This window comes from Acinetobacter sp. ACIN00229, from assembly GCF_016106645.1.
Taxonomy (GTDB): domain Bacteria; phylum Pseudomonadota; class Gammaproteobacteria; order Pseudomonadales; family Moraxellaceae; genus Acinetobacter; species Acinetobacter oleivorans.
The window spans coordinates 1-115,343 of the sequence record NZ_JADWOM010000008.1 but is presented as its reverse complement, the minus strand read 5'-3'; the positions used below and the strand labels follow the sequence as shown (position 1 = coordinate 115,343).

Sequence of the window (115,343 nt, the reverse complement as noted above, 5' to 3'; positions counted from 1 at the left end):
GAATTCATCTTCAACTAAAGTACCTTCATCAGCAACTAAACCTAGCGGTTCAAGCAAATCAGATTTATTACCTAAAAACGCAATTGGTTTTAAATGTTTATACGCTTCGAGTACATAGTGGCGCGCTACGCCATCTTGCAGAACGGCATTTAAGTTATCGCCATCAGGAATAATCACCGCATCATAAGCAATTGAAGGTTCAGCCATCTGCATGCCATCAGCCACAATAATGTTGTCTTTATGGTCTTTTACTGGAGCCAAGCTCGGCGCTAGTAAATGAACAACAGCACCTTCTTTAATCGCCCAATTTTTAATAGCTTCAAGTGTATCTGACTTCACAAGGTTATGAATAAGTACAGCAACTTTTCGGCCTTGAATATCTTGGGGCGGGAAAGCCAAGAAAGATAATTTAGCCGATTTTTCAACTGCGGTTTTCTTATAATCTAGAGTCAAATCAGGAACTTCAATTCCTAAATTAGCGCCTACTTGTCGAGCTAAGTCGAGATCAATATTTGCCAAAATTTGTTGAACTTGGCGTTCACGAATGTGTTTTCGTTGTACTTTACTTAATTCAAAAGTATAGGCATCGACCACATGCTTTTGCTCATGAGGCGCAAGGCTCTTGTAGTAAAGGCGCGGTTGTGAAAAATGATCGGAAAAGGTTTCACTTCTTTGACGAAGTTTGTGTCCACTAATTTGCTCAGGATAGCTTTCAAAACCACCATTTGAAGCAGCAGGTGGTGTTTCTGCTGGCCAATCATTATCAATTGAGTTTGGTTGATATGAAGCCTGCCCTTTATGAATAGTATGTTGGTGGATACCATCACGTTGATTGTTATGGAATGGGCATACTGGTTTATTGATCGGAATTTGGTGGAAGTTCGGTCCACCCAAACGACTTAACTGTGTATCGGTGTACGAAAATAGGCGTGCTTGTAAAAGTGGGTCATTTGTAAAATCAATTCCTGGCACGATGTGTCCCGGACAGAAAGCCACCTGCTCTGTTTCTGCAAAGAAATTATCTACATTTCTATTTAAAACAAATCGGCCGATTGGAGTCACTGGAACCAACTCTTCAGGAATAATTTTCGTTGGATCTAACAAATCGAAGTCAAAGTTCATTTCATCTTCTTCTTCGACAATTTGTACGCCCAATTCCCATTCAGGATAAACCCCATTCTCAATTGCTTCATACAGATCTCGACGATGGAAATCCGGGTCTTTACCTGCAAGTTTTTGAGCCTCATCCCACACTAAAGCACTTAAACCTTGTTTAGGGGTCCAGTGGAATTTCACAAAATGAGATTTTCCTTGGGCATTAATAAGACGGAATGTATGAACACCAAAGCCTTGAATTGAGCGTAGATTACGTGGAATAGCACGGTCTGACATTGCCCAAATTACTGCATGAGCTGACTCAGGTACTAAAGATACAAAATCCCAGAAAGTATCATGGGCAGTTGCTCCTGTTGGCATTTCTGTATCTGGTTCAGGTTTTACCGCATGAACGAAGTCTGGAAATTTAATACCATCTTGTACAAAAAATACTGGTGCATTATTGCCGACTAAATCGAAATTACCTTCTTGGGTATAAAATTTAATCGCAAAACCACGAATATCACGAACGGTATCAGCAGAGCCACGTGGTCCCTGCACTGTTGAGAAACGTACAAAAATTGGAGTTTGAATGCTTGGATCGGTTAAAAATCCCGCTTTTGTTAAGCGCTCATTTCCTTCATACGCTTGAAAGTAACCATGTGCACCTACACCACGCGCATGAACAATACGTTCGGGAATACGCTCATGGTCAAAATGAGTAATCTTCTCTCTTAAAATAAAGTCTTCTAATAGCGTCGAACCGCGAATACCTGCTCTTAAACTATTCTGGTTATCAGCAATTTTAACGCCTTGGTTTGTGGTTAATGCTTCATTGGTTGCATCATCTCTGACTGAGTCTAATTGTTCAGTTTTTTGGGTAGTATTGGCTTTATTTGCAGCGTCAGCACCAGCCATTTCACTTGTTTTATTTGTTGATTTAACATTATCAGTCATGTTCATTACCTATGTTTTTAAAGTTAAACGTGGGGTGAATTAAAAAACTTCAAGAGTTAGTTTTGTTAAAGGAACTTAAATATGGAAAAAGGAGTTCGACGTATTTACGTGTGCTCCAAAGTCCAATGCTTTTATGATGTGAATCTGGGGCCAAAAACGGAGTCAGCTTGCATATTTTTATAGCAAGATCATGTGATTTCTGAACACGCTCTTGTAGTGCATCCAGTTCGCCATCGGAAATATAGCTAAAGAGATAATCTTGAATACGCTGGCTATTCTTTAATTCCCTGCTATAGGCCAAGAAGTTAGAAGAATGATCACTACCAGCAATCCAATCATGAATAATTTGACGTTCTACAGGGTTAAATACCCCAAACATTTTTCCATTTTCTTCATTAATCATTCGCCAGAACACACTCTGTTCAGGGTCGGTATTAAATTTAATCCACTTGTGATCAATGAGATGTGTAACTAGCCCGTTAACGTCTTCTGGATTTGATAACCATTGGTTAATCGTTTTACATCCAAACTGTCTAGTTTCGTTATGAATGAGCTGACCCACGAGCGCTTTTCTTTTTAAAATTTTAAGGACTAAATCTTCAAGATTTAAATTTTTAATAATTTTTGAAGACGAAACACCATGGCCATTAAGCGCAAAACCGCGCTTCAATTTATTAAAGAAAAGTTCTTTATCTCTGTATTTATCGTAAATATTTTCTATAACTTTAATTGCTTTATCTGCATGCCCGTTATCAATGTTATCGATAGTGATGTGCAAATTAAAATATTTAGAATCAATACCCAGTTCAGCAAGTTCATAATTGCTAATGAGTAGATGCAGTGGCAGTTGCTCATAACCTAAATTAAAGCCGACAATTTCAGGAATGAACTCTGGTGGAGCATAACCAAGCGCCAGCTGAATCACGGCATTATGATAATATTCATCTTCTAATAGCAGATCAAAACTATCGAGTCCCAGACTACGTAGCAAGTCATCATAGATACAGACATGGTTTGCTTTCGGCTCACCTAACCCCAGCTCTTCCAAATAAGTAATAATGAGGTCATGAAAAACCGGATCATTCCAGTAGTGAACTGAACTATATAGCCATGCACCATCTACTTTTTTAGTTGGGGAAACCTTAATTAAAAATTCGAATGCCTGACCAACATTCTTAAAATATTCTCTCTCACCCCCATTTTGTCTACGGTTTAGGTAAGCCTGAAATAATTCACAGTTCTCTTTATTATCGTTTTCACACCATTGTTTAACCGTATTTATAGTTGCAGGAAAATCAATTTCCTTCTGATCTATTTTATCAATTTCTTTATTAAGAAAATCTCTTGCTTTCTTTTCTTTTTCAAAACTAGAAATATCAGGATCAAGGAAAAAAACAAATAATTCGTAATAGTTTTGTTGATTATCTTGTAATAAGTCTAATAATCTTTCTTTCACTACAACAGGCATTTCTATTCTCCTTTAGTGAGATATAAATTACCATACTTCAGCTAAACTATAATCCCAGCCTATCTTTGTTATATTACGTTATTAAGAAATAACCTATAATTTTAAAAGCGTTAAATTTCAATTAGATAAAAAATAACACAAAATTACATTCTCACCTTTAGAATTATTTAAACATCTGTTTTTATAAAAAATATATAAATAATAAATTTTAATTACATTTAAGTTACTTTAAAAATCATAAAGTTTAAAAACTTAACAAAAATAAATTAAAAATAATCTTATAACTAAATTAAAAAGAGTTTTAAGGAGAAAACCAATGTTTAATTCATGTTGCAAATTACTCGCACAAGAAAAAATTAAAATTGCACTTTTTGAAAGTGCTTCTGCGGGCTATTTAGCTTATCGCTTCTCTTTAAGTCCCTATTCAGGTGATATTCTTATTGGAAGCTTAGTCAGCTATGACTTACGTGTCAAAGAAAATACACTTCATATCTCACCTGAACTCATTGAAAAATATACACCTGAATCGATGCAAGTCACTGTGGAGATGATCAAAAAAGGCAAAGAACTCCTACATGCCGATCTTTATATTGCCTGCACAGGCCTCTTAAAAAAAGGAGGTTCTGAGACTAAAGAAAAACCTGTAGGCACCTTTTTTTATTCTATTTATTATAAAAATAATTTTTATAACTTTAGACGGCTATTTAAAGGACCAGCATGCCTTAAAATTAGACAACTTATTTATTGCATTTCTAAAGATATAGAATACATAATATTAGATAATAAAAAATAAATTCATTTTAATAAAAGATAACATATACACATTTAGAAATGACCATTGCATTTATTTAACACCACTTTACTCAAATGTAATTTTGTCTATCTTCATATTAATTATGTTTACTGATAAAAGTTACATTTTATAGAAATCAAGGTTTTATTTATTTTTCAGAGTTACAGTTAAATATAGGGTAACACCCCAAGGCTACACATTAAAAAATTTCATGTTTTAATAAAACTATCTGAAGCTCTCAGATAAAACACACATCATAAATGATATGAGGTAATTAAAGATGAGCACTACTAATAATCAAAGCAATCAACGCGATAATCAACAGCAACAACAACAGCAAAATGACAACCGCAACAATCAGCAACAGCCAAACGGCAATCAACAGCAACAAAACAATCAGCAACAACAGCAAAATGACAATCGCCGCCAACAACAAGGCTCGAATCAAAAAGATTCAGGCCAACAAAACTCAAATAACAATAATCAGCAACGCTAATCCGATGCTGACTTAAATGTCATTTGATGCGGTCATTCATTTTATTTAGGAAGGTGCCCCCCACCTTCCTAAATTTACCATAAGCATAAAATTAAATAATAGATGAGGAAAAACTGATGACAGATCAAAATAGCGATCACGCACGACTGCCAGCCGGCGACCATAATTATTCTGACACTTATTGGCGCGAAAGTTACCTTACTCGTCCTTATTATCAAGAAGCTCAGCTTACTACTCCCGATCTCGATTATGACCGAGACTTTTCGACAGCCTATGAATTAGGTCATCGTGCACGTGCTGAATCGGAACAAGGCACTCAGTTTGAAGATGTCGAAGGCGGTTTGGAACAAAAATGGGAAGAACTCAAAGCTGAATCTCGCTTAAAATGGGAACATGCTAAACAAGCAATTAAAGATGCATGGAATGGAAGATAAGTTATTTATATAACATTCTCTTTTGGTCCAAAACTAAGAGCCTATTTCCGATTGGCCCTCGTAAATAGGCTTTTTTATATGCAACTATTTAACTTTCTTTTTTCTTAAAATATTCAATAATTTCTTCTCCATTATTGACTGGTTTTACTGGAGACGAATGTATTTCTTCATCGGCGTAGTCAGGTAAAGCAACTTTAGTCTGAATTGGCGGTAATTTTTCTTGTCCGCCTGTAGTAATTCTTTCAATAAAACCTGCAAGCCACAGCACAAATTCTTGTGTATTTTTACTCTTTGGAATAAGGCTTAAATCCAATTTAATTTTAGATTCCTGTAAGGGTTTAATCAGTAAGTCAGCAAAATCAATGTAATTGTATAAAAGCTTAAGCTTTGTCCCCTTAAGCTCATGTCTGAGTTCAATCATCAAATTGTTAAGGTCCTCCATAGGCTCATCTGTAAAGCCTTTTTTCTCTTTAACATTTTGATAGATTTTCTCAGCTATTCTTAAGTACTGGGGCATATCCTTACCTTTATAAAACTCTCATCATTAAAATGAATTTTGGATGAATATAAGTAATTTATTGTGTTTATTTTATTAATTTTTTGAAACTATAATTTAATAGCGAAACAATTCAGCAACAACAAATTATTCAAAAGATAACATCAATCTAATTCATTGATTAATTTTATCTTTTTATATAATTATCTTTTTTATTGTGTTACATATTTTATAGAAAATAACGATAAGAAAACTCACGTAAAAGTGAGTTTTCTTAGATCAAATAATTATAAGTTTTTATTCATTTGTTGGGGAACGGTTGGATCATTAGAGCCATGTGTTCCATCATCATCTGTTGAATTTCGATCTTGGCAAGCACTCATACCCATCGCGATTGCAAATACCATACTCACTGCACAAAAAATTCTTAACATTGAGATCACCCTGATTAATCTTAAGATGTAAGCTTACGAATAACATTATCTTCTGTTGACCTACCGCAGTGGTTCTCTTAACTTTTGTAGATTATGCAAGCTTTTGTAAAAATCAAAATTAAATAAATGATCAAAAAATATCATTCTTGCAATTGATATTTTAATTAAATTTTGGCATTAGCTAATTAATTCAGATTGTCATATTCATGAAAGTAAAATTATTCATCCTTTCCGAGTTCGTATTTTATTAAGTCAATGATTGCAAACAATATATAAATTAACAATTAATAAATATTTGATATATAAACATTAAAACTCAATTATTAAGATTAGGTATAATAATTAATCAATCGCTTAAATTCCCAATAATCAGTTATTTTATTAATAAAAATTTAAAAATATTAATATTTGTTTATATAAACCAATCTTTTATTTTTGCAATTGACCCGCTTTAATGCTCAGCTTATGATGCTCCGGCTGACCTATTTTGTCAGTCGGTTTTAGCAGACCGTCTACCTAAGTGCACTAAAAACACGTTTTTTGGTGTGGAGCCCCTCGTGCCTTTGACGGAGGAACGGGAGTGGGACACCTTCGGGTGTGCTGGTTTCTTAGGTATCAGTCTGCTAACCCTCTTTCGTTTCACCACCATAATTAATAGCAGTGATTGGGCGTAACTTCTTTTATCAAGGAGTCTCTAATGACTATTATTTTATATCATTTTATTTTTCTTAAAATTTATTATCTTATCGTTCAGCTTAAAACACTTTTAAAGAATTCCTACCATCTTTTTACCTATCCAAACTTTTATCTTTATACGGAAAAAATCTCAAGATTTAACGCCAATTAAAGATTAGAACATCTCTATACCAAATCGAACGATAACAACAACCAACTAAGAGCAATTATGATGTTTTTTTTATATCGTATTGTTTTAATGAGCATCCTATTAATAAGTTCTATAAGTTTACTAGGTTGCAGATCTATCAGTAAAAATGAATTTAACAGACATTGTGTTTGGGCAGGACGCGCACTTTCACAATGTAATTGTATTTATAACTCTTTAGAAGAACATTATTCGCCACAATTTGTAGAAAACTTACCTAAAGTAAGCTTACAAAATATTGATGCGGATATGCACTTTGTGGAAACGATGAATGAAACCATGCACCAATGTCAGTTAAGTGCCAGAAAAAACTTAATTAACTAATCTTTGCTTGCTCTACCAAGAAATCTAAAAATGCCCTTACGCGTTTAGGGACATATTTGTCATGTCCTATCCAAACAGCATGAAATTCTTCAGAAGCATTGATATTCCAATCTTCAAGAATTTTAATCAATAGTTTCTGCTCTAGCGCTTTTCGAACTTGGAATTCATTAAGCTGTGCAACACCAAGACCTGTAAGTGCTAACTGTAAGATTGCTTCTCCATGATTTACTCTCAGAACTTTAGTAGGTGCAAGCGTGATTTCTTGCTCGTCTTTTTTAAAGAACCATGTTTTATTCTGGCGCTGATAACTTACATATAAAAGCTGATGTTCATCAAGCTCTTCTGGGTGCTGCGGACAACCATACTTTTCAATATATGCAGGTGAACAGACGTAATGTTTCTGCGTACTTCCGAGTGAACGAGCAACTAAATTTGAGCTTTTTAAAGGCCCTGTACGAATTGCAACATCAATCCGTTGCTCAACTAAATTAATGACTTCATCACTCAAATGAGCCTCTAATTCAATTTGTGGATAGCACTCGTTAAATCGAGAAATACAAGGCAATAAAAAATGCGTCCAATATGAAAGACTGGTATGAATTCTAATTCGCCCTTGCGGCATGTGATTTGCAGTAACTGATTGCTCTAGTTCATCTAAGTTATTGAGTATATGAATGCCTTGCTCATAAAACTGACATCCTTCACTGGTAAGCTGAAACTGGCGTGTTGAACGGTTAAGCAATCTAACGCCAAGTCTTTTTTCCAACCGAGAAATTAACTTACTGACCGCAGACGGCGTCATGTCACAAGCTCTTGCAACGGCAGAAAAACTCCCAAGCTCGACCACTCGAATAAAAATTGCCAACTCGCCAGACCGATTAATATCAAAATATGACATAACAAAAGCCATTTATGAATTTCATTCACAAATCTTATTCCGCTTATGTCGCTATAACAAGCCAGCAATTTGTTTCAAGATAACTTTAATTCGTTTTAAAGAGTTCACGAGATGAAACTTTATCAACCTGCCCTATTCTCTCTCGTTTTATTTACGAGCTTTGCACAAGCAGAAGTACCAAAGAGCGCATGGATTACCACTTGGGCAGCGAGCCCCCAAAAAGTCTGGAATAAAGATTTCGTTTTCCCGACCAATATTCCCGATCAAATATCTAATCAGACCATTAAACAAATCAGTCAAATTAGTTTAGGTGGTGAAGCTGTTAGGCTCGTTTTTACAAATCAATATGGGGATCAACCGTTATCTATTGATAAAACAACCGTGGGAATATTCAAAGGACAAAGTCTAAAAGCTAAGAGTGCTTATCCTGTTTATTTTTCTGGGAAACTTAAAGCACAAATTTTACCTGGCAAACAACTGATTAGTGATCCAATTCAACTACCTGTTCCCGATCATGCGCAGTTAATGGTAAATACCTTTATTCAAAAACCCACTACATTTAAAACTTTTCATTGGGATGCGAAACAAACCAGTTGGATTATTGCTGGCAATCAGACCACGAACTTAAATACGCCCAGCAGTGCCAAAACAACAACTGCACGGTTATTATTATCGGCTATTGAAATAAAACCGAAGCATAAAGCACATGTTGTTGCAGTCATTGGAGACTCAATTACCGACGGCGCAACTGCAACTCTAGATGCAAATACGAGATGGACTGACTTTTTAGCAAAGCGCTTATCTGCACATCACGTGGCAGTCATTAATAGTGGAATTTCAGGGAATCGGTTACTTACAGACGGTATGGGCGAGAGTGCTTTAAAACGTTTAAACAGTGAAGTGTTTCAATACTCAGGTGTTAAAACTTTAATTATTTTAGTTGGTATTAATGATATTTCATGGCCCGGTACAGCTTTTGCACCTAAACAACGAATACCGTCGTTTGAAACCTTAACTGAAGGTTATAAACGTGTTGTAGATAAAGCTCATGAGCAAGGTATTCAAGTGATTGGGGCGACGTTACTTCCCTTTTCAGGTGCTTTACCCAATACACCTTTAGATAATTATTATCAGCCTAACAAAGATGAATTACGCCAGCGCATTAATCACTGGATCAGAACCAGTAAAACATTTGACGGGGTTCTTGATCTTGAAGAAGGCTTAAAAGATTCAAAACATTCTGATCGATTAAATCCAATTTATGATTCGGGTGATCATTTACATCCTAATGATCGCGGTAATCAACAAATGGCAAATCTAGTTGATTTAAACCAGCTAGTTAATCAATAAAACGTCCAAATACGGATAGGAATTCGTTTCCTACCCGTATCCATATTGATTAATTCCCCTCTAACTCGGCGGTAAGTTTTGGTGTAATCGGCTGTTTTTCAGCTGCATAACGTCTTAAAACCATAACAGCGAAAAGCGCCAAAATTGCAGGGATTGCGATCATCACAAAATTCATTTTATGTGGCAATTCTAAACCCAATAACAAGCCCGTTAAGATTGGACCAACAATTGCCCCAATACGACCAACACCAGAAGCACAGCCAATCCCAGTAGAGCGCACACTCAATGGATAATATTGTGCAACGTAGCTATAAAGCAGAATTGAGGTCCCAATCGTTGCAGCACCTGCAACAGTAACCAAACCATATAAAACATAGGCTGGAGACTTAAAGCCTAAACCGATTAATGCTAAAACACCCGCCAGTAGCATTCCCATAATTACCGGTTTTAAATGGAATTTATCAGACAAAATACCACCGCCAATTGAACCGATCATTGCACCAACATTTAGGGCAAGCAAGAATAAAATACTTTTGCCCAATGAATACCCTGCTGCCAGCATGAGTTTTGGTAACCAGCTACTTAAAGCATACACCATGAGTAAGCACATGAAGAACACGAGCCAGAACATGAGTGTATTAAATGCGCGGCCTTGTTGAAATAATCCTTTTACAGAACTGCCTGTTGGAACATTATCTTCATTAAGCACTAATTGCGTATGTGTTGTTAGTGTTTGTTCAGGTGAAATTTTTTGAATAATTTTATGTGCCTGTTCAGTTTTACCTGTTTTAACTAAAAAAGTTAATGATTCAGGTAAAAACTTCCAAATGACAGGTAATAAAAATAATGGAATACCGGCAATTAAAAACATAATTTGCCATCCCTGACTTTCAACCAAATAACTACCAATTAAGGCTGAAAGAATTCCCCCAATCGCATAACCACTAAACATGGTCCCCACCAGAGTACTACGTATACGTTTAGGTGCGTATTCCGAGGTTAAAGCAACTAAATTTGGCATAACCCCACCAATGCCTAGTCCCGCCAAGAACCGAAGTATCCCAAACTCAAGTGGGCTTGATGCAAAAGCACCTAAAAAGGTGAAACCACTAAAAAAAGTCACACAGATTAAAATTACTTTTTTACGGCCTATTTTGTCTGCCAATGTTCCAAAGAACATTGCCCCAAACATCATTCCACATAGTGCCGTACTTGCTAACATCCCCGCTTGTACAGCTGTTAACGACCACTCTTGCATTAGCAAAGGCAGTACAACGCCATAAATCACCAGATCATAACCATCAAAAACAATAATTAATAAGCACCAAAGCAAAATGCTCCAGTGAAAAGGGGTAAATCGGGCCTGATCAATAACTTCATTTACATTTAATTTAGATGTTGTCATTTACTCACCTCCTCTGTGAGATAAATTCATATTTAATTTTTTAAAACGACATATTGCACCCTAAAGAAAAAACAGATTATTCAAGGTCTTGTTGAATAAATTAAAAGTCATAACTCGCCATCATATTGAAGCGGTTATCAATCCCGTTACGGCCATCAAAAGTTTCTCGTTCGCCATAAACATATTCGACGCCCAAGGTAATTGGTTTGTATGGGTTATAAAGTGCATTCACCCAGCCCTGCCAAAGCTCTTTATTTTGGGTGGTGCTATTACGTTGTAATTCGGCAAAACGGTTATCATCTTTGGCTTTCATATAGCCATAAGCTAAGGTTGAACGAATTTGTGGCGTAAATTGATGAGTAATACCGAAAGAAACGGTATCAAATTCATTGCTATGCATATTATTTTGATCATCTATCGCATAGCCGCTATTACTCCATAGCAAGAAACGCCCATCTCCTTTGACATGGTAATAATCGGCTTTGAGTAAGGTATCAGGGGTAATTTGATATTTACCTCCGAAGCCCACACCCCAAGCGACTTTCTCATCATTATTAGTTCTTTTTTCGGCAACTAAACTACGGGCAGATAACATCGAACCATTGGCAAATTTATGATTTAAGCGTCCTACCAAAGCTGGTAAGCGCATTTTATTATCTGGGTCAGTTGTTGCAGTATATTTCGGGTCTTCAACCGATATTGCAAAACTCGTATTGGCAGTTAAGTTATCGCTATAGCGTACAAGCGGTGATCTTAATAATGCACTGCCTACAAATGTGCCAGCATCAATCGTTTCCGGATAATATTCAGGTGCGATAAATGTTGACCACGTTTGACCAATAAGCCATTTATCAAACGTTAAATAAGCATGGCGTATCCGAAACTGATCACGAGTAGCTGCCCCAAAGAAATCCATTTCCAGTTTCCCGCCCACATCACCCGCGGCCGTCGGGGTTTTAAAATTCAATCCGAAACGTGTCACATTAACAGTACTGTGTAATTGGTCTTTTTGAGCAGATTCTTCTGGCGTATTTTCGAGTGGAACACCGCTAATATTGTTATACATGGTAGATGCGCCCTTCATTTGATAAGAAGCATCTGCCCGTATATATCCATATAAGTTAAATTCTGCGCCAGACTTAGTTAACACTTGTTTTGTAGGCTGAGCAGCTTGGGGCGTTGCAGTAGTTGCTAGCTCCACTCTTTGTTGCGATAAAGATTTTTGAGCTTGTATATTTGCTTGTAGCATAGCCCGTAGTTCTTTTACTTCTTGGCGAAGTTGTTCTATTTCAGGATCTGTTTGACCTGCAAAAGCACAAGACACAAACAGGGTCACAGAAACTGCCAATAGGCTTTTTTGAACCGTTGTATTTAAAGCATTTATCATAAAACTTTCCTTTTTTGATCTTTAATTAGACTTAAAGATCTCGACATCCTTTTTGTTATATACCTATCTAAAACAGGCTCTTAAACATCAGACTTTCTTCCTCTAGAAAGTCGTGCATCATATTTTTTAGACAAAACCTCCCTTAAGCAGCATTGAGGCCACTTTTTAATGTGTTATAGGTAAAGCTAGTTCTTCTAATTTTTTTCGTTTTTTATATTCTCATCCTCATTGAGAATATTTAGGTATTAAGACAACATTTCTTTGTTTCTACTGACATTATTTTTTTGCAATAAAACCCTGATACGTCAAAATTTGCGTATACGGCTGTACGCTCTCAAAACCAGTCTTTTGCAAAAGTTTGATATATCCTTCAGTGGTTAAGCTAAAAAAGTCTTGTGCCATACGCTCTAACATTTTCTGACATTGCTCTTCCGTTAAACCTTGAGCCAAGCATAAATAACGTAGTGCTTGAAGCTGCTGTGGGTTTACACACGTCATTAAATCGTAAGTAAGTAAAACCGCTTTTTCCTTTAAGCGATCATAAATATCTTTAAAAAAAACAGGTTTTATCTCATCTGCAATAAAATGAGCCACGAGAATAGAAAGTGCAGCATCAAAGCAATTTTCCAGAGGCAAAGCCGAAGTTTCACCATGTACAAAGGTAACTTGTGAAGATTTATCTAAAAGTTCAACCTGTTCCTGAGCTTTTTGCAGCATGGTCAAAGATGGATCAACTGCTGTAAATTTCCAGTTCGGATGTCGTTTAAGTAAATATTCGAGTTCATAACCCGTACCACAGCCTACAATTAAAATATGAGCATTAGGTTTCAACACTGATTGCAAAATGGCATCCACCTGTTGATGGATCACTTCATAACCTGGAATTAATTTACGAATATGTTCGTCATATCCTTCGACTACTTTTGGGTTATTAAAGTCTTTTGCCATTTTGCTTATCCTCTATTTAAACTGCCTTTCAACTTATAGTTTGCTGCACTTTGAATGGGCTTACGACTTCTTTAGTCAAAAACATTTCCAGTTAAATTAAGTTCAGCTCGCATAATTTCCTGCAATTTAAACTTTTGCGCTTTGCCTGAAGCAGTCATTGGAAACTCATTAAAGAATCGGACATAACGCGGTACTTTATTATGAGAAATGTGCTCTTTGCAGAATTGGCGAATACTGTCTTCATCAATTTGATGATGGTCATGCAAAATAATACAAGCACAAAGTTCTTCGCCATATCTGGCATCTGGTAAGCCAATGACTTGTACATCGCTTACATCTGGATGGGTATATAAAAAGTCTTCAATTTCTTTTGGAAAAAGATTCTCCCCACCACGAATCACCACATCTTTAATACGGCCTTTAATTTTAATAAAACCGTCTTGGTCCATTTCGGCAATATCACCCGTATGCATCCAGCCAGCTGAATCAATGACCTCTTTGGTCTTTTCTTCTTCGCCCCAATAGCCAGCCATCACTGAATAACCGCGAACACATAGCTCACCTAAAGTGCCTTGCGGAACAATCTGCCCTTCTAAGTCGACAATTTTAATTTCAACATGCGGATGAACATGCCCAACCGTGCTTACTCGTTTATCAATCGAATCATTTACCGAACTTTGTACACTTACTGGTGAGGTTTCAGTCATACCATAACAAATGGTGATTTCAGACATATGCATTCGGTCTATGACACGTTGCATAATTTCACGTGGACAAGGACTACCTGCCATAATTCCTGTTCTTAAGCTCGACAGGTCAAATTCATTAAACTGTTCATGTTCTAAAGTGGCAATAAACATGGTCGGCACGCCATAAGCTGCCGTACAACGTTCTTGATGAATCGCTTTTAAAGTTTCTAAAGGATTAAATACCGCCGATGGATAGACCATGGTTGAACCATGTGTCACACATGCCAGATTCCCCATGACCATGCCGAAACAATGAAACAACGGCACAGAAATACAAACTTTATCTTGAGGGGTTAAACGAATGCCTTCCCCCACGAAATAACCGTTATTTAAAATATTATGATGGGTCAACATGGTCCCTTTAGGGTTACCTGTTGTACCTGAAGTAAATTGGATATTAATGGTTTCATCAAACTGATGTTGCTTCGCTAATTGTTTTAATTGTTCTAGCTGTTCTGATGTTGGTGTGGTGACTAAATCACTAAAACGATAAATACCCGTATGCTGTTGGTCATCGATTTTAATGACAAATTTTAAATGTGGCAGTCGCGCTGAACTGAGCACTTTATCTGGACTATTAGGTAATTCAGGGGCAATTTTTGTCAGTAATTCTTGGTAATCAGTGGTTTTGAATTGAGAAGCAATAATCAATCCTTTGCATGAGACTTTATTCAACACATATTCAAGTTCATGGCTTTTATAAGCTGTATTTAGATTGACTAAAATAATCCCTGCTTTAAAAGCTGCAAATTGGGTTACCGTCCATTCCACACAGTTAGGTGACCAGATGGCTAATCGATCTCCTTTTTTTAATCCCAATTTTAAAAGGCTACACGCAAACGCGTTTACTTCATCCTGCAAAGCTTTATAGGTTAATCGTCTGTTTTGATGGAAACTGACGATGGCTTCCTTTTCAGCATATTGCCGACAGGCCTGATCGAATTGTTCACCAATGGTCATACCCAATAAGGGCTGCGTGCTTGGTCCCGAGGCGTAGCTTAACCGTTCTTGTTGCATTGAATCATTCTCCTTGATTCTTTTAATTCTCTTCTTACCTGATCTAATTGTTGTTACTGCAACTACTTTTCCAAACCGCCTACTTTGTAATGTTTATCCTTTATATGCCCTATTTCTTCTGCACAGCATCTACACAAAAGTCAGCAATCTGTTTTGAAAAATAGTCTTTGTGCGCATGATCAAACTTTGTATTTTGAGCTGGGTCTAGGGGTTCCACCACCACATAAGTCATGGCACCGACAACACAAAGTGCTGCTGTGTTTAAATCATCCAAGACAAACTCACCACTTGCATTTCCATCCGCAAGTATTTTTTTAATACTTTGTTTAATCAATTGCTTCACACGAAAACGCTCATGTTCAACCGTTGAATCGACGGGTTCAAACATGAGTGAATATGCAAGCTGAGGACTATTCAGTGCCCGTTTTACAAAAGTTGCCACCGCCTTGTGTAATTTCTGCTTTGCCGATAACTCACTTTCGGTAATCGAATCAATCACCAATAGTTCTGTATTAATAGCCTCGGACAAAACCTCAATAAGCACTTGGCTCTTATTATCAAAGTAGCGATAAACCAGTCCACTAGATACACCCGCTTGCTCTGCAATTGTTTGTATTTGTGCGTCTTTAAATCCTCCCTCTGAAATTATTTTTCTGGCTGAATTCAAAATCGATTTACGATTTTGCTCCATCCGCTCTTGCATTAAAGATGATCGTTTATAGCTCATAATTTATTCTCTAACAAATAAAATGAATTGTAAATCATTTTATGAATCTGTATTCACTTTTTCAAAAAATCATTGTATGTTACTTATCAAATACCCACAAAATATTTTATGGACAACAAATATAACCAATAGGATGAAAATATCATGAACCTACGCAGCTTGAATTTCGGTCTAGATGAAACTTTAATTGCGCTTCAAGATTCGGTAGCCGCTTTTTGTGCAAAGGAAATTGCACCAATTGCCCAACAAGTTGATCAAGACAACAAATTCCCTGCACATCTCTGGAAAAAATTCGGAGATATGGGCCTTTTAGGCATGACGGTTTCTGAAGAATATGGCGGTGCCAATATGGGTTACTTAGCTCATATTATTGCTATGCAAGAAATTTCTCGTGCTTCGGCAGCCATTGGTTTGTCTTACGGTGCTCATTCTAATTTATGTGTAAACCAAATTAACCGTAACGGTAACGAGCAGCAAAAACAAAAGTATTTACCAAAATTGATTTCCGGTGAATATGTGGGTGCCCTTGCGATGTCTGAACCGAATGCGGGTTCTGATGTCGTTAGCATGAAATTACGTGCTGAACAAAAAGGTGATCACTTCGTTTTAAATGGTTCAAAAATGTGGATCACTAACGGCGGTGATGCAGATGTACTCGTGGTTTACGCTAAAACTGATCCACAAGCTGGCGCGAAAGGCATGACCGCTTTCTTAATTGAAAAAGGCATGAAAGGCTTTAGTCACGGTAACCATTTAGACAAACTCGGTATGCGTGGCTCTAACACTTACCCGCTGTTCTTTGACAATGTAGAAGTACCTGCTGAAAACATACTCGGTGGTGTTGGTAACGGCACAAAAGTACTGATGAGTGGTTTGGACTATGAACGTGCAGTTTTAAGTGCCGGACCTTTAGGCATTATGGATGCTTGTTTAGATGTGGTAATTCCATACTTACACCAACGTGAACAGTTTGGACAAGCTTTAGGTGAATTCCAACTTATGCAAGGCAAACTTGCCGATATGTATTCAACTTGGTTGGCATGTAAAGCTCTTGTTTATGCTGTTGGTGCTGCATGTGATAAAGCTGACCATGACCGCAGCCTACGTAAAGATGCTGCAAGTGCCATTTTATATGCTGCCGAAAAAGCAACATGGATGGCTGGTGAAGCAATCCAAACTTTAGGCGGTAATGGTTATATCAATGAATTCCCTGCTGGGCGTTTATGGCGCGATGCAAAACTTTATGAAATTGGTGCCGGAACTTCTGAAATTCGCCGCATGCTGATCGGCCGCGAACTCTTCAATGAAACCAAATAATAATTATAAATAAGGACGCATCTTATGAACCAATTACAAAGCAAGATTAATGTTCGAAGTGAAGACTTCAAAACAAACCAGCAAGCCATGCAAACATTGGTCACAGATCTAAAACAAGTTGCACAGCATATTGCTTTAGGCGGCGGTGAAAATGCCCGTCAAAAACATTTGGCTCGAGGTAAACTTTTACCTCGTGAACGTATTGATCAACTGATTGATGTCGGTACGGCATTTTTAGAAATTGGTCAGTTGGCAGCATACAACGTTTATGAAGATGATGTTCCTGCCGCGGGCGTAATTGCGGGTATTGGTCAAGTCAACGGCATCACTTGTATGATCGTTGCCAACGATGCAACAGTAAAAGGTGGAACATACTACCCACTTACGGTTAAAAAGCATTTACGCGCACAAGAAATTGCCGAACAAAATCACTTGCCTTGTATTTATTTGGTGGACTCAGGCGGTGCCTATTTACCAATGCAAGATGAGGTTTTCCCAGACCGAGATCATTTCGGGCGTATTTTCTATAATCAAGCACGCATGTCGAGTCTAGGTATTGCCCAAATCGCTGTGGTAATGGGAAGCTGTACCGCAGGTGGTGCTTATGTTCCAGCCATGTCTGATGAAACCATTATTGTCCGTAATCAAGGTACGATTTTCTTAGGTGGCCCTCCTCTAGTAAAAGCTGCAACTGGCGAAGTGGTGAGTAGTGAAGACTTAGGAGGTGGTGATGTTCACACACGTCTTTCGGGTGTAGCAGACCATTTAGCTGAAAATGATGAACATGCGATTGCGATTGCACGAAACATTGTCGCTAACCTTAATAAAAAGCCAAATGAGTTAAATAAACAAGTTGATGAACCATTGTTTGATGCATCAGAACTCTATGGTGTAGTGCCAAGTGATGCACGTAAGCCTTTCGATGTACGTGAAGTGATTGCCCGTATTGTAGATGGCTCACGTTTTGATGAGTTTAAAGCACGTTTTGGTTCAACACTGATTACCGGTTTCGCTTCACTCTATGGCATGCCAGTCGGCATTATTGCCAATAACGGAATTTTATTTTCTGAGTCTGCACAAAAAGGTGCACACTTTATTGAGCTATGCACACAGCGCAATATTCCATTGTTATTCCTACAAAACATTACGGGCTTTATGGTTGGTCGCCAGTATGAAAATGAAGGAATTGCAAAAAACGGCGCTAAATTGGTGATGGCTGTTGCCACCGCAAATGTACCAAAACTCACCTTGATTATTGGTGGTTCGTTTGGTGCAGGTAACTACGGTATGTGTGGCCGTGCTTATTCACCACGCTTTTTATGGACTTGGCCGAACTCTCGTATTTCAGTGATGGGCGGCGAACAAGCCGCAAGCGTACTCTCAACTTTGAAACGTGATCAGATTGAGCAAAAAGGTGCCGAGTGGTCAGCTCAACAAGAAGACGAATTTAAACAACCAATCCGTGAGCAATACGAGCGCCAAGGCCATCCGTATTATGCTTCTGCACGTCTTTGGGATGACGGTGTAATCGACCCAGCGCAAACTCGCCAAGTACTTGGCTTAAGCCTTGCAGCTGCTATGAACGCTCCAATCCAGCCAACCAAATTTGGCGTGTTCCGCATGTAAGAGGTGTATATGAGCTATCAATTTTTACAACTCGAACAACAAGGTCAGGTTGCCTATGTTTGGCTGAACCGCCCTGAATTGCACAATGCATTCAACACCACAGTCATTGAAGAGCTGCATGCTTGCTTTAAACAAATCCATACACGTGATGATATACGTGTGGTCGTTCTAGCGGGTCGCGGCAAAAGCTTTTCGGCAGGTGCCGACCTCAACTGGATGAAGCAGGCAGGTCAGGCATCTTCAGCAGAAAATGAAGCAGATGCATTAAAACTTGCACAAATGTTAGATGCACTTGCAACACTTAAGCAACCGACCATTGCCCGAGTGCATGGCATTGCCTTTGGGGGCGGTATGGGTTTAGCGTCAGCGTGTGATATTTGCATTGCCAGCACTGATGCCAAGTTTGCAACATCTGAGGTTCGTTTAGGGCTTGCTCCATCTACCATTAGTCCTTATGTAATTCGTGCAATTGGTGCAAGACAAGCTTCTCGTTACTTCTTAACTGCCGAGCGAATTTCAGCACGTGAAGCCAAACACATTGGCTTGGCACATGAAGTTGCAGATGCTGAAGACTTAGATAAAAAAGTTCAAGAAATTGTTGATGCTCTATTACTCGGTGGTCCGCATGCTCAAGCGGCATCAAAACAACTCATTCAAATGGTGAGCAACCAGACCATGAGCAATGACTTGCTGCAGCAGACAGCACATCATATTGCTCAAGTTCGTCAAGGCAGCGAGGCAAAAGAAGGTCTGAGTGCCTTTTTAAATAAACAACAGCCTGCTTGGGTTTCTAACTCGAATAACAACAATTAAGGACGATCATCATGTTTGAAAAGATTTTAATTGCGAACCGTGGCGAGATTGCGTGCCGTGTGATTCGTACAGCTAAAAAATTAGGGATTGCAACGGTTGCTGTTTACTCAGATGCAGATGCAAATGCACAACATGTCAAACTTGCCGATGAAGCGGTTTATATTGGTCAGTCCCCTGCAACGCAAAGTTATTTACAAGCCGACCGCATTATTCAAGCAGCGATTGATACAGGCAGCCAAGCAATTCACCCGGGCTACGGTTTCCTTTCTGAAAATGACCAGTTTGCACTCGCTTGCCAACAACACAACATTTGCTTTATTGGCCCGCCAGTCGATGCCATTTTAGCTATGGGTTTAAAAGCAACCTCTAAAGCTTTAATGGAAAAAGCAGGCGTCCCTTTAACACCGGGTTATCACGGAACCAACCAAGATGCCGACTTTTTAAAACAACAGGCAGACCAAATTGGCTATCCAGTTTTAATCAAAGCTAGTGCTGGCGGTGGCGGTAAAGGCATGAGCTTGGTTGAACGTAGTGAAGATTTTCTACATGCATTAGCTTCTTGTAAGCGCGAAGCTAAATCGAGCTTTGGTAATGATGATGTCTTAATTGAACGTTATGTGATTCAACCACGTCACATCGAAGTACAAGTGTTTGGTGATACACACGGTAACTATGTGCACTTGTTTGAGCGCGACTGCTCTGTGCAACGTCGCCACCAAAAAGTATTAGAAGAAGCCCCTGCTCCACAAATGCCAAGCGAGAAGCTTGATGCGATGCGTCAGGCGGCAATTGATGCTGCACGTGCAGTAGACTATGTCGGTGCCGGTACGGTCGAGTTTATTGTGGAACAAGACGGTACGGCGTATTTCATGGAAATGAATACCCGCTTACAAGTTGAGCACCCAGTGACTGAAATGATTACCGGTGAAGACTTGGTTGAATGGCAACTTCGTGTAGCTTATGGCGAACCGTTACCTAAACTACAAAACGAATTACAAATTCACGGGCATGCGCTCGAAGCACGTATTTACGCCGAAGAACCAGAAAAAGGCTTTTTACCTGCCATTGGTAAAATTGACTATCTACACTACCCAACTCAAAACCAATATGTACGTGTAGACAGCGGTATTGTTGAAGGCGATGAAATCACAACCTATTACGACCCGATGATAGCTAAACTGATCGTATGGGGTAAAAACCGTGAAGCTGCACTCATTCAAATGCAACATGCGTTAAGCCAATTCCATGTCGATGGCTTAGGCAATAACATTGCCTTTCTTGAAAAGATTGTTCGCAGCGACTCGTTCAAACAAGCCAAACTTGATACCAACCTGATTCAACGCGAACAAAACTTCTTGTTTAGTCCCGAAGATATCAAGCCAGAACTTGTGGTGGCAGCAGCATTTATTGAGTTTCTAAGTAAACTTAATAACAACAGCTCAAGCCAAAAACAGCTTTGGCAGGCTCAACCACTTTGGCGCTTAAATATTGCCTATCAGCACAGCATTAAACTGAATTATTTAAACCAAAATATCCAAATCAAATTTGCTTCAAGTGAACAAGGCTTCACCGCAGAATATAACGGACAAAGCTACCCTATTTCTGGTCAATTAATTGATGTGCATACTGCCTCTGTTCAAATTGGTGGTACTAAGCAAAAGCTATCTTTTAACCAAAGTCAGCAAGGCATTACATTATTCCAAAATGGGCAAAGCTATAAATTTGCTTATATTCGTCAAGATTTTAATCAAGCAGATAACCAAGCCGATGAAGGTCACCTGAAAGCCCCAATGCCGGGTGTAGTCACGCAAGTGCTGGTGAGTGCAAATCATAGCGTTAAGAAAGACGATATTTTAATGACGCTTGAAGCAATGAAAATGGAATACACCATCCGTGCCCCTAAAGACGGCGTGATTGTGGACTCCTATTTCCAAGTTGGTGATCAGGTTAAAGCTGGCGATGAGCTTGTAGAATTTCAGCCCGCTCAGGAGGAAGTTGCATGAGTGAGTTTGTCAAAATTGTGGAGGTCGGTCCGAGAGATGGCCTCCAAAACGAAAAGCAGGCTTTAACCGTCGAACAACGCTTAAACTTTATTAATGACTTGATAAATGCGGGCCTAAAATCAATTGAAGTGGGTTCATGCGTTTCGGCAAAATGGGTGCCGCAAATGGCTCAAAGTGACGAGCTATTTAAGCTGTTACCGCAGACCACAGATGTGCAATTTAGTCTGCTTACTCCAAATATCAAAGGTTTTGAAACTGCTCAAGCCGTAGGATGCAAAGAGGTTGCAGTTTTTACCGCAGCTTCTGAAAGCTTTACCCGTAAAAATATTAATTGCTCTATTGATGAAAGCTTTGAAAAATTTAGCGATGTCATGACCGCAGCGAAAGCACATAACATACGTGTGCGCGGCTATGTCTCTTGTATTGTCGATTGCCCTTATGAAGGTGCAATTGCTCCCGAGCAAGTGGTGAGAGTTGTTAAACGACTCTATGACATGGGGTGCTATGAAGTATCTTTAGGTGAAACTATTGGCACAGCAACACCAGATCGCGTTCAAAAGGTTTGGCAGGCCTGTCTTGCGGAACTCGACAGCAAGGTTTTGGCAGGACATTTCCATAACACCTATGGTATGGCGATTGCCAATATTTATCAGTCTTTACAGCAAGGTATTCGTGTTTTTGACTCGTCTCTTGCAGGACTTGGCGGTTGCCCTTATGCCAAAGGAGCCTCAGGTAATGTATCGACCGAAGATTTGTTTTATTTGCTGTCACACATGGGCTTTGAAACTGGCATTGACTTAGAAAAACTGATGCAAGCCAGCCAAAATATTAGCAATGTTTTAAACCGAAAAAGCTTGTCGAATTATGCAAATGCGTATTGGCAAACCAAGTGTGCATAGTCATAAATTAAAATAATTCAGCATCTGGTATAAGGCTTAATATTAGGCCGAGTACCAGATTATCACGTCTAATCTTTATCTCATTCTGTTCAGGAATTGGGACTGCATCTCTCATACAATTTTTTTAAAATTTATCATTTATCTGTGTATTAAATGCCTCTCTCAACAGAAGCATTCTCTACCCTATTTTTATTCTAATCCGTATTATTCTTCATCCTTTTTCAATTGTAATCCTTAAGAAATTTATCTCATTATTTATAAAAATAAGATGCATCCATTTCAATTCTTGGGGAAATATATTCTTCCACCCAATCTAACCATGCACGTGTTTTGGCATCAATAAAATGGCGTGAAGGCAATAAGGTATAAACCCCGATATCGGGCGAACGCCACTCTGGCAAGATATGACATAATCTTCCATTCTGAACTGCATCTAAAGCCGAAAACATCGGCAATAATGCCACGCCCATATCTTGTTGCACGACATCTAACAATAACTCAGGATTATCTGCAATGAGTTGCCCGCCAGTATCAATTTGGTAAGACTCACCCTTTGCATTTAATAAGTGCCAATCTGGTGTAATAGATGGGTTTACTAAGCGTAAACAGGCATGGTTTTTTAAGTCTTCTGGGGACTTCGGCACACCATGTTTTTCGAGATAAGCAGGTGAAGCACATAAAACAGAAAAGATGGTGCCAATTCTACGTGCAACAAACCGAGAGTCAGTTAATGATTCAGTTAGATACAGACTGACATCCACCCCTTTTGCCAACAAGTCTGGAACATATTGTGATGTCGTATATTCCACAGTTAATTCGGGATAATGCTTACAAAATTCGGCCATCACTGGAAAAACATAATGATGCCCAAAGCTTCCCATGCTTAATACACGTAAACGTCCTTTGGGTTTAGATGCCGTTCCTGTTACTTCTGATTCTGCTTCATCTACCATTGAAATGACTTGGCGACAGCGCTCCGCATAAGTCGCACCAATATCGGTCAGTGCCTGCTGGCGCGTTGAGCGTTGTATTAATTTTGTACCTAAGCGTGTTTCTAGCTCGCTGATAAGACGTGAAACCTGTGCTGTGGTCAGATCCATCTGCTCAGCTGCTGCTGTGAAACTCCCGCTATCAATCACTTTCAGGAATGCATGCATTGCATGCAATAGTCCACCATCGAGATTTTTGCGCATAACGTAAATATGTTTTTCTAAATTACGGATTGTTGCACCAGTTTAGTTCAACCACAATGACTAAATGTACATACATTGGCACTAATTCTTTTTAAGAAGAGGAACCGATCTTTTTTTATTTCGTATGTCACTTGCTCCAAATATTCAACTGGATGTTGAAAAAAGAAAGTAGTCCGAGCTACTAAAAATTCTAAGGAGATATAAATGAATATAGCTACAAAAGTCACTCCAAATATTATTGCAACAAAGGATGTGTCACTTGAAGATAAATATGTAAGTGATAACGGTACAGCATATATGACCGGCATTCAGGCACTTGTTCGGTTGCCTCTTGCCCAAACTCGCCGTGACGCGATTAATGGTTATCATACTGCTGGTTTTATTTCTGGTTATCGCGGTTCTCCTGTTGGTAACTATGATAGTTTCCTTTGGCAAGTTCAAGGATTACTTAAATCCCATAATGTTGTATTTCAACCCGGTGTAAACGAAGACTTAGCTGCTACCGCAATTTGGGGTACGCAACAAGTTAACCTTTCAGGCCAAGGCAAATATGATGGAGTGTCTTCATGGTGGTATGGTAAAGGCCCGGGTGTTGACCGTTCAGGCGATGTGCTCCGCCATGCTAACTTAGCTGGTACCTCTGAACGTGGTGGTGTCGTTGCTTTATTTGGTGACGACCACTCATGTAAATCTTCTACAATCCCTCACCAGTCTGAACATGTCATGATTGGTTGCGGTATTCCAATCTTCTATCCAACATCCGTTCAACAAATTTTAGACTTTGGTGTTCATGCCATTGCAGTTTCACGTTTTTCTGGTCTATGGTCTTCAATGAAGCTGGTCAGTGAAATTGTAGAAACTTCTGCTTCTGTACATGTTGACCTAGACCGTGTTACTCCGGTTATACCAGAAGATGTTAACTTCCCAGAGGGCGGCGTCAATATTCGTTGGCCAGATCATGGCATTCAGCAAGAAGAACGTCTTTATAAATATCGCTTACCTGCTGTTTTGGCTTATGCCCGCGCCAACAAAATCAATACCGTAACATGGCCTTGTGAAAATGCCCGTATTGGTATTGCCGCAAGTGGTAAAGGTTATTTAGATACGATTGAAGCTTTACGCATTTTAGGTATTGAAGATGAAACTGCCCAACAGCTTGGGCTACGTGTTTATCAGGTCGGACTGATTTGGCCGTTAGAACCTCAAGGCGTTCGCGAGTTTGCTGAAGGTTTACAAGAACTGATCGTTATTGAAGAAAAACGTCCAATTATTGAAACACAAATTAAAGATGAGCTGTACTCACTTCCTGATGGCAAACGCCCACATGTGATTGGTAAAGCAACTGACGGTAAAGGTGAATGGAGTACCTCTATTGAAGAAGCACCTCTCATTGGTCACTATGAATACCAGCCTGAACCTATTGCAAAAATGCTGGCTGCTCGTTTCTTAAAACTCGATATTCCAGAAAGCTTAAAAACACAAATCCAAAGCAGAATCGATTTACTGCTAAAAGCAGAGCAAGAATCAAAACGTGTTATTGATCTTGCTGAACGTAAACCGTATTTCTGTAGTGGTTGCCCACATAACTCTTCAACAGTCGTGCCTGAAGGTAGCCGTGCATTAGGCGGTATCGGTTGTCACTATATTGCCGTTTCACTTGACCGTGGTACTGAAACGTTCTCTCAAATGGGCGGTGAAGGTGTAAGCTGGGTGGGTGCATCACCATTTACCAATGAAAAACACATTTTTGCTAACCTTGGTGACGGAACTTACTTCCACTCAGGTTACTTAGCAATCCGTCAGTCTATCGCTGCAAAAACTAATATTACCTATAAAATTCTCTACAACGATGCGGTCGCTATGACAGGCGGTCAGCATGTAGATGGTCATTTGAGCGTTGCACAGTTAACTCGTCAGCTTGCTGCTGAAGGTATTAAAAAACAAGTTATTGTAACTGATGAAGTTAAACTATTAAACGAAGAAGACGGCATTGCACCGGGTGTCGAAATTCGCCACCGTAATGAACTCGATACAGTTCAACGCGAGTTACGTGAAGTTACAGGTGTCACCGCTTTAATCTATGTACAAACCTGTGCCAGTGAAAAACGTCGTCGCCGTAAACGTGATGCCTACCCTGATCCAGCTGAGCGTTTATACATTAACAGTGATATTTGCGAAGGCTGTGGCGACTGTTCGAAAAAATCAAACTGTTTATCTATTGAGCCAGTAGAGACAGCTTTAGGCACTAAACGTCAAATTAACCAAAGTAGCTGTAACAAAGACTTCACATGTGCTGAAGGGTTCTGCCCAAGTTTTGTGACTGTTCATACACGTGATATGAAACGTCCAGCTAAATTTGAAGGAATTGGCGCAGGCTGGCCAACATCACCAATCATTCCTCAGTTATATGATGTTCCAAGTCGTATTATGGTCGGTGGTATTGGCGGTACAGGTGTTGTGACTATTGGTGCACTCCTTGGTATGGCAGCTCACCTAGAAGGCAAAGCAACCCGTGTTATGGACATGGCTGGTCTTGCGCAAAAAGGCGGTACGGTTTATTCATACGTTCAACTTGCAGCAACTGATGAGCAAATTTCTTCTACCAAAATTCCGGCGGGCCAATGTGAATTATTGATTGGTGCTGATGCCGTAGTTGCTGGCGGTAGTGCCGCACTTTCTCGCTTAAAAGATGATGCTTTAGTGATTGTCAATGAAGACAGCACGCCGACTTCTGAATTTATTAAATCTCGTGACTGGTATGCGCCTATTAGCGATTTAATTGATCGTCTTCGTGGTCGTGTTCGTCAAGGTCAATTGGTTTCATTACCAGCCGCTCGCATTGCAACACAACTATTGGGCGATGCAATCTATACCAACCAGTTATTACTCGGTATGGCATGGCAGTCTGGTCGTATTCCGCTCTTACGTGAAAGCATTGAAAAAGCAATTAAGTTAAATGGTACTGCTGTTGAAAAGAACATCGAAGCTTTCCGCGTGGGTTGTCATCTTGCAAGTGATCCAACTTTAGCTGCACGTTTACTTGCGGCAATGCCAAAAACCAAAACGCCGCAAACGTTGGCTGAACTTGTTGAAGACCGCTCTGCTCGTCTGACAGACTATTGGAATGACGCTTATGCAACTAAATACCGTACGCTGGTAGAACTGGCTGCTAAAAAGTTACCAGAAGAATTAACTGGTACGATTGCAACCCAGCTTTATAGAGTCATGGCTTATAAAGATGAATATGAAGTTGCACGTCTGTTAACAGGTAAAAGCTTCAAAGAATCGATTGAAACACAATTCGGTAAAGGCCTACGTTTAACTTACCATCTTGCTCCACCAGCATTACTCGGCGGTCTGCAAAATGTTCGTAAACGTGCATTTGGTTACTGGATGCGCTTCCCAATGATGATGCTTGCTCGCTTACAATGGCTTCGTGAAACTTTCCTCGACCCATTTGCGCGCCAAGAAGAACGTCAACACGAACAAGCATGGCGTGACCGTTACATTGCATTTGTTGAAGCACTGGTTGAAGCTCCAGACAATCATAACTTGGCTGTTGCTGAACAAATTGCAAAATTACCAGCAGAAGTTCGTGGTTATGGACATATCAAAATGAAAGCAATGGACGCTGCAAAACAGCGTTGGGATGAACTTACACCAACACTCATTAAAGTTCGTAGCTAAGAAATTGCTTAAAAATTAAATCTCGAAATAAAAAAGTCATCCTCAGGGATGACTTTTTTATGGGTTCAAATATTTATTTGACCATCTTACGTAAAGTTAAAATCTGCTCGCTTCTTCCAAATGGGCCATAGAGGTCATGTAAAACCGCGCTTGTTAAGCCAATGCCATCCGATCCATATTGCTGAACAGTTTCCAAACCTAACCATTTACCTTGCGGATAACGATGCATGTGAATTTGCAAATCAAGATTTGGAAAGCCCCACGTAAATTCACCTTCTTGTCTTGGTACAATTCCGTTTGCGGTATCCACCATGCCAATCAAATGTGCAAAATCTGTGGTCGGTTGCCCTTCAACAATTTCTTTATCATTATTTAGCCAAACAATGCCTTTACCTGCGCGATGCTGATCATCAATTTTTGTCACTAGTGTTTGAATAAAACCACCCGGCCATCTTTTCATACCCTTCCACTCTGTAAAAGAGTCTGGATGATGAACTGGCTGATCTTCAAGCCCAGCAATATCAGAACTGTCTTGAGTATACATTCGCCATGCTCTAGCCACAATGCAGGTTTTACCTTGTGCCTGCATTTCAGCTTCAATCAATTCAATGGTTTTGCCAGCGCGAATGACATGTGTCTTAACCGTAAATTCACCAAAAGCAATCAAACCAAAAATATCAAAACTAATTCGGCCAATTCGCATATCTTGTCGTGGTGAAAATTGCTCTAACTCTGCTGCGATTACGCCACTTGCAGGTGCCATGTGCTGTTCATGAGGGTTCCAAGCCCCTTGTGCATGGACAGTTGAGCAATAATGAGCAATAACTTCACCTTGAGGACCAATTGTTCTATTCAGTAATTGATAATAAGCATTCATGATTTTCTTTCCGTAGTCCTTATCCAACATCAATATTTGATGAAAATTCACATTTTAATGCTTATGTTAACCCTCTATTTATTTGGCTCAACTGGTTTTTCCTACCAAAAACTGATGAGTCTAAAATTACAAATTTAATCACCAGGTAAAATTTCGCATGTCAATTTCACCCAGTGATCTTAAAAATGCCTCTTCATTAAAATGCAAAAGCATCTGGATCGAGTTCCATGATCGATTCAGCGCCAGACTCAATAGAAGCAGCATGGCTCTGTGTACGATGTAAAAGTTTTTGATAGAAAAACTTAGCTGTCTTTAACTTTGCTTTATAAAAAGCTTCTTCTTGTGTACCTGATTCTAATTTTGCATGGGCAACTTGTGCCATTCGAGCCCACAAATAAGCGAATACGACGTAACTGGAAAAATAAAGATAATCCACCGAAGCTGCCCCTATTTCTTCAGCGTTGTGCTTGGCTTTCTCTGCAATCGTTTTAGTCAGTGACAGCCATTGTTGCTTAAGCTCAGCTAATTTTTCTAAATAAGGTTTTAAGACTTCATTTGATTGCTGTTGATTAATAAATTGATCAATTAGATCGGTCATATTTTTTAGAAGTTTGCCTTCTGACTTAAGGACTTTACGTGCAAGTAGATCTAAAGACTGGATTTCGGTTGTTCCCTCATACAATGTTGAGATACGCGCATCACGTACAATTTGCTCCATACCATGCTCAACAATAAAGCCATGACCGCCAAATACTTGAACACCATGCTTTGCAGATTCATTGCCTGATTCTGTTAAAAAAGCTTTAGCAATTGGTGTTAAAAAAGCCAGTAACTCATCAGAGTGTTTTTGCTGTTCCTGATCGTTTGAGCTTTCGACAATATCGACATGCTGAGCTAAAAAGTAAGCCAGTGCACGACCACCTTCAGAAAAAGCTTTTTGTGTCATTAACATCGAACGTACAGCGGGATGCACAATAATTGGGTCGGCATTTTTCTCAGGATATTGAGGACCAGATAGCGATCGCATAGCAAGACGCTCTTTGGCATAACTTAATGCGCCTTGAAATGAAATTTCAGAAGCAGCGAGCCCTTGTACTGCCGTTCCAATGCGTGCGGTATTCATGAAGGTAAACATACAATTGAGCCCGCGATTTTCCAGACCAATCAGATACCCTTTCGCGCCATCAAAATTAAGTACACAAGTGGCATTACCATGAATCCCCATTTTATGTTCAATCGCGCTACAAACGACGTTATTACGGTCCAGTACCTGACCGTCGTCACTCACATTAAATTTTGGAACAATAAATAAAGAAATACCTTTAGTCCCTGCTGGTGCCTGAGGCAAACGGGCTAAAACAATATGAATAATATTTTCAGAAAGATCATGCTCACCTGCCGAGATAAAAATCTTTTCACCCGTAATTGAGTAACTACCGTCCGGATTGGGTTCTGCTTTCGTTCTAATTAATCCAAGGTCCGAGCCCACATGTGATTCGGTTAAACACATCGTTCCGGTCCAGACGCCACTAATAAGTTTAGTCAAAAACTTCTGTTTTTGGTGCTCGGTCCCATGATGCTCAATTGTTCTCATCGCCCCATGAGACAAACCCGGATACATTGCCCACGCCCAATTAGAACCACATAACATCTCTGAAATAGTAATCCGCAGCAATGTTGGTAACCCTTGCCCACCATATTCAGGGTCGGCGGTTAGTGAGGTAAATCCAAGATCGGCATATTTTTGATAGGCTTCTTTAAAACCTTTCGGAGTTGTGACTACGCCTTGATTTAAATGACAGCCTTCCTGATCACCATTTTGGTTAATAGGTGCCAATTCATTTTCACAAAAATCTGCTGCTGCCTCTAAGTATTGATCAATTAATTCTCGATTTACGCTTTCCTGATATTTGCTTAAACCTTGATAGTTCTGTTCTGTTTGAAGCATTTCATGCAACACAAATTGCATATCGCGTAATGGAGCTTTATATAAAGGCATAGTTTTTTCCTTTCACCTCTCTGCCTGTGTGATGGGCAGATATTGTTTTTCCCTAAAATGGACTTTTATTGTTTCAATCTCACCAAAATATCAAAAAATTTCTTATAGCAAAATATATTTTCACTAATTTAATAAAATTATCGTAACTCAGGAATAGATATAAAACATAAATACTTGTTTTAAAATGTAAATATAGAATAAAAAGTAATTAGCATTGCTTAATTAGAATAACTTTAAATTTTGTATTGCAAAATGTTATTTCGTAAAAATTCAATTTATAGTATTGTGATTAGATTGCTTAATCATCCAAGGACGATTTATGGAAAGCCCGAAATACACAGGTCTTGAGTTTTTAACCGCTTTAAAAAATGGTGAAGTTTCTCCATCACCTATGGCTCACACCATACCAATGGAACTCGTTGAAGTTTCCGAAGGTAAAGCAACTTATAAAGTTACCCCTCGCAAAGAACATAGAAATATTCAAGGCGGTGTACACGGCGGCTTTTGCGCCACAGCTTTAGATACAGCAACAGGTAGCGCAGCTCACACTTTACTTGAACATGGCGTTGGCTATGGAACCATTGATTTAAATGTAAAAATGATCCGCCCCATGCAAGTTGATACATCTTACTATGCGACAGCCGAATTAATTAATGCGGGCCGGAATATTATTAGTACCGAAGGAAAAATCGTAGATGAGAACGGCAAAGTGTATGCTTTTGCCTCGGCAACCTTAATGATTATTCGCAAATAATAAAATATTGAAGCTCCTGTTTATGGAGCTTTTTCTTGCTTTGCAATTTTGTTCATTTCATAAAAATCTAAGCGATCAATCATAAAACTTAATATTGCCATCGCTAAACCTAAAGCAGCACACGCTTCCCATCCCCAGTGTTTCCATGCATAAACTGCAATAAAAGAACCTAAGGCGGCTCCACCAAAATATAAGGTCATATAAATTGAGTTAATACGTGAACGTGCCTCGGCCGAAATTCGGTAGACCAGATTTTGGTTAAGCACATGAAATGCCGATAAACCAAAGTACGCCATAACAACCCCTACAGCGTAGGCCACCAGAGACTGCTGTGCAAAAAATAGTGGTATCCATGCACTTATTAATAGCCCCATGCAAATCACTGCAATTTTATTTTCAAGCCCTGCCGCAATTTTCTTACCTGCCCAAGGGGTCGCAAACACACCTGCCAGTCCAACAATCCCAAATAAACCAATCTGGAAATCGTTAAAGTGATAAGGCTCATTCGCCAAAATAAAAGTCATGGTAGTAAAAATCAGAGCCAAAATACCAAAGCCAATTCCCCCCGCCAAACCACGGCGCAGTAAATGAGGCTGATGAGCTGCTAATGAAAATAGTGAACCATAAATCTGTAGAATATTGAGTTGGTGAGACTTACGTGCAACTGGCAACTTCACCCACATCACCCAAGCAAACACCAAAATGACAATTCCGCTAATTAAATAAACCGCATGCCAAGACCAAACTGTAGAAAGCAAGCCTGCAATAGAACGCGCCAATAATATTCCCAAAAATAAACCACTCATGAGAGTGCCTACAACTTGAGGGCTTTTTTTCGGACTAGCTAGACCTGCGGCGAAAGGAACTAAAACTTGAGTCGCAATTGAAAAGAATGTGGCTAAAAAGGTAAAGCCATATAAAGCTGGCAAGGTTTGACTTAAGGATAACCCTACTTGTGCAAGCCCCGTACAACACATGAGCAAGCAAATATAACTGCGCTTTTCAAAGAAGTCGCCTAAAGGAACTAATATAAAAAGGCCAACTGCATATGACAGTTGGCTAATCACAATAGTTAAAGCAACTTGATCGGCATTAACTTTTAATGCTTCCGCAATTGAATAGATTAAGGGCTGGTTATAATAGTTTGAACCCGCACAAATTCCACATGTCATTGCCATGATAAAAATAAAGCTTTTTGACAGTATATTTTCTGCATTGGGCTCAACTATTTTTTCCATTTTTAACTACGCCCTATTTTAAAATTTATACATCGATACAAAGTTTACGCGTGATACATCAGCGGTTCTGCCATCAAATACTTCTCGTTTGCCTTGATGATATTCCATACCAATATCCATTTGCTCAATCGGTGAATAAAAGACGTTAGCTGCGTAGTCCGTTAGACGTTTGTTGGCATCTGGGTTGAGTTTGGCATAAGCAGTGTCGTCATCATAATCAAACATTGAAGCCGATAAGTTTGCACGCCATTGCTCATTGAATTTATATGAATAACCAATATTGATGCTATTCAACTTATTCATAACCAAATCTGTTTTGTCTTCATTTAAAGAGAAATCACCCGCGGCATTTAAATTTGTTGAATTTGCCAAACCACTTTGGGTGGTGTACGGCATAAATTTTTGATCACCAACAATATATTGATAATTTGCTTGTACCGACTGCTGAGGTGTTAATTGATATTTTAAGCCGCCTCCAGCGCCCCAGCTTACTTTCTTAACCGTGGCAGTTGCGACATCTGTAGATTTTTCATTAATAAAACCTTGAGCAAGTGCCGTTAAAGGCCCTTGTTTAAAGCTATAGCGCCCCGTTAAAGTTGGAAATGCCGAGACTCTCGAACCTGTATATTCCAAGGCTACTTTTAAATCATTATTGGCATCAATTTTCCAGTCATAGCGAATTTGTGGAGTCCGTGTATAGGAAGTTCCTACAAATTGGGTGTAATCGACAGCTTCAGTACGGGTTTCCATGTTAGACATGAGTGACCATGTTTGGCCAAAGGTCCAGTCTTTATAAGTGAAAAAAGCATGACGGATACGGAATTTACCATCCCCTGTTCCCATGTTAGAGCTATCAAAGAAATCGGCTTCAATATTGCCCGTTACTGCTTTATTAGGGCTATTAAAATAAACGCCCAATCGGCTTGCATTAATCATGGCATCGGAACGTGCATGATTTGAACGTTTTTCACTTTCAAAAGGTGTTCGGTACAGACTGCTAGTTGTTCTACCGCCCGAGTCTGGTGATGATTTAAAATCAACTGCTGCGTCAACACGGGCAATACCGTAAACCTTCACATTATCTGTCCAAGTGACCCACGAAGGAGCAACAGGCTTTTCTGTAACCGTTGCCTTAGTTTTTTCGATGTTCTCTTCAATCTTTACCTGTTTGACTTGTAAATTATTTTGAGTTTGTTTCTGAGCAGCAAGTTCTGCTTTTAATTTTTGCAGCTCGGTTTCTAGCAAATTAATTCTTTGTTCTGTGGTGTCTGAAGAATTTGCAAAAATAGTCCCTGAAGCCGCAGCGCAAGCTGCGGCTAAAATTAATTTTTTCATCTTTTAATCCTTAAAGAAGCATTTTTTCCGTGTGTATTTAGGCTACACGTGCATCGATTAGTTCACAGTCTGTGACTGCTTGTAATTCATCAAAACTTAGGCCTTCCACCATTTCTGTGACATAAGCTTTTTGGTCTTTGAGTTCAATAATGCATAAATCGGTATAAATACGGTTTACACATTGCTCACCAGTCATTGGATAGCTCAGTTCTTTTACAATTTTGGACTCACCTTTTTTAGTGACATGTTCCATATAGACATAAATCGTTTTCGCGCCGACTGCCAAATCCATAGCACCGCCGACCGCGGGTACATCATCTGCTTTACCGGTATGCCAGTTTGCTAAGTCTCCATTTACCGCAACTTGGAATGCACCAATTACACAAATGTCCAGATGGCCGCCACGCATAATGTCAAATGAGTCACCATGATGCATAAAGCACCCACCGTCCAACAAAGTAACAAGTTCTTTTCCAGCATTGACTAAATCTTGGTCTTCTTCACCAGGTTGTGGCGGCGGCCCAAAAGCCAAGACACCATTTTCTGAATGTAAAAAGATTTCTTTGTCTTTGGGCAAAAATTTAGCAACGTTGGTCGGTAAGCCAATCCCTAAATTGACATAAGAACCTTCCGGAATGTCGTTGGCAATGAGTTTGGCAATATCTTCACGAGAACGCTTTTGAACTGACATTAGATATCTCCTACTTTTACAATGTGCTGAACAAAAATTCCCGGTGTAATAATGCACTCTGGATCAAGCGTTCCTAGTTCTACGGTGTCATTCACTTGAACAATCGTGGTCTTGGCGGCTTTTGCCATAATTGGCCCAAAATTACGGGCTGCTTTGCGGTAAGTTAAATTACCCCAGCGGTCAGCTTTATCGGCATAAATCAGTGCAAAATCAGCTTCAAGTGGATATTCAAGCACATAGTTTTTACCGTTAATGGTTCGGGTTTCTTTACCCTCGGCAACTTTGGTGCCATAACCAGTCGGAGTAAAAATAGCGCCTAAGCCTGCGCCAGCAGCCTGAATACGACATGCCAAATTACCTTGCGGAACCAGTTCCAACTCAATTTTTCCAGCTCGATATAAGTCTTGAAAAACAGTTGATCCAGCAGATTTCGGAAATGAACAAATCATTTTTTTAACGCAACCCGCAATAATCAGATTTGTTAAACCACGATCACCAGAAGCTGCATTGTTATTTACAATGGTCAGTTCTTTTTTTCCTAAATCGATTAAGGCTTCAATTAATTCAGCAGGTTGCCCCGTCACACCAAACCCGCCTGTCATGATGGTTGCTCCATCAGGAATAGCTTTTAAAATCGGTTCAATGTCACTGGTGATTTTATTTATCATCTCACTTGTCCCTTTTCATCCTTAATTTAAGGTGACAGATTGATCTGTCACTCTGCCTTTTGCGGGTTAAATAGTCGGTCTTTAATAAATAACAAGGGAATTACCCCGCAGATAAAATAAGCCGCAGCCATCACCAAAAGCCCTAAGCCAATAGAACCGTTCTGCGATAGAAAACCAATTGTTAATGGAGAGAAAATAGAAAGTACTTTGCCAATGTTATAAGCACCACCCACTGCCGAACCTCGAATTGAAGTCGGGAAACTTTCTGTCATATAGGTAGCATTAATTGCGTATGGAATACCGTAAAGGAAACCGAAGAACAGCATCATCCATAAAATATTGGTTGGTGTATTTAAATAGACAATGACCGGAATAAATAAGGCTGTACCAATGGTTCCGAAAGCAAATACAGCGCGGCGCCCTAATTTGTCGGCAACGATCCCTGCAATTACTTTGGCAAACATCATAATTAGGAAAGTACCGACCATATACATGGCCATTTCTTTAAATTTGATGCCAAGATCAGACTCTAAATAAGCTGGTAACCAGTTACTTACGCCGTAATAACCAAACTGCAATGCACCTGTACTAATAATCCAAAGAACAAACATGGTGCCATGTTTCTTATCTCTTAAAATTTCAAGATATGGGTTTTGACGTTTTTTAGGTTGGTTACTTTGAGCGACCTCTAGCGCTTTTAATTGACGTGCTTTTTTCCAAGACTCAGGTTCAGGTACACAAAAGTGCATTAAAATTGACAACACCACAGGCGTAATCGCAATCCAGTATAGGAAACGCCATCCGTGTTCAGGAATAATATGTCCTGCTAATAAGGTCGCTAGCAAGGAACCTAAGGTATAACCCGTCATAAGGGTAGCCAAAACAGTCGAGCGATGTTTGGTTGGCACCATTTCTGACATTAAAATATTACAAGCAATATAGAGCGCACCTAAACCCATCGCTCCAAAAGTTCTTAAAACTGCAAATTGCATATAAGAATCAGTAAAACCCAGTGCGCTGGTTAAAACTGAAGAATAAGCAATAAAGAACACGATAATGCGGACCCGCCCAAAACGGTCACAAGCCCAACCACCAATCAAGCCACCAATTGCTGAACCTAAAAGTGTTAAACTGCCTAATGTTCCGGCTTGTACACCCGTTAAATGAAATTCTGTTTTAAGACTGGTCAGGCTTAATGCCAAAAAACCTAAGTCTGCCCCATCACACAACAATGTTAAAAAAGCGAATATAAATGCGGTAATCCAAATCTTTTTTGGTGTCTGGATAGCTTCACTGCTAGCCGTATTTTGTGCAACTGTTTCTGTTGTCATGTCCATATCCTCAGAAGGAACATGAGGCATCCAATGCCTCATGGCATTTGTTTTTTATTAGGTAGTAGCTTCCCTAATCATGTTTTTGGCAATAATAATTTGTTGAACTTGCGTGGTTCCTTCATATAAACGGAACAAACGCACATCGCGATAAAAGCGCTCAATGGCATATTCACTGATATAACCCGCTCCACCGTGAATCTGTACACAGCGGTCAGCAACGCGTCCGCACATTTCAGTTGCAAACATTTTTGCGCAAGACGCTTCTGTACTAATGTTTTCGCCATTATCACGGCGGCGAGCTGCATCTAAAACCATACATTTAGCTGCATAAATCTCGGCCTTTGAGTCAGCAAGCATCGCTTGAATCAACTGGAAGTTTGCAATAGGCTGACCAAACTGTTTACGCTCAATCGCATAGTGCAATGCGTCGTTTAACATGCGTTCGGCAACACCCACGCTATAGGCACCAATGTGCAAACGCCCTTTATCAAGCACTTTCATGGCCGTTTTAAAACCGACACCTTCTACGCCACCAATCAATGCAGAAGCAGGCACACGGCAATTTTCAAAAATCACATCACAGGTGTGCGAACCCTTTTGCCCCATTTTTTGGTCAATTTTGCCTAACGTAATGCCTGGTGTATTGGCCTCAACTAAAAAAGCTGAAATGCCACCAGACCCTTTAATTTCAGGATTAGTTCGAGCCATTACAGTGAAAGTTGCAGCATGGGGCGCATTGGTAATAAAACGTTTGGTACCGTTTAACACATAAAAATCACCATCTTTTACTGCACTGGTTTTTAAAGAGGCAGCATCAGAACCAGATTCAGGCTCGGTTAAACAAAATGAACCAATAATTTCGCCACTTGCATAACGCGGTAAATATTTTTGCTTTTGCTCTTCTGTGCCATCAATCAAAATTGCACTTGAGCCAATACCGTTATTGGTACCAATTAAAGAGCGAAAAGCCGGTGAAGTTTGCCCAAGTTCAAATGCAACTCTGACTTCCTCTTCCATGGTGATGCCTAGGCCGCCATACTCTTCGGGAATTGTGAGGCCGAACAAACCAAGCTCACGCATTTGCTGCACAATATCATCTGGAATTTTGTCTTTCTCTACCACTTCGTTTTCACGAGGGATCAATTCATTTTTTACAAAATCTCGAATTGTTGAAAGTAACTGCTCCAACATCCCTTCATCACGGATCATCTGTGATCTCCCTTTTTATGTATTTCCATCGCACCCATCAGCCATCTCCAGCTTGTCTGGATACCATGTTTTAAATCTTGTTTACTGCGGATGTGTTTCATAGTACGAGAACGAAAATACAAATTTCAAGCTTTTTTGAAAATTAATTTCGTTAAACGAAATTTAAAAATACACCATTACGTAATATCAAACACTTAGCTTATTTAATAAATCATAATTGCTCTAATGGGTTAAATAAGACTTGAAATAAATTCCAAAATAAGCATCATAAAAGGAATATAATTTTGATGTGCGAAACAAGGAATTCAAAAATGAGTGTATCAATAGGGAATAATTTCGTAGAAGTCGACTTTTCTATTCAAAAAATAGCAGTTGTTAAAATTAACCGACCTGAAGCAAAAAATGCATTGAATACAGAGGTTCGCAAACAACTAGCGCAAACTTTTACCGAATTAAGTTTTAACGATGAGATCAATGCAGTTGTGCTCACAGGTGGTGAAGAGGTCTTTGCCGCAGGTGCAGATCTAAAAGAAATGGCAACCGCAACTTCTACAGAAATGCTATTGCGTCATACGGAACGTTATTGGAACGCGATTGCTCAGTGCCCTAAACCAGTGATTGCTGCTGTAAATGGTTATGCATTAGGTGGTGGCTGCGAACTTGCAATGCACGCTGACATTATTATTGCAGGTAAAGGCGCAACCTTTGGCCAACCGGAAATTAAGGTTGGTTTAATGCCGGGTGCTGGTGGTACACAACGTTTGTTTCGCGCTGTGGGTAAATTTCATGCCATGCGCATGATTATGACAGGTGCCATGGTGAAAGCAGAAGAAGCTTATACCATCGGTCTTGTTTCACAAGTCACAGAAGATGACCAAACTATTCCAACTGCGATTCAAATGGCGCAAAGCCTAGCAAAAATGCCTCCTATCGCCTTGCAACAAATTAAAGAAGTTGCACTCATGAGTGAAGATGTTCCATTAAATGCTGGCTTAACCCTAGAGCGTAAAGCATTCCAACTGCTGTTCTCTACCGAAGATAAAAATGAAGGCGTTCAAGCTTTTATCGAGAAGCGTAAACCGTCTTATCAAGGTAAATAACTCAAAACCATAATAACAAAGGAATGAATATGACCAGAAAAGTATTAATTAGTGCAGGTGGTTCAGGGATTGGACGATGCATTGCTGAAGCATTTTTAAACAATCATGATGAAGTTTTTGTTTGCGATATTAATGCTAAAAGCCTAGAACAATTTCAACAAGATTATCCAAAGCTGCATATACATGCCTGTGATTTGGCTGATCATGAACAAATTAAACTCATGTTTAGCCAAGCAATTCAGAAACTTGGCGGTATTGATATTTTAGTCAATAACACAGGCATTTCAGGCCCGACCGTTGCAGCAGATGAGCTAAGTTTTGAAAATTGGAATACTGTTATTAATTTAAACCTGAATAGCACTTTTTTAATTACCCAGTTAGCCATTCCCTATTTAAGGAAAGCACAGGCAGGCGTAATTATTAATATGTCATCTATTGCTGGCCGCTTAGGCTATCCATACCGATTAGCCTATTCCACCTCAAAATGGGGACTGATCGGTTTTACCAAAACGCTTTCTATGGAATTTGGTGCAGACAATATTCGAGTAAACGCTATTCTTCCGGGTGCAGTCGATGGTGATCGGGTTCAACGCGTATTACAGGCCCGCGCCGATGTAGCAAATACCTCACTTGAAGAAGTGACTCAAAATGCACTGAAAAATCAGTCGCTCAAATATTTTGTCAATCCAAAGCATATTGCAGATTTATGCCTATTTATAGCGTCAGACAGTGGTCGCTCAATTTCAGGTCAAATCTTACCCATTGACGGTGATAAACAGTGCTTAAGCTAAATTACCCAACCCTATTTTTCCGTTTAATTTCAAATATAGATTAATCATCAGGATGATCGACATGACTTATGATATTAAAAGCATGGCTGTGATTGGTGTCGGTATTATGGGCAGTGGCATTGCTCAAATTGCTGCGCAGTCAGGTCATACCACTTATTTATATGATGCCAAAGCAGGTGCAGCAGAACAGGCCAAAGAAAAACTGGCTGCCACATTTCAAAAGTTAGTCGACAAAAATAAGATTACGTCTGCGCAAGCAGCAGCGGCAAATAACCATTTAGTTGTTGCTCATCAAATTGAAGATTTAAAAAATTGCGACCTGATTGTAGAAGCAATTGTTGAACGCCTCGATATTAAACAAAGCTTGATGCAGCAGCTTGAAGACGTTGTTTCAGATAATACTATTTTAGCCTCAAACACCTCTTCTCTGTCTATTACAGCGATTGCGGCAAACTGCAAAAAACCTGAACGTGTTGTGGGTTATCACTTCTTTAACCCCGTTCCACTCATGAAAGTAGTCGAGGTGATTCGTGGTTTAAAAACTGACCCACTTATTATTGATACCTTAAATGATCTGTCTCGCGCATTTGGTCATCGCCCTGTTGTAGCGAAGGACACCCCTGGATTTATTATTAATCATGCTGGTCGGGCTTATGGAACTGAAGCACTCAAAATTTTAAATGAAAACGTTTGTGACATTAGTGAAATTGACCGAATTTTACGTGACGGCGTTGGTTTTAGAATGGGTCCTTTTGAATTACTTGATTTAACAGGCCTTGATGTTTCTCATCCAGTCATGGAGTCGATTTATCACCAATACTATGAAGAAGCCCGCTACAAACCAAACCCGCTCACCAAACAAATGCTAGATGCCAAACAACTTGGACGTAAAGTTAATCAAGGTTTTTATAACTATGAAACTGGTTCAAAAACAGGTGAACAACCTGTGAAGTTTGTAGAGCGTTTAGCACAATATCCAAAAGTTTGGATCGCTGCCGATTTCTTAGATGATAAAAAACAGCTTGAAGATTATTTAACTCAGCAAAATATTGCCTTAGACACTCATCCTGAACCTCAAACAGATAGTTTATGTTTACTCGCTTGTTACGGTGAAGATACAACTCAAGCGGCTACTCGGATTGGGGTTAATCCTGCGCAAGCTGTTGCTATAGACATGCTTTATGGCATTGCAAAGCATCGAACCTTAATGCCTTCACTTATTACCAAACCTGAATACCGACAAGCCGCGCACTCTATTTTCAATTTAGATGGAAATTTGGTGAGTATGATTAATGAAAGTATTGGCTTTGTTGCACAGCGTGTTTTAGCGATGGTGATTAATCTAGGCTGCGATATTGCCCAGCAAAATGTTGCCACTGTAGATGATATTAATGCCGCGGTACGTCTGGGCTTAGGCTATCCATTTGGCCCAATTGAATGGGGTGATCAAGTCGGCAGCGAAAAAATCTTACTCATTCTGAACCGTATAACAGCACTTACGCATGACCCACGTTACCGCCCTAGCCCATGGTTACAGCGTCGTGTCGCACTTCATTTACCTCTTACTTTTACTCACGAGTCTTGAAAAGGAATTTCTCAATGTTAAATGCATATATTTATGATGGTTTACGTAGTCCATTTGGCCGTCATGCGGGTGAACTTGCCTCAATTCGCCCTGATGATTTAGCCGCAACTGTCATTCAAAAACTACTAGAAAAAACTGGTGTTCCGGGTGCTGATATTGAAGATGTGATTTTAGGCGATACCAACCAAGCGGGTGAAGACAGTCGTAATGTGGCACGAAACGCGCTGTTACTTGCAGGATTACCTGTCACTGTACCGGGCCAGACAGTAAACCGCTTATGTGCTAGTGGGTTAGGTGCGGTCATTGACTCAGCACGCGCTATTACTTGTGGTGAAGGCGAACTCTATATTGCAGGAGGTGTAGAAAGTATGTCTCGCGCACCTTTTGTGATGGGTAAAGCGGAAAGTGCTTATAGCCGTGATGTAAAAATTTATGACACCACAATTGGCTCTCGTTTTCCAAATAAAAAAATTATTGCTCAGTACGGCGGTCATTCAATGCCTGAAACGGGTGATAACGTCGCAGCCGATTTTGGTATTAGTCGTGAGCAAGCAGACTTATTTGCAGCCCAATCACAAGCTAAATATCAAAAAGCCAAAGAAGAAGGATTCTTTGCCGATGAAATTACGCCAATTGAGGTTTTCCAAGGCAAAAAATTGCCACCTAAACTCGTTTCAGAAGATGAACACCCTCGCCCAAGCTCAACTGTTGAAGTACTCACAAAGTTAAAACCACTCTTTGAAGGTGGCGTGGTCACTGCTGGTAATGCCTCAGGTATTAATGATGGTGCAGCAGCCCTGTTGATTGGTTCAGAAGCAGCAGGTCAAAAATATGGCCTAAAACCAATGGCAAAAATCTTGTCAGCAGCAGCAGCTGGTATTGAGCCACGCATTATGGGTGCAGGCCCGATCGAAGCCATTAAAAAAGCCGTTGCTCGTGCTGGGCTTACTTTAGATGACATGGATATTATTGAAATTAATGAAGCCTTTGCTTCACAGGTTTTATCTTGTTTAAAAGGCTTAAATGTTGATTTTAATGACCCGCGTGTGAACCCGAACGGTGGTGCAATTGCTGTGGGTCATCCACTTGGTGCCTCTGGCGCTCGTCTTAGCTTAACAGTAGCCCGTGAGTTAATTCGCCGTAAGAAGAAATATGCCGTGGTGAGTCTCTGTATTGGTGTAGGTCAAGGCCTTGCAATGGTGATTGAAAACGTTTCATAACCATTGAACCAGATATCCATTCATCACAACAGCGCAGTGATGAATGGATTTATTTTGCAGAGCGAAATATAATGGCAAAACTATTGCTTTAATTATATTTGAGGATCGAATGTCTCAAAACACGGAAACTGAAAAACCAATAAATTTTGATGAGATACGTTTAGATCCTATTTCGCATATACATCGGGAAAATAACCCACAATTTATTGCTTCTTTAGCGCGCGGTTTAGAACTTTTAAGATGCTTTTCTGCAAATAATCAGGTGCTCGGTAACCAAGAATTAGCAAAAATGACAGGTTTACCTAAACCGACCATTGCACGTATTACCAATACCCTTGTGTCATTAGGCTATTTAAAACAATTGCCTAACTCAACCAAATACACATTAGACATTGGTGTTTTATCTTTAGGATATGCAGCATTATCTAACATCTCAATTCGTAATATTGCTCATCAATATATGGAAGAATTGAGTCAGTATGTTCAGGCCCCTGTGGCAATGGCAACGCGTGACCGCTTAAATATGGTGTATATCGATGTTGTGCAAATTGAAACAGCCTTAAATATGCGCCGCCCAATTGGTTCGACTTTACCACTGCATAGCAGTTCTATGGGACGAGCATGCTTGGCTGCGACTCCTGAACGTGAGCGCAACTTTCTACTTGATGCGTTGAAACAAAAGAACCCCGAAAACTGGCCAGCTATAAAACGCTCTTTAGAACGAGCTTTCCGTGATTATCAAGATTATGGATATTGTTTGTCTTTAGGCGAGTGGCATAAAGAAGTGAACTCGGTGGCTGTACCTTTGGTCAGCTCCAAACATGGTCTTTATGTTTTTAACTGTGGTGCACCAAGTTTTCATTTAAATCCCGAAAAACTTGAAGGTGAAATTGGACCACGTTTAATCCACATGGTGCACAATATTCAAGATGCCTTGAATGAAACGCACTAATAACCATACTTAAAACAGTCATGGTTGTGTTGATTAAAGTTCCACTTTCATTATGACTATAGGCATGATGAAAAACGCACTCTATACCCCAACCATTATTTTAATGGCAATTGCAGCAGGCATTTGTACAGGCGGAAATTATTTTAGTCAGCCACTTATTCATTCAATTAGTGTAAGCCTAAATTTAACTGAAACAACTACAGCGTGGGTGCCGACTCTAGCCCAAATCACCTACGCATGTGGCTTACTCTTTTTAATGCCATTAGGGGACATAATAGAAAAGCGCAAGCTACTATTTATCTTTATGTTATTGGCTTCAAGTGGATTAATTATTAGCGGTTTTTCTCACAATATTTATCTTTTATTGCTTGGCACCGTCATTACTGGTCTATTTTCAAGTTCAGCCCAACTATTGTTACCGCTTGCTGCAAGTCTGGTTCCGATTCAACAAAGCGGCCGTGTGGTCGGCTTTTTACTGAGCGGACTGATGATGGGTGTTTTACTCGCCCGTTCCCTTTCAGGGCTGATGTCTACGCTTTTCGCTTGGAATATTATTTATCTGGTCAGTGGTTTTCTATTACTTGTTATTGCCTTTATTTTGCATCGTAATATCGGGTTATTTCCACCGACTAAATCTGAAAACTATGTAAAAACTATTCGCTCTTTACCACAGGTTTTTATTCAAAATCGACGGTTAAGAACCAGAACTTATATTGGGGGTTTTACATTTGCTTGTGTGAGTTTAACCTTTACCACCATGTCGTTGCTTCTAGCTCCAGCGCCTTACTTTTTTAGCGACTTTACCATTGGGCTTTTCAGTTTTGTTGGGGTGTTAGGAACATTTGTTGCCAATTTTTCAGGTAAATTTATTGACCAAGGCTATATCCATAAAATTTCGATTTTTTGCGGCATTGGGCTTATTTTAAGTTGGGTTCTGTTTTCACTTTTACCCTACCATTTCGCTTTTTACATTATTGCTTTACTCATTCTTTACGCTTCTCTTTCTGCTGTACATGTCACCAACCAAAGTATTGTATTTAAACTTAATCAAGAATTACGCTCACGGTTTAATGCGATTTATATGACTGGTTACTTTGCTGGCGGGGCTTTAGGCACAACGGCAGGAAGCTACGCTTGGAAACACTTCGGATGGACAGGTGTCTGCATTTTAGGCTTAATTTTTGCCGTTTTATGTCTTTATTATTGTGTGAGTGATGCAAAAAATCAGCACAATTAAAACTTGTGCTGATCTTATTTGAACCACGCTCTATAGTTAATGAAGCTAGGCTAAATCTTATAAAAGCCCTAATAATCGACCACGAATAATGTCTTCTGCATCTTTAACAATTCGGCTAACCAGTTCATCGCATGTCGGAATATCATGAATCAAGCTTGCGACTAAACCGCATGACCATGCACCCGCATTAACATCGCCATCAATCATGACTTTTGGATAAACACCAGCCACTTCTTCAATAATATCTTCAAATTTAATGTTATCGCCTAGCGCTTTTTCTTTTGCCACGATTTTTTCTACTGCCGCATTATTCATGACACGTTCTGTGTTTCGTAATGCCCGCATAATTAAACGCGTATCTAATTCGGTTGCATTCAATATCGCCTGTTTCACATTTGCATGTACAGGAGCTTCCTGAGTTGCAATAAAACGCGTTCCCATATTAATTCCATCGGCTCCCATTGCTAGAGCAGCGGCGAGTGAGCGTCCATCTACCATACCACCTGAGGCAACAAATGGAATTTCTAATGTATCGGCAGCTAAAGGTAATAAAATCATATTTGGCACGTCATCCTCACCAGGATGCCCACCACACTCAAATCCATCTACAGAAACTGCATCGCACCCAATTTGCTGAGCTTTTAAGCTATGTCGAACCGAAGTACATTTGTGAATTACTTTAATACCAGCAGCCTTTAAATATGGCATCACCTGTTCAGGATTACGCCCTGCTGTTTCTACAACCTTGACTCCACCTTTAATAATTGCCTCTACAAAACCCGGATAATCAGGGGTATTCACCGTAGGCAAAAAGGTTAAATTTACCCCAAAAGGCTTATCAGTCATTTCACGGCAACGTGCAATTTCTTTTGCTAGATTTTCAGGTGTACGCTGAGTTAAGCCAGTAATAATACCTAACCCGCCTGCGTTAGAAACCGCAGCAGCAAGCTCTGCAAAACCAACATAATGCATACCACCTTGAATAATTGGATGCTCGATTTCAAATAGTTCTGTAATTTTGGTCTTCATATTCTTTCCACTCACTGTTCTATAGCTAGCTTCTCATTTCCTTAGTAGAGCTAGATGCTTATTTACGCATAAATCCTATCAGCATTTAAAGTAATTTAAGTTAAAAATTCCACAATACAAAATTATATACCACAATATAAAACAAAATAATTGATAACGGAATTATTTTTCGATAGCATTATTTTAATGAGTTTAATTTTTAGACAGAAAGTTATTTAAAGGAATGAATGATGGAGCAGGACAATAAAACTCAAAATGAGCTAAAAACAGGCACAATCCATGAGTGTTTAGATAAACATATACTAACGCTTACCATGAGCAACCCTAGCAAAAAGAATGCAATTAATTATGAAATGTATGCAGCTTTAAGTCAGGCATTAGATCAAGCTGCAACTAATCAAGAGGTTCATGTCGTTGTGCTTGCTGGTGAAGGTTCTTCGTTTACCAGTGGTAATGATGTCAATGCATTTGAAAAACGCGACGCATCAAGTTCAGAACCACCCGCTTCGATTGTGTTTTTAAAAAGCTTAGCAACGTTTCCAAAACCAATTATTGCCAAAGTAAATGGTGTGGCAATTGGTATTGGCAGCACTATGCTGCTACATTGTGACCTTGTATATGCAAGCCAAAACTCTATTTTCCAATTCCCCTTTGTGAATTTGGGACTTGTACCTGAAGCGGGTTCAAGTTACATCTTGCCAAGATTATTGGGCTTTGCTCGAGCTTCGGAAATTATTTTATTAGGTGAAAAATTTTCGGCAGACCAAGCAAAAAATTATGGCTTGGTGAATGAAATATTTGAAGCAACTGAGCTGGATCAAGTAGTTGAAGATGTGGCAATTAAACTTGCTCATAAACCAAGTCAAGCCTTACAACTGAGTAAAAAATTGCTAAGAGATATGCCAATCGATGATCTACTCAATCGTATTGACCATGAGTCGACTATTTTCTCACACTGTTTACAGGGTTCCGAGTTTAAAGAAGCATTAAGTGCTTTCAAAGAAAAAAGAAAACCGAACTTTCACAGCCAAACAGTCTAGATACACCCACTAAAAAGCCAGCATTGAAAATCAAAGCTGGCTTTTTTAAGTGAATCAGATAAGTTTAGCTAATCTCGGTACGAATATTATTCACCATGTGTAAAAGACGCGGTGCAATATCTTCTTCGAGTTTTTCACGGTTCATAATGAAACTTGGACCACCACAGTTGAACACCAGTAAACCATGTTGTTCATGAATAAGAGGAACTGCAACCGAATTGACATCTTTATGCCATTCACCGATTGAGAAACAATATCCAAAATCTTGGTAGTCTTTAAACGCTTTGTCTAGATCACGGTTAATTTTAATCCAGTCTTCTTTGTGCTTGCTACGAATGGCATCAAGTAAAAACTCTCGTTCATCTTCAGGCATTGCCGCTAAACAGGCCCGTCCCATCGAACTTAAATGAATCGGTAAATAAGTTCCGACTTGACGGCGCATGGTCATATTGCCTTTACCTTGTACCACATCAAGATAAATCATATTCAGTCGATCACGTGTTGCCATTGCAACAGCAGCGCCCGCATAGTCTGCCAAATTTTTCATATATGGATGAGCAATAGAGCGAATCGACACGTTAGACAACATGGAATAACCAAATGCAAGAACACCCACTGAAAGCTGGAATTTGCTTGAGTTAGGTACTTGTTTGATATAGCCCAAACGCGACAAGGTATGTGTAAGGCGAGTAATGGTTGGTTTTGGCAAACCTGTCATCTGAGCAAGCTCTTGGTTGCCCAAATGCTGATGCTTCGGCGTAAAACAACGTAATAGCTCTAAACCACGTGCTAATGCAGTAATAAATTGGCGATCATTTTCATCCTGCATGTCTTCAATCGGATGTAATAATTCATGCCTTAATGGCGCTAATAATTTTTCTGTCGGTTCTGCATCAACTGCATCGTTCATTGTCATACCAATCCATATTTTGTTTCGCACTGCGAAAATTATAATCTATTTTTTCTATAAATAGCAAAAGAGCAAACATCCGAGTCTGCATCTAAAAGATAACTTCATTTAACTCATTAAAGCGAAAGATTAAATATTTTATTTTCTGATTTTAAATATAATTTTAACCTTCCGCTTTTAAGCCACTTATCCAATTACACCCTTTTCTTTAAGCTCAGCTAGTTTTTCCGAAGAAACCACTCGACCTAAAACCGCCTGCGTATGTTCACCCAACAACGGAGGAGCTGTTTTGTATTCAACTGGCGTTCTAGAAAGTTTGATTGGTGACCCAATTACCTTCAATTTTTCACGTTGAGGATGGTTCATCTCGACTAACATTTCTCGGGCAATGACTTGCGGCTCTTGAAAAGCTTGTTCCAAGTTATTAATCACACCTACCGGAACTTTAGCCGCATAGATTGCATCTACCCATTCATCAGCCGTTTTAGTTAAAAAATGTGTTTGTAAAATTCCGATAATTTCATCACGATGCTTGATTCGGTCCGCATTTCGGGCAAAACGTGCATCATTTGGTAAATCGGGTAAACCAATACTTCTACAGAGTTGAATAAACTGAGTGTCATTTCCACATGCAATAATAAAATCACGGTCAGAAGCTTTGAACACTTGATAAGGCACAATATTAGCGTGTGCATTGCCATAACGCTTAGGGATATTTCCTGATGAAAGATAGTTCATTCCCTGATTTGCCATTGTAGCAATTTGAACATCAAGCAAAGCCATATCAATGTATTGGCCTAAACCTGTCACATGGCGGTTGAGTAAAGCAGCCTGTATGGCAATCGTAGAATAAAGTCCCGTGGCTAAATCAGAAAATGCGACCCCTACTTTTTGTGGACCACCACCCGGCAAATCATCACGCTCACCCGTGACTGACATAAGCCCGCCCATGCCCTGAATAATAAAGTCATAACCGGGCTCTTCTGCTCTTGGGCCGTTTTGCCCAAAACCTGTAATTGAGCAATACACCAGTTTAGGGTTAATCGTAGATAAAGACTCGTAGTCCAAACCGTATTTTTTTAAAGAACCAGCTTTGTAGTTTTCAATCACGACATCGGTGTTTTGAATGAGGGCTTTAATCAATTCTTGGCCATCAGAACTCGCAATGTCGATAGCAACAGATAATTTATTGCGGTTAGTGGACTGATAATAAGCAGCTTCTTGAGTATCTTGGCCTGAGTCATCTTTCATCCAAGGTGGCCCCCAAGAACGGGTATCATCACCGACTTTCGGTCGTTCAATTTTGATTACTTCTGCGCCTAAATCGGCAAGAATCTGTCCACACCAAGGCCCAGCCAATACCCGACTTAAGTCAAGCACCCGAATTCCATTTAAAGCACCCATCTTCATCCCACTATATTTTGTGACTTATTTCCTATAGGAAAACTTATCCATTTAAAATTTCGCATAGCGATATATATTTTTAATATACACACCTCTTTTTAAAAATCAAACTTTAATTTTCCACTAAAAATAATGATTTTTTATAAGAAAATATAGCTTAAATAAATCAATAAATTAGCTAAAGATAAATCAATAACAAAGTACCGCATTGCGAAATTAATTTTCAAAATATATTGTTTTGCATTCATCCTTTGATTACTATCGCTTCAAATATTGGTGATTTTACGAACATCACATTGATGTTTTTGCATGTAGTAAAAGGACGAGACTATGATTCGAGATCAGGAAACCTTAGATCAACTTGTTGATATGATTCGACAATTTGTTGAAGGTGTATTAATTCCTCATGAGAATGAAGTCGCTGAAACGGATGAAATTCCTCAAGATATTATTGAGCAAATGAAAGCTCTCGGTTTATTTGGTTTAACCATTCCTGAAGAGTACGAAGGTCTTGGACTGACAATGGAAGAAGAGGTCTATGTGGCTTTTGAATTAGGTCGTACCTCTCCTGCTTTTCGCTCTCTGATTGGAACCAATAATGGCATTGGCTCAAGTGGCCTGATTATTGATGGTACTGCAACACAAAAATCATTTTTCTTGCCGCGTTTAGCACGTGGTGAAGTGATTAGTTCTTTTTGCTTAACCGAACCAGATGCGGGTTCTGACGCTGCCTCTTTAAAAACCAGCGCAGTAAAAGACGGTGACTTTTACATTTTAAATGGTACTAAACGCTTTATTACCAATGCTCCTCATGCTGGCGTATTTACAGTCATGGCACGTACAAACTTTGATATTAAAGGTGCTGGTGGCATTTCTGCTTTTATTGTCGATAGCCAAACTCCGGGCATTTTTCTTGGCAAACGCGATAAAAAGATGGGGCAAAAAGGCGCCCATACCTGTGACGTTATTTTTGAAAACTGTCGTATTCCTGGTTCTGCATTGATTGGTGGTGTTGAAGGAGTTGGTTTTAAAACGGCTATGAAAGTGCTGGATAAAGGCCGCTTGCATATTGCGGCTTTGAGTGTTGGAGCAGCAACCCGAATGCTAGATGATTCTTTAAATTACGCCATCGAACGCAAGCAATTTGGACAACCAATTGCTGAATTCCAACTCATTCAAGCCATGCTTGCTGACTCAAAAGCTGAAATTTATGCAGCCAAATGCATGGTCTTAGATGCTGCGCGCCTACGTGATGCAGGAAAAAACGTTAGCACTGAAGCTTCCTGCGCAAAAATGTTTGCAACCGAAATGTGTGGCCGTGTCGCTGATCGCTGCGTACAAATTCACGGCGGTGCGGGCTATATCAGTGAATATGCAATTGAACGTTTTTATCGCGATGTCCGTTTGTTCCGTCTTTATGAAGGTACGACCCAAATTCAACAAATGATTATTGCCCGAAACATGATTCGCGCTGTGTCTTAATCAAATTTTAAGCACTTTAAAACGACTTGAAGTGCTTTCAATCAAATGTAGGTAATGGATTATGGCTACAAATTACAAAGAAGGTCTTTCTCGTATACAGCCTCATACGTGGAAAATAGCATTTATTTTTGCATTTCTAGCACTATTGGTAGATGGAGCAGATTTGATGCTGCTGTCTTATAGCTTAAATAGTATTAAGGCAGATTTTGGATTAAGTTCAGTACAAGCAGGTATGCTCGGCAGTTTTACATTGGCAGGTATGGCTGTTGGTGGAATTTTTGGGGGATGGGCGTGCGATAAATTTGGTCGCGTCCGCATTGTTGTTATTTCTATTTTAATTTTCTCACTCCTCACCTGTGGCTTAGGTTTTACCCAGAGCTTTCTTCAATTTGGTATTTTAAGATTTTTTGCATCACTGGGTTTGGGTTCACTTTATATTGCTTGTAATACCCTCATGGCAGAATATGTACCAACACGTTTCCGCACCACGGTACTAGGCACGCTACAAGCGGGCTGGACCGTAGGGTATATTGTTGCGACTTTGCTTGCAGGTTGGATTATTCCTGATCATGGCTGGCGCATGCTGTTTTATGTTGCGATTATTCCCGTCATTATTGCTGTTCTCATGCATATTTTGGTACCTGAACCAGAAGCATGGCAAAAGTCTCGACTACAACAACCTGTTGTGGCTCAGAATGTTCAAAAAACCTCGGCATTTAAGCTTATTTTCCAAGATAAACGAAACCGTAATATGTTTATCTTATGGGCGTTAACGGCGGGCTTTTTACAGTTTGGCTACTATGGCGTAAATAACTGGATGCCGTCATACCTTGAAAGTGAACTGGGTATGAAATTTAAGGAAATGACTGCCTATATGGTAGGTACATATACCGCTATGATTTTAGGTAAAGTCCTTGCGGGCATGATGGCAGATAAATTAGGACGTCGTTTTACCTATGCTTTTGGTGCAATCGGTACTGCTATTTTCCTACCACTCATCGTTTTTTATAACTCACCAAGCAATATTCTATATTTACTGGTCACCTTTGGTTTCCTCTACGGCATCCCGTATGGCGTAAATGCAACCTATATGACCGAAAGTTTTGCGACAGCAATTCGGGGTACAGCCATTGGTGGCGCTTATAATGTCGGACGTTTAGGCGCTGCATTAGCCCCTGCAACGATCGGTTTCTTAGCCTCTGGCGGGTCTATTGGTTTAGGTTTTGTCGTCATGGGTGCAGCTTATCTGATTTGTGGTGTGATTCCAGCCCTATTCATTAAAGAAAAATTATATGACCCTCAAAAGTCATAAAAAGATCTATCACATAGGTCATAGGCCTATATGGTTGATAGTTCTAACCATTTAAACAAGTGTTTTAGATGGTTAGCAGGAAATAAGGAATCTACTCATTAAAGTTACTCCTTATTTCCATATATGTAGAGTTTATTACTCTTCATTTTAATTTTTTAGGTAAGCTTAGCTCCCAAGGGAGCTAAGCTTAAAAATATATAGACCTAAACTTGGTTTAAGGTCGCTCACCCTGCCCCAAACGGTGTTCAATATCATCGAGTACATTTGGCAGGTCAGCGACACTATCAATCACATAGTGAGCGCCCGATGCATTCATTTTTCGATAGGCCTTATCTTTTAGAACAATCCGTTCATCAGCCGATAATGCGCTCCACTCTTCATAGCTTAAACCGACTTCGTTACCACTAATCGCAAGCCCCACCGTCCAGCATCCCGCATTTAAACCTTCATCTATACCCACCACGGTGTCATCCACTTTTACAACAGTTTTGATGTCAGATACATCAAGTTGAATTAAGTTCTTCCATAACATTTCAGGATATGGACGACCAAATTTCACATCGCTGGCAGTAACAATACAGTCTGGTCGATAGCCTTGATCGGCAGCATCTCTGACCAATCGCCCAATCATCATGGATGCATAGCCCGTGTTACTACCAATTTTTGCGCCACGCTTTTTAATATTTTCAAAAGTCGCCAATGCACCCGGAATTAAAGCCGAACATGTTGGAATCGAATCTAATTGATACGGAATAAAGTCTTTATATAAACGGTCAATATCCGCTTCAGTTGCAGCTTGCCCATATACTTCCTGCCATGCAGCCGCTACACGTGGCATTTTTAAAACAGCCGCAATATGGTCGCGTTTTTCCAAACCCATTGGAGCACGCGCTTCTTCAACCGTAATTTCAACTTTATTGTCTTTAAATAACGCCATAAAAGCTAAAATTGGTGCACGTGAGCCAAAATCTACAGTGGTGCCAGCCCAGTCAAAAACAACAGCCTGAATTTGTGTATTATTGGTCGTCATGGTGTATTTCCTTTAATTCAAATATTTTAATAAAAGTTATGCTTTTACAGCTTGCTGTAGGTGGCTTTTGCAGTAACTCGCAATCGCAGCAAGAAGTCCTTCAATGTCATGAATATAAACTTCGCCAATATTGCCAATACGGAAGCAGTTGAGATCGGTGACTTTGCCCGGATAGATCACATAGCCTGATTTTTTTAACGTTTCATAAAATGACTGAAAGCTAAATGACTTGGCTGTTGGGTAAAGGAATGTGGTAATGATGGGTGATTGGGGTGCTTTATTGCCTAATACCAATTCAAAGCCTAGTTGTTGCATACCTTTAGATAAGGTTTGTTGGTTCTGTAAATAACGTTGATAACGTGCAGCAACACCGCCTTCTGCCTCAAGCTCAAGTAATGCTTGATAAAATGCACGTACCACATGGGTTGGCGAGGTAAAACGCCATTTACCGTTATGCTGCTCCATCGTGTTCCACTGATCATACAAATTGAGGCTGACCGAACGTGCCAAGCCTTTACATGCTTCTAGGCAATCACGCTTCGCTAAAATAAAGCCAAAGCCCGGAACACCTTGAATACATTTATTTGCACTTGAAATCAGGAAATCAATTTCCAGCTCAGCCATATCCATGGGCACACCACCAAATGAACTCATAGCATCTACAATCCAGATTTTTCCTGCTGCTTTAACTAAACGGCCAATGTCTTGAATCGGGTTTAAAATTCCTGTGGTGGTTTCACAGTGCACACAAGCAACATGGCTAATGTTTTGGTCTTGTAAAACACTCTCAATTTCTTGTAAATCTGGTGACTGGGTTTCTAAATAGTTCAGTTCTACAACTTCAATATTTAAGCAACGCGCCATTTGCACCATGCGTGCACTGTATGCGCCGTTATTAATGATCAAGATTTTGCCATCACGCGGAATAGCTGACCCAAGTACGGACTCCACGGCAAAACTACCACTGCCTTGCATTAATACAGCCGTATATTTTTCAGGTTGGCTGGTTGCTAAGTTGACTAGACGAGAGCGAATATCTTGTACCAGCGAGTTGTATTCTTGGTCCCAAGTACACCAATCTTTTTGCATCGCACGGCGTACTGTCGCCGATGTTGATAACGGACCTGGCGTTAGAAGCAAATATTTGTTCTCTAACTCCATATCGAGTTGTGGTTGCATGTTCATAATGTTGCTCATCTTGTTCGCGTTAATTTCAATATACATCAATCTGGTTTAAACCAGATTACAAACTAATAAATATTTTGTGTTAAAACTTCTTTCATAAATCCGGCCCCCGTAGTCATGCCTTTACCGGCAATTGCACTCACCAGAAAGATGTTTTTTTCAGCTTCAGTGATACAGGCCAACTCATGTTCATGGGTCAGGTAATAACCATTCCAACGTTTTTGAATTGGCGGTAAAGTCAGCCCTAATTTTTCGTGGCAGTACGTTTGAATAAACTCATTAATCTCTTCACGCTGCTCAAACTGAGGCGCTTCATTAATCGAATGATATTCGTGGCTATCACCTACGATCAGTTCACCAAATTCATTTTGTTTAATCAGAATATGAATGCCGAATTCTTGAATGAAACCCTGCTGTGACGCTTTAACCAACTCAGCATGACTTGGGCAAATTTCAAAAGCTGGATAACGTGAGATAGATAAGCCTGAATAAAGAGAAGCATTTAATTTTTGTTGAAATGGTTGAGTCAGTGCCATTTGTAAGCCACAACGTTTCAGGTTCAAGCTTTGTAAGAGATCTGGATATAAAACATCGATGATTTCACCGTGACAGATCAAAACTTTATTTGCCTGATAAGTCACTCCACTTGCCAAACGAACGTGACAGCTTCCATGCTGATATTGAGTTTGAACAACACAAGCATTGGTATAAATTTCTACACCTTTTCTTTCGGCATATGCCAATAGTCTCTGCCCAATCACATGCGGTTCGACCGAATAGTCTTCTTCGAAAACCAAACCGCCTTGAAACTGCTGCTCGGGGTTCAAATAGGAAAATTGGGTGACCAGCTCATCATGACTTCGTAAATGCACAGGTATTTGATAATTATTTACACGCTCGGCAAACTCATTTAAAACCTGCCATTCAAGTGCTGTATTGGCGAGATAGATACCTTGCCTTTGAGCAAATGAAATATCAGTTTCAGCTTGAATACGTTGGTAAAAAGAACGCGTTTCAAGCGCGTACTTTCGCCACTGTTGCTCTGGATGGGTTAATGTCGATGTTCCGACCATGCCAAAATTACGACGAGTTGCGCCTACAGGCTTGGCATTTTTCTCGAATATACAAACTTTTAAGCCTTGCTCTTGTGCCTGTATGGCAGCAGACAAACCTAAAATACCGGCACCGACAACAATTAAATCAAACTGTGTGTTATTCATAAGACTTCCAATTTGCGAAATTTAGGATGAACAAACCCTTGCCTTGTTGAACAAAGCATTTCGTTTCAGTCGGTTAAATAAAAATTGTGTTTAGCTAAAACTTAATGAGAACTTTCACGCCATTGCTGACTTCTTGCCATAATTTTTCGGGTAAATAACCAATGAATGAGTTTTACAACACATGAAGTGGTCAAAATCAAAATACTCATGGCAACAGCAGCAACCGTGTCTCCTGCATCATCCATATTTAAAACAGCTACCGCAGCTAAACTGGTGTCTGGTGAATAGAGGAAAATGGCAGCCGATACAGTGGTCATTGCATTCACAAAAACATAGACCGACACATCGCATAGCGCTGGAAAACACATAGGCAAATAGACTTTCCAAAAGGTTTTCCACTTCGATGTTCCTAAAGTTTGTGCTGCTTGATCGAGCTGTATCGGAATCTGTTTAAGCGCATTGATTAAAGTGAGATGTGGCACAGTGTAATAATGCACAATGGTTGAAATCACCAAAATAGTCATGGTTCCATACAGCACATTTAACGGGTTACTCTGCTGGTTAAAAAACAAAATGTAGGCAATACCTAGAACCAATCCCGGCACAGCGAGTGGCAGTAAAACTAAAGCTTGCACATAGTTTTTAATCAGTGGATGTGCCTTAAAACGTTCGGTTAATAGCGCCACCATAAAAATCAGTGCCGTTCCAAAAACTGTACTAAAGAGTGCCATGCGAACCGAGTTGAAGTACGCTGCCCAACCGCCGCCATCGACATATTCAAAACTGTAATGTGCCAAGGTCAAAGACAAATCGTATGGCCAAGACTGTATAAATGAAGCCAACACTGCCGTAAAGATAATCAGTAAAATCGCACCTGAAACTAAACCACAAAATAAGCTCAGAACGGCTTCAAGTTTTTTATTCGATGTCGCAATATAAGGTTTAGCCTGAAAAGCTTGAAAACGTGCATGGCGTTTGCTTTGAATACGATCGAAAATAAAGACGAACACTGCTGGTAGCAATAACAAGATGGAAATTACCGCACCCATGCTCATATTTTGCTGACCAATAATCTGTTTATAAACATCAAGCGCCATCATATTAAATGAACCGCCAATGACTTTTGGAATCCCAAAATCGGTCAGTACATAAATAAAAGCCACTAAACTTGCGCTGATGAGTCCATAACGAATTGCAGGTAGCGTGACGTGGTAATGGGTCTTCCAGATATTTTTGCCGAGCGACAAAGATGCTTCAATTAAACGCTGATCGACGCTGCGAAAAGACACCATCATCAACATCAAAATTGCTGGAAATAGCCAAAAGCAGTAACTGATTAAAATACCGATTGGGCCATAAATTTGTATATCGCCCAGTAAAGGTTTAAACACACCTTGCTTACCAAACAAATAAACCAATGCCAAAGAAGGCAAAAGTGAAGGCGCTAAAATGGGTAAAAAAGCTACAAGTTTAAAGAAGCCTTTTCCTTTCATATTGACGTTGGTCAGGGCAAAAGCATAAATACTGGCAAGAAATACTGTAATGACAGTAGCAGCACAAGCGACCCACACCGAGTTAAATACAGAGCTGAGTAATGCGGGGCTTGCAAAATAATGATAAAAATTTTCAAGGCCAACAAATTGCTGATTTTCATCAAAAAATGCAGTTTCAAACAGCATCATTAAAGGAGTAATAATTGCTAAAGTCAAAGCGATTGCGACGGTAGCTAAAGCAATATTTGATCTTAATGAATATTCAGTTTTTCGACGCGGCTGTGTTTTTAAAACCGCTGAAGCAGCTTCATTTAACATAGTGCGTACCCTTGTTCGTCAAAGACATGAATGAGCTGATTAGGCACTTTTATAAACATCAGTTCTTGCAAAGTTTTGAACTTGGTTTTTTCAATTTCAATTTGCAAAAGGTGCTTTGCCTGCTCAATTCCATCGATATAAATAGCGCAAAATAAACGGCGTTTTGCGCCTAAAAATTCAGTGCTTAATACTTTAACTGGTAAATACAACGACTCTTTATCACTGCCAAAAGCATCAACCAACTCGACAGCTTCCGGTCTAAAACCAATGTTGTAGCTTTGCCCAGCTTTAAGTTTTTGCTGCTCCAAATTTAAAGGAATAAAACCTAAAACCTCGAGCTGATTGGCGACTGAACAAGTGGCAGTTAAAAAGTTCATGGTGCCAATAAACTTGGCAACGAATTGGGTTTGTGGCTTGTAATAAATATTGTGCGGTGTATCAATTTGCTCAATGACACCATGATTCATGACTACAACACGGTCAGAAATGCTTAATGCTTCTTCTTGGTCGTGCGTGACCATAATGGTTGGCAAATTAAGCTGTGATTGGATCGAACGGATCTTTTGTCTTAGGTTTAGACGTACCTGCGCATCAAGTGCAGACAAGGGTTCATCGAGCAGTAAAATATCAGGCTTCGGTGCAATTGCCCGAGCCAGCGCAACACGTTGCTGCTGCCCGCCTGACAATTGATTTGGATATTTTTTAGCAATATCGGGTAATTCAATCAGTTCTAATAACTGCTGAACCCTTTGGCTACGCTGTGCGTTATCCCACTTTTTTTTGTCTAAGCCAAATGCAATATTTTCTTCTACATTTAAGTTTGGAAATAACGCATAGTTCTGAAACACAATGCCACAGTGACGCTTTTCAGCACTCAACAAGGTAATGTCTGTGCCCTTTTTTATGACTTTGCCATAATCAGGTTTTTCTAGACCCGCAATAATGCGTAGCAAAGTGGTTTTACCGCACCCTGAAGGCCCCAAAAAACTCACGAACTCGCCAGCGTTCAGGTCTAAATTAATATGACTTAGGACCTGAAAATGTTGGAACTTTTTTTGGATATCCACCACCTCTAAAACCGAAGGACCATGTTCAGGATATTTATAAGTCGTTAATGTTGACAATAAATGCCCTGCTAACTCGCCCTTTTGGTTTTGACCCAGCAGCGATGAGTGCAATGAAGAAGGTATTTGCATAATGAGGCCCTTATCCAAAAGATCACTTTTCAAAACGCTTTGACCATTCAGCCAAAATACGTTCACGCTGCTCGGCCGCCCAATAAAAATCATTTTTTACGAGCATTTGAGGAAGGTTTTTGGGGAAGCTCATCGTCGTATTTTCAATGCCTTTATAGGCCACCATTGAAAAGTTATGGGCATAGGCTTCATTTGCTGCCTTGCTTACCGACCAATTGATAAATTTCTGTGCACTATTTAATTTCTTGGTTCCTTTCACAATTGCTGAGGCTTCCATTTCCCAGCCTAAACCTTCAGTTGGATAAACCACTTCTAAAGGTGCGCCTTCTGCTTTTAATTTAAATGCTGGATACCCAAAAGAAATTCCAATTGGGATTTCGCCCTGTGCAGCCATTTTGCAAGGTTTTGAACCAGAGTGAGGATATTGTGAAATGTTTTTATTTAAAGCCTGCATATAGTCCCATGCCTGCTTTTCACCCCAGATCTGCATCCAAGCCGTGACATCTAAATACCCTGTTCCACTCGAGGCCGGATTTGGCATCACAATCAGGTTTTTATAAATCGGGTTGGTTAAATCTTTCCAAGTTTTTGGAATCGGTAATTTACGTTTTTCTAATTCGACTTTATTGACACAAATTGCAGATTCCCATGCGTCCATACCCGTCCAAGTCGGTACAGGTTTTTGACTTACAAATTCCGGTTTTAAATTTTGAATGCCTTCAGGTTTAAAAGGCTTAAGCATGTCTTTCTTTTCCATGACCAGCAAACTGGTTAAAGCCACACCAAAAACCACATCCGCTTGAGGATTCTTCTGCTCTGCCAAAAGTTTAGCGGTAATCACACCTGTTGAATCACGTACCCATTTTACTTTGAGTTCTGGGTAAGCTTTATGTAGTTCTTCTTGGTACTGTTTAAGCTGGTCGGCTTCCACTGCCGTATAGACTGTAATTTCTTCTGAGTTTTTTGATGTTGCCGATGAACATCCCATTTGAATAGCGACCACCACACCTAAAACTGATGCAGTGCCGAGTTTAATTGTCTGTTGAACATACTGTTTCATCTGCAAACCATCGAATGCAATTATTTGATGATCGTATTTCAACAGCTTTATATGACAGTTTGATTAATCTGGTTTAAACCAGATTTTATTTTTATGCTCGCGCTTCGAAATGCAAATCTAAAACATCGTGTAGCCAATATTCTTGGTCAACATCGGTAATCACACCTTCTTCATTTCTGTTACTACGACAAATATATAAACCAAGCGCGCCCACATTGACATGCAGTGCTTTGGCCTGCTGTTCCGATAAAGCCGTTGGATACAGGTTAATGTCGGCTCTGGTGATATGGCACTTATATTGATTTGCCATGAGTAAAGTAATGGATTGCTTGAGATCATGAGTTAAAAACTCGGGAAAAAGCTCGGCATTCACCCGTAAATGCTCAACCAAAACAGGGCGACCATTAATACAACGACGTCGCCAAACTGAATAAATCGGATGCCCTTTTTCAACTTTTAAATGCTTGGCATCCCAAGAAGTGGCTGTGGTTAGCTCACTCGAAATCACTTCTGTAGAAGGTTCATAGCCTTGTTCAATCACAAACTGGTTAAAGTTTTTGGTCGATTGCGGGTGATAAATAATGCGAGGAGAACGAACATACCAACCACGACGGTCCAAGCGATAAATCAAGCCATCAGTTTCCAAAGCCAGTAAAGCTTCACGTGCAGCCACACGAGTGGTTTGGAACTGTTCAGACAGCACTCTTTCTGATGGAAGTTTTGCGTGGGCTTCTAATACACCAGATTCAATATCATGGGCAATTGCATCGCGAATAGGAATATATTTAGGTATGCGTGCTTGGTCCTGTTCCATACAAACTTAGAATTTATAAATAAAGAAATTAATAGCAATATACTGAAAAAATGTGACAAAAGCTTTTATTAATGCTGATCTTTTAAGCAAAACAATCTCTTAGTCGATTTCTTTCCTCTGAATTTTTATATAAAAAAAGGACATTTTCATGCCCTTTTTATTTTTACCTAACCTTTAACTGGCGTGCTTAAAACTATCAATTTGCTTAATCTCATAAGGCAAACCGACATAGTTTTCAGCCAATGTAGTTTTACCTGCAATTGAACCAAGTACATAACTTAACTCGGCTTGTTTAATTTTATGATCAAACTCACTTTCAGTTTCAAAGCGATGCAATAAATGAGTCATCCACCAAGAAAAACGCTCCGCTTTCCATACACGTTGTAGGCATTTTTCAGAATATTGATCAATACCTTGTTCTGAACCTTCAACATAATATTCAACAAGTGCACTTGATAAATAAGCAATATCAGACGCAGCGAGATTTAGGCCTTTTGCTCCAGTCGGCGGAACAATATGCGCAGCATCCCCAGCTAAAAATAGTTTGCCGAAGCGCATTGGCTCGGTCACAAAGCTACGTAACGGCGCGATACTTTTTTCAATAGAAGGTCCTGTCACTAGCTTTTCACGGCTTTCAGGATCTAGGCGATTTTTCAACTCATCCCAAAACTTTTCATCTGACCAGTCTTCTACGTGATCTGTTAAAGGGACTTGTAAATAATAACGGCTACGTGTTTCAGAACGCATACTACATAAAGCAAATCCGCGCTCTGACTGTACGTAAATCAGTTCATCGGCTACAGGTGGGACATCGGCCAATACCCCTAACCAGCCAAACGGATAAACTTTTTCAAAGGTCTTAATTTTATCTTCTGGCACGCTGGCACGGCAGACACCATGGTAGCCATCACACCCTGCTATAAAGTCACACCGAATTTGAAAAGATTTACCTTGGTACTCAAACTCAACTTTTGGTGCAGTGTAAAAATCTTTCACTTGTACATTTTGAGCTTCATAAAATGAAGTGAGCTGCTCTGCTTCACGCGCAGTCATTAAATCTTTGGTGACTTCGGTCTGACCATATACAGTCACTTGTTTACCACCTGTGAGTGCGGCTAAATCAACTCGATGCAATTCACCATTGGTTAAGATTTCAATACCTGAATGTGGTAATCCTTTGTCTTTTAGGTTTTGGTCAACGCCTGCTTGTTTCAGTAAGTCGACCGAAACTTGCTCTAAAATTCCTGCACGAATCCGTGAAGCCACATATTCAGCACTACGTTGCTCAACAATAATATGGTCGATGCCAGCTTTATATAGAAGTTGCCCAAGCAATAATCCTGCTGGTCCAGAACCAATAATTGCAACCTGTGTCTTTAAAATGTCCATAACTTCATCCTTGTTTCATCCTGACTTTTAAATTACTGGCTTTAAGTTTTGTGCACTATGTATCCAAGACGAAAATAACCGTTTATCATTTAGTTTGTCCGAATAGCGGACAGAAACAACCAAAATAACAGGAATGAAAGGATGCCTTCTCTCGATGCTTTTTTAGAGCACCCAAACTCGCATGAGAAAATTCGTCAAGAAGACTACATTGCAGGATTAGCAAAAGGCTTAGCTTTACTTGAAGCTTTTGGAACAGATCGGCAACGGCTTAACGTCACTCAAGTGGCTGAACGAACTGGTATTAGTCGTACCGCGGCAAGGCGGTATTTGAAAACTTTAAAATATTTAGGCTATTTAGAAACCGATGAACATTACTTTTGGCTCACTCATCGCGTGCTGCGCTTTTCGAGTTCTTATTTAAGCTCTGCCCACCTGCCTAAAGTTGCTCAATCCTTTTTAAATCTTTTATGTGCGCAGACGTCTCTGACTTTTTCGATTGTAGTTTTGGATGATAACGAAGTGGTGCCGATTGCCCGTAGTTATTTACCGCAGCAAGATAACTTACGTGTCAGCCCTTATGGCATGCATTTAGGAAACCGACTGCCTGCCCATGCAACTTCGACAGGTAAAGTATTGCTGGCAGCACTGCCCGAAGAAGCTCAGCATGCATGGGTAAAGACTTATGGTTTAAAACGCTTAACCCCTTTTACCATTGTAGATGAGTCAAAGTTTTTTGAAGTGCTTAAGGGCATTTCGTTATCAGATTATTGTCTTTCTAAAGAAGAACATGAGCTTGGTGTGATCGCGATTGCAGTGCCTGTATTTAACGCGCAAGGTCAAGCCATAGCAGCGCTTAACTGCATGTCTCAAACTAACCGTGTACAAGAAGATTATTTGGTTCAGCAAATTTTGCCATTGCTGCGCAACACGGCAAATGAACTTAGAAATGTGATTTAAATAGATTTAGAAACTCTTGTTATCAATTAGAGGAACAAGAGTTTCAACCCATAATTTAAATAGCTAATTCTTTGACTTGCTGGCTTGCCAGATCCAATGCATTGCTGCGATAGGCTTGCATGTCTAAGCCTTCTGCATAGATAAAATCGACGTCATGAATGCCCATTAACCCTAACACCGCTCTGAGATAAGGCGTGACTGCCTCAGTTTCTTGGCCGACATGAATACCGCCTCGACTACTTACGATCACAGCTTTTACCCCTTCCACCAAACCTTGAGGATAAGTTTCGGTATAGCAGAATGTTTGTCTTGCGCGTGCCACCAAGTCAAACCAGTTTTTGAGCTGAGTCGGTACATTTAAATTGTACATCGGTGCGCCAATGATCAATAAATCAGCACTTTTTAATTCAGCAATCAATTCATCAGACAAAGCAACAATCTGTTGAATGTCTTGATTGTTATTTTCAGCCCCACGCAGCGCTTGGAAAATTTCCAAATCTAATACAGGCAGATTCATTTCCGCTAAATTGCGTATGGTGATGTCATCTTGCAAACCTTGGCCTTTACGGTGCTCAAGCATTACATCAATCAGGCGATTAGTCTGTGAACCCTCACCCATAATGCTGGATTTTAATACCAATATTTTAGCCATGACCATCTCCACGTTTTCGATGAAACCATATTAACTCCACAACAAATTCAACAGTGGTGATATTATTTCTTTATATTGGTTCCTTTTAGGCAACAATCATGCAACATGAGCTAAGTGCAATTTCTATATTTGTGACTGTGGTTGAAGCTGGAAGTTTTGTAAAAGCTGCCGAGCAATTGCATTTAACCCGCTCAGCCATAAGTAAAAATATTGCTCGCCTTGAAGATCAGCTTGGTGTTGCTTTATTTAAAAGAACAACACGTTCGCTTAGTATGACTGACGAAGGTGCTTTGTTTTATGAGCATAGCCGCCGAGCGTTAAGTGAAATACAAAATGCAGCGGCTTTATTAGACCAAGGGAAAATTAACGCAACAGGTCGTTTACGAATGTCTGTGCCAGTGCTGTTCGGGCAACTCTTTGCAGCCCCACTCATGGTTAAATTTGCTCAACAGCATTCGGACTTACAGCTAGAAATTTCATTTAATGATCGAACTGTAGACTTGGTTGAAGAAGGTTTTGATTTATGCATCCGAATCGGAACGTTACCTGACACCACGCAGTTGGTTGCCAAACTCATTGGTCAGCATCGAATGCTACTTTGTGCCTCACCTGACTATTTAAATGAATCAGGTCCCCTAGAACATATTGAAGACTTAGACCACCACGCCACAATTGCCGATCCGCATTTTGGTCAAATAAAAAAATGGCAACTTCAACAGGAAAATAGCGAGACTTTATTTTTTAAACCCAAAGCAAAGCTTCTTTTAAATGACTTGCAGGCCATTAAAAATGCAGCGCTTGCTGGAGCTGGTATCGCTTGGTTACCCGACTGGCTTATTCAAAATGAATTACAGGATGGTAAGCTGGTTCAAGTGTTAGAAACCATGTCGAGCATTGCTTTTCCGATTCATTTGGTATGGCCTACGCTGCCTTTTATGCCACTGAAAACCCGCCTTGCAATCGATTATTTGGCGCAGCACTTACCCACCGAACTGAACAAACAAGTTTAAAGTAAATAAGGCCTTGTCCATTTCATCAAGGTTTTTTTTAATACACGAAGCCAAAGTTTATTGCTTATATTCAAACGCTTTGACCTTCTATTTAGCATTAAGAAAACAATCCAGCACCTTTTCCCGATCGACTGCCCCATCTGAGCTTAAAAGCTGAATGATTGTGCCTTCAATCATATATAAAAATAGTTTTGCATCCTGAAAAGTCGCATCATTTTTTAGTTTTATAAGCTGGCTATAAATTTCATTGATGAGCCATGTTCGATATCTCACCGCGATTTGATAGGCTTTTGGATAACTCAGTTTCGTTTCAAAAATAGCTTTAAATAATAAGTAGTACATCCCCTCTACATCGGTGTGTAAAAGATAAAGCGCCTTAAGTTTATCTCTAGCACTGGTGTGGTTGGTGTATTCAGCAATGGAAACCACTTTTTCTTTTAATCGTTCTTTTTGTACGATTAGACAGATTTCAATAAATCGCTCTTTCGAGTGGAAATAGTTATAAAAAGTCGCTTTGGGGATTTTGGACTCTTTTACGATTCTATCGACCCCAACAGTATGAAACCCAAAATGGTGAAATAAATAAATCGACTTATTTACGACTTGTATGGCACGTGTTGGGAGAACTAAATTTGGCATGGTTTTACCGTTATAAAAAATTATTGTTGTTTCTAAATGAGATACTTTTTTGGGAGAAAAAAAGGCACAGCAAAGCCCGTAAGACTGTGCGTGGCACATCTCAAATTTGTTATTGCTAAGTTTTAAGTAAAAAATGACTTAAAGCCTGAAAACCTTAGGGCAATCAAGCTGCTTTAGTTTTTTAAGCTGTGTCGTTATAACTTTTGGCAAAGGTTGCCAAGAAATAATGGATGTGCAAAGCCAACTCCTTTTTATTGGGAGTTCTGCCGACATGAATAGAAATTATGGTGGCAGAACGAAAGAGGGTTGACAGACTGGTGAAAGATATAACCAGCACACCCGAAGGTGTCCCTCTCCCGTCCTACCGCTACGGGAGGAGACTAGGAGTTTACACATAAGAGTATCCCTCAGACGGAATAACTCTGATGCGATCTTTCATTCAGCCTGTCAAAGCCGGCTGGCAATGTGGCCAGCAGGCAAAGGATAGTGCCCAACCCTATTGCAGTCAAGCACGCAAAATGCCATTTGTTTTAAATTAAATCATTAAAAAAGTAAGGCTAAATAATTAAAATTTATTGTTAAATTGGGATTGAAAATTAAAGTAAATATTTGAGCTTAGGTTTTAATAAATGACCGTTAGCTTCTCTTTTTATTAGAAGTTCTGCCAAAACATAAGATTTATGGTGGCAAAACGAAGGAGGGGTCGCGGACTGGCCTTAAGACTCCAGCACACCCAAAGGTGTCCCTCACTCGTCCTACCATTACGGAAAGAGACAAGGAGCTTACATATCTATTTTTACTTATTCAATGTTCTTTAACTCCATTAAGGCCTATAGCAAACTTGCCACTTATTAATGTTATGTTATAACATAACATTAATATCACAGTATAAGCCGCTAATAAATGAACCTTGTTCTCCCAGATATCTCTGCCGAGCCAACTTTACCAAATGCCTATAGCCACCGCCTTGATTGGGTCGGCATGGAAAACATTGCATTACCCGTTCGAATTGAAAATACCTTATGCCCAAGTCACGTAAATGCTTATGTCAGTCTGGATGACCCTTTAGCAAAAGGCATTCATATGTCGCGTCTATACACACGACTTTTAGAGTTAACATCACTCGAAAATATAAATATGCCTGATTTAAAATTAGTTTTAGAGGACTTTTTAGACAGCCATCAAGATTTATCGCAGCATGCCAAAATTGAAATTCACAGTAAACTTTATATCGAGCGACCAGCCTTAGTCAGCAAGCTTTCAGGGTGGAAAAGCTATCCTTTTGTTTTATCATGCCAACTTTCTAATCATCAATTTGAGGCAAAATTACAAGTCGAGATCCCCTATTCTTCAACCTGCCCATGCTCTGCGGCACTTTCAAGAAATATTATTCAACAACGGTTTGAGTCGGCCTTACAAAACCAAGAAATTCGACTTGACCAACAAGACATTATGAACTGGTTAAATACCACAGATGCAATTGCAGCAACGCCCCATAGCCAAAGAAGTTTTGCCCTCCTTCAATTTAAATTAGATCAAAATCTTCAAAACATTCCACTCATCGAGTTTATAAACCGAGCTGAACTGGCATTAATGACTCCTGTGCAAACTGCCGTGAAGCGTATTGATGAACAGGCATTTGCGGTTGCCAACGGTCAAAATCTAATGTTCTGCGAAGACGCATTAAGACGCCTGTATGGCTCATTTATACATCACAAAAATATTCATGGTTTCAAATTTAAAGTGACTCATGCAGAAAGCCTGCATGCGCATGATGCTGTGGCAAAAGGGTCATGGCAATGGTAGGACATTTTATATATGACTGAAACTGATCAAGATTTTTACAAAAATGACTTTTGTTTGTCACAAATTAAATAGTTTCAACTTACTACCCTTAACATCCCAACTTAAATAAACAGATTTAAACGGTACTCCAATGCTACGTAAAAATCCATCTGGCCATCTCCCTGTTATTGATCAATCAGCTTATGTCGATCAGACCGCTATTATTTGCGGCAAAGTCATTGTTCATGCCAATGTGTTTATTGGCCCTTATGCGGTGATTCGTGCAGATGAAACCGACGAAAATGGAGAGATGGAACCTATCATTATTGGTTCAAATTCCAACATTCAAGATGGTGTTGTGATTCACTCCAAAGCTGGTGCATCCGTTGTGATTGGTGAAAATACATCAATTGCTCATCGTTCAATTATTCATGGGCCTTGTGAAATTGGTCATCATGTTTTTGTCGGTTTCAACAGCGTCATATTTAACTCTAAGGTCGGTCATCATAGCGCTATTCGTCATAATGCAGTCGTCGATGGACGTGATTTACCTAACCATTTTTATGTCCCTGCAATGAGCTACATCAACTCTAAAACCGACTTAGACCAATACCCTCCGGTTGATATCTCTATTAGTGAGTTTTCAGAGAGTGTCGTCTCAACAAATATTGAATTGGTCAAAGGCTATAAGGCATTACAAAATGAGTTTTAAACCCTATTCTAAAATCATTATCCGAGATGCCAATTTAGTGAATGAGGGAAAACAGGAATTTGTAGATGTACTTATTCAAGATGGTCGAATCGAAAAAATTGCTCCATCAATTTCTCATGTTGTTAATGCTAAAACCATTCATGCGAACGGGAACTGGCTGATTCCCGGAATGATCGATGATCAAGTCCATTTTAGAGATCCAGGTTCACCACATAAAGGTAGTATTGCTTCGGAATCTATGGCAGCAGTCATTGGCGGAATTACCAGTTATATGGATATGCCAAACACTAATCCCCCAACAATATCTTTAGATGCCTTAATGCAAAAAAGACAAATTGCCGCCCAATATAGCATGGCAAATTATGCCTTTCATTTTGGAGTAAGCTCTGAAAATCTAGATATTATTGAGCAGCTTAACCCCAAGCTCATCAGCGGCGTAAAAGTTTTTATGGGAGCCTCTACTGGCAATATGTTAGTTGATGACCCACAAATTCTTGAACGATTGTTTGCCAATGTCCCTACCATTCTTTTAACGCATTGCGAATATACACCTCGCATTAAAGAAAGAGAAAATTTATATTTCGGGAAATATGGTGAATATATTCCAGCACATATGCACCCTAAAATTCGGGATAAACAAGCATGCTTTGAGAGTTCACGTTTAGCGGTGTCTTTAGCGGAAAAATATGGGACCCAACTGCATGTTTTACATATAAGTACAGCCAAAGAATTGTGTTTGTTTAAAGATTTACCTTTAAATCTAAAGCATATTTCTGCTGAAGTATGTATTCACCATCTAAGTTTTGATGAATCAGACTATGCTGCGCTTGGACATTTAATAAAATGTAATCCAGCCATTAAAACTCAACAAGACAAAGATGCACTCATCACCGCCATTGCTCAGTCCAATCGCTTAGATATTATTGGTACAGATCACGCACCACATACATGGGATGAAAAACAACAATCTTATTTAAAAGCACCCGCTGGCCTTCCTTTGGTTCAACATGCTGTTCCAGCACTCATGGAACTTGTGGCAGATAAAAAAATAAGTATAGAAACAATGGTTAAGAAAACATCACACCAAGTTGCTGATTTATTTAAACTCAAAAATCGTGGATATATCCGTGAAGGTTATTGGGCAGATTTGGTTCTACTTAAAGAAAATAAAGAGGCTATTGCAGTTAAAGATCAAAAAAACTATATGCGATGTAACTGGACGCCATTTCAAAATAAAACCTTCCGCTATGAAGTCGATACAACTATTGTGTCAGGGCAATTGGCTTGGCATCAAAATCAGTTATTTTTAAGCTGTCGAGGCAAAGCATTAGACATAGACAGATAACACCAGCCCACACGCCGCCTAACGCATTCATGTTTTCGTCTTCCACATTTAGTCGACAAAACGGGCTTCATCAAAATTGCGATGCAGCCCTTGAACATCCAATAAGCAATAAGGGGGCACCTCGCCCCATCTGATTATTTAGCACTCAATTGCATTAACAGCGAGGCCACCTTTTGAAGTTTCTTTATATTTCTCAGACATATCTCTGCCTGTTTCTTTCATGGTCTGAATGACTTTATCGAGCGTCACAAAATGCTCACCTTCATCATGAAGTGCCATTTGCGCAGCATTAATGGCTTTTACGGCTGCAATTGCATTTCGCTCAATGCAAGGCACCTGAACCAAACCACCAATCGGGTCACACGTTAAACCTAAGTTATGTTCAAGGCCAATTTCAGCTGCATGTTCCACTTGTTCAGGTGATGCACCTAAAATCTCGGCTAAACCAGCCGAAGCCATCGCACAAGCTGAGCCTACTTCGCCCTGACATCCCACTTCTGCACCAGAAATAGATGCATTGAGCTTACATAAAATACCGACTGCTGCTGCACTCAAAAAGAAACGAACCACTTTGTCTTCAGAAAAGTCTTTAGAAAAAGTCACGTAGTAATATAAAACTGCGGGAATAATCCCAGCTGCGCCATTTGTAGGAGCTGTGACTACTCGGCCGCCAGCAGCATTTTCTTCATTCACCGCTAAAGCAAATAAATTGACCCACTCCATGGCATGAAAAGTTGTCACAATCAGGTTTGAATTTTTCTTATTTAATAATTTATCGTGAATTTTTTTAGCTCGACGTTTTACGTTTAATCCTCCCGGTAATATTCCTTCATTAATTAATCCGTTGTGAATGCACTGCTGCATCACTTTCCAGATGTCCATAATTTTGGTGCGAATCTCACTTTCACTACGCCAGCTTTTCTCATTTTCAAGCATTAATTCACTGATTGATAAATGATGAGTTTTACATAAGCTTAAAAGTTCAGCTGCACTGTGAAATGGATATGGAACCTTAACGTCACTGGTTTCAGATTGGCTTTGTGTTAATTGTCTTTGACTAACAATAAAACCGCCACCAATCGAGTAATAGGTTTCTTCATATAAGATTTCTTGAACCTCGTTATACGCAATCAACTCCATTGCATTGGGGTGATAAGGTAAAGATTCATCAAGAAAAAGTACATCGCGTTTATAGTCAAAAGAAATACTCTTTTGCTGATTAAGCTGGATGGCGTTATTTTCAAGAACATCTTCAATCAAGCTTGTAGTTACTTGAGTATCGATATGTTCAGGGTCAAAGCCCATTAAGCCTAACAGAATAGCCTTGTCTGTCGCATGGCCGACGCCAGTTGCTGCAAGCGAACCGTATAACTTCACCTGAACTCTAACCGTGTTTTGTAGATCATTTTGTTGTAATAAATCATCCACAAAACTGTATGCCGCTCGCATGGGTCCAACTGTATGGGAGCTAGATGGACCAATACCAATTTTAAAAAGATCAAATACACTAATAAACACTGGGTCCTACCTTCAATTCATTATTATTCGTATGTTCGTCGTTATTGTGTCCTTTCGGATAACTCTAAAACTATCATTAAGCCATCCATAAAGCACTGAAAATAAATGGGTCATTGGCTAAAAACAACACAATCAATTTCTAATTTAATATTTTCCAAAAAATGGAATTTTCCATTAATTTAAATGGTAAATTACTCAACAAATATTTAAGAATTGTTCTTTTTAACAAATAAAATAGCGAACCTTTCCCAATTTTTTATAAAAAAATTTGGTTTTCAAGCTATTTACTTGGAATTTAAATTATTTAAACAAAATTAAAAACAATAACTTACTCAATATTCAGATCACTCTTTGCCATTAAATAGAATAAAAATTCCCCTATTTACCAACAACCATATATCGTATACGATATATGAAAGAACAATAGTTCTGTCGTTAAGGAAAACGTAATGACAAGTCAGTTTAAAAAGCAGTTATCTCTAATGGATCTTACATTCATTGGCTTAGGCGCCATTTTCGGTTCTGGATGGTTATTTTCAGCAAGTCATGTGGCCTCTCAAGCCGGCCCTGCGGGTATATTGTCATGGATTATTGGCGGCTTTGCCGTTTTAATTCTGGGAATTATTTATTGTGAGTTAGGTGCAGCCTTACCACGAGCAGGCGGTATTATCCGTTATCCCGTATTTTCACATGGTCCTTTACAAGGATATTTACTTGGTTCTGTGACCGTCATTGCCTTTTCAAGTTTAATTGCAATTGAAGTCGTTGCTGCTCGTGAATATGCAGCGGCATGGTTCCCTTCACTTACAGAAATACACGATGGGATTCGATCTCCAACTACCATTGGATGGTTGTTTCAGTTTGCACTTTTATGCGTATTTTTTGCATTGAATTATTACAGCGTAAAAACCTTCGCAATTGCCAACAACCTCATCAGTGCATTGAAGTTTGCTGTTCCAGTTTTAGTGATGGTTGCACTTCTATACCACTTTAAACCAGCAAACTTTTCAATGACCGAGTTTGCCCCAATGGGTGCTCACGGCGTACAAGGTGCTGTCTCTGCTGGCGGTATTATTTTTGCGTACTTAGGCTTAACGCCGATTATTTCGGTAGCCAGTGAAGTAAAGCGTCCTCAATTTACCATTCCTTTTGCACTCATCTTATCTGTCGTTTTAGCAACGATTATTTATGTCGTGCTTCAAGTTGCTTTCTTAGGTGCTGTACCTACCGATATGTTAGCAAATGGTTGGTCAGGACTCAGTGACAAGTTCCCATTACCTTATCGCGACATTGCCATGTTATTAGGTTTGGGATGGTTAGCGCTTTTAGTTGTTTCAGACGCTATTATCTCTCCGTCGGGCTGCGGCAATATCTATATGGCTGCAACTCCACGTGTCATTTATGCATGGTCGAACAGTAATACTTTCTTCCGTATTTTTACTCGTGTAGATCCAAAATCAGGCATTCCACGTTATGCATTATGGTTAACATTTGCACTTTCTGTATTTTGGACTATGCCGTTTCCATCTTGGGATAAATTAATTTCTGTAGTTTCGGCAGCGTTAGTTTTAAGTTATGCCCTAGCTCCTGTCACAGTGGGTGCTTTACGTCGTAATGCTCCTGAGCTTGAACGTCCATTCTATGTAAAAGGCTTTACTGTTCTTGGCCCACTTGCCTTCGTGATTGCTTCTTTTATTGTCTATTGGTCTGGCTGGAATGTCATTTCATGGTTATTAGGCGCACAAATCGTATTGTTTGCACTCTATGTCATTTTTAAACGTTATGTGCCAACCCAAGAAGTCAGCCTAGCTCAACAATTAAAGTCATCAGCTTGGCTTCTTGTTTACTACATTTTAATGATTATTGTTTCTTACCTTGGCAGCTTCGGTGATGGCGCATCACACCTATTGGCAGCTCCGTTTGACACACTTTTAGTTATGGTGATTTCTCTTGGTTGTTACTACTGGGGAATACATTCAGGTTTACCAAAAGCACTCATTAAAAATGATGATGAAGCTTAGCGATCACTTGCTTAAACACATATAGGTTGGAGTTTTCTTTTGACTAATAACGTATACAAAATACTATATTTTTCGAAAGTGAAACCTCGGCTTCGATAATTCTCCAACGTCAGAAGAACTACTTTTGGCGTTCACTCTAAAGTGAGGTTGATAATGTTAAATATTACTGGTCAAAATTTTATTGCAGGTCAACGTTCAAGTTCGGGCAGTAAATTTGTCTTAAGTTATGATGCTGCAACAGATGAAGCATTACCCTATCAATTTGCTCAGGCAACTCCTGAAGAAATTGATCAGGCAGCTCAAGCAGCTGCATTGGCTTATCCAGCTTTTAGACAGACTACACCAGAACAGCGCGCTGTTTTTCTAGAAACAATTGCCAATGAAATTGATACGCTTGATGACCAGTTTATTGCCACTGTCTGTCAAGAAACTGCTTTACCTGAAGCTCGCATTCGCGGTGAACGTGGGCGAACTACTGGCCAATTACGTCTGTTTGCTCAAGTATTACGCCGTGGTGATTATTTAGGTGCCCGTATTGATTTGGCTTTACCTGAGCGTCAACCACTTCCACGTCCAGATTTACGTCAATATAAAATCGGTGTTGGGCCAGTTGCTGTATTTGGCGCTAGTAACTTCCCTCTTGCTTTTTCTACTGCTGGTGGCGATACCGCTTCAGCACTTGCGGCTGGATGTCCTGTTATTGTTAAGGCGCATAGCGGCCACATGGCAACCGCCGAATCAATTGCAAATGCGATTTGTAGCGCAATTGAGAAATGCGCTATGCCAAAAGGCATCTTTAGCATGATTTATGGTCAAGGTGTTGGTGAACCACTGGTAAAACATCCCGCAATTAAAGCAGTTGGATTTACAGGTTCACTCAAAGGTGGCCGTGCTCTCTGCGATTTAGCTGCTGCACGCCCTGAGCCAATTCCTGTTTTTGCCGAAATGTCGAGCATTAACCCAATGGTTTTATTACCAGAAGCTCTAAAAGTGCGTGGTGATAAAATTGCAGCCGAACTTAGTGGTTCAGTGGTTTTAGGTTGCGGTCAGTTCTGTACCAATCCGGGTTTAATTATTGGAATTAAATCAGCTGAATTTAGCCAATTTCTTGAGCAGTTCACGGCTGCAATGGCTCAGCAGCCACCACAAACCATGCTTAACAAAGGCACTTTAAGAAGCTATGAACATGGCCTGAAAGCATTACTCGCACATGACAAAATTGAGCATTTAGCAGGTCAACCACAGCAAGGCCATCAAGCCTATCCTCAGCTCTTTAAAGCTCATGTATCTCTTTTACTAGAGCAGGATGAACTACTTCAAGAAGAAGTATTTGGCCCAACAACGATTGTGATTGAAGTTGAATCGGCAGAGCAACTTGCTCTAGCGTTAAACGGACTTCGTGGTCAGCTTACCGCATCATTAATTGCCGAACTGCAAGATTTTGAAAACTTTTCTCCCCTTATTCTGTTACTTGAAGAAAAAGCAGGACGTTTACTTCTAAATGGTTACCCAACAGGTGTTGAAGTCTGTGATGCCATGGTACACGGTGGTCCTTACCCTGCAACTTCAGATGCACGTGGTACTTCGGTAGGAACCTTAGCAATCGACCGTTATTTACGACCAGTATGCTATCAAAACTATCCAGATCACTTATTGCCACTTGCCCTTCAAAATGCCAATCCGCTTGGTATTGAACGCTTAGTGAATGGTGAAATGAGTAAAGCTGCACTTTAATATTTTTGAAGGAGTTTATCCAAGAGATGAACTCCTTTTTATTTAGATCAAAATCGCAAAACTTAACCGCACATTCTTCTAATAAAAAAGTGCAAAAAATGAATAGCAAGATGCTCAAACAAACTTATGCGTAACATATTTTTAAATAAGGATATTGGTATATGACGACAACATTAAAAAAGGTAGTGGCGGCCTCTATGGTCGGCTCCGTAGCTGAATGGTATGAGTTTTTCCTTTATGGAACTGCTTCCGCCCTTGTCTTTGGTGAACTTTTCTTTCAACAAACGGGCAATGCTATAGATGGTATTTTGGCAGCATTTGCCCTCTATGCTGTTGGCTTTTTAGCAAGACCTATTGGTGGCCTCGTGTTTGGTCATTACGGCGATAAAATTGGTCGTAAGAAATTATTGCAAATTAGCCTGATTATTGTCGGTATAACTACTTTTTTAATGGGCTGTATTCCGACCTTCCATCAAATTGGCTATTGGGCACCTACACTGTTAGTTATACTGCGTTTAATTCAGGGCTTTGCTTTTGGTGGTGAATGGGGCGGCGCAGTTATTTTGGTTTCAGAGCACAGTCCAGATGACCGCAGAGGTTATTGGGCAAGCTGGCCACAAACTGGTGTACCGCTCGGCAATTTAGTAGCCACACTGGTTTTATTACTACTTTCAAAAAACCTTTCCCCTGAGCAATTTCTAGATTGGGGATGGCGCTGTGCATTCTGGTTTTCGGCAGTCGTGGTACTGATCGGATTATGGATTCGAAAAAATGTAGATGATGCCGAGGTGTTTAAAGAAGCACAGGCGAAACAGCAGCTTCTTGAAAAGCAACAACTCGGAATTATTGAAGTTTTAAAATATCATAAGAAATCTGTTATTGCGGGTATCGGTGCCCGATTCGCAGAAAACATTTTGTACTATATGGTGGTTACTTTTTCGATCAGTTATTTAAAGTTGGTCGTTCATAAAGATACTTCGCAGATATTACTGCTTATGTTCGGCGCTCACCTGATCCATTTCTTTATTATTCCTGTTATGGGGCATTTAAGCGATATATTTGGCCGTAAACCTATTTACCTTATTGGAGCTGTACTTACTGCATTTTGGGGCTTTGTCGGCTTTCCGTTAATGGATACAGGCAATAACTGGCTCATTATGTTAGCGATTGTACTGGGTTTATTTATTGAGTCCATGACCTACTCGCCTTACTCTGCTTTAATGACTGAGTTATTTCCAACTCACATTCGCTATACGGCGCTTTCATTTTGTTATCAAGTCGCGCCAATTATGGCAGGTTCTCTTGCTCCATTAATTGCCTTAACCTTACTCAAAGAATTTAATAGCTCGGTTCCAATTTCTTTATATTTGGTTGCCGCAAGTCTGATTTCTATTGTCTCGATTTTGCTGGTGAAAGAAACCAAAGGCCGATCACTTGCTTTTAAAGATTAATCTTTAAAATATACATTATTTGCTTAACGATGATTTTGGGTTGTTCTATACAGCCCAATTTTTTTATCTAAATATTTTTGGTAGAGGCACGATACAAAGTAGGCGACATACCTGTATGCAACTTAAACTGACGACAAAAAGCACTATGATCGGTATAACCACAGCGCAAACCAATTTGAGTAATCGGTAAGTCAGTCGCAAGCAGTTCAGTGGCGACCTGAAGACGAATTTTGCTAATCATTTGCCGCGGCGTTAAATGGTATATTTTTTTGCAATAGCGTTCTAACTGAGCCACCGACACACCAGCAATTGCGGTCAAGTGTGCCAACGTAATCGTTTCGGCATAATTCTTTTTAATATATTCCTCAACCTGAACCATTTTGTAAAAAGCAGGATGTGTATTTTCAGGCACATTTAAATCATTAGAAATACCCGCTATTCCTGCTAACTTTCCATCCGCATCAAATAAAGGCTCTTTATAAGTCAAACACCAACCCGACTGGTTCTTTGCATATAAATGCAGTTCTAATTGCTCTGTTAACTTTTTACCACGGCGAATGACTTGCAAGTCTTGAGATGTATATATTTTTCCAAGAGAGTGAGGAAAGACTTCTTCCGAGGTCTTTCCAAGTAACGCAGTTTTATCTTTTAGACCACAGCGATTTACCAATGTTTGATTAACAAAGACATAGCGTGCTTCAGTATTTTTGATGAAAAATACCACCGAAGATAAAGCATCAAATAATGGTTCAATACTTTCCAGATTTTTTAAGAAATCTTCCAAAGTTGTGGTTAGTTTCGGAATTTGAACCAAAGTCATGAGTTAGAGCGGGCAAAGTAATAACTTGTCTACTCTAGAACATTTCATTTTTGATTTAAAGGAGAAGTAGACATCGTCATGAGGCTTTTTACACGGGTAGGCAGTAATGGCGGTCTAGAGTTAGGCAACTGCCAATCAAATAGGCAGGCGGCGGCTGTTGAACAAGTGCTTCCCTGACATGCTCCCATTCCACAACGTGTATGTAATTTTGCATCAATCCAACTACTACGCTCGGCAACCTTATCAAAAGTCACATCTTCACATCGACAAAAAATAGTTTCTGGGCGTGCAAGCGTTTTTAATTCAGCACGTAACTTAAAGCTTTTCTCAAGTAGATCTGCAAATAAACGATACCGCTGTCTTTGAGCAAATAATTGACTGGCTTTTTCATTTTGGCCTATAGCTGCATAACCTGCGATGCTACCTTCAACCATCGCCAGCTCACTTCCGCCAAAGCCTGTACACTCACCTGCTGCCCACACCTGTGGCTGTGATGTACGTTGATAGTCATCGACCGCAATCGCATTGTCCTTAATTTGACAACCCATTAACTGCCCTAATTGAGTATTCGGTACTAAACCAAACCCACAAGCGAGTCGATCACACTCAATTTCAACAATTCCTTTCGGCGTTTGTAGTCTTACTCGTTCAAGACGCTCCTGACCAATCGCTTCAATCACATAACTGTCAGGGTGATATAAACGATAAGGTAAAGATAAGGCCTGTATTATTTTTGCAGGCCAGCGCCAAAGTTGTAGTGCAAATTTACGAACGGAAGATGAAGGTGCCTGTTCAGCAACATAGAGAACTTGAGCTTCTGCTTTTTTCGCAGTATCAGCACTTGCTAAGAGCAATGGTCCAGATCCTGCAATCACAACACGTTCATTTTTAACAGGTGTACCTGCTTTAATTAAAGCTTGCAAACCACCTGCTCCAGTTACACCAGATAAGGTCCAACCAGGAAAAGGTAAAAATAGTTCTCTTGCACCCGTACACAATACAAGCTGACTATAAGACAAATTTAGGCTGTCGTGAGGTCGTTCAACGAGTAATTGGCCTACAAAAGGTGCAGCGACAATCTTGGCACCAAACATAAATTCAATATTAGGATGAGTCTCAATTTGTTGATATTTCTGCTGCGCCATTTCAGGTACAGGAAAAATCGGTCCAGCGCGCCAGATTTGACCACCCGCCTGTGGGTTATTATCCAATATTAAAATTCGCCCACCACTCTCGGCGGCTGCAATAGCAGCTGACAACCCCGCAGGGCCTGCCCCTACAACTACCACATCGTATTGTTTTTCCATTATTGTGTTTCCACCTTCATGTCTTGCTGGCACAGCGTCTGACAAGCAAGCACTCTGAGTCCATTAATATTGACACGGCATTCCTGACAAACTCCCATTCCACAAAATGGAGTACGTTTTTCACCACAAACAGATAGACGACTGTAAGACTTTGCTTGTGCTAAAGCAGCAGCAACACTGGTGCCCTCAATCACAGAAACTGATTGTCCGTTAATAAAAAGCTGAATCATCTATGCAGCTCCTATAAAACGATTAGGTAAAAAAGGTTCAGGATCTATATCAAAAGTTAATCCACACACATGGGAAGCAATAAGTCTTGCTGTACCTGTCGCAGTGGTTACACCTAGTCCTTCATGACCAACCGCTAAATAAACCGATTGAAATGCAGGATGTCGTCCAATAACAGGAATGCCATCCGGAGTAGCTGCACGAAAACCAGTCCATGCCCGAATAACATTAAGATCAGCCAAAGCTGGAAAATAATCAGCAGCCTCTTTAAGCACCCGAGTAAACACTTCTGGCTCTACAGTTGGATCAACCGTATTGAACTGACGAGATGACCCAATAAATAGCTGACCTGTCGGTCTAGGTTGAATATTACAAGCGACTGAAATTCCACTTGTCGCTTGAGTGCTGGCTGCATAAGCCAAAGCCACTAACGTATGTTTTACATTTAATTCGGGATAACGGTCGGTAATAGCTAAATGACCTTTTTTAGGTTCAATCGGTAACTCTGGAAAAAAATCTGTCGCATGAATGCCGTTTGCTAAAACAATATGTGCTGCTTCGAGCCATGTTCCATCACTTAACTGAACCCGATTTTCTTCAATATGAATAACTTTAGCTTGTTGAACCTGAATCTTTTGCGGGAATTGTTTTAACAACCATTCAGCAGCACAGGGTGCATATAAAATGCCATCATCAAAAACTTCCAACCCACCGTAGAGACCATGCTTTAAGTGAGGTTCAAGCTGACGGATTTCCTCTGCATTTCGAAGTTGGCAACGGACACCTTGTGCAGTGAGACGTTGATATTTTTCTTCGGCAATCTGCATTTCTTCTGGGCTACTTGCCAGCCATAAAGTTGGTGTTTGGCGATAGGCACATTCTTCTGAAAGCTCGTGCCCTAATTCATGCCACAACTGAACTGACCAATGGCTAAGCTTTAATTCGGCGTCCAAGTCATCCATAATGACCAAATGCCCCATGCCCGCAGCTGTTGCCCCACCGATACGAGCATCCAAAACTTGCACATTTAACCCTTGCCGAGCCAATTCATAAGCACATGCCGCACCTACAATGCCTGCCCCAATGACGATGGCATCGGTTCTCATAGCTGAATACCCCAAGCAAATGGGTCATTTTCATCCATAAATAAAGTTGCTTCGGCACTCATGTAAGCTTCACCACGAATGGTTGGAATAACATATTCCCCAGCTTGCTCATAAGAGGCAATAAACTGGCTACCGATAATACTGGCTTGTTTCCATAACTTTCCTGGCTCAAGTTTGCCATCCGCAGCTAAGCAAGCAATTTTTGCACTGGTTCCAGTTCCACATGGTGAACGGTCATAGGCCTTGCCTGGGCAAAGTACGAAATTTTTACTGTCCGCTTCGGCGTCACTTGCAAATAATTCAATATGATCAATCTCTTGTCCATCTTTACCAGTTATTCCTTGTGCCGTAAGCGCTTGTCTGACTGTCCACGCATAGTCAGTCAGTTGATCTAAATTATCACTTGCAACATGTTGACCATGGTCATTAATCAAGAAGAACCAGTTTCCGCCCCATGCAATATCACCAGTAACTTTTCCATACTTTTCAACATCAACTTCGACCGCTTTTTTATAACGATATGCTGGTACATTTCTCACGCTAACTGAATGATCTTCATGCAATGTCGCCTCAACATCACCTACTGGCGTTTCAATTAAATGCGTACCTACTTGTATTTTTCCCAAATGTGCTAACGAAGCCACTAAACCAATCGTGCCATGACCACACATGCCTAGGTAGCCCGTGTTATTAAAGAAGATAACGCCCGCGCTCGCTTTGGGATTCATTGGCTTACACAATAATGCGCCAACCAGAACATCATTACCGCGCGGCTCTAACATAGTTGCTCTACGGAAATGGTCATATTGTTCTGATAATATTTTTCGGCGGCTTTCCATGTCTCCTGTACCTAAATCAGGAAAACCTTCAAGTACTAATCGTGTTGGTTCGCCACCAGTATGAGAGTCCAAAATTTTTACTGTTTTCATAGAAGTATCCTTACATTTTTTTCTAGGATGACTGATCTCAAAACAGCAAGCTTGATCGTTTTCTTATGAATCGATGACGAAATCAGCATAGTGAAAACTTGCTTCAGCTAAACTAAAGACAAAAAAATTAGGCCAGTGGCCTAATTCAAATAACACTGAAATGATTAAAAATGGAGCGCTTATTTTTTCACATTTTTATGGTGAGGTAGATGTTCATAAAGTGATTGGCAAACACCATTAATATGCTCTTCAATTAATTTAACCGCTAAATCAACATCTTTGGCTTTGCAGGCTTTCACGATTTCTTTATGTTCATCATTTGCACGTGATTTGCCTTCTGAAACATTCATCTGCAATCTTAAATAGCGCTCAATTTTATCGTAAATAGAACGAATTAATCCAAGCATGTAAGGCCGTTGTGCTGGTTCATAAAGGCATGCATGTAATTGCCAATTGAGTGTGGTCCAGCTTCCAATATCCATGTTATCGATAAAGGCATTACAAATTTCATCTGCCTTTTTATAAGTTTCCTCCGTCATATTCGGCACGGCGAGCTGAATCAGCTTCGTTTCCAACATCACTCGGACTTCAAAAATCTGTGCCAACTCTTCTTCAGAGATGCGGGTCACAATTGCGCCCCGATTTTTTATAAACTCAACCAAGCCTTCAGCTTCAAGTTGCTTTAAGGCTTCACGTACCGGAATTTTGCTGACATTAAAAAGTTTGGCAATTTCATCCTGACGAATCGGTTCGCCTTCAGCAATATGCCCTGCAATAATTGCTTCTCTAATATATTTGACAATAACTTCAGATACCGAAGGCATTGCACCAAGATTTGATACATTAAAAGATGGTAGCGTCACGAATATTCTCTTAACCTCAAAATATGACACAAATAAAAGGATGATAATTTTTATTCATCCGCCATAATGAAATCATTGCTTTTCAAGCATTATTTTCGGCACGGCTTACCTTTAATTCAATGCTGCTAAAACTCATTTTCTCTATTTATTGGAGCTAATAATTTTTAACTGCATTAATAGCTAAAGTATACTTTATACCATTTAATTCACAAAACTATTATTAGACTATGCTGAAATCGTCATCATTTTATTGTATCTAACCAAGCAAATCATAATAAATAGCAGCATACTACCCTGTTCTCTTGATGGGTAACTGTCAAAAAGATTCCTATCCGTTTAGCTAAGTTATTGCCTGCAAGATAAAATTTTTATCTTGTAAAAATCATGCTGCATAAAACTTTTAAAGTTTGAGTCACTTCATATGAGTACGCTAACAGAAGCAAAATTTTCTCTGAATTATTATACGGGTTTCTTATCTGTACTATTTGCTGCTTTTCTATGGGGTACAGCAGGTACAGCGGCATCTTTTGCAAAAGGCATTAGTCCACTTGTAATTGCTACCATTTCTGTGGGCTTCGGTGGATTAATTCATACATTTTTAAGCTTAAAAGCCATTAAAAAAAATTACCAAAAACTATTTAACTATAAATCCCAAGTTTTTATTGCGGTCATTGTTTCAATTCTTTGTCCATTTGCATTTTATTCATCTGTCTCTTTGGCTGGTGTTTCTATTGGCACCGTAATTTCTATTGGCTGTGCGCCTTTATTTTCAGTGCTTTTGGAATGGATTTTAGATAAACGAAAACTTTCGTTAAAATGGCTCATTAGTTTTATTCTCGGTTTTTTAGGAATTATTTTACTCTCTTATGCCGGTGATCATGCGCAGCATCAAATCGTACAATCTGATCGTATTTTAGGGGTATTTTTTGGCTTACTCTCTAGCCTGAGCTATGCAACATATTCTTGGATAATGAGAAACCTAATTCGCCAAGAAGTCGACTCAAGAGCTGCTATGGGAGTGATTTTTGGTATCTCTGCAGTGCTTTTACTACCTACATTATTCATTACGGCACAAAACCTTTTTGATTACCCAACTAACATTTGGGTTGCGATTTATATTCCGATTGTTCCTATGTTTTTGGGCTATTTATTTTTTAGCTTTGGTCTTAAACGAATTCCAGCAAGTCAGGCTATGACACTAGCTTTGGTTGAGATTCCAGTTGCAGCATTATTAGCAGTTGTTGTAGTGGGTGAAAGTTTAACAATGCATAGTTATTTGGGTTTAATTCTCATTTTCCTATGCGTTATTGTTCTGACCAAAAAGTAATTCATAGAAATAAAAAAAGAGGCTCAATTGGTAGCCTCTTTTTTTTATGAATACTTACTTAGATTTCAGCTGACCAGTTACGGTACCACGTACGGAATAACTCATACTGAGTTTCAACATATTTACGTTGCGATTCGCTCAATGCATCAGTCTCGTTAAAGTGTAAGGTATATTCTTTATCTCCGTTAAGTACCATTAAGTATTTATAGTAAAGAACAAGATCCGTTCCTTCGTCAAAAGATGATAAAACTTCTAATGCGCTTGATAACTCTTGTGCTAAGCGACGGGCTTTTGCATCACCTGCTGCAGCTTTCTTACTAAGGTCAACCAACAGTAAAACTTCTTTAGGTAAAGCATTACCAATCCCTGTAATCGCACCAGTTGCATTACAATTCACGAAACCATGGAAAACTTGAGTGTCTACGCCAGCCATTAAGGTAACTGAATCATCTTGTGAAGTAATGAATTCAGCTGCGTAACGCATATCGGCAGCGCCACCAAATTCTTTAAAACCAATTAAGTTTGGAAACTCACGGCGTAATTCAAAAAATAAATCTGCACGAGTTGCAAATCCATAATATGGACTATTGTAAATCACCGAAGGTAAGCTTGGAGCTGCTTTTAAAATGGCAGAAAAGTGAGCTTTTTGTGCAGTTGGTGATGCCCCGCGTGACAGTACACGTGGAATAACCATAAGCCCTTGTGCACCTACCTTTTCTGCATGAGCTGCATGAGAAACTGCTTCTTTTGAATTAACTGCACCAGTACCAACAATTGTTGGAATGCCAGCAGCAACAAGTCGTGCTACACCTTCTTGGCGTTGAGCTTCTGTCAATAAAGGCCAATCACCCATAGAACCACAATACACTACCGCACTCATGCCCGCTTCAATCAGTTCATGCCCTTTTTTCACAAGCGCGTCAAAATCTGGCTCACGGTTAGGAGTACATGGGGTCATTAGCGCCGGGATACATCCTGTGAAGATATTACTCATAATTATTCCTCAGTAATACAAATAAAACTCTTGGTAGTCGTACTTTCGAGTTAATCCATCTCAAAAGTTATGGAATGGGATTAATAGCTGCTTAATCATTCTTCATATATCGTATACGATATACAACAAAAAGAATAGTCTTTCCCTTTAAATTCTTTAACTGAATAAAAATCTATATAAATCAAATATTAATTTCATTTATATAATTAAAGATAAGATTCATCCCATATTTTTTTAAAAAATTGAATCTAAAAAATTTATGGAATTTAAAAATGAGCGCTGAGAATAGAAATTAAATCTGAGTTTATAGGTGCTTAAGAAACGACCACGAAACATTAGCCATTAGTCGCACCTCCCTATTTTTATTCATTTTTGCTGGTAAAGTGCTTTACATGGTTTGATACAACCTACTTAACTCAGATGCATAATTCACCTGTTCTTGCATCTGATGTTTTTCTGCCTCTAGTCCGCTAGGGGCTTTTTTTTATTATTGATTTAAATGCTGATATATTAAATTTCTAGACATAATTAAAGACAAGAAAAATGGATCGAATTTTCAAATTAAGTATTTTAAGTTTTCCGGTTTTATTGTTAAGTGGTTGTATTGGCTGTTATAACCCGACAGGCTGTAACCGTGATACTTCGCCTTATTTCTATACAACACAAATCACTCAAGTCAAAGGCGTAACAGTTCCTGTTGGAACAAAACTAGTTTATAAATCTCAAAAGTCCAAACAGAAAGATGAGCAAACTGCCCCCCTTAAAGAAGAACATATAACAGGAATAAAGCTACCAAAAGATAGCGCTATGCTTTGGGGAGGAATGCCCACCAATCATCTCCTTCAATTTGCTAACTCTGAAATGCAAGGATTTACAGCCTACCGAGCACAAGAAGCTCCCGCTGTATATTCCAATCAATTTTTAAAACTCTGGAAAGAATGTGATAGTGATTTAGATATCTCGATCAAAAATAAAAATGACTGGAGCTTTAATCCCGCAAATATGAAAATTATTGGCTGTGGAATTAACTATCAAGAAAGAGCTTCATACAACACCAACAATCCAAGCCAAGATAAAGTTGATATTTTTCTCATCAAAATTAATCAGGCTTTGCAACAACTGCCTCAACAAAAAGAGTATCCAGTCATTCATTATTCCCAAAATTAAAGTCATAAAAAAGCCTGCTGAAATGCAGGCTTTTGTACTTCAAGATTTGGTTTAGCAAACTTTAATTTAACAAATTAACCACAAGTTGCCTGAGTAATTTTCTTAGAAGCAGGATCAATAGTAACTGTAACTCGGTTTGTACGATAATCCATTGTCATTGGTTGACCTGGAGCTACTGTGCGCACAATTTCTGATTTAGTTTTTTGTTTAATTTGATCATCAGTCAGGCCAGATTGCCCCACTAATTTTTGAGCTTCTTCTGCTACACAGTTCGCTTGGTTATCACGGAATAATTTCCATTCTTCAACGACTTGCCCATTTGGTAAATGACAATACCCAACCTGACCATTTGCTTCATTTCTAATTTCTAATTTCCCACCTTGTTCAACACAATATTGACTAGCTGGGTTTGGTGAACCAATTTTTGGTGGAGTTGAATCTTTATGTTGTACAGACGAACAAGCCGTTAACGAAACAAGCGCTAAGCCAAGAAAGATAGTTTTTTTCATAATTTTTTGCTTCTTACTCAAAAAACTAAAGATATCAAAAAAATTCATGTTTCATATGACTTGTTTACAATAAAAAACTCACTTGAATGTTATAGCAAAATAAATTTAATTTATTGGAAATTAAGATATTCCCAATTAAAAGCCATTTTTGAACTATTCTATTCAGGTCTTTCTAAAATTCGGGCCCCTGATCCGTCTTGTCCTAAAATATCCTCAGGATTTCTTAATGGACATTGCTCTAACGATAAACAACCGCAGCCAATGCACCAGTCCATCTCATCTCTTAACCGAGTTAACTTTTGAATTCGATCATCCAAATTTTCTCGCCAATGACTCGATAAATCCCTCCATTGCTTAGCTGTTAATTTGCTACCAATCGGATACTGACTCAAAGCTTCTTTAATCTCATTTAAAGGAATACCTACTCTTTGAGCAACTTTAATAATCGCAATATATCTTAAAATAATTAAGGGATAGCGACGTTGATTACCATTCGTTCTTATACTTTTTATAAGGCCTTTTGCTTCATAAAAATGAAGGGTTGAAACAGGAACCCCGCTCCTTTTTGCAACTTCACCCACAGTCAAAACGCGACTAGGGTCTGCTTTTTTATTTTCACTCATCACAATTGACCTCAACTTTACTTGAGGTTTATAAGAGTACGTCTTCGTTTTGTCAAATAAATAACACGGGTTTTGTTATATGTATGTGCCGCTTTTATCAAGCTATAGTTCTTATCTGTAAAAGCAAAAGACAAAAAAATGAATCTGATGATTAATCCAGTTCTATTTATAAAATAACTTGCTATCAGTTAAATTTAAAAAATTAGTTTTGTAGAGTACACGGACATCCACAAATCCAAAACATGTTGTAAACGAAAGGCATTGGTGCACCTAATGGATAGACTTTGATCTGCTCAATCTTATAAGTTTTTTTTCGTGATTCAATGTGAAGTATATTATCGTGACGTCCAATCACAATTCCCTTTTTATAGAATTTTTTCCTTTCATTCTTTGCATCAAATTTATATACCAAAAAGTAAACTTTTTCTCCTACGCTAATCTTTGAATGATTAACCATAATGTAACCATTACAATACTTACATTGCCAATCTTTCATATCTCAAATTATCACACGCTTAAATTAAAAAAACACACTGAATTTTATAGTATAAATTTATTAAAGATATAAATCTAAAGAAATACTTTAATTGAAAAAATAAGGTTTATTTGTGACACATATCACAATAAAAACTTAAAATTATATTCAGATACATCAATCACTTATCAAAAAATATTTAAGGTTTATTATTTTTTAACATATAAAATTCATCCATAATTTATTTAAACATATAGTATATTTAACAATAACTTTAAGATTAATTATAAAGATGACCTCAATATTTGGCACAATATTTATTTAATTATATTTAGTTTAGTATTAAAAATATTAATAGATAACATTAAATTAATTTCACAGTAAAATTGAAAATAATTCATTTCACATTATATAAAAAACAAATATATAATGAATTGCATTACAATTTAATTTTTTTATTATGTCAACTCAACGTTTAAAATTAGAACTCCCATCTGGACATGATCAATTATTACTTCATTCCTGTTGTGCTCCTTGTTCAGGAGAAGTTATGGAAGCATTGATCGAATCAGAAATTAAATTTTCAATATTTTTTTATAATCCTAATATTCATCCAGTAAAAGAATATCTCATCCGTAAAGAAGAAAATATTCGTTTTGCCGAAAAGCATAATATTCCGTTTATTGATGCAGACTATGACACTGACAATTGGTTTGCTCGAGCAAAAGGTATGGAAGATGAACCCGAACGTGGTATTCGTTGCACCATGTGTTTCGATATGCGATTTGAACGAACTGCCCTTTACGCATATGAACACGGCTTTAGTCTCATCAGTAGTTCACTCGGAATTTCTCGCTGGAAAAATATGGCGCAAATCAATGACTGCGGAATTCGTGCTGCTGCGCACTATCCTGAAATTCAATACTGGGATTACAACTGGCGTAAAAACGGTGGCTCAAGCCGTATGATTGAAATCAGTAAACGAGAAGAGTTTTATCAACAAGAATATTGTGGCTGTGTATATTCTTTAAGAGATACTAATCGCTGGCGTATGGGTAATGGGCGTGATCGTATTAAACTGGGTGTTAAGTTTTATAGTAATGCCATGGAAGAAGATTAATTTTTATTTCTCTTTAAGAGTTAATTAAGCTATTCCGAACTATATTTATTTTTGATAAAAAAACGGCCACATCTGGAGAATGTGGCCAAAAGGTGTACTAAATAAGCTTTGATGTAGTTAGATTAATTGTGCTAGCTTAAAATAATATTAATTAAAATTAATTTTTAAAAATTTTAATAATATCTCTATTTTCATATAACCAATTGATCATCATAGAAATTCGTATTTAAGCATTTAAAGAATGATTAAATTTATCTAAATAACAAAACTTAGGCTATTACTTTTCTTGTAAATATTGTGCAATTTTTTGAATGTTTTCAATAATTTCATTAGGTGTGTGGGCCGCATAGCCAAAAAGTACCGCGCCCTTTTTGTTTGGCATCTGACAATATCTTGATAATGGCTGAACAGCCAAGTTTAGAGCTGAACACTGATCAATAAATTCTTGCTCTGTCCACTTACCTTTTAACCAACACACTGCATGGATACCTGAATCTGTGGGTTGAACACTAAGCACATCTGAAAGATGCTCATCAATAGCTTTAATCAATGCTTGTTGGCGCTCATAGCAAGCTTTTCGAACTTTGCGTACATGCGCCGAGCATAGTGGCCTTTTTGTATAAATTGAGACAAAGCCACTTGCTCTAAATAAGAACTTCGAACATCGGTATAGTATTTGGCTGCACTAAACGTTTCGATCAATGCTTCAGGCACAACCATGAATCCTAACCGAAACTCTGGAAACATCATTTTGGTAAAAGTACCAGAGTAAATGACTCTTTGCTGCTGATCTAAACCTTGTAGAGCTTGAATAGGATGTGTGCCGTAGCGAAATTCACTATTATAGTCATCTTCAAAAATCCACTTCCCTTGTTGAGATGCCCAATCAAGTAACGAAAAACGGCGCGTGAGACTTAAGGTCCCACCTACAGGAAACTGATGTGAAGGCGCTGTATAGACCAGTTTGCTTTTTGAATAACGATGAATAATGTCAGAGACTTGCATTCCCTCTTCATCACTTTCAATTAAATTTACCTGTGCACCAAAACTTCTGAAAATATTAAAAGCAGCGTCATACCCTGGTTCATCTAAACACACCTCATCATTTGCTTGAAGTAAAGCATAGGCCGTTAAATGAATAGCTTGCTGTGTCCCATTTACGATAATAATTTGCTCTTCGTTGCAGTTCAGCCCTCGGGTGGAGCGGACATATTCACAAATTGCCTGACGTAGAGGTAGATAACCACGCGGGTCGTGAAATTGACCAAGCTGATAATACGACTGCCGCCAAGCTTGATTTAATAACTTTCCCCAAAGTTGATGAGGAAATAAATCAACACAACCTACACCTACATGGAACATTTTTTTATTTTGACTTGACCACGACTGCTCTCGCCATGAATCCAATAAAGCTTCAATATTCGGATTAATATTTAACGATTGATGATTATTTTTAGACGTTTTTTTTGAATTTTCTTGAACATGTATTAACTGATCTGGCACAACCTCAGCAACATAGGTACCCGAACTTGGTTTGGTAAATAAATATCCCTCATCAAGTAATCGTTCAAGAGCTGCCAATACAGAGTTTCTTGAAATTGACATCATCTCTGCTAGGGCACGACTTGAGGGTAATTTTGTTCCAGCAGAAAGTCTTCCATCTAAAATAGCATCACGCAAAGCCGAATATAGCCCATCTTTAATCTGACCTTTTGGCAAAATCAAATGTGGGAAAGATGCCGAAATCGAAGCTGCCATAACAAACTGGTACTGTAAAAAATATCAAAAGTGTACCTTATAAAAATACCACTATCAAAACTACACTCTAGTTGTCCATTTTTCATTACTTTAAAATAGAGTGTAATTATTATGCAAAATCAAGCTATTCAAATCATCCCAGTTCAACAGCAGGACTATTCACAATGGGAAAAATATTGGCTTGCTTATCAAAATTTTTATCAGGTAAATTTACCTCTTCATGTCACAAAAGTGACTTGGGAACGCTTTTTCGATGAAAATGAACCCATTTATTGTGCTATTGCCAAACAAGGTGAGCAAGTTTTGGGAATTGTGCATTATGTTATTCATCGTTCAACATGGGCAGAAAATAATTATTGTTATTTAGAAGACCTCTATGTTTCACCTGAAGTTCGTGGACAGCACATTGGTAAGCAACTTATTGAATATGTGCAGAAGCAAGCAATTGAACACAACTGTGACCGTTTATATTGGCATACTCAAGAAACCAATTTAACAGCACAAAAGCTTTATGACTGGATTGCACAAAAACCAGGGATTATTGAATATCGTATGTCCTTGAACTAAAGAAGTAAAAACACCAAAAGCTGGAGTGCTTTTGGTGTTTAAATTTTAGTACGAATAAGCTTAATCACTTTGTCATTAACAGTTAAACATTGGTTAAATGCTGCGAAACGTTTGAGCTCTTGATCTAGTCCAAAAAAGAAATGCTCTTTATCTTTGATTGTTTTTTCTAGATGCAGGCTAATCACTTCTAATTCTTTGATAGACCGATGAGCTTTACAATCTAGTCGACCTACTAACTCATCTTGATAAAGAATAGGTAAACAAAAATAACCATATACCCGTTTGGCTGCTGTTACATAGCATTCGATTCGATAATCAAACTCAAATAAAGAAGTTAAGCGGTCACGATGAATAAGCGAGTTATCAAAAGGCGAAAGTATTTTTAAACCAAAATCAGTCTCCACTTTTTGTTCTATTGCAGCTACATCCACATATAGGGTTTGACCATCGGCAAGTTTAACCACTGATACAACACCAGCATCAATCTGCTCTTTTAGCACAACACGCATAGCCTCTTTTAAATCATTTTTCTTTAAATGAACTAATTGTTTCCATGTAAATGCTCCATGTGCTCGAAGCGTATTATTAAATAAATACTGCGCATATTCATAAAGCGTGGGCATTCTTAAATCAATATTTTCAGGTAGGCAGCGTTCGGTCAAATCATAGACTTTTTCCATGCCGTTACGCTCACAGATCATCAAGTCACCCTGCATATATAACTGCTCAAAAGCACGGCGGCCTGGTCCGGTATTCCACCAGTTTCCCAAACTCTTTTTATTATTCTTATCAATGTCACGCAGTCGAATTTTACCTTCGGCACGAACACGCACCAATATCTCATTCATAAGGTGCTGATCACCTCTATTGAAATAACGACTTTCTCCGTTCCTGACAGACATCATGGCAGGCAACGCATAGCGATAATCTTTCATAGGAAGATAAGATGCAGCATGATACCAATATTCAAAAATCTGGCGCTCACGAACCAAACTATTTAAATGATTTAAATCATAGTCTGGCACTCGGCTCCACAATATATGGTGATGAGCTCGCTCTACAACCGATATGGTATCAATCTGTACATATCCTAAATGCTCAATCGCCTGTAAAGTGCCATCCACACCTTTTGGAAATCGACTGGTTTTTCCTAAGCCCTGATTAAATAAAGTGAGCTGTTTTAAAGAAGAAGTCATAGAAATCAAATATTGTTATATTCATTTAGAAGCGGAAAAATTTCAGTTCTATCCTATCACTATTTCCTAATTTGCTTGTGCTTTAGCATCAGTAATTCTTTATAAAAAGAATCTCGGCCAACTCAACATTTTACAGACTCATTTTTAAATAACTTTTAGGAGCCAATCTAATCACCAAAATAATAACCAATGCCACACTGGCTAAGTGAAAAAGCCATCCTGCTTTGTAAGCCCCAGTAAAATCATGCAAAATTGCAATAATCCACGGCGGGATTGCTGCCAGTAAAAAACCACCGCCTTGCATCAGTGCAGATAACGCACCTGCATGAATGGGTTCATCAAAATGATCTAATGCAACTATAAGCATTAATGCAAAACATCCTCCTAAGCCAACGCCTAAACAAATTGCCCAAAGCATAGCGGCAAACTCAGGTATAAAAGCTATTCCTGAAAAACCAACCATTTGCATTGCTAACGTAAACCATAGCCATGGACGTCGGTCTTTATATTTCCTAGCTAAAACAGGCAAAATGAGTGCTGAAGCTGCTTGGCTTAAGGCCAGAAGAGCAAGTAATTTCCCACTTTGTGCTGCGCTCCAACCCTGATCTTGAAAAGAAGGTGCTAACCAAGCCACGACTGATGAATAGCCACCATTTACAAGCCCAAAGCAAGCCATTAATAACCAAGTTCGAGGTTGGTTTAATAATTTTCTTACAGGCGCACGATGAATAGATGAGCTAGCTTTTGTAGGTAAAAAAGCCAGCGCCAGTATAAATGCAAACAAAGCTGGGACTGCAAAAAAAGCCAGTCCAACAAACCATAAACCCGTTATATTTGAAACTACAGGCGCTAACCATGCTCCTAAGGCACCACCGCCCATAAGCATGGCTGAGTAAAGCCCCATCATCGGACCAATATGTTGGCTAAATTCTCTTTTGATCATGCCGGGAAATGCCGCTTGTATCATCGCGACTCCGAATCCAATCACTATGGCACTAAGAATTAATCCTTCGGCAGTAGGAAATAAAAATCGGAAAGTACACCCCGCACAAATGGTCAGCAATGCACCAAGAATAGCCCTTCTTTCACCGACAAAGTTTTGCAATATTGGCCCAACAAATGCAACGATTCCCATAAGCATCATCGGTAGCAAAGTGAGCAGTGCCACCCCTTCTAAGCTTAAGCCAGTGGCTGTACGAATATTGGCAATCAATGGTCCAATACTTGTGATAAATGGTCTTAAATTAAGGCCCACCAAAGCTACCGTTACAACAAGCATGGGACGAGTCAAAAAGACGCCAGACTGCTTCATTATTCTGAGCCTGAATGATTGGTTTGATAATTCTTCCAATGCGCATAAAGATCAGTGCGGTTTTCAACTCTGATCGGTATATATTGAATTTTCATTGATTGCTCAGCAAACGGCTTGGCAAGCTCAATATATATTTCGGCTGTAGACAGACCAAATGGTGTTCCGTCTTCATTAGAATAAGCATAGCTAACTGACTTTATACCGGCTAAACGCATTGCTGCCATACACATTGGACATGGATGACCACTTGCATACACAGAGCAGCCTTCTAGGTTGGCAGATCCTAAAATTTGACTGGCTGCACGAATCGCCAATAATTCAGCATGTGCAGTTGGGTCATTCGTTGTCAGAATCTGATTTACGCCTGAAGCAATAACTTCTCCATTCTTTACAATCACAGCGCCAAATGGCCTGCCACCTTTTTCAATATTGTTATAGGCAAGCTCAATCGCATTACGTAAAAACTGTTCACCTTTTTCCATCACATACTCTCACTTTCTATTTTGCACCAGCTGCAAGAAGTCTTCTTTCAATTTCGCGGTATTCTCTTGAACGCGCATGTTGTAAGGGAGTTATCCCGTCTTTATCTGCCAAGTTCGGATCAGCACCTGCTTTCAATAAAAGCTCTACAATGTGTTGATATTTAGGTTCTCCATTTCCCAAAATGATGGCCTCAAGTAATGCCGTCCACCCCAAATTATTGACATGATTAACATCTACACCAGCGGCAATTAATGTACGAACTGTTTCGACATGGCCTCGTTCCGCTGCTGGAATGAGCGCAGTCCCACCGTAACGGTTAATACTTTTTAAATCCGCACCATGCATGAGTGTCATTCTTAGAATTTTTAAATATCCCTGTGCACCAGCATATAAGTATGGACTGTCTTGAATATTGTCTTTTACATTTACATCAGCGCCAGCCTCTATCAGCATATGGGCAGCATGTACATTATTTGCTCTTGTTGCGACCATCAAAGCAGTTGAACCAGTTTCATCTCGCTCATCAATTAAAGTCTTTTGCGATAAAATCTGTTTGATAGATTGAGTGTCATTATTTATCACTGCCTGATGTAAAGGATAATCACCCATTGCATTCGTCATATTTGTAAAACCTAAAGTCCCCAGTGCGACAATCAGATTCATCCATATCAGTGACTTACGCATGGTGGCCTCCCAATAGAAATTTATGGCAAAACATTTTGCAATTAGAATAAGCTTCACCAAAAGTATTTGGAAATTAAATTATTTAATCGATACTATTAAGATTATGAATACTTTTTTATCAGCTTTTAAGCGTGGCAGTACCTAATAATGTTTGATCCTCGCCTTTTACGTGCTTTCGTCACTATTTTTGAAACCGGCAGTTTTACCGCAGCTGCCGATCGATTACACCTGACTCAATCAACAATTAGTCAGCAGTTAGCGCGACTTGAAGAATCAGTGGGACATGCGCTTATAGATCGAACAGCACGACCTTTTAAATTGACGGTATCTGGAGAATATCTGATTGGTTATGCTCAAAGGATTTTAACCCTTCAAGAAGAAGCTGAAGCACTGCTTAAAGATCCGGCAGGAAGTATTCCTATCCGTATTGGTTTACCAGAAGATATGATGAGTCCAGCAATGGCTGAAGTTTTTGGTATATTTGCCAAAGAGCATCGTACCATTCGTTTAGACGTAACCTCTGGCTTGAGTCGCAACTTAACAGAACGTTATAGGAATGGTGAATTCGATATTATTATTGTCAAAGAACCTGCTGCCAGTGCTGATCACCACGCTACATTCCCAGAAGAAATGGCATGGTTTGAAAGCGAGAATTCAACAACTACATGGTCTGATCCCATGAGTTTAGTGACCTTTCCTCAAGGCGGACTTTATCGGGATGAGATGTTCGCAACCTTAGAGCGCGAACGGCGACGTTGGTATATTGCTTTTACGGGTAGTAGCCTAGAAAGCGTGTTAGTTAGTGTTGAAACTGGCTTAGGATTATCTTTATTGCCTGTGGCAACAACCCGCGGACGTCGAGTACGTCGATATGATTCATTAGGGACTGTCCCCCCTATGGTTGTTTCAATTTATACATGGGAAAAAGCTGGGATCATTTCCCAGCTTGTAGACAAGATGACAACTGTTTTACAAGAACGTTTTCAATCGTCAATAAGTGTTTAACTTACTTCATTCAAACTTTCAGCAATCAGTTTTTCTGCCATTTCCTGTGTTTTTCTTAAGCCCGGCATACGGAACTCGGTATGGCCATAATCTTGAATAGATTTCCAACGTCCACCCCATGTAAGCCCAACCGATTCAGCAACTTGCCCATATAAACGATAGCCTTGCATAGCCCAAGGGTCTCTTTCAGAAATAACCACTTTTCCATTTCGTTTAAAGGCGACATCTGCTGCCAGACCAAACTGATGATAACTCTGATACCCTTTTGCTTTTGTCGTGTTCGGATTACCTGCCAACATATTCTGACGCACAGGACTACGATATCCCTCTAATAGAACCAACTCATAGCCATATTGTTCTTTCATGATTTTAAAAACCATGAGTAAACGCTGCTTATAACGCGGGTTCATTTTGCTCCATTTACGATCTACTAAACTGGTATCTAAAATAGCTCGCCCATCAAAACTCGTATTATCAATAGGTGAAGAATTAATGGTTCCACTATTTTGAGCAGAATATTGTTGCTCTAATTGTGTAGCCTCTACAATTGCGGCTTCAATTAGGCTTTCATCCACTTCTGGTGGTGGCGATAGTATTTCACCGTTCAAAAGCGCGTAGATTTGAGGATCTGTTTTTTTGAGATATTCAGCTTCAATTCGAGTTGAGCTAATAGGCCGAGTAAAAGCAAACACTAAAATGCTGGCAAACAAGAAAAAGCCTGCAATAACAATCCACCACTGCTGCAAATGCCAATGGGATTGCAACTTTTCAGGCGCAGCCGCCTGATTCATTGTTTGAGCAAATTGTCTAACCTGATTAAGCTGTTTACGGCCTTGCGGCAGTAATGACAAAACAAAATCTTTGCTTCTCGTCCTTAGCTCATAAGACATTAAAAACGCTAAACCAATTGCTAAGCATGTAAAGCAAAAGAAAATGAGAAAAATCATCATTTGTTCATTAATTCACAGCAAAAGGACTTCGTGTAATTTTAATATCTACCGATGCTTTAGGTAGTTCAACCTCAGCTTCGGGTTCAGCTGGAGCTTTATTCTCAACAAAAGGTTTAGCCTGTGCCACTTGTTGCTGCGGCGTTTTGGTCACTGGCTTTTGCTGAGTTGGCTGTACCTTCGGTTGAGTCGTTTTAGCTGCACCCGTCTGTAGTTGAGGCACAACCTGAACTTTCTTTTCACCCGTAAGCTGTTCGTCAAATGGAGAAACTCGCTGTTGATTGACAGTAGCTGGCTTATGCTGAGCAGGTTTAAAGATATTACTTAATTCATTATCTTTAGGTTGTTCAAAGCCATCACGGCTCATTGAATCTGTTTCATTGTCTTGACTGACAGCAATCTGATTTTGTTCATCAGAAGAATGAGCAGTTTCTTGATTTAAAATCTGTTCTTCTGTTGATTTACTCTCAATTGCTGTTGATTCTGACGAATGCGGTTGAGACAAGAACAGGAATAGCGAGATGCTGACAAACACCCCGGCAATAACACCAATGACAATATAAAGTATTGGTGATTTCGGCTTTTTTTTATTCGATTGTAAAACTCGAATAGAAGTTGGTTTTTCCTGAGCCATTTCGTACCATCATCAAGGTAAATAAATTGTAATATGTGCTTGCTCTTGAGGAGCAGAAATCACATTTTGATAATTAGATAATGCTTTATCATTTTGATTATTCAGCATAAATCTTAGCCCTGCAAAGGTAAGCAATGCAAAAATCAATAAAAAGATCAAAATCCAAAAGAAAGGTACTTCGCGATGAATAATATTTCGTATCTGATCGGGAATGGCCGAGAACGGCGAAAAGGCAACTTTTTTCCCTTTCAAATAGTCAATTTCGTCACCGACTCTTGATACTAAATGGTTGAGACTTTCCGTAGATTCGATTCGGTACTTACCCTGAAAACCTAATAAAAGGCAGTAATGAAATACTTCTAAAGCAGCTAGACGCTCTTTTCCACGGCTACGTAATTGTTCCAATATTTCAAAGAAGCGATAACCCGCTAACTGAGAACCAAACAAGCTCAATTGTAACGGGCTAATTAACCAAGCATTTTGCAAATTAAAATAACTTGGGTCTTGTTGCGTTACGATCGTTTCATCAATCAAAGCACAAAATGCATATTTAGCATCATGAATATCATCGGCTGAAAATTGTAACTTTTTGGCTTGTTGCTCAAATTGATTGAGTAAATTTAAGATTTTTTCACGAAACTGTTGAGCATCTGCTGGCACATACTGATTTCGAATCAAGAAAACCAAATAAAAGCCGTCATGCAATAAATCAATAAGATTGATTGCCTGTAGTTTTGCTTGAGACTGGCTATTATTGTTCCCGCCCGTTCCAATTTGCCCATCATCAAATAAAGAAGGAGCACCTGTGGATTGTGACATTTTTCTCTCCTTTACTCTTAAGCGTTCATGACCGCAATCAATTCAATACTGATATCTTGGAAACCAGCCGGAACATAAATACAAATCGTTTCTGAATCTAACATGCGCTGATAAAGCTCATGATGTGGTTCAATCTCGAAATAGCTCACACCAGAACGTACTGGTATTGCTGTTGGAACTTGAATTAAGTGATGCAATGGAATCGCAGGTAATGCAGCAACTACACGTTGTTCTACATCTAAAGTGCTACCGATCTTGAATCGTAAAGGCACAATCTGGATTAACTCATGTGTCTGCATTGCGCTACTTGATACAGCAATATAAAGTCGAGTGTCTCGAGTAATCTTATCGGTCTCAAGACTTCCCACCCAATATGAAGGTCGGATTTCTTTAAGCGCAATGCTGATGTATCGACTCGAAATAATCGTATCGAGCAAATCACGTAGAATCGTGTCTAACTGCGAAAAACTTTCTTGTAAGTTATGGTGTTTATAGGCAGGCAACTGATCGACATCATATGCCGTCGAGAATGTTAATAATGAACCTGCTAAACGCAATAATTCGAAGAACAAACGCTCTGGATGAATTTGTGGATATTGCACAAAATGATTTAGACCAGCATGAGCTGTATTTAACGCATTTACTAACCAGAACGAAACGATATCACCAGAACGGAATTCAATTAATTTCTGTTCATTTTCTCGGTTATTGGTTTGAATCGTCTTAATTTTTGCCTTAATAACGTTCAGTGTTCTTTTTAAATTTGAAATGAGTGTTTCAGATGCATCCACATGCAAAATTGGTGGAATAAACTTTCGGTCAATTTCAAAAGCACCCGAACTTTGACGTTTAATCTTTCCAATAGGCAGATATAAGAAACCATCCAGATTATGGTCTGGATTACTATGTACATCCAATAATTTAAAAACAGCACGGCGACGTAGCAAACTAATATCTGCTTCAGTAGCATTCGTAAATAGATCATGCGTTTCGACAAGATGTGATTGATATCTGCCCTTTTGTGCTTGGTTTTGATCAATTAGATTTTGCTTATTTGCTTGTAAAAGTGGCAATGCTAAATAAATTAGCATCTCACCACGTAAATTAAGATCATCCAATAAAATTGGCTCAGGCAATAAATCATATGCAGGTGCCTGATAAATTTCACCGTCTTGCCAGATCATCTCTACAGACTCAAGAGCAAGAATATGGGTGCTCAATTGGGCCTCATCGAAACTTAATTTCTGAATACCATATGAAAAAGGTACGACCGCACGAACCGTATGGTTCAAACGCTGTTCATGATAGGTATCTTGAATTTGGAAATGTTGAGGTCTTAAAAATAAACCTTCGCCCCACAGGACTTTTTCAGCTTTAAACATATGTCTTTACCAATCTTTATTCGTATTCATTTTTAGGCTGCACACCTAACATTTCCTGAACCATTTGTAATGGATGCTCATCTTTAATGACTTGTGCTAGCCATTCATGTAACGGCATTTGACTCCATTTAATGGTTTTTTGAAGCATATAACTCACAGGACTATGAGGCTCGTTTGCCTGAAAGTAATCCGCAATTTCTTGCAGCACTTTCATTGCTTGCTCACGGTTCGCCAAGTGTGTTTGAGCTTGAGGCTGAAAAGCAGGCTGATCTGAAACAACTTGTACAGGCACTTGATTTTCCATAGATGAACTCGTGATGACAGTCGCCTGCTCTTGGACTGGCGTAAGTCCAGTACCAAAAGCTTCTGCTTTATAAATCTTGCGTAATGTGCTGTGAATGGTTTCAAATGCTGAATCAATTGCACCAAAACTTGGTGAGTCGAGTCCCATTAAATGGTCAAGGGTTTGCTTTAAAACATCCCACTCGGTTAAGACTGAGCTAAAATCTTGATAATTAGAATATTGAAAAGTTTTAGACGTATTAAAAATAGCTTGATCGAACTGTTCTAACTCCGATGGTCCCGACTGACTATCGTACTCTTCAGTTTGCTTACGACGAATGTTCTCGTGATATAGAAAATTATCGTAATCAAGCAAATTGTAATAAGGCACTGTATTGGTTAAAGAGACTTTCTTCAACAAGCCAGGCAACTGATTAATTAAACCCTGTAATAAACCAATGCGTTGATCTAAGTCATCATCTTCAATAACAGGATGAATTTCCTGCCAGTATTGATTAAGCATGGTATGGCTTAAAGTTAAGCCTTTCGCCATACCCTCAAAACCATAAAGATGAGTCCAAGCTTCTAAGAGCCAAGTTAATAGACGAATATCTTTAGTATTCTCTTTTAGCAAAACACTCGTTTTATTTGATACAAAATCCCAGTCGGCTTGTTTTCGCTCAGCAACCCAATCGCCTTGATCTAGCAATAGATCATCTTGTGTTTTCGCCTTTTTGATTTCATGAAATTCATTAGAAAATGAAAAGTCATCACCACAAGGTAAGCTATCGCTAATGGGTTCAAGGAGTTCAGAAATATCAATATTCATCTAATTTTAGCTCTATTCAATTTAAACTTCTGACTTCAACTTTTTACTGGTCCTTTTTTTAGCAGCTTTCGCAACTGGATCTAGTAAATATTGAATTTCGTCATCTTTAGCATCAATCATGATAACTTTTGGCAACTTTTGCTCTGCTAAAGCCACTAAAATTTCTGTAGCCAATGCAGGTAACACCGTAGAATTTAAAATATTATCAACATTACGTGCACCACTATCGACTTCTGTACAGCGACTTAAAAGCAGCTCTACCAAATCTTCAGAATACTGGACATGTGTACCGTATTGTTTTTCAATTCTTGCTGTGATCTTGCCTAACTTATGTTTAATAATTCGTACAAGTAGATCGTCATGCAATGGGAAATATGGCACAACTCTCATTCGGCCTAAAAATGCAGGCTTAAATTGCTTATATAAACTTGGTTTTAAATGTTCAATCAACTCTTCAGCTGTCGGCCAGTCTTCTACTGGCGTATTTAAGCACGCTTGCATAATCGCGCTTGAGCCAGCATTTGAAGTCAACAAAATAGTGGTGTTTTTAAAGTCAATTACTCGTCCTTCACCATCTTCTAAAGTACCTTTATCAAATACTTGATAGAACAGTTCCTGAACATCACTATGGGCTTTTTCAATTTCATCAAGCAACACAACACTGTAAGGGTTGCGGCGAACAGCTTCTGTTAAAACCCCACCTTGACCATATCCCACATATCCAGGAGGTGCACCTTTAAGCGAAGATACAGTATGTGCTTCTTGATATTCAGACATATTAATGGTGATTAAATGCTGCTCACCACCATATAATTCATTTGCCAACGTTAATGCAGTTTCAGTTTTACCTACACCACTTGGCCCGACCAAAAGAAATACACCTTGTGGCTTATTAGGATCTTCAAGTCTTGCTTTTGAAGTTTTAATACCCTGAACTAATTGTGTAAGCGCGTAATCTTGCCCCATTACACGCTCGCCCAATTTATCTTCAAGCGTTAATATCTGCTTAATTTCATCATTAACCATTTTTCCAACAGGAATTCCGGTCCAATCAGAAATAATTTCATTAATGATTTGAGAATTTACTCTTTCAAATACTAATGGTTGCTGACCTTGAATTTCAGCAAGATCTTTACGCAGTAAATTAATCTGATCATAAGCTTCAGATTCATTAGAATGATTCTGTGCTTCTAATTCCTGAATTTTATGAACAAGTTCTAATTCTTTTTTCCATTGCTCTTCAGTTTCATGAATCTCTTTTTGCAAAGATTCTAAATTAGCTTTTAAAGTTTCTAATCGTTCATGATGAATTGGAATTTGACGATGTTCGTTTTCTAAAATTTGCTGTTCAAGCTTTAAATTATGCTCTTGAGCCTTTAACTGATCAAGCTTTACAGGTTGAGCATTTTGGGTCAACGCAACACGTGCTGCTGCCGTATCAAGAACACTAACTGCTTTATCCGGAAGTTGACGACCACTAATATATCGATGTGAAGAGTGAACTGCTGTAACAATCGCCTCATCATCAATTTGTAATTTAAAATGCTGCTGCATGACAGGAATCATCGCGCGCAACATATCTACCGCAACTTCTTCGGTTGGCTCTTCTACTTTTACCACCTGAAAACGTCGGCTCAATGCAGCATCTTTTTCAAAATATTGTTTGTATTCTGCCCAAGTTGTCGCAGCAATCGTACGCAATTCACCACGTGCAAGTGCTGGTTTTAAAAGATTTGCAGCATCATTTTGTCCAGCTTGTCCACCTGCACCAATTAAAGTATGCGCTTCATCAATAAATAAGATAATAGGGTGAGCTGAAGCTTGAACCTCTTGAATCACTTGCTTTAAACGATTTTCAAATTCGCCTTTAACACTTGCACCTGCCTGTAAAAGTCCCATATCAAGCACATGTAAATGGACATTTTTAAGGGCGTTTGGTACTAAACCTCGAGCAATTTTTAAAGCTAAACCTTCGACCACAGCTGTTTTACCAACGCCTGGCTCTCCAGTTAAGATTGGGTTGTTTTGGCGTCTACGCATTAAAATATCGAGCATTAGGCGAATTTCATATTCACGCCCAATAACTGGATCTATACCGCCTTTTTTCGCTTTTTCAGTGAGATTAATCGTATATTGATCAAGTGCTGGTGTTTTAGCAGTTTTGGTATTTGCTACAGTCGCATTTATTGGTTCAGCTTCACCAGAAGATGTTTTTGTTTCATCTTGTTGTTCAACACTCTTCTCACAAATTTCAAGAAACTTATGTTTCATTGAATCAATTGGTAAGAGATCAAATAAACTCGAAGCACGAGTCGCAATTTGATATAAATCAGGCGCAGTTAATAAAGCAACTAATAAATGACCACTGCGAATAACTGGATTTTGCTCAGCCGAAGCCAATAACCATGCTTGTTCAAACAAACGAACAATAGATTTAGCAAAAATAGGAGTTCTTGAATTACCTTTCGGTAATTGAGAAATTGTTTCTTTTAAATCATCAGCCAAAGCTTCAGATGAAATTTTATATTTCTTTAATAAAATCTTTAAATCATTCTCTAAAGATTGATTAAGTAACTCTAAGAATAAATGCTCAATTTCAATTTCATAATTTTGTTGAATAACACAAGCATTAGCCGATTTTTCTAAAGCAGTTCGCGCAACTGTAGAAAGTTTTGTAATTAAAATTTTTAAATTACTCATCATTACTCTCAATATTTTTAAATAATTTAATGCTTAAAATCATAATGCCTGTATATTAACAAAATTCAGCTTTATCAGACAAACTACTCATCATTTCAAGCGTTAATATGTTTTGGTAGATATTTATATCTATATAAAAATATCTCTGCCCTTATCCTTGATTAACTAAACTCTGTTTTGGCAATAATTTACAGCCGCATGATAATGAATCATTTACACGCGCTGCTGATTTACCCATGACAAGCATATTCGGATCTCCCGATACAATCGTTGCAACTATTTTGTGTAACGGGCAAGTCGCCTTGTCTCCTACACAGGCAATTGCAATTCCATCAATTAAAAATGTACTGTTTCCTGAAATGACTTGCCCTCCACCAGTTGTTGGGCATCCAATCGTAATGTAAGGGCTAGCCATGTTCTTCTCCCTATATTTATAGAACAGTAAACTCAATTCGACGGTTTTTCTTTCTGCCTTCTGGAGAAGTATTATCTGCAACAGGCTTAGATGAACCTAAACCTTCGGCAGATAAATGGTCGGCAGGAATACTTTTACTAATCAAATAGTTTTTTACTGCTAACGCACGATCTTGGCTAAGTTTCAAGTTTTTAGTCGCATCACCTGAACTATCTGTATGTCCTACGATTTTGACTTTTTTACCGCCTACTTTATTCAAGGCAACAGCCATTTCGTCTAAAATTTTTTGACCCGCATCAGTTAAAACCGCACTACCAGATTCAAACTCAATAATTCGATTTTTAAGTGCGTCATCAATGATTTTCTGCTCAGCTTGATTGACTGATAACTGTGAATACAGTTGATATGGTGGCTGTACTAACCCTTGAAAAGATTGAATGGTAGGTTGAATATCTGCTGGATTCAGCATTTTTCCACTTAGCTCAAATCGAGTACCATTTACGCTTAATTTACCCTGTGAAACTTTTTTTAAGTCAGGTGTAATAACTCGTGTAACTGAATCACTCCATCCATTTGGAGCAGCGACAGGTCTCACTTGTATTTTATCTACTACCTGATCAGCGCCATAAACAGATTGCATTTTTAATAAGATAGCCTGTTTACTCGCCTCGTTAGGAACCACACCTTCTACAACAATAGGCTGAGCCAAAGCATAATTAGCTATTGCATAGATAAAACAGCCTTTTATGAGCTGTGTAAGTTTAGTTTGATTTCGTTGATTCATTATTATTCACCCAAAAAAGTCTGTCTAAATAGTTTTAAGCCTTGATTTAAACTTAATTGGCGTTGGCATAATGATTGTTCTAGCGTAGCTAAACCAGCATTTTGCTCCAAATAAGTATCAATCCACTGAGCTTCTATTAAAGAAACCCAATGTTTACTATCCATATTCTGAGTAAAAATATCGCTCAGGGCTAAAATATCAGCCCCTTGAAAACCGAAGAACAATACGGGTTGCTCTCGATGTAACAAACCTATCAACACCTCAGTATTATGTTCCTTTAAAAAGCGACAAATAATACTGACCCAAAAGGCTGCTATTTCATAACTGTAAGCAGGATTATTAATAGGCAAAATTAAAACTTTATTTAAGCGACTAGTTCCATTTTGTAAAATTGGCTGAAGTAATAATCCTAGCCCAATCATACTTTGCGCTAACTCATAAATACTGAGTTTCATTAATTGAGCAAATGAATGCATCGTATGATTTTCATAGAAACCTACACACTCGCGTTCAGTTAAAACCTGAATTTGATTTTGTAAGTGACCTAATTTCCCAAGTAACAGATCGGAATCTTTAATTCCTTTTAAAGTCCGATTGTTTTGGAATAAATCAACGAGTACATGTTTATAGCTATAGGGCGCATACAACAAATTATCATACGGTAAATCAATTTCTAATAAATGGCTCAGTACCATTGGAAAAGATCGACCCGAACTATCTTCACTTGCAAGAAGGTTCGCCGCTAAAAACATATTTTCTTTCGGATTCGCAATAAAGAAGTCGAGTGAAGGCAACGTGTTATAAGCTTCTTTAAAGCTGCCCGATTGCATTGCATATTCCAATGCTTCAGTAATCCACTGATCAAGCAATTGTATTAAAGCATTCTGACCTTTTGTTTTTAAAAAGTCGCCGCGTGCAGGACTTTTGCCGTAATACAAAGGAGTTGTTTTTAATGTTTGCATTATTGCTCCTCCTTTCGCATAGAGGTTATTTTCCATGTCATGGTTTAACTCCCGCAGAAGGCTGAGCAAGTGCTGAAACAGGATTTTCTGTTTTTGCTGGAGCAGCTGCTTGAGCTGGCGCCTGCTGAGCAGACACCACACGAGCTGCTTTATCAGCAGTGACTTTATCCACTAGTTGCATACCTGCATAACCACGGCTTGAACCAATACTGCCTGAATTACTGCTGATTAGACGGAAATTCATTTTTACAACTAATGATGGGTCGGTTTTACTACGCCAAAGCATTTCAAATCCGCCATTTTGTTCTTTACGCTGAGCACTATCAATTAAGCGGTTAATACCGTATTCACCTGGCTCATCAAAAATCGTATGCGTTTGACCTTGTAAATCTACAGCGGTAATACGAGCACCTGGAATACTGCCTTGATTTGGCCAAATGAAGTTCACCCACTGTTGCACACCGTTCTCATAAGTCATGCGCTGACCATCAATATCCACGGTATATGAAAGCAATTGTGGATTTGGAATTGGGTAGAACTGGAAGTTAGATTGATTAGTTGCAGGTGCTGCTGGAGCTTGACTATTCAACTCACCTGTTGCCATGCCATTAGATGGCGTAACGTATCTTTGGAAATTCATCACAAATTGAGGATTTAAACTAATTCCTAAATCCTTCCATGTCTTAGACGTTAATGTATAACCACGACGAATCACAAATGGATCAAGATTTTCTTTTACAAAACGAGAAATGCTACCGTTTTCGCCCAAGATTTGTCCAATTTCACTACTTGTCGCTTGCAAAGAAGCTGATGAATTAAATGGATATTTCTTAGCAAGATTTGCTGTAAATGGCTGATAGGCTTGCATGACCCATAATTTATTAATTTCGTCTTGTGTTGGCGTAATTAAGCTCTCGAAAGCCTGTGTCAGTGGGCTAACTACTAATTTTTGTAGTAATCGCTGATCAATTTCACTAAAACCAACCGCCATTTTTTCATCTACAATTTTTTGCGTTTGGTTAAATACAGAAGTTTGCTCATTCAGGGTTTGCTTGACTAATGTCATCGCATTAGGCCCAACTTCCCCTGCATTCTTAAGCTCATTAAACTTACTACGAACAAGGGCTAAATTTGTCATATATTCATCAAGTAATGATTTACCCTGTTGATCATCACGTTTGCGAACCAACTGATAGAACATTTGGTATTCTTGAGAAATAGCGCCCTGAGCATTAGTTGCCACTTGATTAGCAGCCTTATCATCATGATTTAAAACCTTACGTTTAAACCATGCAATAAATCCTTTTTGTGGAGCTGCCAACTCAGCTTGTACAACTGGATTATCCCAGTTTGTTTCAATTGCAACTCTTTCAATTAATGTTCTAATTGGAGAGTTCTGTGGCTCACCTAAAACATCAATATTTTTTACTTGCTGAGGGAATTGGGCAGCCTTAGCATAATGAATACCATTTAAGAATTTTCTCCATTCCGCAATGTATTCTTGCTTATAGAGTGCTGTCAGTTGCTTTCTAATTTGCTCTGGACTACCTGAGAAAGTTAAATCATCAGATTGACGGCTATTTAACACCCAATCTTTACTATCTGTTGGCTTATCTGCGGCTTCTTCAATCGCTTTTTCTACATAGTCATTCCATGCCTTTTGGGTAAACACACCCGGTAATGCATAACTACCTAATACAACATTTTTATTTGCTTCACCCACAATCTGACTTACAGTCAACGCAGGAAAACGTACTGCTGCACGCATTTTTATTTCGTTATAAACACGATCACGCGCCGGCATTCCTCGAACAACAGAGAGTAATACTTGGCGTGTTTGATCAACAATTTGCGAATCTGCATCTAAAACTGGGAATTGCTTATCATTTGCCAAAGTCATTGCGTACGACAAGATTTGTTCAGCTTCCTGAATCATATCTGCACGTGGCATTTGACCTTTATTTGCGTCTAACCAAGAACGCCAGAAACGTGTAACCTGATCACTCAGATGACTTGCATCCATGTATTGTGGATTACTCATCATTAAATACGCTTTTAATGCATTATAAGCATCTTGAGGATTGGTATCTGAAGGTTCTAAATATTGTTGAGTCTGAGCAGTTTGCTTGATTTCAACATTCGTGTGATTCGCTTTTAATGTCGCTTCATTATTTTTTACGCGTTGCAAATATTGAGCAATATTTTGCTGTGTCGGTGTTAATACAATTTGCTTAACACCTTTTAAATATTCAGCTTTTAGCTTTTCACGAAGCTCATTGCCCTGATATAAACCAAAACTAAACTTAAGTGGTCTATTTTCGTCAAACTCATCTAACTGCTGTAGACGTCTTTGAAGAATAAGTAAAGCTTCTAATTGGGTAGACAGTTGCTGACCAGAAGCTCTTTCTAATTGAACAACCTTATTTAAATCAGCTTGAACTTCACCAATTAATTGTTGGTTATTACGATAAGACCAAACCCACACACCAAGAATAATTGAAACGCCAGCTAGAGCACCAATAAATGCAATGTAGCGTTGACGTTTTCTACCCGTATTTACATGCTGTTTAACAAGATCTTTATCTTTCAAAATAACATCTGAAAATAGACCATTTAAGAAATAACCATGGTTAGGCGTAATTTTTGAATGATCTTTTAAATCACTTTGTGCAATTTGAGTAAGCTGAAATTCTTGTGCGATTTGTTCTGTCATTGGACTTTCAATGACACCTTCCTGCAAAGCACTGGTGAAGTAAAACCCACGGAAAACAGGTTGAAATTGATATGGATTATCTTCAAAAAGTGTACCGATAAAGCTTTTTAAAGCTGGTTTTAATGTTTTAAATTCTAATGGGAAGGTCATTACACTTGGTGAGATATTTTGCGAATGACGACGACTTAAATGAGTCGAACTTACCCCTTTTAGACCATCATAAAGAATGGTGTAATGTTTTTCGAATAAATCTACCGCGTTATGAGAAGAACTCTGCTCATATGGAAGCGTTGCTCCCCAAGCTTGGTTATACTCTTGAGCTTCATAAAATTCAAAAAACTCGGTAAAACCTGCAATCAAGTCCATCTTTGAAAAGACTAAATAAACAGGTACAACGACTTCTAGACGTTCGGTTAGATCTTGAATACGAGCACGTAAATTTTTAGCAAGCTTTAACGAATTTTCAGGACTTTGACTAATTAGCTCAGCAATACTAACAATTAAAATCAAACCATTGACCGGAGCTTTGGAACGGTTCTTTTTTAAAATATTTAAGAAACCTAACCACTCAGAATGATCTTCGCTATAAACAGAATAACGGCCCGCTGTATCGAGCAAAATACCTTCTGTAGAGAAAAACCAATCACAATTTCGAGTACCACTTAAACCAGCAGATACCATTTTTTGATGCGTTTCTTCGAAAGGAAACTTTAAACCAGAATTATAAATAGCTGAACTTTTACCTGCGGCTGGGTTACCAATAACCATATACCAAGGAAGCTCATATAATGCAGCATTCCCTTTTTTATCACCCAACTTAGATTTACGAATCAGTTGAATTGATTCTTTCATTTGTTGACTAACAAGCTGAAGCTCTTCTTTATCTTTATTTTTGCCATATTCAGCTTGGTTGTCTTTTTCAATTGCTTCTGCTAGCTCTTCACCCTGAGCAGCATGCTTTCTTCGTTGAATAAGCCAATAGATACCATAAACAATAAGACCCAAAGCATAGGCAGTTGCTAAAGCCCAGAATATATGACGAGGAATTGAAGTATATGAAGACATCAATGCCACGAACAATGACAAGGCGATAATTGCTTTAGGATTCGTGATGTACTGCCACAAGTAGCCTAAAATTGTATGCATTCTATTCTCGTTCTATGTCCAAAGTTTAAATTAGTTATTCAACACCATCACATCATCTTCTGAATTTTCAGTGACACTTTGCACAAATGTATGTGCTGACACCGTATTTTCACCAAAGACAAAAGGAATGATATGTTCAGGGAAATGCATGCTCAGCATAAAGCCATAAATATCAGCTAAATGTTGGGTATGCCCTAAAGAAAATTTCACATAAATATAGTGATGTGGTTCTACAGGTGTTTGAAGAAAGTGTTGCTGCAATTTTTTCGAAACTTTTATATCGGTCTGATCTGACAATATCAGCACATAAGGTTCCTCACCTTCATGCTGAGGTAAATCATGAAATTCAAAATTAGAAAAAATCTTCGCTGTATCTTGTTGGCCTACAACAACTTTCAGATTTTTAGTCGGCTCTAATTCTTGAATTTTTACTAAAGGATCTGCCAGTAAACAGCTTGCTGCAAATTCAGCAGGAATATAATCTTTAGTCATCCAAGACTTTTCATCGACTAGATCCTGATCAATTTCGGAATCGGCTACGAGCAAAAAGAACATCTCGTGTTCTCTTTTATGAATACCCTTTAATAGGTGTATCAGCTCTTGATAAGCCAGTTGCTCTCCAAAAAAATGATATTCAATATGGATCTTTTGAGCAGGAATGCCGATCTCAGCAAAAAACTCTAAAATTAATTCATTACTTTGTTCATCATTCCAGATATGTAATAAATCCTCCGAAAGAAGGATATGTAGATTTAAGCGATTTAAACGATAGACTTCGACTATCGGCATTTGAACATCATCATATTCAGACTCAGGATCAACCCATGCCGGATGCATATGATATTCACGTGCTTGCTGCGACTCATAAAATAAAGTTGAACGTTTTAAATGCTCTGCAAGAAGATATAAGTTTTCTATATTTTGTTCTAATTGCTGTTTTATTAATGACATCATACGAACTTGTCGTGGAGATGCATACTCGCTCTCCTCATGATTATCTTCATCCAAATCTTTAATTCGATAAGATAAAAGAGGTAATCCATAAGAATTTAACAGTTGATCATCCAGCTCTGGACTTTTAAAGTTTTTCAGCTCCGCAATAATGCTTTCATTCTCCCCCAATGCATGTACAGCAAAAGAAGAGTAAATATTAAAATCTAGCTGTTCGAGTGGTGCATCTGTTACCGCAGTTTGTTTTTGATTAGTATCATTTTTATCTTGATTTATAGCCTGTTCTTTCTTGTCTTTGTAAGTTTTATAGGCACTATAGATTAACCAAGGAGATAAGATCACCAAGGTAATAATTGCTGGTAATAGCAAGAAATAAAGGAAAAAATCACCTTTATCAGGGTTATATTGAACGTCACGCCAATAGAAAATAATAATTCCACTAACCACTGTAAAAATAGCAATAAACGAGAGTAATATTTTTTTAATCATATTGTCTCTCCAATAAGGCTATAGCAAGTTTCATGACTATGTACTTTCGGTTCTCGTGATATAAGAAAAGAACCTTGCCCCAAACCACTCACATTATTGTGAGTGAGGCAAATAGGTTGTATTTCTGACTCATCTAATACGAGTCGAAGATCTATTGATAAAGTTGGACTACACCAAGTTTCTACAATTTTTTTAAGCTTTAAACTTAACTCTTGATTTGGTAAAAAACTGAGATATTGCTGACGCTTTAATGGTCCAATTTGAATTTCAATTTTCCCATCAATTTGCTGAATAGTTTCGCCACAAAATGTATTAACACCAAGTAGACTCGGCTGAGCTCCACCTAAAGTTGTTAATTGGTCACTCGCCAATTTAAAAGACTCTTGTATGAACTCTTTGATCGTAATTTCGTGTTTAAAAATACACGACAACATCGTTTTTAATGCATGAACTGTATTATTCTGGCCCTGCATTAATCCAGAAAACTCTGCAAAATAATCATCAAGCTCTGTTTGCTGATGTTGCGACCGCACATAGCCATTCAACGCATGTAAAATATCCAGATAATCATTTTTATGCTCGATCTCATATCGAATCGGCAAATTATAGGTAATGCTTGACTCTACATATTGAGCAGTAAGCTTATGGTTAAATAAGCTCAGAAACTCTTTAGTTTCTGCTCTTTGCTGACGCGGGGCCTGCTTAATCTTATTCGTATATGTATAAGGCAAAGCGCCTTGTATGCCCGTAAGACCAACAATTAAATTCGTGATATAAATCCGCTCATCCGTTAATTCTAAATTTTCAATTTCTGTAGCAGGAAAATTTAAATTAAAGGATGTCTCAAACTTAAAATGATCACCCCAAGATGTACCAAATGTGCGACTTGAATCGTGTCTTAATAGCCGTGTTGCTTGAATAAATTCAAAAGACTTTGGCTTTGTAAAGAGCTCAGCTGTTATAGAAGAGTCTTGCCACCAACGTTCTGACTGCATTGATATAACTCCTGCTGAGATGAATAATCCTTAACAACCAAATCAACGAAACTATTAATTTGAACCTTTAAATTAAAAACACGACTTAACAATTGGCTAAAAATGTATAGGCTATGTCCTCTAAATACAGATGAATCAATTTGCAATTCGGCCTTCACGCCCCTTACAAACATTGGAAATGGTTTTCCATCTACAAGTTTGTGAGTAAGTGAAAATTCAAGGTGCTTGATTGATTCAATAATTAGGTAATTTTCTTTTGATAATGGTAAGTTGTATAACGCAAGTAACTCTTTAATATGAGATACCGCGTCACCTTTCATTAAAGCTAAACTATTCAATGAAAGGTGCGAAATAACACGCCACTGCTCACCCTGACTTTGACCAAATTGATATGGTTTTGTAGGTCTTTTTAAAACAATCGCACGGCGAGCCAAACTACTATCGTTGAGGTTCAATATATTATTAGACTGCCCCAATGCTTCATGTGGTAAGTCACGATTTGAACATAATAATTTTGTGCTAATAAAATCCGAACGTGTTGACGAAGGATTTAGATTTTTAGAAATAATTGAATACCCCATTTCGACGAAATTGGGTTGTAATTTTTGATAGTTCACTGAATAGAAAAAACGAGCCTTATCAACATGGTAGTGACTCATCGCGAAAAAAGGTAGTACAGGAACATAGCTTTCTTCTTGACTCGTTTTTTCACGAACCATATTCATTTCAGTAATTGAATAGACTTGATAAAACTCAGGATGATGAGCATCTGTAATCAGCGGATATTCTAATTGCTTATGTACAATTTTTTGAGGTTCAGCGTATTTTTCAAATAAATTAATGACTGGTGTAGTAAATAATTTAAAATTAGCGATATTTAATTCAGAATAATTTCGAACTACGGCTTGATCATTTAAATTTAATTTAAAATGTATAAGCAGCTCAAAACCACTTTCTTCTGAAGATAGAAGCTTTAAAAAACTTAAATCGAGTTTTAGATAATTAAATTTTTCAGGAAAACAAAAATATTCCATCAGCAAACGATACGCATGGTGAGTATGCTGATCGAGAGGCAATAGACTTTCCTGCTCTGAAAAGCCAGTTAATTCAAATGGATTTTCATTCAGCTCAACAACTTTCTGCCCTATTTTAATAGCAAAAGTTGTCCCCTTTTTAAAAATACTATCTAGCACTTGAAGTGGAAAATTAGAAATTGCATCTAAGTAAATAGGCAATTTTTCATCTTTTAAACATAGATGAGCATTGTTAAAAATTTCGAATTTAAAATTTAAAGTCGCATTTTGACTTAAATGCATATGTGCACTAGGTGTGCTTTTAAACTCGAGCGCTTGCAAACTTATCGGGAGTAATTTAACTTCTTGTGTAGTGTTAAACTCACACTGAACCCCTTTAAAACTACGCGACTTTAAGACGGTGTGTGCAGGAACAATATGCGCTTCTGTGAGCTGCTTTATCTTATTTATATCTTCGAAACTTACCACCGAACAAGCAGGAAAGTGACGTAAGTATTGAGGGAACATCACCTCAAATAGAGAACGCGTAAATACGTCATAGCTATCAGCAAGCTTTTTATCAATACGGGCAGCAATTAATGAAAACGCCTGTATAAGACGCTCAATATGCGGGTCATCAATTTGCTCTTGATTTAAAGATAAGCGCTGAGCAATTTTCGGATATTTTTGCGAAAATTCACGAGATTGCTGACCAAATTCTTGTAGTTGTTTTTCGTAAAACGGTAAAAGCTCTTCTATCACAACACACCCACTACGCTTAGGTTCTCGCTGAAATTACATATTGCTGCGTTGTCGGTTTTAGCAATGCGTCAAAAACGACAGGTTCATACAGTGGATGAATATTTAGATAGGCCTGAATACTTAAACATAGTGCCCCCATATTGTGTCCATCTAACAACATCTCTACCCGTATTTGCCTTAATCTAGGTTCATGAGCTGCTATTGATTGTTCAATGGATTGGCAAATCTTGTCTCGATCTAGCGGATTGGCTGTAGAAAGCCCCACAAAATCAATAATCCCGAACTGAAGTATAGATTTTTTAACTAGCGGATAATCATCGACCACATGATCCAATTTAGCGACTCGACTATTCAGCAAGTCTTCTAAATCTTTTGCTACCGATTCTCTTAACTGCTGAATAGAAAGACCCTTTGCATAATCTTCACTTTCAGGAATTAAGCGATCAAACAAAGTTGAACGAAATCCGTATGGATAAAGCCGATCTAAATTCATTCGAGTTCACAACAAGCATGCTTAAAGACAGCAGAGGCTAACTTTATGTCAGCCTCCACCAAATATTCACTTAGATAATTATGCTGCGTAAGAAGCAGTATTATTAGAAAGTGACCATTTCTTAGTAACAGCACCTTTAGCAGTACCGTTAATATCTTGTTGGTTATAAGTCCACTCAACAGCTGCGTATTTCAAACCAAACGCTTCAGTTGGAACACCTTCTTCGTTAACTGTTGGAGTTACACTAGAAACTAGAACATGCTTCAATTTAATTTGTAAGTACTTGATACGTTTATCGCCATTTGCACGATAAAAATCAATTTGTACTTCATCAAATGTATAACCAGCTGAACATGCTTCCCATAATTTCGGGCTAGTTGCATCTAGGTCTTTAATAAAAAGCATATCTGAATGTTCAACACGCTCAGCAGTATGACCACCAACACTACTTGAAGTAGCAGATTTAGGTTGACGAATGTTGTGAGACCAAGAGTTAACTTCTAACCAGCCTTTGTGCTCAGAGTCACGAGACTCGCCATCAACTTTATATTTACCGCGAAACTCAACGTATATATCTTTCATTTAGAACTTTCCTATTTGTAATTTAAAGTTATTCTTTCGCTGACCTTTATTAATTTGAGGACTGAGGTAACTCAGTAACAAGTCGCAAAGAAACTGACAACTCATCCAGCTGGAAGTGTGGTCGCAAGAAAACCACAGATTTGTAGTGACCTGGTTGAGCAGGATCTTCTACAACTTTTACAGACGCTTCGCGTAGAGGGTATTGAGCTTTCGCTTCTTGAGAAGCACCATCATCAAGTAATACATACTGTGACAACCACTCATTTAAGAATGCTTCAACATTTCCAGCAGAAGCAAAGCTACCTACTTTGTCTCTCATCATTGCTTTTAAATAATGAGCAATACGTGAAACGGCCATGATGTACTGAATTTGACTCGATAAAGCAGAGTTAGCATTTGCTGTATCGTTATCATATTTTTTAGGTTTTTGAGTTGATTGCGCGCCAAAGAAAGCAGCGTAATCGGTATTTTTACAATGCACTAAAGGAATAAAGCCCAAATCGCTTAATTCTTTTTCGCGGCGATCAGTAATCGCAATTTCTGTTGGGCACTTGAATACCACTTCGCCATCTTGTGTTTTAAACGTATGAACTGGTAAGCCTTCGACTAAACCACCACCTTCAACACCGCGAATTGCAGCACACCAACCATGCATATCAAATGCATTTGTTAAACGAGTACCGAAAGCATAAGCAGCATTCATCCACAAATATTCGTTGTGGTTTGCACCCGAAACATCTTCAGCAAAGTTAAACCCTTCTGTAGCTGTTCCTTCCTTTGGATGATAAGGAAGACGACCAAGCACATGCGGCAAGGTTAAAGCGACATAACGAGCATCTTCACTGTCACGGAATGAACGCCATTGAACATATTCAGCTGTTTCAAAGATTTTCGACACATCTCTAGGGCGGTCAATATCTGTAAATGATTCAAGACCAAGAATGCTTGGACTAGCCGCCGAAATAAACGGTGCATGAGCCGCTGCAGCAACATGAGAGATTTGCTCAAGCAAATACATATCAGAAGGCGTACGGTCAAATTCGAAATCACCAATCAGTGCCGAATATGGTGCACCACCAAAAGATCCATATTCTTCTTCATAGATTTTTTTGAACAAAGTACTTTGATCAAAGTCTGTAGCACCTTGAAAATCTTTTACCAGCTCTTTTTTAGTCGTATTCAACATACGAATTTTAATGAGAGGATTTGAAGGTGTTTCTTGACAGAAGTAGTAAAGACCACGCCAAGTTGACTCAATCTTTTGGAATTGTTCATTGTGCATGATCTGACTTAATTGATTTGAAATCAGAGCATCAATTTCTGCAATACGCTTATCGATTGATAAAGTCATATTTTCAGAAACTGTAATTGTGCCTGCCATTACTTCTTTGGCAAGTTCACCGATTAAGCTTTTTGCACGCGAATGTTCTTCTTCATTTCGAGCAATACGACTCTCTTCAACAATCGAGTCTAGAAGATTAACTTGTTCATTTTCAACAAGAGGCATTGCTGCAGATTGAGCATTATTCATGATCAGCCTCCGCACTTAATTTACGGATTTGGTCAGTACTCTTAAGCACTTCATCAAGTAAGTCTTCTAAACGCTCACTGTTAGAAATCTTATTTCTTAAATCTGTTAAACGCTCACGTGCTTCAACAAGTTTCTTTAATGGGTCAACCTGTTGAACAACATTTTCTGGGCGAAAATCTTCCATTGACTTAAATGTTAAATCAACTGCAATTCTTCCACCCTCTTCAGTCAGCGTATTATCTACTTGAAAAGCAGCTCTTGGAGACAATGATTCCATAACTTCATCAATATTATCTAAATCAACATTAATGAATTTTTTATCTTTTAATTTTGTACGTTCAAGCTCAGAAGCTGCCGAAAAATCACCCATCACACCAACAACAAATGGTAGTTCCTTCGCTTCTTTTGCATCACCAATTTCGACATCATATGTAAGCTGAACACGTGGAGGTCGAATTCGCTGAAGCTTCTTTTGTACGCTTTCTCTCTTAGCCATAAGATTCTATTCCTGATTATTTAATTAAAGGGTCAAAAGGCGAACTTTTTGATTTATTAACATTGGCTACAGGGGCAGTTTTTGGTTTAACCGCAGTTGCTTTTGCTGGAGTTGCTACTCGTTTTGTTGCTGCTCTGGAAGCTGTAACTCTGTTGCGGGTTACAGTTTGTTTTCTATAACTTCTTCTTTCATTATCAACTGAGCCACCTTCTGTAGCCGCCTTAACACTTGAAGTATCTGGCGCAGGCATTGAAGTATGAATATTTTCAATTAATTGTTTAGCGGGTGGATAAGTTACATCGTTGCTTAAATAACGCATTTCCTGACTTCGCATTTGCTGCAAAGAGTTATTTGCAATACTTACACCAGACAAAAATAAAACATCTGTTATTAATGAACCGCGTATATTTTGACTTTGCAATTGACTTGCCAAATTTAATGCTTTAACTGGTTGATTGGTTTGATAAAACCGCATAGCTGCTTTAGCTAATAAATCATTTTTTTGAGTCGTATTATCACTATCACAAACTTGTTTAAAAATATTCAATAGCTCAGGATCATTCTGACCTTCTGCTAAAGGATTTTTTTTAATACAACTTTTTTTAAGTTTTACAGGCTCTAGTTCTGCTGCATGAGCACCTGATAGACCGATAATGTTTCCAGTCAGAGAAAGTATCAAAATACTTCGTTTCAACACAACTTTCATTCCTCTGTTTTCTTATTTATTCAAGGCTTTACTGAAAAGTTAATATTGATAAAACATTAAAAAATCAGTCTAAAAACCTTATATTCAAAAAATTTACGCGCAGTTTATCATATAAACAAACATATTTTATATAAAAATCATATC

The 115,343-nt window shown here is 38.9% G+C and carries 99 protein-coding genes and 1 pseudogene (1 of these 100 running past the window's edge); 34 read left to right on the top strand and 66 right to left on the bottom strand.

Going from position 1 to position 115,343, the window contains the following annotated elements:
- Both katE and I7H67_RS09330 read right to left on the bottom strand, forming a co-directional pair.
- Positions 1–2,058, bottom strand: the 5' portion of a protein-coding gene (gene katE / locus I7H67_RS09335; RefSeq protein WP_198307673.1) for a catalase HPII. Its footprint begins 87 nt before the window's first position; 2,058 of the gene's 2,145 nt are visible here — the first part of the coding sequence; it begins with the start codon at positions 2,056–2,058; its stop codon lies beyond the left edge, outside the window.
- Positions 2,059–2,101: 43 nt separating this feature from the next.
- On the bottom strand, positions 2,102–3,520 hold the full coding sequence (locus I7H67_RS09330) for an iron-containing redox enzyme family protein (RefSeq protein WP_198307672.1): 1,419 nt from the start codon (positions 3,518–3,520) through the stop codon (positions 2,102–2,104).
- A gap of 316 nt (positions 3,521–3,836) precedes the next feature.
- On the opposite strand from I7H67_RS09330, the gene I7H67_RS09325 reads away from it, so the two are divergent.
- The 3 genes from I7H67_RS09325 (at position 3,837) to I7H67_RS09315 (ending at position 5,243) form a co-directional block, all read left to right on the top strand.
- A complete protein-coding gene (locus I7H67_RS09325) occupies positions 3,837–4,313 on the top strand; it encodes a CinA family protein (protein ID WP_013198215.1) in 477 nt (158 codons plus the stop codon).
- A gap of 280 nt (positions 4,314–4,593) precedes the next feature.
- Complete coding sequence (locus tag I7H67_RS09320; protein WP_005304252.1) at positions 4,594–4,809, top strand: hypothetical protein; 216 nt, start codon at positions 4,594–4,596, stop codon at positions 4,807–4,809.
- A gap of 116 nt (positions 4,810–4,925) precedes the next feature.
- Positions 4,926–5,243 (top strand): hypothetical protein, encoded by a 318-nt coding sequence (locus I7H67_RS09315; protein ID WP_004793048.1) that lies wholly within the window; start codon positions 4,926–4,928, stop codon positions 5,241–5,243.
- An 88-nt stretch (positions 5,244–5,331) separates the two neighbouring features.
- Here I7H67_RS09315 and I7H67_RS09310 read toward each other — a convergent pair whose 3' ends face one another.
- Entirely contained in the window at positions 5,332–5,760 is a 429-nt protein-coding gene (locus tag I7H67_RS09310) for a hypothetical protein (RefSeq protein WP_192836770.1), read from the bottom strand.
- A gap of 266 nt (positions 5,761–6,026) precedes the next feature.
- Positions 6,027–6,173 (bottom strand): hypothetical protein, encoded by a 147-nt coding sequence (locus I7H67_RS09305; protein WP_198307671.1) that lies wholly within the window; start codon positions 6,171–6,173, stop codon positions 6,027–6,029.
- A gap of 904 nt (positions 6,174–7,077) precedes the next feature.
- On the opposite strand from I7H67_RS09305, the gene I7H67_RS19670 reads away from it, so the two are divergent.
- Complete coding sequence (locus I7H67_RS19670; RefSeq protein WP_005304244.1) at positions 7,078–7,380, top strand: hypothetical protein; 303 nt, start codon at positions 7,078–7,080, stop codon at positions 7,378–7,380.
- Here I7H67_RS19670 and I7H67_RS09300 read toward each other — a convergent pair.
- Positions 7,373–8,278, bottom strand: a complete 906-nt coding sequence (locus tag I7H67_RS09300; protein WP_198307670.1) for a LysR family transcriptional regulator — start codon at positions 8,276–8,278, stop codon at positions 7,373–7,375. The two genes, I7H67_RS19670 and I7H67_RS09300, sit on opposite strands and share 8 nt — an antisense overlap.
- Positions 8,279–8,389: 111 nt before the next feature.
- Between I7H67_RS09300 and I7H67_RS09295 the strand changes: the two genes are divergently transcribed.
- On the top strand, positions 8,390–9,628 hold the full coding sequence (locus tag I7H67_RS09295; RefSeq protein WP_198307669.1) for an SGNH/GDSL hydrolase family protein: 1,239 nt from the start codon (positions 8,390–8,392) through the stop codon (positions 9,626–9,628).
- A gap of 49 nt (positions 9,629–9,677) precedes the next feature.
- Here I7H67_RS09295 and I7H67_RS09290 read toward each other — a convergent pair whose 3' ends face one another.
- The 5 genes from I7H67_RS09290 to I7H67_RS09270 all read right to left on the bottom strand — a co-directional run bounded on the left by I7H67_RS09290 (position 9,678) and on the right by I7H67_RS09270 (position 15,861).
- The gene (locus I7H67_RS09290) at positions 9,678–11,033 is read right to left on the bottom strand and encodes an MFS transporter (protein ID WP_198307668.1); all 1,356 of its coding nucleotides are present in this window, start codon (positions 11,031–11,033) and stop codon (positions 9,678–9,680) included.
- 100 nt (positions 11,034–11,133) lie between these two features.
- A complete protein-coding gene (locus I7H67_RS09285) occupies positions 11,134–12,417 on the bottom strand; it encodes a DcaP family trimeric outer membrane transporter (RefSeq protein ID WP_198307717.1) in 1,284 nt (427 codons plus the stop codon).
- 279 nt (positions 12,418–12,696) lie between these two features.
- The gene (locus tag I7H67_RS09280) at positions 12,697–13,368 is read right to left on the bottom strand and encodes a class I SAM-dependent methyltransferase (protein WP_151768454.1); all 672 of its coding nucleotides are present in this window, start codon (positions 13,366–13,368) and stop codon (positions 12,697–12,699) included.
- A gap of 71 nt (positions 13,369–13,439) precedes the next feature.
- Complete coding sequence (locus tag I7H67_RS09275) at positions 13,440–15,134, bottom strand: AMP-binding protein (protein ID WP_151826545.1); 1,695 nt, start codon at positions 15,132–15,134, stop codon at positions 13,440–13,442.
- 109 nt (positions 15,135–15,243) lie between these two features.
- Positions 15,244–15,861: a TetR/AcrR family transcriptional regulator gene (locus tag I7H67_RS09270; protein ID WP_004793061.1), complete on the bottom strand. Its 618-nt coding sequence runs from the start codon at positions 15,859–15,861 to the stop codon at positions 15,244–15,246.
- Positions 15,862–16,005: 144 nt separating this feature from the next.
- On the opposite strand from I7H67_RS09270, the gene I7H67_RS09265 reads away from it, so the two are divergent.
- Genes I7H67_RS09265 through I7H67_RS09245 form a run of 5 tightly spaced genes read left to right on the top strand, consistent with a single transcriptional unit; the run spans position 16,006 to position 22,519 of the window.
- The gene (locus tag I7H67_RS09265) at positions 16,006–17,178 is read left to right on the top strand and encodes an isovaleryl-CoA dehydrogenase (protein WP_198307667.1); all 1,173 of its coding nucleotides are present in this window, start codon (positions 16,006–16,008) and stop codon (positions 17,176–17,178) included.
- A gap of 24 nt (positions 17,179–17,202) precedes the next feature.
- Positions 17,203–18,804, top strand: coding sequence for a carboxyl transferase domain-containing protein (locus I7H67_RS09260; RefSeq protein WP_151987766.1), 1,602 nt, complete (start codon positions 17,203–17,205; stop codon positions 18,802–18,804).
- Between the two features lie 9 nt (positions 18,805–18,813).
- A complete protein-coding gene (locus tag I7H67_RS09255; RefSeq protein WP_005304216.1) occupies positions 18,814–19,617 on the top strand; it encodes an enoyl-CoA hydratase/isomerase family protein in 804 nt (267 codons plus the stop codon).
- Between the two features lie 11 nt (positions 19,618–19,628).
- The gene (locus tag I7H67_RS09250; RefSeq protein WP_198307666.1) at positions 19,629–21,620 is read left to right on the top strand and encodes an acetyl/propionyl/methylcrotonyl-CoA carboxylase subunit alpha; all 1,992 of its coding nucleotides are present in this window, start codon (positions 19,629–19,631) and stop codon (positions 21,618–21,620) included.
- Positions 21,617–22,519, top strand: a complete 903-nt coding sequence (locus I7H67_RS09245; RefSeq protein WP_198307665.1) for a hydroxymethylglutaryl-CoA lyase — start codon at positions 21,617–21,619, stop codon at positions 22,517–22,519. The genes I7H67_RS09250 and I7H67_RS09245 overlap by 4 nt, the downstream gene beginning before the upstream one ends.
- Positions 22,520–22,770: 251 nt before the next feature.
- Here the strand turns inward: I7H67_RS09245 and I7H67_RS09240 are convergent, their stop codons facing one another.
- Positions 22,771–23,712, bottom strand: coding sequence for a LysR family transcriptional regulator (locus I7H67_RS09240; RefSeq protein ID WP_005304208.1), 942 nt, complete (start codon positions 23,710–23,712; stop codon positions 22,771–22,773).
- Positions 23,713–23,916: 204 nt separating this feature from the next.
- Here I7H67_RS09240 and I7H67_RS09235 point away from each other — a divergent pair, with 204 nt between their 5' ends.
- Positions 23,917–27,399, top strand: a complete 3,483-nt coding sequence (locus tag I7H67_RS09235) for an indolepyruvate ferredoxin oxidoreductase family protein (RefSeq protein WP_198307664.1) — start codon at positions 23,917–23,919, stop codon at positions 27,397–27,399.
- Between the two features lie 73 nt (positions 27,400–27,472).
- On the opposite strand, the gene I7H67_RS09230 is transcribed toward I7H67_RS09235, so the two are convergent.
- Together I7H67_RS09230 and I7H67_RS09225 are read right to left on the bottom strand one after the other, a co-directional pair.
- Positions 27,473–28,276, bottom strand: coding sequence for a thioesterase family protein (locus I7H67_RS09230; RefSeq protein ID WP_198307663.1), 804 nt, complete (start codon positions 28,274–28,276; stop codon positions 27,473–27,475).
- A gap of 196 nt (positions 28,277–28,472) precedes the next feature.
- Positions 28,473–30,275 carry an acyl-CoA dehydrogenase C-terminal domain-containing protein gene (locus tag I7H67_RS09225; protein WP_198307662.1) on the bottom strand — a complete coding sequence of 601 codons (1,803 nt, stop codon included), beginning with the start codon at positions 30,273–30,275 and terminating at the stop codon, positions 28,473–28,475.
- Between the two features lie 304 nt (positions 30,276–30,579).
- Between I7H67_RS09225 and I7H67_RS09220 the strand changes: the two genes are divergently transcribed.
- Positions 30,580–31,029 carry a PaaI family thioesterase gene (locus tag I7H67_RS09220; protein WP_079284144.1) on the top strand — a complete coding sequence of 150 codons (450 nt, stop codon included), beginning with the start codon at positions 30,580–30,582 and terminating at the stop codon, positions 31,027–31,029.
- Positions 31,030–31,049: 20 nt separating this feature from the next.
- Here I7H67_RS09220 and I7H67_RS09215 read toward each other — a convergent pair whose 3' ends face one another.
- The 6 genes from I7H67_RS09215 to I7H67_RS09190 are packed head-to-tail and all read right to left on the bottom strand — an operon-like array spanning position 31,050 to position 37,504.
- On the bottom strand, positions 31,050–32,267 hold the full coding sequence (locus tag I7H67_RS09215) for an MFS transporter (RefSeq protein WP_111854962.1): 1,218 nt from the start codon (positions 32,265–32,267) through the stop codon (positions 31,050–31,052).
- Positions 32,268–32,285: 18 nt separating this feature from the next.
- Entirely contained in the window at positions 32,286–33,602 is a 1,317-nt protein-coding gene (gene dcaP / locus I7H67_RS09210) for an outer membrane trimeric porin-like protein DcaP (protein ID WP_198307661.1), read from the bottom strand.
- A 37-nt stretch (positions 33,603–33,639) separates the two neighbouring features.
- Entirely contained in the window at positions 33,640–34,293 is a 654-nt protein-coding gene (locus tag I7H67_RS09205) for a 3-oxoacid CoA-transferase subunit B (protein ID WP_016138550.1), read from the bottom strand.
- Positions 34,293–34,961 (bottom strand): 3-oxoacid CoA-transferase subunit A, encoded by a 669-nt coding sequence (locus I7H67_RS09200; RefSeq protein WP_016138551.1) that lies wholly within the window; start codon positions 34,959–34,961, stop codon positions 34,293–34,295. The genes I7H67_RS09205 and I7H67_RS09200 overlap by 1 nt, the downstream gene beginning before the upstream one ends.
- A 47-nt stretch (positions 34,962–35,008) precedes the next feature.
- On the bottom strand, positions 35,009–36,292 hold the full coding sequence (locus I7H67_RS09195; protein ID WP_013198238.1) for an MFS transporter: 1,284 nt from the start codon (positions 36,290–36,292) through the stop codon (positions 35,009–35,011).
- A 57-nt stretch (positions 36,293–36,349) separates the two neighbouring features.
- Positions 36,350–37,504: an acyl-CoA dehydrogenase family protein gene (locus I7H67_RS09190; protein WP_005304187.1), complete on the bottom strand. Its 1,155-nt coding sequence runs from the start codon at positions 37,502–37,504 to the stop codon at positions 36,350–36,352.
- A 311-nt stretch (positions 37,505–37,815) separates the two neighbouring features.
- On the opposite strand from I7H67_RS09190, the gene I7H67_RS09185 reads away from it, so the two are divergent.
- The 6 genes from I7H67_RS09185 to I7H67_RS09160 all read left to right on the top strand — a co-directional run bounded on the left by I7H67_RS09185 (position 37,816) and on the right by I7H67_RS09160 (position 44,389).
- Positions 37,816–38,604, top strand: coding sequence for an enoyl-CoA hydratase (locus tag I7H67_RS09185; protein WP_198307660.1), 789 nt, complete (start codon positions 37,816–37,818; stop codon positions 38,602–38,604).
- Between the two features lie 29 nt (positions 38,605–38,633).
- Positions 38,634–39,395, top strand: a complete 762-nt coding sequence (locus I7H67_RS09180) for an SDR family oxidoreductase (RefSeq protein WP_198307659.1) — start codon at positions 38,634–38,636, stop codon at positions 39,393–39,395.
- 61 nt (positions 39,396–39,456) lie between these two features.
- Positions 39,457–40,980, top strand: coding sequence for a 3-hydroxyacyl-CoA dehydrogenase (locus tag I7H67_RS09175; protein WP_198307658.1), 1,524 nt, complete (start codon positions 39,457–39,459; stop codon positions 40,978–40,980).
- A 14-nt stretch (positions 40,981–40,994) separates the two neighbouring features.
- Entirely contained in the window at positions 40,995–42,200 is a 1,206-nt protein-coding gene (locus tag I7H67_RS09170) for a 3-oxoadipyl-CoA thiolase (protein ID WP_198307657.1), read from the top strand.
- A 109-nt stretch (positions 42,201–42,309) separates the two neighbouring features.
- Positions 42,310–43,152, top strand: coding sequence for an IclR family transcriptional regulator (locus I7H67_RS09165; RefSeq protein WP_009391028.1), 843 nt, complete (start codon positions 42,310–42,312; stop codon positions 43,150–43,152).
- A gap of 64 nt (positions 43,153–43,216) precedes the next feature.
- Positions 43,217–44,389 carry an MFS transporter gene (locus tag I7H67_RS09160; RefSeq protein WP_198307656.1) on the top strand — a complete coding sequence of 391 codons (1,173 nt, stop codon included), beginning with the start codon at positions 43,217–43,219 and terminating at the stop codon, positions 44,387–44,389.
- Between the two features lie 57 nt (positions 44,390–44,446).
- Here I7H67_RS09160 and I7H67_RS09155 read toward each other — a convergent pair whose 3' ends face one another.
- Positions 44,447–45,418: an NAD(P)H-dependent flavin oxidoreductase gene (locus I7H67_RS09155; RefSeq protein WP_198307655.1), complete on the bottom strand. Its 972-nt coding sequence runs from the start codon at positions 45,416–45,418 to the stop codon at positions 44,447–44,449.
- Between the two features lie 230 nt (positions 45,419–45,648).
- Here I7H67_RS09155 and I7H67_RS09150 point away from each other — a divergent pair, with 230 nt between their 5' ends.
- Entirely contained in the window at positions 45,649–46,458 is an 810-nt protein-coding gene (locus tag I7H67_RS09150; protein ID WP_198307716.1) for an enoyl-CoA hydratase, read from the top strand.
- A 64-nt stretch (positions 46,459–46,522) separates the two neighbouring features.
- On the opposite strand, the gene I7H67_RS09145 is transcribed toward I7H67_RS09150, so the two are convergent.
- Both I7H67_RS09145 and I7H67_RS09140 read right to left on the bottom strand, forming a co-directional pair.
- Positions 46,523–47,368, bottom strand: a complete 846-nt coding sequence (locus I7H67_RS09145; protein WP_013198245.1) for an IclR family transcriptional regulator — start codon at positions 47,366–47,368, stop codon at positions 46,523–46,525.
- 186 nt (positions 47,369–47,554) lie between these two features.
- Positions 47,555–48,772 (bottom strand): CaiB/BaiF CoA transferase family protein, encoded by a 1,218-nt coding sequence (locus I7H67_RS09140; RefSeq protein WP_198307654.1) that lies wholly within the window; start codon positions 48,770–48,772, stop codon positions 47,555–47,557.
- Between the two features lie 330 nt (positions 48,773–49,102).
- On the opposite strand from I7H67_RS09140, the gene I7H67_RS09135 reads away from it, so the two are divergent.
- The gene (locus tag I7H67_RS09135) at positions 49,103–50,254 is read left to right on the top strand and encodes an acyl-CoA dehydrogenase family protein (protein ID WP_198307653.1); all 1,152 of its coding nucleotides are present in this window, start codon (positions 49,103–49,105) and stop codon (positions 50,252–50,254) included.
- Between the two features lie 61 nt (positions 50,255–50,315).
- Positions 50,316–51,566: an MFS transporter gene (locus I7H67_RS09130; RefSeq protein WP_198307652.1), complete on the top strand. Its 1,251-nt coding sequence runs from the start codon at positions 50,316–50,318 to the stop codon at positions 51,564–51,566.
- 214 nt (positions 51,567–51,780) lie between these two features.
- On the opposite strand, the gene phnX is transcribed toward I7H67_RS09130, so the two are convergent.
- The 8 genes from phnX to pobA all read right to left on the bottom strand — a co-directional run bounded on the left by phnX (position 51,781) and on the right by pobA (position 61,271).
- Positions 51,781–52,596 (bottom strand): phosphonoacetaldehyde hydrolase, encoded by an 816-nt coding sequence (phnX, locus tag I7H67_RS09125; protein ID WP_198307651.1) that lies wholly within the window; start codon positions 52,594–52,596, stop codon positions 51,781–51,783.
- A gap of 36 nt (positions 52,597–52,632) precedes the next feature.
- Positions 52,633–53,820, bottom strand: coding sequence for a 2-aminoethylphosphonate--pyruvate transaminase (phnW, locus tag I7H67_RS09120; protein WP_198307650.1), 1,188 nt, complete (start codon positions 53,818–53,820; stop codon positions 52,633–52,635).
- A 26-nt stretch (positions 53,821–53,846) separates the two neighbouring features.
- The gene (locus tag I7H67_RS09115; protein WP_198307649.1) at positions 53,847–55,001 is read right to left on the bottom strand and encodes a TIGR03364 family FAD-dependent oxidoreductase; all 1,155 of its coding nucleotides are present in this window, start codon (positions 54,999–55,001) and stop codon (positions 53,847–53,849) included.
- A 101-nt stretch (positions 55,002–55,102) separates the two neighbouring features.
- Positions 55,103–56,812 carry a putative 2-aminoethylphosphonate ABC transporter permease subunit gene (locus tag I7H67_RS09110; protein WP_198307648.1) on the bottom strand — a complete coding sequence of 570 codons (1,710 nt, stop codon included), beginning with the start codon at positions 56,810–56,812 and terminating at the stop codon, positions 55,103–55,105.
- Positions 56,806–58,008: an ABC transporter ATP-binding protein gene (locus tag I7H67_RS09105; RefSeq protein ID WP_198307647.1), complete on the bottom strand. Its 1,203-nt coding sequence runs from the start codon at positions 58,006–58,008 to the stop codon at positions 56,806–56,808. The genes I7H67_RS09110 and I7H67_RS09105 overlap by 7 nt, the downstream gene beginning before the upstream one ends.
- 22 nt (positions 58,009–58,030) lie before the next feature.
- A complete protein-coding gene (locus tag I7H67_RS09100; RefSeq protein ID WP_198307646.1) occupies positions 58,031–59,068 on the bottom strand; it encodes a putative 2-aminoethylphosphonate ABC transporter substrate-binding protein in 1,038 nt (345 codons plus the stop codon).
- A 91-nt stretch (positions 59,069–59,159) separates the two neighbouring features.
- Positions 59,160–59,882, bottom strand: a complete 723-nt coding sequence (locus I7H67_RS09095) for a UTRA domain-containing protein (protein ID WP_198307645.1) — start codon at positions 59,880–59,882, stop codon at positions 59,160–59,162.
- 174 nt (positions 59,883–60,056) lie between these two features.
- On the bottom strand, positions 60,057–61,271 hold the full coding sequence (pobA, locus tag I7H67_RS09090) for a 4-hydroxybenzoate 3-monooxygenase (RefSeq protein WP_198307644.1): 1,215 nt from the start codon (positions 61,269–61,271) through the stop codon (positions 60,057–60,059).
- 141 nt (positions 61,272–61,412) lie between these two features.
- On the opposite strand from pobA, the gene pobR reads away from it, so the two are divergent.
- A complete protein-coding gene (gene pobR, locus I7H67_RS09085; RefSeq protein ID WP_013198256.1) occupies positions 61,413–62,228 on the top strand; it encodes an IclR family transcriptional regulator PobR in 816 nt (271 codons plus the stop codon).
- A gap of 55 nt (positions 62,229–62,283) precedes the next feature.
- Here the strand turns inward: pobR and I7H67_RS09080 are convergent, their stop codons facing one another.
- A complete protein-coding gene (locus I7H67_RS09080) occupies positions 62,284–62,880 on the bottom strand; it encodes an NAD(P)H-dependent oxidoreductase (RefSeq protein WP_198307643.1) in 597 nt (198 codons plus the stop codon).
- Between the two features lie 98 nt (positions 62,881–62,978).
- Between I7H67_RS09080 and I7H67_RS09075 the strand changes: the two genes are divergently transcribed.
- Positions 62,979–63,890 (top strand): LysR family transcriptional regulator, encoded by a 912-nt coding sequence (locus I7H67_RS09075; RefSeq protein ID WP_198307642.1) that lies wholly within the window; start codon positions 62,979–62,981, stop codon positions 63,888–63,890.
- Positions 63,891–63,977: 87 nt separating this feature from the next.
- On the opposite strand, the gene I7H67_RS09070 is transcribed toward I7H67_RS09075, so the two are convergent.
- Positions 63,978–64,529 (bottom strand): TetR/AcrR family transcriptional regulator, encoded by a 552-nt coding sequence (locus I7H67_RS09070; protein WP_198307641.1) that lies wholly within the window; start codon positions 64,527–64,529, stop codon positions 63,978–63,980.
- A gap of 903 nt (positions 64,530–65,432) precedes the next feature.
- Here I7H67_RS09070 and folE2 point away from each other — a divergent pair.
- From folE2 to I7H67_RS09055, 3 genes are all read left to right on the top strand, one after another.
- Positions 65,433–66,335, top strand: coding sequence for a GTP cyclohydrolase FolE2 (gene folE2 / locus I7H67_RS09065; RefSeq protein ID WP_198307640.1), 903 nt, complete (start codon positions 65,433–65,435; stop codon positions 66,333–66,335).
- 130 nt (positions 66,336–66,465) lie between these two features.
- Positions 66,466–67,026 (top strand): carbonate dehydratase, encoded by a 561-nt coding sequence (locus I7H67_RS09060; protein ID WP_198307639.1) that lies wholly within the window; start codon positions 66,466–66,468, stop codon positions 67,024–67,026.
- The gene (locus I7H67_RS09055; protein ID WP_198307638.1) at positions 67,016–68,371 is read left to right on the top strand and encodes a dihydroorotase; all 1,356 of its coding nucleotides are present in this window, start codon (positions 67,016–67,018) and stop codon (positions 68,369–68,371) included. Before I7H67_RS09060 ends, I7H67_RS09055 begins: the two co-directional genes overlap by 11 nt.
- Positions 68,372–68,509: 138 nt before the next feature.
- Here the strand turns inward: I7H67_RS09055 and I7H67_RS09050 are convergent, their stop codons facing one another.
- Positions 68,510–69,889: an L-serine ammonia-lyase gene (locus I7H67_RS09050; protein WP_198307637.1), complete on the bottom strand. Its 1,380-nt coding sequence runs from the start codon at positions 69,887–69,889 to the stop codon at positions 68,510–68,512.
- A 449-nt stretch (positions 69,890–70,338) separates the two neighbouring features.
- On the opposite strand from I7H67_RS09050, the gene I7H67_RS09045 reads away from it, so the two are divergent.
- The 3 genes from I7H67_RS09045 (at position 70,339) to abaF (ending at position 75,095) form a co-directional block, all read left to right on the top strand.
- Positions 70,339–71,910: an APC family permease gene (locus tag I7H67_RS09045; RefSeq protein WP_013198264.1), complete on the top strand. Its 1,572-nt coding sequence runs from the start codon at positions 70,339–70,341 to the stop codon at positions 71,908–71,910.
- A gap of 153 nt (positions 71,911–72,063) precedes the next feature.
- Entirely contained in the window at positions 72,064–73,644 is a 1,581-nt protein-coding gene (locus tag I7H67_RS09040; RefSeq protein WP_198307636.1) for an aldehyde dehydrogenase (NADP(+)), read from the top strand.
- 161 nt (positions 73,645–73,805) lie between these two features.
- Entirely contained in the window at positions 73,806–75,095 is a 1,290-nt protein-coding gene (gene abaF / locus I7H67_RS09035) for a fosfomycin efflux MFS transporter AbaF (RefSeq protein WP_198307635.1), read from the top strand.
- Between the two features lie 67 nt (positions 75,096–75,162).
- On the opposite strand, the gene I7H67_RS09030 is transcribed toward abaF, so the two are convergent.
- The 6 genes from I7H67_RS09030 to I7H67_RS09005 form a co-directional block, all read right to left on the bottom strand.
- Positions 75,163–75,915, bottom strand: a complete 753-nt coding sequence (locus tag I7H67_RS09030) for an AraC family transcriptional regulator (RefSeq protein WP_198307634.1) — start codon at positions 75,913–75,915, stop codon at positions 75,163–75,165.
- A gap of 44 nt (positions 75,916–75,959) precedes the next feature.
- The gene (locus tag I7H67_RS09025) at positions 75,960–77,222 is read right to left on the bottom strand and encodes an FAD/NAD(P)-binding oxidoreductase (RefSeq protein WP_198307633.1); all 1,263 of its coding nucleotides are present in this window, start codon (positions 77,220–77,222) and stop codon (positions 75,960–75,962) included.
- A complete protein-coding gene (locus I7H67_RS09020; RefSeq protein ID WP_000615330.1) occupies positions 77,222–77,452 on the bottom strand; it encodes a (2Fe-2S)-binding protein in 231 nt (76 codons plus the stop codon). Before I7H67_RS09020 ends, I7H67_RS09025 begins: the two co-directional genes overlap by 1 nt.
- Positions 77,453–78,556, bottom strand: a complete 1,104-nt coding sequence (locus I7H67_RS09015; protein ID WP_198307632.1) for an NAD(P)/FAD-dependent oxidoreductase — start codon at positions 78,554–78,556, stop codon at positions 77,453–77,455.
- Positions 78,553–79,485, bottom strand: coding sequence for a 4-hydroxyproline epimerase (locus I7H67_RS09010; protein WP_192833584.1), 933 nt, complete (start codon positions 79,483–79,485; stop codon positions 78,553–78,555). Before I7H67_RS09010 ends, I7H67_RS09015 begins: the two co-directional genes overlap by 4 nt.
- Positions 79,486–79,664: 179 nt before the next feature.
- Positions 79,665–80,348: a GntR family transcriptional regulator gene (locus I7H67_RS09005; protein ID WP_000174668.1), complete on the bottom strand. Its 684-nt coding sequence runs from the start codon at positions 80,346–80,348 to the stop codon at positions 79,665–79,667.
- A 421-nt stretch (positions 80,349–80,769) separates the two neighbouring features.
- On the opposite strand from I7H67_RS09005, the gene I7H67_RS09000 reads away from it, so the two are divergent.
- On the top strand, positions 80,770–81,675 hold the full coding sequence (locus I7H67_RS09000; protein WP_198307631.1) for a DMT family transporter: 906 nt from the start codon (positions 80,770–80,772) through the stop codon (positions 81,673–81,675).
- 58 nt (positions 81,676–81,733) lie between these two features.
- On the opposite strand, the gene I7H67_RS08995 is transcribed toward I7H67_RS09000, so the two are convergent.
- Complete coding sequence (locus I7H67_RS08995) at positions 81,734–82,669, bottom strand: dihydrodipicolinate synthase family protein (RefSeq protein WP_004793151.1); 936 nt, start codon at positions 82,667–82,669, stop codon at positions 81,734–81,736.
- A 543-nt stretch (positions 82,670–83,212) separates the two neighbouring features.
- Here I7H67_RS08995 and I7H67_RS08990 point away from each other — a divergent pair.
- The gene (locus I7H67_RS08990) at positions 83,213–83,836 is read left to right on the top strand and encodes a hypothetical protein (RefSeq protein WP_151821939.1); all 624 of its coding nucleotides are present in this window, start codon (positions 83,213–83,215) and stop codon (positions 83,834–83,836) included.
- Positions 83,837–83,910: 74 nt separating this feature from the next.
- Here I7H67_RS08990 and I7H67_RS08985 read toward each other — a convergent pair whose 3' ends face one another.
- The 3 genes from I7H67_RS08985 to I7H67_RS08975 form a co-directional block, all read right to left on the bottom strand.
- The gene (locus tag I7H67_RS08985; RefSeq protein WP_013198272.1) at positions 83,911–84,345 is read right to left on the bottom strand and encodes an I78 family peptidase inhibitor; all 435 of its coding nucleotides are present in this window, start codon (positions 84,343–84,345) and stop codon (positions 83,911–83,913) included.
- Between the two features lie 158 nt (positions 84,346–84,503).
- Positions 84,504–84,971 carry a redox-sensitive transcriptional activator SoxR gene (gene soxR, locus I7H67_RS08980; protein WP_081402138.1) on the bottom strand — a complete coding sequence of 156 codons (468 nt, stop codon included), beginning with the start codon at positions 84,969–84,971 and terminating at the stop codon, positions 84,504–84,506.
- A gap of 199 nt (positions 84,972–85,170) precedes the next feature.
- On the bottom strand, positions 85,171–85,464 hold the full coding sequence (locus I7H67_RS08975; protein ID WP_198307630.1) for a hypothetical protein: 294 nt from the start codon (positions 85,462–85,464) through the stop codon (positions 85,171–85,173).
- Between the two features lie 439 nt (positions 85,465–85,903).
- On the opposite strand from I7H67_RS08975, the gene I7H67_RS08970 reads away from it, so the two are divergent.
- A complete protein-coding gene (locus tag I7H67_RS08970) occupies positions 85,904–86,563 on the top strand; it encodes an epoxyqueuosine reductase QueH (RefSeq protein WP_198307629.1) in 660 nt (219 codons plus the stop codon).
- Between the two features lie 277 nt (positions 86,564–86,840).
- On the opposite strand, the pseudogene I7H67_RS08965 reads toward I7H67_RS08970, so the two are convergent.
- Positions 86,841–88,321 (bottom strand): annotated as a pseudogene (locus I7H67_RS08965) (PLP-dependent aminotransferase family protein).
- A 111-nt stretch (positions 88,322–88,432) separates the two neighbouring features.
- Between I7H67_RS08965 and I7H67_RS08960 the strand changes: the two are divergent.
- Entirely contained in the window at positions 88,433–88,888 is a 456-nt protein-coding gene (locus tag I7H67_RS08960) for a GNAT family N-acetyltransferase (RefSeq protein WP_198307628.1), read from the top strand.
- Positions 88,889–88,926: 38 nt separating this feature from the next.
- Here I7H67_RS08960 and I7H67_RS08955 read toward each other — a convergent pair whose 3' ends face one another.
- From I7H67_RS08955 to I7H67_RS08940, 4 genes are all read right to left on the bottom strand, one after another.
- Entirely contained in the window at positions 88,927–90,084 is a 1,158-nt protein-coding gene (locus I7H67_RS08955; protein WP_198307627.1) for a winged helix-turn-helix domain-containing protein, read from the bottom strand.
- Between the two features lie 130 nt (positions 90,085–90,214).
- On the bottom strand, positions 90,215–91,396 hold the full coding sequence (locus I7H67_RS08950) for a cyanate transporter (protein WP_198307626.1): 1,182 nt from the start codon (positions 91,394–91,396) through the stop codon (positions 90,215–90,217).
- Positions 91,396–91,878, bottom strand: coding sequence for a nucleoside deaminase (locus I7H67_RS08945; RefSeq protein WP_005304055.1), 483 nt, complete (start codon positions 91,876–91,878; stop codon positions 91,396–91,398). Before I7H67_RS08945 ends, I7H67_RS08950 begins: the two co-directional genes overlap by 1 nt.
- A 16-nt stretch (positions 91,879–91,894) precedes the next feature.
- Positions 91,895–92,563: an ankyrin repeat domain-containing protein gene (locus I7H67_RS08940; protein WP_198307625.1), complete on the bottom strand. Its 669-nt coding sequence runs from the start codon at positions 92,561–92,563 to the stop codon at positions 91,895–91,897.
- Positions 92,564–92,710: 147 nt separating this feature from the next.
- Between I7H67_RS08940 and I7H67_RS08935 the strand changes: the two genes are divergently transcribed.
- Positions 92,711–93,568 carry a LysR family transcriptional regulator gene (locus I7H67_RS08935; RefSeq protein WP_198307624.1) on the top strand — a complete coding sequence of 286 codons (858 nt, stop codon included), beginning with the start codon at positions 92,711–92,713 and terminating at the stop codon, positions 93,566–93,568.
- Here the strand turns inward: I7H67_RS08935 and I7H67_RS08930 are convergent.
- From I7H67_RS08930 to I7H67_RS08845, 18 genes are all read right to left on the bottom strand, one after another.
- A complete protein-coding gene (locus I7H67_RS08930) occupies positions 93,565–94,518 on the bottom strand; it encodes a M15 family metallopeptidase (protein ID WP_005304046.1) in 954 nt (317 codons plus the stop codon). The genes I7H67_RS08935 and I7H67_RS08930 overlap by 4 nt on opposite strands.
- Before the next feature lie 7 nt (positions 94,519–94,525).
- On the bottom strand, positions 94,526–95,149 hold the full coding sequence (locus I7H67_RS08925; protein WP_198307623.1) for a hypothetical protein: 624 nt from the start codon (positions 95,147–95,149) through the stop codon (positions 94,526–94,528).
- Between the two features lie 12 nt (positions 95,150–95,161).
- On the bottom strand, positions 95,162–95,968 hold the full coding sequence (icmH, locus tag I7H67_RS08920) for a type IVB secretion system protein IcmH/DotU (protein ID WP_004793176.1): 807 nt from the start codon (positions 95,966–95,968) through the stop codon (positions 95,162–95,164).
- Between the two features lie 17 nt (positions 95,969–95,985).
- The gene (gene tssK / locus I7H67_RS08915; protein WP_005304041.1) at positions 95,986–97,350 is read right to left on the bottom strand and encodes a type VI secretion system baseplate subunit TssK; all 1,365 of its coding nucleotides are present in this window, start codon (positions 97,348–97,350) and stop codon (positions 95,986–95,988) included.
- Between the two features lie 16 nt (positions 97,351–97,366).
- Positions 97,367–98,461, bottom strand: a complete 1,095-nt coding sequence (gene tssA, locus I7H67_RS08910) for a type VI secretion system protein TssA (protein ID WP_174765447.1) — start codon at positions 98,459–98,461, stop codon at positions 97,367–97,369.
- A gap of 21 nt (positions 98,462–98,482) precedes the next feature.
- Positions 98,483–101,164, bottom strand: a complete 2,682-nt coding sequence (tssH, locus tag I7H67_RS08905) for a type VI secretion system ATPase TssH (RefSeq protein WP_198307622.1) — start codon at positions 101,162–101,164, stop codon at positions 98,483–98,485.
- Between the two features lie 148 nt (positions 101,165–101,312).
- Positions 101,313–101,576 (bottom strand): PAAR domain-containing protein, encoded by a 264-nt coding sequence (locus I7H67_RS08900; protein ID WP_005304032.1) that lies wholly within the window; start codon positions 101,574–101,576, stop codon positions 101,313–101,315.
- Positions 101,577–101,592: 16 nt separating this feature from the next.
- Positions 101,593–102,360, bottom strand: coding sequence for an OmpA family protein (locus I7H67_RS08895; RefSeq protein ID WP_005304028.1), 768 nt, complete (start codon positions 102,358–102,360; stop codon positions 101,593–101,595).
- 2 nt (positions 102,361–102,362) lie between these two features.
- The gene (tagF, locus tag I7H67_RS08890; RefSeq protein WP_004793188.1) at positions 102,363–103,322 is read right to left on the bottom strand and encodes a type VI secretion system-associated protein TagF; all 960 of its coding nucleotides are present in this window, start codon (positions 103,320–103,322) and stop codon (positions 102,363–102,365) included.
- A gap of 37 nt (positions 103,323–103,359) precedes the next feature.
- On the bottom strand, positions 103,360–107,181 hold the full coding sequence (gene tssM / locus I7H67_RS08885; RefSeq protein WP_198307621.1) for a type VI secretion system membrane subunit TssM: 3,822 nt from the start codon (positions 107,179–107,181) through the stop codon (positions 103,360–103,362).
- A gap of 30 nt (positions 107,182–107,211) precedes the next feature.
- The gene (locus I7H67_RS08880) at positions 107,212–108,621 is read right to left on the bottom strand and encodes a hypothetical protein (protein WP_198307620.1); all 1,410 of its coding nucleotides are present in this window, start codon (positions 108,619–108,621) and stop codon (positions 107,212–107,214) included.
- Entirely contained in the window at positions 108,618–109,616 is a 999-nt protein-coding gene (gene tssG / locus I7H67_RS08875) for a type VI secretion system baseplate subunit TssG (RefSeq protein ID WP_198307619.1), read from the bottom strand. Before tssG ends, I7H67_RS08880 begins: the two co-directional genes overlap by 4 nt.
- Positions 109,580–111,391: a type VI secretion system baseplate subunit TssF gene (gene tssF / locus I7H67_RS08870; RefSeq protein WP_198307618.1), complete on the bottom strand. Its 1,812-nt coding sequence runs from the start codon at positions 111,389–111,391 to the stop codon at positions 109,580–109,582. The genes tssG and tssF overlap by 37 nt, the downstream gene beginning before the upstream one ends.
- 16 nt (positions 111,392–111,407) lie before the next feature.
- Positions 111,408–111,884, bottom strand: a complete 477-nt coding sequence (tssE, locus tag I7H67_RS08865) for a type VI secretion system baseplate subunit TssE (protein ID WP_002048404.1) — start codon at positions 111,882–111,884, stop codon at positions 111,408–111,410.
- Between the two features lie 78 nt (positions 111,885–111,962).
- Complete coding sequence (locus I7H67_RS08860; RefSeq protein ID WP_003651052.1) at positions 111,963–112,466, bottom strand: Hcp family type VI secretion system effector; 504 nt, start codon at positions 112,464–112,466, stop codon at positions 111,963–111,965.
- A 49-nt stretch (positions 112,467–112,515) separates the two neighbouring features.
- Positions 112,516–113,997, bottom strand: coding sequence for a type VI secretion system contractile sheath large subunit (gene tssC, locus I7H67_RS08855; RefSeq protein WP_013198291.1), 1,482 nt, complete (start codon positions 113,995–113,997; stop codon positions 112,516–112,518).
- Complete coding sequence (gene tssB / locus I7H67_RS08850) at positions 113,990–114,493, bottom strand: type VI secretion system contractile sheath small subunit (RefSeq protein WP_003651049.1); 504 nt, start codon at positions 114,491–114,493, stop codon at positions 113,990–113,992. The genes tssC and tssB overlap by 8 nt, the downstream gene beginning before the upstream one ends.
- Positions 114,494–114,509: 16 nt before the next feature.
- Positions 114,510–115,199 carry a hypothetical protein gene (locus I7H67_RS08845; protein ID WP_198307617.1) on the bottom strand — a complete coding sequence of 230 codons (690 nt, stop codon included), beginning with the start codon at positions 115,197–115,199 and terminating at the stop codon, positions 114,510–114,512.
- Positions 115,200–115,343 lie beyond the last annotated feature (144 nt).

Excerpts from the sequence above, each read along its gene's own strand:
- I7H67_RS09330 (WP_198307672.1), bottom strand. The coding sequence starts at position 3,520 with ATGCCTGTTGTAGTGAAAGAAAGATTATTAGACTTATTACAAGATAAT.
- I7H67_RS09325 (WP_013198215.1), top strand. The coding sequence starts at position 3,837 with ATGTTTAATTCATGTTGCAAATTACTCGCACAAGAAAAAATTAAAATT.
- I7H67_RS09320 (WP_005304252.1), top strand. The coding sequence starts at position 4,594 with ATGAGCACTACTAATAATCAAAGCAATCAACGCGATAATCAACAGCAA.
- I7H67_RS09315 (WP_004793048.1), top strand. The coding sequence starts at position 4,926 with ATGACAGATCAAAATAGCGATCACGCACGACTGCCAGCCGGCGACCAT.
- I7H67_RS09310 (WP_192836770.1), bottom strand. The coding sequence starts at position 5,760 with ATGCCCCAGTACTTAAGAATAGCTGAGAAAATCTATCAAAATGTTAAA.
- I7H67_RS09305 (WP_198307671.1), bottom strand. The coding sequence starts at position 6,173 with ATGTTAAGAATTTTTTGTGCAGTGAGTATGGTATTTGCAATCGCGATG.
- I7H67_RS19670 (WP_005304244.1), top strand. The coding sequence starts at position 7,078 with ATGATGTTTTTTTTATATCGTATTGTTTTAATGAGCATCCTATTAATA.
- I7H67_RS09300 (WP_198307670.1), bottom strand. The coding sequence starts at position 8,278 with ATGTCATATTTTGATATTAATCGGTCTGGCGAGTTGGCAATTTTTATT.
- I7H67_RS09295 (WP_198307669.1), top strand. The coding sequence starts at position 8,390 with ATGAAACTTTATCAACCTGCCCTATTCTCTCTCGTTTTATTTACGAGC.
- I7H67_RS09290 (WP_198307668.1), bottom strand. The coding sequence starts at position 11,033 with ATGACAACATCTAAATTAAATGTAAATGAAGTTATTGATCAGGCCCGA.
- I7H67_RS09280 (WP_151768454.1), bottom strand. The coding sequence starts at position 13,368 with ATGGCAAAAGACTTTAATAACCCAAAAGTAGTCGAAGGATATGACGAA.
- I7H67_RS09275 (WP_151826545.1), bottom strand. The coding sequence starts at position 15,134 with ATGCAACAAGAACGGTTAAGCTACGCCTCGGGACCAAGCACGCAGCCC.
- I7H67_RS09270 (WP_004793061.1), bottom strand. The coding sequence starts at position 15,861 with ATGAGCTATAAACGATCATCTTTAATGCAAGAGCGGATGGAGCAAAAT.
- I7H67_RS09265 (WP_198307667.1), top strand. The coding sequence starts at position 16,006 with ATGAACCTACGCAGCTTGAATTTCGGTCTAGATGAAACTTTAATTGCG.
- I7H67_RS09260 (WP_151987766.1), top strand. The coding sequence starts at position 17,203 with ATGAACCAATTACAAAGCAAGATTAATGTTCGAAGTGAAGACTTCAAA.
- I7H67_RS09255 (WP_005304216.1), top strand. The coding sequence starts at position 18,814 with ATGAGCTATCAATTTTTACAACTCGAACAACAAGGTCAGGTTGCCTAT.
- I7H67_RS09250 (WP_198307666.1), top strand. The coding sequence starts at position 19,629 with ATGTTTGAAAAGATTTTAATTGCGAACCGTGGCGAGATTGCGTGCCGT.
- I7H67_RS09245 (WP_198307665.1), top strand. The coding sequence starts at position 21,617 with ATGAGTGAGTTTGTCAAAATTGTGGAGGTCGGTCCGAGAGATGGCCTC.
- I7H67_RS09240 (WP_005304208.1), bottom strand. The coding sequence starts at position 23,712 with ATGCGCAAAAATCTCGATGGTGGACTATTGCATGCAATGCATGCATTC.
- I7H67_RS09235 (WP_198307664.1), top strand. The coding sequence starts at position 23,917 with ATGAATATAGCTACAAAAGTCACTCCAAATATTATTGCAACAAAGGAT.
- I7H67_RS09230 (WP_198307663.1), bottom strand. The coding sequence starts at position 28,276 with ATGAATGCTTATTATCAATTACTGAATAGAACAATTGGTCCTCAAGGT.
- I7H67_RS09225 (WP_198307662.1), bottom strand. The coding sequence starts at position 30,275 with ATGCCTTTATATAAAGCTCCATTACGCGATATGCAATTTGTGTTGCAT.
- I7H67_RS09215 (WP_111854962.1), bottom strand. The coding sequence starts at position 32,267 with ATGGAAAAAATAGTTGAGCCCAATGCAGAAAATATACTGTCAAAAAGC.
- dcaP (WP_198307661.1), bottom strand. The coding sequence starts at position 33,602 with ATGAAAAAATTAATTTTAGCCGCAGCTTGCGCTGCGGCTTCAGGGACT.
- I7H67_RS09205 (WP_016138550.1), bottom strand. The coding sequence starts at position 34,293 with ATGTCAGTTCAAAAGCGTTCTCGTGAAGATATTGCCAAACTCATTGCC.
- I7H67_RS09200 (WP_016138551.1), bottom strand. The coding sequence starts at position 34,961 with ATGATAAATAAAATCACCAGTGACATTGAACCGATTTTAAAAGCTATT.
- I7H67_RS09195 (WP_013198238.1), bottom strand. The coding sequence starts at position 36,292 with ATGACAACAGAAACAGTTGCACAAAATACGGCTAGCAGTGAAGCTATC.
- I7H67_RS09190 (WP_005304187.1), bottom strand. The coding sequence starts at position 37,504 with ATGATCCGTGATGAAGGGATGTTGGAGCAGTTACTTTCAACAATTCGA.
- I7H67_RS09185 (WP_198307660.1), top strand. The coding sequence starts at position 37,816 with ATGAGTGTATCAATAGGGAATAATTTCGTAGAAGTCGACTTTTCTATT.
- I7H67_RS09180 (WP_198307659.1), top strand. The coding sequence starts at position 38,634 with ATGACCAGAAAAGTATTAATTAGTGCAGGTGGTTCAGGGATTGGACGA.
- I7H67_RS09175 (WP_198307658.1), top strand. The coding sequence starts at position 39,457 with ATGACTTATGATATTAAAAGCATGGCTGTGATTGGTGTCGGTATTATG.
- I7H67_RS09170 (WP_198307657.1), top strand. The coding sequence starts at position 40,995 with ATGTTAAATGCATATATTTATGATGGTTTACGTAGTCCATTTGGCCGT.
- I7H67_RS09165 (WP_009391028.1), top strand. The coding sequence starts at position 42,310 with ATGTCTCAAAACACGGAAACTGAAAAACCAATAAATTTTGATGAGATA.
- I7H67_RS09160 (WP_198307656.1), top strand. The coding sequence starts at position 43,217 with ATGATGAAAAACGCACTCTATACCCCAACCATTATTTTAATGGCAATT.
- I7H67_RS09155 (WP_198307655.1), bottom strand. The coding sequence starts at position 45,418 with ATGAAGACCAAAATTACAGAACTATTTGAAATCGAGCATCCAATTATT.
- I7H67_RS09150 (WP_198307716.1), top strand. The coding sequence starts at position 45,649 with ATGGAGCAGGACAATAAAACTCAAAATGAGCTAAAAACAGGCACAATC.
- I7H67_RS09145 (WP_013198245.1), bottom strand. The coding sequence starts at position 47,368 with ATGAACGATGCAGTTGATGCAGAACCGACAGAAAAATTATTAGCGCCA.
- I7H67_RS09140 (WP_198307654.1), bottom strand. The coding sequence starts at position 48,772 with ATGGGTGCTTTAAATGGAATTCGGGTGCTTGACTTAAGTCGGGTATTG.
- I7H67_RS09135 (WP_198307653.1), top strand. The coding sequence starts at position 49,103 with ATGATTCGAGATCAGGAAACCTTAGATCAACTTGTTGATATGATTCGA.
- I7H67_RS09130 (WP_198307652.1), top strand. The coding sequence starts at position 50,316 with ATGGCTACAAATTACAAAGAAGGTCTTTCTCGTATACAGCCTCATACG.
- phnX (WP_198307651.1), bottom strand. The coding sequence starts at position 52,596 with ATGACGACCAATAATACACAAATTCAGGCTGTTGTTTTTGACTGGGCT.
- phnW (WP_198307650.1), bottom strand. The coding sequence starts at position 53,820 with ATGTATATTGAAATTAACGCGAACAAGATGAGCAACATTATGAACATG.
- I7H67_RS09115 (WP_198307649.1), bottom strand. The coding sequence starts at position 55,001 with ATGAATAACACACAGTTTGATTTAATTGTTGTCGGTGCCGGTATTTTA.
- I7H67_RS09110 (WP_198307648.1), bottom strand. The coding sequence starts at position 56,812 with ATGTTAAATGAAGCTGCTTCAGCGGTTTTAAAAACACAGCCGCGTCGA.
- I7H67_RS09105 (WP_198307647.1), bottom strand. The coding sequence starts at position 58,008 with ATGCAAATACCTTCTTCATTGCACTCATCGCTGCTGGGTCAAAACCAA.
- I7H67_RS09100 (WP_198307646.1), bottom strand. The coding sequence starts at position 59,068 with ATGAAACAGTATGTTCAACAGACAATTAAACTCGGCACTGCATCAGTT.
- I7H67_RS09095 (WP_198307645.1), bottom strand. The coding sequence starts at position 59,882 with ATGGAACAGGACCAAGCACGCATACCTAAATATATTCCTATTCGCGAT.
- pobA (WP_198307644.1), bottom strand. The coding sequence starts at position 61,271 with ATGGACATTTTAAAGACACAGGTTGCAATTATTGGTTCTGGACCAGCA.
- pobR (WP_013198256.1), top strand. The coding sequence starts at position 61,413 with ATGCCTTCTCTCGATGCTTTTTTAGAGCACCCAAACTCGCATGAGAAA.
- I7H67_RS09080 (WP_198307643.1), bottom strand. The coding sequence starts at position 62,880 with ATGGCTAAAATATTGGTATTAAAATCCAGCATTATGGGTGAGGGTTCA.
- I7H67_RS09075 (WP_198307642.1), top strand. The coding sequence starts at position 62,979 with ATGCAACATGAGCTAAGTGCAATTTCTATATTTGTGACTGTGGTTGAA.
- I7H67_RS09070 (WP_198307641.1), bottom strand. The coding sequence starts at position 64,529 with ATGCCAAATTTAGTTCTCCCAACACGTGCCATACAAGTCGTAAATAAG.
- folE2 (WP_198307640.1), top strand. The coding sequence starts at position 65,433 with ATGAACCTTGTTCTCCCAGATATCTCTGCCGAGCCAACTTTACCAAAT.
- I7H67_RS09060 (WP_198307639.1), top strand. The coding sequence starts at position 66,466 with ATGCTACGTAAAAATCCATCTGGCCATCTCCCTGTTATTGATCAATCA.
- I7H67_RS09055 (WP_198307638.1), top strand. The coding sequence starts at position 67,016 with ATGAGTTTTAAACCCTATTCTAAAATCATTATCCGAGATGCCAATTTA.
- I7H67_RS09045 (WP_013198264.1), top strand. The coding sequence starts at position 70,339 with ATGACAAGTCAGTTTAAAAAGCAGTTATCTCTAATGGATCTTACATTC.
- I7H67_RS09040 (WP_198307636.1), top strand. The coding sequence starts at position 72,064 with ATGTTAAATATTACTGGTCAAAATTTTATTGCAGGTCAACGTTCAAGT.
- abaF (WP_198307635.1), top strand. The coding sequence starts at position 73,806 with ATGACGACAACATTAAAAAAGGTAGTGGCGGCCTCTATGGTCGGCTCC.
- I7H67_RS09030 (WP_198307634.1), bottom strand. The coding sequence starts at position 75,915 with ATGACTTTGGTTCAAATTCCGAAACTAACCACAACTTTGGAAGATTTC.
- I7H67_RS09025 (WP_198307633.1), bottom strand. The coding sequence starts at position 77,222 with ATGGAAAAACAATACGATGTGGTAGTTGTAGGGGCAGGCCCTGCGGGG.
- I7H67_RS09020 (WP_000615330.1), bottom strand. The coding sequence starts at position 77,452 with ATGATTCAGCTTTTTATTAACGGACAATCAGTTTCTGTGATTGAGGGC.
- I7H67_RS09015 (WP_198307632.1), bottom strand. The coding sequence starts at position 78,556 with ATGAGAACCGATGCCATCGTCATTGGGGCAGGCATTGTAGGTGCGGCA.
- I7H67_RS09010 (WP_192833584.1), bottom strand. The coding sequence starts at position 79,485 with ATGAAAACAGTAAAAATTTTGGACTCTCATACTGGTGGCGAACCAACA.
- I7H67_RS09000 (WP_198307631.1), top strand. The coding sequence starts at position 80,770 with ATGAGTACGCTAACAGAAGCAAAATTTTCTCTGAATTATTATACGGGT.
- I7H67_RS08995 (WP_004793151.1), bottom strand. The coding sequence starts at position 82,669 with ATGAGTAATATCTTCACAGGATGTATCCCGGCGCTAATGACCCCATGT.
- I7H67_RS08990 (WP_151821939.1), top strand. The coding sequence starts at position 83,213 with ATGGATCGAATTTTCAAATTAAGTATTTTAAGTTTTCCGGTTTTATTG.
- I7H67_RS08985 (WP_013198272.1), bottom strand. The coding sequence starts at position 84,345 with ATGAAAAAAACTATCTTTCTTGGCTTAGCGCTTGTTTCGTTAACGGCT.
- I7H67_RS08975 (WP_198307630.1), bottom strand. The coding sequence starts at position 85,464 with ATGAAAGATTGGCAATGTAAGTATTGTAATGGTTACATTATGGTTAAT.
- I7H67_RS08970 (WP_198307629.1), top strand. The coding sequence starts at position 85,904 with ATGTCAACTCAACGTTTAAAATTAGAACTCCCATCTGGACATGATCAA.
- I7H67_RS08960 (WP_198307628.1), top strand. The coding sequence starts at position 88,433 with ATGCAAAATCAAGCTATTCAAATCATCCCAGTTCAACAGCAGGACTAT.
- I7H67_RS08955 (WP_198307627.1), bottom strand. The coding sequence starts at position 90,084 with ATGACTTCTTCTTTAAAACAGCTCACTTTATTTAATCAGGGCTTAGGA.
- I7H67_RS08950 (WP_198307626.1), bottom strand. The coding sequence starts at position 91,396 with ATGAAGCAGTCTGGCGTCTTTTTGACTCGTCCCATGCTTGTTGTAACG.
- I7H67_RS08945 (WP_005304055.1), bottom strand. The coding sequence starts at position 91,878 with ATGGAAAAAGGTGAACAGTTTTTACGTAATGCGATTGAGCTTGCCTAT.
- I7H67_RS08940 (WP_198307625.1), bottom strand. The coding sequence starts at position 92,563 with ATGCGTAAGTCACTGATATGGATGAATCTGATTGTCGCACTGGGGACT.
- I7H67_RS08935 (WP_198307624.1), top strand. The coding sequence starts at position 92,711 with ATGTTTGATCCTCGCCTTTTACGTGCTTTCGTCACTATTTTTGAAACC.
- I7H67_RS08930 (WP_005304046.1), bottom strand. The coding sequence starts at position 94,518 with ATGATGATTTTTCTCATTTTCTTTTGCTTTACATGCTTAGCAATTGGT.
- I7H67_RS08925 (WP_198307623.1), bottom strand. The coding sequence starts at position 95,149 with ATGGCTCAGGAAAAACCAACTTCTATTCGAGTTTTACAATCGAATAAA.
- icmH (WP_004793176.1), bottom strand. The coding sequence starts at position 95,968 with ATGTCACAATCCACAGGTGCTCCTTCTTTATTTGATGATGGGCAAATT.
- tssK (WP_005304041.1), bottom strand. The coding sequence starts at position 97,350 with ATGTTTAAAGCTGAAAAAGTCCTGTGGGGCGAAGGTTTATTTTTAAGA.
- tssA (WP_174765447.1), bottom strand. The coding sequence starts at position 98,461 with ATGAATATTGATATTTCTGAACTCCTTGAACCCATTAGCGATAGCTTA.
- tssH (WP_198307622.1), bottom strand. The coding sequence starts at position 101,164 with ATGATGAGTAATTTAAAAATTTTAATTACAAAACTTTCTACAGTTGCG.
- I7H67_RS08900 (WP_005304032.1), bottom strand. The coding sequence starts at position 101,576 with ATGGCTAGCCCTTACATTACGATTGGATGCCCAACAACTGGTGGAGGG.
- I7H67_RS08895 (WP_005304028.1), bottom strand. The coding sequence starts at position 102,360 with ATGAATCAACGAAATCAAACTAAACTTACACAGCTCATAAAAGGCTGT.
- tagF (WP_004793188.1), bottom strand. The coding sequence starts at position 103,322 with ATGCAAACATTAAAAACAACTCCTTTGTATTACGGCAAAAGTCCTGCA.
- tssM (WP_198307621.1), bottom strand. The coding sequence starts at position 107,181 with ATGCATACAATTTTAGGCTACTTGTGGCAGTACATCACGAATCCTAAA.
- I7H67_RS08880 (WP_198307620.1), bottom strand. The coding sequence starts at position 108,621 with ATGATTAAAAAAATATTACTCTCGTTTATTGCTATTTTTACAGTGGTT.
- tssG (WP_198307619.1), bottom strand. The coding sequence starts at position 109,616 with ATGCAGTCAGAACGTTGGTGGCAAGACTCTTCTATAACAGCTGAGCTC.
- tssE (WP_002048404.1), bottom strand. The coding sequence starts at position 111,884 with ATGAATTTAGATCGGCTTTATCCATACGGATTTCGTTCAACTTTGTTT.
- I7H67_RS08860 (WP_003651052.1), bottom strand. The coding sequence starts at position 112,466 with ATGAAAGATATATACGTTGAGTTTCGCGGTAAATATAAAGTTGATGGC.
- tssC (WP_013198291.1), bottom strand. The coding sequence starts at position 113,997 with ATGAATAATGCTCAATCTGCAGCAATGCCTCTTGTTGAAAATGAACAA.
- tssB (WP_003651049.1), bottom strand. The coding sequence starts at position 114,493 with ATGGCTAAGAGAGAAAGCGTACAAAAGAAGCTTCAGCGAATTCGACCT.
- I7H67_RS08845 (WP_198307617.1), bottom strand. The coding sequence starts at position 115,199 with ATGAAAGTTGTGTTGAAACGAAGTATTTTGATACTTTCTCTGACTGGA.